Below are 115,343 nucleotides of genomic sequence, written 5' to 3' on the forward strand. Positions count from 1 at the left end.
TGGAAATCTTTTAACTTTTTCTATATCTTTTATTGTTATAAGTCCCTTTAAATTATTATCTTTATCTACTAAAGGAAGTTTTTCAATTTTATGACGTTTTAAGATTTCTTTAGCTTCTTCTACAGTTGTATGTTCTGGTGCCGTTATAAGGTTTTCCTTAGTCATAACGTTACCTATCTTTTGACTATAGTTTGTCTCAAAAGCTATATCTCTATTAGTAATAATTCCTACTAATTTCTCTCCCTCAACTATAGGCACACCTGATATTCTATATTTACTCATCAAATTTAAAGCATCTTCTATAGTATTATCCTCTGCTAAATGAAATGGGTCAGTAATAACTCCATTTTCTTGTCTCTTTACTCTGTCTACTTCACTAGCTTGCTTTTCTATACTCATATTCTTGTGGATTATTCCGATTCCACCTTCTCTTGCCATTGCAATAGCCATCTTAGCTTCTGTAACAGTATCCATTCCTGCACTAATTATAGGAATATTCACTTGTAATTTCTTTGTTAGGTTAGTCTTTAAGCTAACATCCTTTGGTAAAACCTCTGATTTATTTGGTATTAATAATACATCATCAAAGGTATAAGCTGTTTTTAAAATTATTGCCATTTTAATCAACTTCCTTTCTTTCAATTTATAAATATAATCTAAGTAATCATATATTTCCAAAAAATAAATTCGCATTAATTCCACCAGAAAAAACGTTAGAGTGAAATTAATGCATCATCTTTTTGTCCGAATATGCAATAACCACTCATAGTCGAAAGTTTAAGGCCCCCGGTAGATACTCCTTGCCATATTCAAGGTATATATAAGTGAATTTAATATTTACTATTTGATATTTAATTATGTTAGATTTAATTTTATTTTAGTTTGTCACCTTTGTCAATTTTTTTCTCTCATTTTTTGATAATTTTCTTGCAGAATTATGCTTAAATTATAAGATAATGTTTACATATATCTATTTTATATTTTTCTTATATATTTTTTTAAGAAATAACAAGGTTACCATGTCCTCATGGAAAAATTATATATTCATATACTATTAACTAGTTTTTAACATATAGCTATCCTTTTTAATAATCTATTAATGATATATTGATTGTAACTAGTACATTTATGCATAAAAACAATAGATAAATAAGAGGTGACCTTATAAAGAAATCTCATCAATTAAGTTTACAGAATAGTAAAGGGACTGTATCAAAATAATTTTTCAACTATTTTGATACAGTCCCTTTTAGTTTTAGTTTATTTTTAGTACATTCCGTCCATTCCCATTCCGCCCATTCCTGGTGCTGGTGCTGGATTCTTTTCTGGTAAATCTGCAACAATGCATTCTGTTGTTAAGAATGTTGCTGCTACTGATGCAGCATTTTGAAGTGCTGATCTAGTAACCTTAGTTGGATCAACTATGCCTCTTTGAATCATATTTACATATTCTCCACGTAATGCATCAAAGCCCATTCCAGCTTCACTACTCATTACTTTATCTACTATTACAGAACCTTCAAGTCCTGCATTTGAAGCTATTTGTCTAACTGGTTCTTCAAGTGATCTTCTTACGATATCAATACCTACCTTAACATCTATAACATCAGCAGTTAATTTTGCAACTTCTTTTATAGCATTAATGTAAGCTGTTCCACCACCTGCAACTATACCTTCTTCTACAGCTGCTTTTGTAGCTGCTAAAGCATCTTCTATTCTTAGTTTTCTTTCTTTAAGTTCTGTTTCTGTAGCAGCACCAACTTTAATTAGAGCAACTCCACCAGCAAGTTTTGCTAATCTTTCAAGTAACTTTTCTTTATCAAATTCAGAAGTAGTTTCTTCGATTTGTCTCTTAATTTGAGATACTCTATCTGTTATTTCAATTTTATTTCCTTTTCCATTAACTATTACAGTGTTTTCTTTAGAAACTTTAACACTTTCAGCAGTTCCAAGCATATCTAAAGTTACTTCTTTTAAATCTCTTCCAAGTTCTTCAGCTATAACTTCTCCACCTGTTAATACTGCTAAATCTTGAAGCATTTCTTTTCTTCTATCACCAAAACCTGGAGCTTTTACAGCTACACAAGTGAATGTTCCTCTTAATTTATTAACAACTAAAGTAGCTAATGCTTCTCCTTCTATCTCTTCAGCAATAATCAATAATTTTCTTCCTTGTTGAACTATTTGCTCAAGTACAGGAAGTAATTCTTGTATGTTAGAAACTTTTTTATCAGTTAAAAGAATATATGGATTATCAAGTACAGCTTCCATCTTTTCTGCATCTGTTACCATATATGAACTTAAATAACCTCTATCAAATTGCATTCCTTCAACAACTTCAAGTTCAGTTGTCATTGTTTTCGATTCTTCTACAGTTATAACACCTTCAGTACCTACTTTTTCCATAGCATCTGCTATTAGTGTTCCTATTTCTTCATCAGCAGCAGAAATAGAAGCAACCCTTGCTATATCTTCTTTTCCATCTACTTGTTTTGATCCTTTTTTGATTTCTTCAACAGCAACATCAACAGCCTTTTTAATACCTTGTCTTATAAGCATTGGATTTGCTCCAGCTGTTACGTTCTTTAATCCTTCTCTTATTATAGCTTGAGCAAGTAATGTAGCAGTTGTTGTTCCGTCTCCAGCTACATCATTTGTCTTTGTAGCAACTTCTTTAACAAGTTGAGCTCCCATATTTTCATATGGATCTTCAAGTTCTATTTCTCTTGCTATACTAACACCATCATTTGTTATAAGTGGTGCTCCAAACTTCTTATCTAAAACAACATTTCTTCCTTTTGGTCCTAATGTAATTTTAACTGCGTCAGCTAGCTTATCTACACCTCTTTGCATAGAACGTCTTGCTTCTTCACCAAATAATATGCTTTTAGCCATTTTATATACCTCCTAATTTCCCATGTATTATATAGTCTAATTCTAAATAGATAGTTATCTACACACTATCCTTACTCTACTATTGCTAATATATCATCTTGTTTTAAAATTGAATAATCTTCTCCATCAATTTTAACTTCTGTTCCAGCATATTTTGAGAATAATACTTTATCTCCTACTTTTACTTCCATTCTTATTTCTTTTCCATCCACTACTCCGCCTGGTCCTACTGCAACTACTTCTGCTTCTTGTGGCTTCTCTTTAGCACTTCCTGGTAAAACTATTCCGCTTTTTGTTGTTTCTTCTGCTTCTAATCTCTTAATTACAACCCTGTCTCCAAGTGGCTTTATTCTCATAAAAAAACCCTCCTTATGTAATTTTTATAATATTTAAATTGTTTTTATGGTTTATTAGCACTCATTGTTGCCGAGTGCTAATACAATTATAATAATAATTTATACTAAATTCAATAGCAAATTCCACTTTTAAACTCATTTCTTCATTTAATCCAAATAAATTAAAATAATTTTAATTAACATGATGATTCTTAATTTTTCTTTACTTTTCTATTCCTTACTATTCAATAATGTATATAAAGTTTATATAAAATAAATAACTAGAAAGTAATGTAATTATATTTTAAAATAAAGTCAATAATAATCAATAATTATATAATCCTTATATTGGAGTGATAATTTTGAAAAAATCCTTTAATATCCACACATTACTAAATATTTGTTTATCCTTATGTATTACTTTATTAATGATGATAATTATCGTAAATATAGCTTTAAATAATAAATTTATTTATTACTATAATATTGTTGAACTAAATCTACCAAAGTCTTCAAAACTTGATATATCAACAATTAAAGCTAACTATCATTATGTTATAGAATTTGTTCAAAATCCTAATATAAACTTTCATCTTCCTACCTTACCTTATTCAACGGAAGGCAAAATTCATTTTGAAGAAGTAAGAAATATATTTACTTTTTTGTATAGATTGAAATTCATTCTATTTTTAACCACAATTATAATATTTATTCTAAATTTAAAATCTTATGACTATAAATTTTTAAAATGGTCAGCTATTCTACTGCTAATTTTACCTTTAGTATGTACTCTTCCTTTTTTAATAAATTTCGACAAAAGTTTTACTATGTTTCATAAATTGTTTTTTAATAATGATTACTGGATTTTAGATATTAATACTGACCCTATTATTACCATTATGCCTCAAGAGTTTTTCTTTCATTGTGCAATATTTATTATTGTCTTACTAACTTTAACTAGCTCTTTATTATACTTAATCTATAAACTAAAAAACAAAAGACATTAGGCAGAACCTAATGTCTTTAATAATTAAAACTTTCTTTCTAATTTTATTCCTTCAAATTCAGCTAATTTCTCATTGGATATTACATGTTCACTTTTTGCTGCCTTAGAGAAATTTGCTAATGGTACTTTTGACTTCTTCTGGGAACATATTGTACCAGCTCCACCAATACATCCACCTTCACACATCATACCTTCAAAAAAGTTTCCAGGTAGCTTTCCATTTTTAGCTAGTAACATAAACTTTCTCAAATTAGAAAATCCACTAATCTTTACTGGATTAAATTCTACTTCAATGTTCTTGCTCTTAATATAATCTTCAACTGCTGCACTTAATCCTCCCCCTTGGGCAAAACCTCTTCCAAAGGCTGAAGCATCATTTACTTCTACATCTTCACATTGTTTTGGATCTATTTCATATGCATCTAATATTGCTGCTATTTCTTCAAAGGTTAAAACATAATCTATAGCATCATTTATACTCTTTCTAGAAATTTCGGTCTTTTTCGCAGTACATGGACCAACGAATACCACAATAGCATCTTTATCATTTTTCTTAATCAATCTACCAGTAGCTATCATTGGCGATACTGTGTGAGACATTCTATCAGCTTGATCTGGAAACTTGTTCTCTATATATGAAACAAATCCCGGACAGCAAGAACTAGTCATATAGCTATCCCCATTTTTCATTCTCTCTACAAACTCCATTGCCTCATGTTCAGTTACTGCATCTGCTCCGCAAGCTACTTCCATCATATTCTCAAAACCTACATTCTTTAATGCTGATTTAACTTGCCCAACAGTTACGTTTATTCCTAACTGTCCAGTTATTGCAGGAGCTACAATAGCATATACCTTTTTTCCCTCTTTAATTTTATTTATTACCGGAACTATATAACTTTTATCTGATATCGCTCCAAAAGGGCATGCTGACATACATGCTCCACAATTTGTACAATTTTCGCTATTTATAATAGCTCTTCTATCTTCCTTTTGTATCTCTAAAGCTCCTGTTGGACATGCGTTTCTACATGGTCTCATAACTTCTGAAATAGCATTATAAGGGCAAGATGCTTTACATAACCCACATTCTATACAAGCATCCTGGTCAATATATGCTCTACCATTTATTCTAGTTATAGCATTGCGATTACATGCTTCCATACATTTATGCTGTAAACATCCTCTACAAGCTTCTGTTATAGTATATTTATTTATTGGACATCTATCGCATGCTCCTTCAATTATAAACATTACTTGACTATTATTTTTAGCTTTTTCCCATTCACCTAACCTATCTCCATTGGGAAGGTATCCTGCTGCTATCTTTGCTCTTTCTTTAACAATAGCTCTTTCATGATAAACACAACATCTATACTTTGGTTTTTCTCCTTGTATTATAACATAAGGAACTGTTTCTAGTGTTCTTCGACTTATATTTCCTTCTTTTGCTAAGGATGCAACTTCTTTTAATATTTCACATTTTAGTTTTTGTAAATCTGACTCAAAAGTTACCACACTTTCCCCCCTCAATGTATAATACACATTAATTAAACTAATTATCTTAAGTATTGAATCAAGTAATATTATAGCAGATTATTATTAAAATTCTAGCATAATCTTTACGGAAAATCATAGAAAATTCATAACACTGCTAAGTACAGCAGTGTTATGAATTTTCTATATTTTTATATTATTCTCTCTTGCATAATAAAAGAAATATTGCTGTGCAAAACCTGAAAATTCTCCAAATCTTTCTCGTCCAAAATCTCTTATCTTTTTTAAAGATACATCTGGTGCTAGATAAAAGTGTTGCATTGCTCTTTTTACCCAAACATCTACCGGAAATGCGGAATACTTTTCCATAGAAAAAAGCATTATACAATCTGCTACCTTAGGTCCTACTCCACTTAAATTCTGCAATTCTTTATGGCACATGTCGTCATTTAAAGTCTTTATGTACTCAAGATCAATTTCATGATTTAAAACACCATCTATAGTACTTTTAATATACTTTGCTCTAAACCCTACTCCACACTTTTCAATTTCTTCTAAAGTACATTTTTTTAATGCACTAACATCCGGAAAAGTGTAGTATGTATTTCCTTTATATTCTATAGGATTGCCCCACTTCTCAGAAATAGTATTTATAGCTCTTTTAATCATAGGTATTCTATTATTAGCTGAAATTATAAATGATATAACAATTTCGAAGGGTTCTTGTTTTAATATTCTTATTCCACTACCAAACTCAACTGCTTTTTCTAGTAATGAGTCTTTACTTAATAGTTTTTTTATACTCCCGTAGTCTCTATATAGGTCAAAATAATCACACCAATTTTTTTCAAACTCTTCCTCTGTTGTATTATATATTATTATATCTTCTTCTTTTTTTTCCACTTCTATTACTCTTCCAAAAGCAACACCAATATAATTTCCATTTTGCTGTCTATTCCATCTAAAAGTTTGACCACAATCAAAAATATCTGCGAGATTGAAATTTTCTACATTCTTTACAACTATTCCTTCACTAAACGTTTCTATGTAACTAAAATCCACATTTACACCTCCTATGAATTTTATGAAGTAACATTCTTACTTCGTATTAGTATTATCTATAAAGGTTTTCCATATGTAAAGGAAAAATACTCAGCTAATATACTTTGAGTAAATTCACTGAGTATCTACTTATTATTTATCTTCTATTGATAAAAACTCATCAATTGCAACTGCTGCTTTTTTTCCTGCTTCCATTGCAAGTATTACTGTAGCAGCTCCTGTTACTGCATCTCCTCCAGCATAAACTCCACTCTTTGAAGTTTTTCCTGTTTCCTCTTCAGTAATTATACATTTCCATTTATTTATTTCTAAACCTTCTGTAGTTGATGATATAAGAGGATTAGGTGATGTTCCAAGTGACATTATTACCATATCTAAATCTATTATAAACTCAGATCCCTTAACAACTCTAGGACTTCTTCTTCCTGATTCATCAGGTTCACCAAGCTCCATTTTAATACACTTCATACCCTTAACCCATCCATTTTCATCCGATAGTATTTCAATAGGATTAGTTAACAAGTCAAATATTATTCCTTCTTCTTTAGCATGATGTACTTCCTCTACTCTAGCTGGCAGCTCTTCCTCTGATCTTCTATATACTATGTGTGTTTCAGCTCCAAGTCTTAGTGCAGTTCTTGCAGCATCCATTGCTACGTTTCCACCACCAACAACTGCCACTTTTTTTCCAACCTTAACTGGAGTTGCATAGTCTTCCTTATAAGCCTTCATTAAGTTAACTCTTGTTAAAAACTCATTAGCTGAAACAACACCATTAGCATTTTCACCCGGAATGCCCATAAATTTAGGAAGTCCAGCTCCTGAACCAATAAATACAGCTTCAAAGCCTTCTTCTTCCATAAGCTTATCTATATTAGCAGTTCTACCTACTATAACATTAGTTTCAATTTTTACTCCTAAGCTTTTAATATTTTCTATCTCAGCTTTAACTACTGTTTCCTTTGGAAGTCTAAACTCTGGAATACCGTAAACTAGAACTCCACCTGGTTCATGTAGAGCTTCAAATATGGTAACATCATATCCCTTTTTAGCTAAATCACCAGCACAGGTTAATCCTGATGGACCGCTACCTATAACTGCAACCTTTTTATTTTTCTTAGGCTCTGTTTCAGAAAGATTAATATTATTTTCTCTAGACCAATCTCCAACAAATCTTTCTAATTTACCGATTGCAACCGCTTCACCCTTTATACCAACTATACATTTTTCTTCACATTGAACTTCTTGCGGACATACTCTTCCACAAACTGCTGGCAATGAGCTATACTTTGCAATAGTTTTTGCAGCTTCTTCAAATTTCTTCTCTTTAACTTGTTGAATAAATGCTGGTATATTTATTGAAACAGGGCATCCCTTTACACAAAGAGGGTTTTTGCAGTTTAGACATCTATTGGCTTCTGCTACAGCTTCTTCCTCTGTATAACCTAAACATACTTCGTCAAAATTAGTAGCTCTTAATTTCGAATCCTGCTCTCTTACTGGTACTTTTTTCATTTTATCCATTATGCATTACCTCCACAACATCCACAGCCTCCACCATTTTTATGATGATGTGGTTCTTCAGTATATTCTAGTTTAATTGCTTCTCTTCCTTCTTCAGTCTTGTACATAGATTGTCTTCTGATGGCTTCATCAAAATCTATTAAATGTGCATCAAATTCTGGTCCATCTACACAAGCAAACTTTGTCTCATCTCCTACAGTTACTCTACATGCTCCGCACATTCCAGTACCATCTACCATAAGTGGATTCATACTCACTACAGTTCTTATTCCATATGGCTTAGTAGTAAGTGCTACAAATTTCATCATTATTATAGGGCCTATAGCAACAACTAAATCATATTTTTTTCCTTCATTTTCTACCAAGTCTTTAAACTTATCTGTAACTAACCCTTTAAATCCATAAGATCCATCATCAGTAGCTACATAAACATTATCTGCTACAGCTCTCATCTCTTCTTCTAATATAAGTAAATCTTTACTTCTAGTTCCCATTATTACATCTACATTTACACCCTTATTATGAAGCCATTTAACTTGTGGATATACAGGTGCTGCACCTACTCCACCAGAAATGAATAATATATTTTTCTTCTTTAATTCTTCAATATCCTCATGCACAAATTCTGAAGGTTGCCCAAGTGGACCAACAAAGTCTTGATAAAAATCTCCTTCATTATATTGTGCCATATCCTTAGTTGAATTACCTACTGCTTGATATACTATTGTAACTGTTCCTTTTTCTTCATCATAATCACAAATTGTAAGTGGAACTCTTTCTCCTTTTTGATTTGTTTTTATAATTACAAATTGTCCCGGTTGTGATGATTTAGCTACTCTTGGTGCTTCTATATCCATAAGATAAATATTCGGTACAAGTAATCTTTTTTTAGTAATTTTAAACATATTTACACCCCATTTTCTTTGCTAATCTTTAGCTATTAAAATAAATTTCATCTTTTAAATTATGTGTTTTAATATTTATTCATTATACTAAATTATAACGAATAAATATACACTTAATCATTAGCCTTATCTAATATTATAATTAATAAATACAATTCAGTAAAGAGTAGTCTTTATTCTTAATTACAAAAAAAGATAAATAACGCAAAAAATTAGCTGTTACAATAGTATTTACATACTATTGTAACAGCCTCTTATCCTATGGAAGTTATTTTTTGTGATTGTATTCTATAATCAAAGCTTATTTATAAGTTTTGATTTCAGCTATTAACTCAGGAATAACTTTGTTAAGGTCTCCAACTAATCCTAAATCAGCTATTTTCATGATTGAAGCATCAGCATCTTTGTTGATAGCAATTATGTAATCACTATCTTGCATTCCAGCTAAATGTTGGATTGCTCCAGATATACCGCAAGCAACGTATACTCTTGGTCTTACAGTTTTTCCTGTTTGACCAACTTGTAGTGCTGTTTCTACCCAACCACTATCTACAGCTGCTCTTGATCCTGATACTGTTCCACCTAATGCATCAGCTAATTCTTGTAGTAATGCAAAGTTTTCTTTGCTTCCTACTCCTCTTCCGCCTGATACTAATACTTCAGCTTCTCCGATATCAGCTACTTCTTTAGCTAATTTAACTACTTCTAATACTTTTACTCTTAAGTCTTCTGCATCTAAAGATACAGCTACTTTTTCGATTTTAGAAGCATCTACTTTTGATTCATCTCTAGCTATTTTATCGAACACACCTGGTCTTACTGTTGCCATTTGTGGTCTGTGCTCTGTGCACATGATTGTAGCCATTAAATTTCCACCGAAAGCAGGTCTTGTCATCATTAATTGATTTGTTCCTTCTTCGATATCAAGTCCAGTACAATCTGCTGTTAATCCTGTTGAAAGTCTTCCAGCTACTCTTGGTCCTAAATCTCTTCCAAGTACTGAAGCTCCTACCAACATGATTTCTGGCTTTCTTGCATTAACTAAGTCAGCAAGAACTCTTGTGTATGCATCAGTTGAAAAATGAGCTATCTTTTCATCTTCTGCATATATTACTTTATCTGCACCATAAGCTAATAATTCGTTAGCTATGTTGTCTACTTTATCTCCTAATAATACTGCAGTTAATTCTACTCCTAAATCATCTGCAATTTGTCTGCCTTTTCCTACTAATTCTAAAGCAACTTTTTGTAATTCTCCATCTCTTTGTTCCGCATATACCCAAACGCCTTTGTAATCTGCTATATTCATTTATTTATCCCTCCACTTCTACTTATATACTAAATATAGTGCTTTTCTTTTAATTTTGAAGCTGCAAATGTTGCTGCTTCTTTAGCTGACATGTTAACAACTTCGCCTTTGCCTTTGTTTTCTTTTGGCCAAGATCTCTTAACTTTTGTTGGTGATCCTTTTAATCCTAAAAGAGTCTTATCAACATCTATGTCGTCAGCACTCCATACTTTAATTTCTTTTTTGAATATTTGGAATACATTTTTTGCATCCATATATCTTGGGTGATTTAATTCTTTGATTGCTGTTAATAGACATGGCATTTTAACTTCTAATACTTCATATCCATCTTCTAATCCTTTAGTTACTTTTAATGAATCTCCAACAACTTCTACGTTTTGTACATAAGTTACTTGTGGAAGTCCTAAGTGTTCAGCAATTTCTGGTCCTACTTGTGCAGTATCTCCGTCAATCGCTTGTCTTCCTGCAAATATTACATCATAATCTAATTTCTTTATTGCTCCTGCTAATGCATGAGATGTTGCTAATGTGTCTGCTCCTGCAAATGCTCTATCTGTTACAAGTATTGCTTCGTCAGCTCCCATAGCCATTGCTTCTCTTAAAGCAGCTTCTGCTTGTGGAGGTCCCATTGTTATAACTGTTACGTGTCCGCCATTAGCATCTTTTAATTTTAAAGCTCCTTCTAAAGCATGTTTATCTTCTGGGTTTATTATTGATGGAACTCCTTCTCTTATAAGTGTTCCTGTAACTGGATCTATTTTAACTTGATTTGTATCTGGAACTTGTTTTAAACAAACAACTATCTTCATTGTTGAATTCCCTCCTTGAGTAATCTATAATTATCTCTTATTTAAATATTTCTCCTGAAATAACCATTCTTTGAACTTCGTTAGTTCCTTCGTAGATTTGAGTTATTTTAGCATCTCTCATCATTCTTTCTACTGGGTAATCTCTCATGAATCCATATCCACCAAATAATTGAACTGCTTCAGTTGTAACATACATAGCTGCATCTGAACAAGCCCATTTAGCTCTTGCTGCTGAAACTCCATATGGTTTACCATTGTTTTTGTCCATAGCTGCTTTATATAATAAATATCTAGCTTGTTCTATTCTTAAATCCATTTCAGCCATTCTCCAAGCTAATCCTTGGTTTTTGAATAATGCTTTTCCGAATTGTTTTCTTTCTTTCATGTATTTCTTTGCTTCTTCGAAAGCTCCTTGAGCGATTCCTAATGCTTGAGCAGCTACTCCAATTCTTCCTCCGTCAAGAGTTTTCATTGCAACAGCAAATCCTTTTCCTTCTACTCCACCTAAAAGGTTTTCAGCTGGAACTATGCAGTTATCAAGTACTATTTCACCTACTTGAGCTGATTTTATTCCCATTTTTTCTTCAATTTTTCCTATTGATATTCCTGGGAAAGATTTTTCTACTATGAAAGCAGACATGCCTTTAACACCTTTGCTCTTATCTGTCATAGCGAATATAACAAATGTTTCAGCAAGTGGGCTGTTTGTTATGAATATTTTTTGTCCATTTAATATATAGTTATCTCCATCTTTTACTGCTACAGTTTGTCCTGCTCCAGCATCTGTTCCTGCATTTGGCTCAGTAAGTCCGAAAGAACCTATTTTTCTACCATTTGCTAAGTCTGGGATATATTTTTTCTTTTGTGCTTCTGTACCATTTTGATAAATAGCTCCTGCACATAAAGATGTATTTACTGAGTAGCTAATACCCATACTTCCATCAACTTTAGAGATTTCTTCACAAGCGATGATATAAGATAGGTAATCTCCACCTGCACCTTCATATTCTGTTGCGAATGGTAGTCCAATTAATCCACATTCTCCCATTTTCTTATAAGCTTCCATAGGGAATATGCTTTTTTCATCGCATTCAGCAACTATAGGTTTAAGCTCGTTTTCTGCAAATTCTCTTGCTATTTGTTTTACTAATTCTTGCTCTTTTGATAAATTAAAATCCATACCAATACCTCCTGGTAAAATTTTTAGTATTTCATAATAACTTTGCTCTAGTAATAGTAAAAGTATCACTTATTGTTAATTTTATAACATAATAGTATTTATATCAATACATACTTTTTTGTAGTATAGTTTTCTTATATATACTAAGTATACTTTTATATACTAATCTTGTTATATTATACTTATTTTAATATTATTTAGTATTTACTTCTTAAATAATTCATAATCAGCTGCCTTATTTAGGTCAACTGTTCCTGTCTTGCTACAAAGTATTTTTTTAATAGATTAATCGTTATCATCATATCATATTCTTATTTTTCAAAAATACTCTTTGATATCTTTTGATTTTACATCATAAGATTTTTATAAAATCTTTGAGCAATTCCTGACTCATAGCCTAGCACTAAGTATACATACTTTTTTCTTTATTTACCTCATCATTTAAACCTTTACTTTTCATATAAAAGTTAGTATAATTAAAAGCCTGCCAATAAACTCCAAGGTAATTACAATACTTACTCTTTTATATTAAGTAACTATTAAAACTACATTGTCTATTATTTATAACTTTTAATTTGAGCCACTAATTCAGGAATAATTTTATTAAGATCTCCAACTAATCCCAAATCAGCAATCTTCATGATTGAAGCATCTGCATCTCTGTTGATAGCAATTATGTAATCACTATCTTGCATTCCAGCTAAATGTTGGATTGCTCCAGATATACCACAAGCAACGTATACTCTTGGCCTTACAGTTTTTCCTGTTTGACCTACTTGTAGTGCCGGTTCTACCCAGCCATTATCTACTGCCGCTCTTGATCCTGATACTGTTCCGCCTAGTACATCAGCTAATTCTTGTAGTAGTGCAAAATTTTCTTCGCTTCCTACTCCTCTTCCACCTGATACTAATACTTCAGCTTCTCCGATATCAGCCACTTCTTTAGCTAGTTTAACCACTTCTAATACTTTTATTCTCAAGTCTTCTGCATCTAATGATACAGCTACTTTTTCGATTTTAGAAGTATCTACTCTTGATTCATCTTTAGCTATTTTATCAAACACACCTGGTCTTACTGTTGCCATTTGTGGTCTGTGTTCTGTACACATGATTGTAGCCATTAAGTTTCCACCGAATGCAGGTCTTGTCATCATTAATTGATTTGTTCCTTCTTCGATATCAAGTCCAGTACAATCTGCTGTTAATCCTGTTGAAAGTCTTCCAGCTACTCTTGGTCCTAAATCTCTTCCAAGTACTGAAGCTCCTACTAACATGATTTCTGGCTTTCTTGCATTAACTAAGTCAGCAAGAACTCTTGTGTATGCATCAGTTGAAAAATGAGCTATTTTTGCATCTTCTGCATATATTACTTTATCTGCACCATAAGCTAATAATTCATTAGCTATGTTGTCTACTTTATCTCCTAACAATACTGCAGTTAATTCTATTCTTAGATCATCTGCTATTTGTCTGCCTTTTCCTACTAGTTCTAAAGCAACTTTTTGTAATTCTCCATCTCTTTGTTCTGCATATACCCAAATACCTTTATAATCTTGTATAGTCATTTATTTATCAACCCCCTTTCTCATTGTACACTAAAATGTAGTGACTTTTAGATCCGTGAAGCTATGCTGCTTAATAATTCTGACCATAATTTAAGTTTAGTCTTATTTTGTCCTTAATTGTTAATTGATTAACAATCAATTCGAAAAATAAATCAGTTTTATGTGAAATAAAACCTACATTACTTATTATATATGTTTTAAAAATATATTTCAATAGCAAAATAAGTTGTTTTCAAAAACCCAATTAAGGTTTCAAAAACAACTTATTCTTAGCTTAATTATTTATTTTTTTCCATGCAATAAATAAGTTAATGTTAATAAACTCTCACTAAGATGAACATTTTCAATAACAACATCCTTATTAGCGTGTAAATCAACTGGTGCAAAATTCCATATGCCTTTTACTCCGTTGTTTACTAGTTTATCGCATATATTTTGCGCGTTAGATTTAGTTACACATATTACTCCTAGATCAACCTTATTTTTTTTCAAAAATTCTTCCATTTCATCAATATCTCTTATTTTTACATCTTGAATCTTTAGCCCTATCAACTTAGGATTAACATCAAAAATCCCACTTAACTTAAAACCTAATCTATCAAACTTAGTATAATTAGCAACTGCTTGCCCAATGTTACCAGCACCTACTATTACTATATTATAAGTTCCACATAATCCTAATATAGAACTTATTTCACTGTACAAATCTTTAACATTATAACCGTACCCTTGTTGACCAAAGTCTCCAAAATTATTTAAATCTTGTCTTATTTGAGAAGCTGTAAACCCGATCTTTTCGCTTAGTTCTTGTGATGAAATTCTATCCACATCATTTTTCACAAGATCATATAAGTATCTATGGTATTTAGGCAATCTTCGTATAACAGCCATAGAAATATTTCTTTTATTGTCCAAATTCATTTCACCTCTAAATTATTTTATGCAAATATACTATTATCTCTCTGAAGTATGCGCTATTAATAATATTACTATAATTACTACATTAATACAATAAAACTTTATATATTTATTTAACACTTTTTTAATACTTATTTAATACCCATTTAATAGCTATTTAATACTTTTTATATTCCATGTTTCAATAATATATTTTATAAATATATTTTAATTAATTCATAATTCTTCAATTATTGACTAAAATTTTCCAAATAATTTCGTTAATTATATAACTAATCTGCCTTATTTCTAAGATATATAATTTAATACTACAAAAAACTTAAATTACATAGTAAAATATATCTAGGAAGGTGAACATAATGATTGTTTTAAGTTGTAAGGATGTACAAAAGAGTTATGGTATAGATACCATATTAAGAAATATAACCTTTAATATAAATGAAGGAGATCATGTAGGTTTAGTAGGTGCTAATGGTGCAGGCAAGTCTACTTTATTTAAAATTATAAATAAACAACTAGAGCCCGATAGTGGCGATATATTTATAGATAAAAATAAACCAATTGGATATCTTGCCCAACACTTATCTTTAGAGAACTTAAGTTGTATTTATGATGAGGTTACTTCTGTTTTTCAAGATTTACTAAACTTAGAAATTAAATTAATAGATTTAGAGATAGAAATGAACAAACCTTATGATATTTCTAACTCTGAGTATCACGACAAAGTAATAAGAGATTATACTACTTTTACAGAGCTATATACTAATCGTGGAGGATATACATATAAAGCAGAAATTAGTAAAGTATTAAAAGGATTAGGATTTGTTGAAGAGGATTATCAAAAGCCTATAAATATCCTTAGTGGAGGACAAAAAACTCGTGTAGCTTTATCTAAATTATTACTTTCAAAACCAGATATTCTTCTACTTGATGAACCAACTAATCATTTAGATCTAGATGCTATAGAATGGCTTGAAGAATATCTTAAAGATTATAAAGGGACTATTGTAGTAATATCTCATGATAGATTTTTTCTTGATGCAATAACAAATAAGACTTTTGAACTAAATAATGGGTCTATGGATATGTACAATGGTAACTATTCTTCTTATGTCAGATTAAAACAAAAGGTTCATGAAGAAAAGCTAAAGGCATATAATCTACAACAATCAGAAATAAAAAGACAAGAAGAAATAATTGAACGATATCGTTCTTTTAACAGAGAAAAAAGTGTCCGCGCTGCTGAAAGCAGACAAAAAGCTTTAGATAAAATAGAAAGAATCGATGCTCCTAATAAAGAGAAAAAAATTAACAATATAAAATTCGAAACTCAAATTAAAAGTGGTAATGATGTACTCCATACCGAAAATCTTTCTAAAAGCTTTGGAGATAAATTACTCTTTAAAGGTTTAGAGTTAGACATTAAAAGAGGTGACCGCACTGCTCTAATAGGTGAAAATGGTCGTGGTAAAACTACTTTATTTAAAATTCTTATGGAAAGAGAATCAAAAGATAGCGGAGTTTGTGTACTTGGTAAAAACGTCTTTATAGGATACTATGATCAGGAACAATCAAATCTTGATTATAACAAAACTGTTTTAGATGAAGTTTGGGACGACTTCCCTCAATTAACTACAACAGAACTAAGAAATGTATTAGCTGCATTTTTATTTACTGGTGATGATGTTTTTAAAAAAATATCTACATTAAGTGGTGGCGAAAAATGTAAGATTAATTTATTAAAGCTTATGTTGTCAAAATCAAACTTTTTACTTCTAGATGAACCTACAAATCACCTAGATATAATGTCTCGTGAAGCATTAGAAGATGCTCTCTTAAGTTATGATGGTACTGTTTTAGTTATCTCTCATGATAGATACTTTCTTAATAAGATAGTAGATAGAATTCTTGAGTTAAATGAAGATGGAGTAAAAACCTATTTAGGTAATTACACTTATTATATAGAGAAAAAGAAAAATCCTCTAAGATATCATGAATTAGAAGAAAATGAGGGTAAAACTAAAACTCAAATACAACTAGAGAGAAAAAAGAAAAAGGAAGAAGAAAATTTAGCAAAAGAAAGCAAAATGAAAATTAAAAAAATTGAAGAATCTATAGCTAATTTAGAAAAAAATATAAATAAACTTAATGAATTACTTTGTCTTGAAGAAGTTTATTCAAATCCTCAAAAAAGTGAAGAAATATCTAAATCCATAGCTTTAGATGAATCTAAATTAGAAGAACTCTATGAAGAATGGGAAAGTTTAATATAAAAAGCACCGTAAAATTACGGTGCTTTTTTATATGGAGCTTATATTTTAAATGGGGTTGGATTTGGCAATATATATTTATGAAATTGTTTACATAAATTATTATACTATATTCAAACAATAATTTCTACTACTTTTATGTATTTTATCTGAATTTTTTATATATTTTTTCCACAATAAGGACATCTAATTACATTTAATCTTTCTTTATCTCTTAAAACCTCTGTTAATTTATCCTGATTAATAGGTGTATGAAGTACCTCATCTACTCCATATTCTTTATAATCTTTTAATTCTATCAAATTACTAGATGATAAAATACATCTAGTGCTCGGATTCATTTTCTTTATCTCCTTTATAACTTCATTTCCTTTACTTTTCCTCATCACTAAATTTATGATTACTATATCAGGAGAAAATTCATTCACTCCATTAATAGCACTTTCTTCATCCTCTACTCTAACTGTGTAATTCATATCTTCTAATAAATCCTTTAAAATAATTTCTTCAAGCCTACAATCATTAACTACTAATACCTTTTCCACCCATCTTCCTCCTAAAATTATCTTTCACCTAGCTTTAAATTAGGTACAGCATTTAATTCCAAAGAAGCTTCCTTTCCTTTTAAAAATTCATAATAAGCTGCGCTACCTATCATTGCTGCATTATCTGTACATAATATCATTGAAGGAAACAAAACTTCGATTCCTTGTTTTTTGCCTTCATTAATCATAGTTTCTCTAAGAGTTGAATTTGCAGCAACTCCTCCTGCAATAGCTATTTTATTTACTTTTTTTAACTTACAAGCTTTTAATGCGTTATCTACAAGAACACCTACTACAGCATTTTGAAAAGAGGCTGATAAATCGGCTTTGTTTACTTCTTCATTTTTCATATTCATCTTATTTATATAATTAAGAACAGCAGACTTTATTCCACTAAAAGAAAAATCTAAACAATCCTTGTCATGAAAATTAGCTCTCGGAAATACTATTGCCTCATCATTTCCCTCTTTTGAAATCTTATCAATTTTAGGACCTCCTGGATATCCAAGACCTATAGCTCTAGCTACCTTATCGAAAGCTTCTCCCGCTGCATCATCTCTCGTTTGTCCTAAAACCTCAAATTCTCCATAATCTTTCATGTGTACTATAAATGTATGACCTCCAGACACAACAAGACATACAAAAGGAGGCTCTAAATCCTTATGTTCTATAAAATTAGCACTAATATGACCCTCTATGTGATTAACTCCAATTAAAGGTTTTTTTATAGCATAAGCTAGTCCTTTAGCGTATTGAACTCCTACAAGTAAGGCTCCTACAAGCCCTGGGCCATAAGTTACAGCAACTGCATCTATATCCTTTAATGTCATCTTTGCTTCTTCAAGTGCCTGTTCAACAACTATACTAATAACTTCAATATGTTTTCTCGATGCCACCTCTGGAACTACTCCACCAAATTTAGTATGAGTATCAATCTGAGATGATATCACATTTGAAAGCACGTCTCTTCCATTTACAACTACTGCTGCTGCCGTTTCATCACAACTAGTCTCTATAGCAAGAATATTTATATTTTTATCCATCTTCGTCCCTCTTTCAATTTCATAACCTACATCTAATATAGACAAATTTCAAAAATAATTATACTTCATCTTTCTTTAGTAAGCAAACTTTTATCTATGTATTTGTGCTATAATATTAAATGCCCTTAAAGAAGGAGTTGATACAATGAAGTCTTATGCAAAAATCATAGTAAATGGTTCACCTATATCAAAATCCAATTTTAAACTTTCCAATTTAAGTGGAAGAGCTATACTACCTTACAACTCTGGAAAATATCATGATAGATATGCAATATACGAGGAAATGATTGCTTACGAAACAAGATTACAAAATCCTAATATAGTATTAAGCGAATCCTTAATAGCTATATTAAAAGTTTATTATAAGAGTAAAAAAAGACATCCTGATACCACTAATATACCTAAGAGCATTTTTGATGGTATAGAAAAAAGCGGATTGATTATTAATGATGCACAAATAACCAAAATTCTAATAGAAGAATATTATGATTCTAAAAACCCACGATTTGAACTTGAACTCTTTGGTGAGAGTAATTATTACATAGATTATGAAGTAAAAATTAAACCAATACCTACTGAAGCTGTGGAGTACTCTCCTCCATCCAATAAAAAATCTTTAAATCCCACCTTTTCTAAAAGCGAATCTAAGAATTCTAATAATATTTCTTGTGATATATGTGGAAAGATATTGAAACATCAGGAAGATGCCATTTCCGCTAATAAGGGTAACACATTAATATGTAAGCCATGCTTTAAAAAGGCATTTTAATTTTTATATAAGTCTATGATTTACAATCATAGACTTATTGCTTATTTCTATTTCTTTTTACGTACTCTGTTGCATTTTCTCCAGCCCAATAGCCTTCTTGTGTTATTTTATCTACCATATTATGAACATAGAGTATATCTCCACAAGCAAATATTCCTTCTAATTCTGTCTCCATGTTCTGATTTACCTCTGGTCCTCTAGTATCTTTGCATATTTTTATATTAGCTCTTTTTAATAGCTCATTATCCGGTCCTAATTCAACTGATAACACCAATGTATCACAATTGATTGATTCCTCTGTCCCTGCTATAGGCACCTTATTTTCATCAACTTTAGCAATCATTACTCCTTCTACTCGTTCCCCACCCCTAACTGCAACTACTGTATGAGATGTTTTTAAAGGTATGTTGAAATCCTCCAAATGTTCTTTAACATTCTTATCACTGCCTTCTGCTTTAGCCATTATTTCTACAACTGCTTTAACATTTGCGCCCTCTAAAGTTAGCCTACCAGCTGTTACTAATGCTATATCTCCCGATCCTAATATTACTATTTCTTTACCTGGCATATATCCTTCTATATTTATAAATTTTTGTACTGTACCTGCAGTATATATGCCTGCACTCTTGCCTCCAGCAATATTAATAGCTCCTCTAGGCTTTTCCTTGCATCCTGTCGCTAAAATTATAGCTTTTGAATTTATTTCAAGTATACCATCCTCTTCATTTACTGCAGTTATAATTTTATCCTTTTTCATATCAAAGACAGTGGTATTTAATTTATACTCTATATTCATATAATTAACTTTTTCAATAAAACTTTCAGCATATTCTGGCCCAGTTAGCTCTTCTCCCATAGTTTCAATGCCAAATCCACTATGAATACATTGATTAAGTATACCTCCAAGCGAATCTTCTCGCTCTAAAATTAATAACTTATTAATTCCTAGTTCTTTTGCTTTTATAGCTGAAGCAAGTCCCGCTGGTCCTCCCCCTACTATAACTATATCGTATTCTAGCACTTGAATTTCCCCCATTCGCCTTGCTCTTCTAGAATATTTTATCATATTTATTAATTGTACAAAATAAAAAATTCGGCTACGCCGATTTTTTTCGCTAGGGGGACCTAGTCCCCCTTCGACGACGCTATGCGTCTGAGCACCCCCCTTACTACGGCAATGGGTTCCCCCTCTGCACACCCTAGTTTATAGGAAATTATAAATTTATCCACAAAAGGATAAACCTATAATTTCCTATAAACTAAAAAATCTAAGTTTAAGCCATTAAATTTTAATTAACTTAAGATTCTATATATTCAAGCTGAATATTTGTAGCCTCTATAGTTGCTCCCTCAAGTTTAAGATTCTTATTTATTACATCCTCTGGAAAAAATAATAATGACCATGGTCTTGAATCCTTAGAGGATAAAATTCCAAAATGTTCTTCATCTAATTCAAAGTTTGCCGTGGCTATAATATTTCCATTTTGAATTATTTTAAAATCACAACTTATGTTAGCTATTGAATATGAATAACCATTTCTGATAAATAAGTCAACTACTAAAGCTCCATCTTCTTCAAAAACTCCATCTATTATATTAAAAGCAATTTGATTTTCTTTTGTATTTCCTAATTTATTAATCAATTCTTGCAAGTACTGCTTTGTTTCGTCATTAATCTGAGATAAATCTGCCATAGGTCCAAAACTATATTTTTGATTAGTTTTTGATATATCGTCATTCTCACTAGATACATTTTTATTATTTATATCTTTATTAGAAGAGTCTGTATTATTTGCTACGCATCCTATAAATAATACCCAAATAATTATTAGGATAAATATTAATCTCTTCATTCTATATCCCCTCTAATTGCTAATTTCTTTTTACGAAAAACAGTGTAATTATATCATTGTATTTAAGTACTGTCTATGAAAGTACTATCATTAACAACTTATTTTTTATAAACTTATTAAATATCAGTATTTTATTCTTTATATGTTATTATTCTATTAATAAAAATATATCTTTTATTGATAAATATAAAATGAAGGCAAATATTTGCCTTCATTTTATATTTATCATATATTAATCTTTTCTTCTATGCTCCACTAAATCTATTGATCCTAGAACTACATGAGCTAATCCAAAACCTAGAACACCAGCTGCTATTATAGGAGCAATCTTTTTCTTTGTTAGCGTAGCTCCAGTTCCACTTACAATAGTACCAAGAATCGTTGGTATTAAGCCTTCTTGTATTCTCATAAGAAATTCCTCCTTATTTAATTTGAATCTAATATTATAATGCCTCTAACTTGATATTTTATGTTTATATAAATAACACATATAAAACATAATTAGGATACTTATATTAAGTTACATTCTTAATGATAAATAAGGTATATTAAACAATATTTTCATAGTAGCTTCCACAAGATTTACTACATTTTATCTAAAAATTGAAATAATTTAATTGATTTTTGGAATTATAATAGTGACTTATAGTAGTTTATTTCTTTTATTTGAATCGAGGTATATTAAGATGAATTTTATGTTTGTACGTTTGATTATGGCTATTATCTGGATAATTTCAAGTTATCTTTGGGGGGATTGGAAGAACTGGAAAAAGTATTATCCAACTCTATTATTTTTCGGTATGGGCAATCTTATTTACAGTACTGTATTCCACAATAAACCCTTATGGACATTTCAAAGTGATTTTCTAGTACCACCTATAAATGAGTTATTTATAATCTTTACAATATTCTTTTCTAGTATATTATTGTATTTATCTAAATTTCCTAAAACCTTATATAAACAGATTATATATATATCATTATGGGTTGGAATTTATATGTCAATAGAACTATTTGCCACATCAATAGGAATGCAGAAAAATTATAACGGATGAACTATATACTGGTCATTGCTTCATAATGTTATTCAATTCCCATTAGTAATACTTCATCACAAAAATCCTCTATTGGCGTGGATAATTGCCCTTGCCTTTCTTGCCTTTATAATGAATATTTTTAATGTACCTTTTATAATAACTAAGTAAATAATACCTGATTTCTTATTATATATGAAAAATAGATTAAATAAAAAAATGAGAGAATTTACGTTTATGTAAATTCTCTCATTCTTTTTATTTATGGCAGGGGCACCAGGACTCGAACCCGGAACCAATGGTTTTGGAGACCACTACTCTACCAATTGAGCCATACCCCTTCAATACGAATCTTATTATATCATGTTATATATTTATGTGCAATACTTTTTATTATTTTAAGTTATTTAATTTTTGCACGCCCTATATACAGCTTTATCTTATTTAGTATAATCATATTACCTATGATTATACATTAAATAAAACTTATTGTACTTTAAGGAGTCTTTATCTATTCATATAATAGCCAAATAATAATATATTACAATAACTTACTTTTTATGAGAGATTATTTTATTTGCTTTTATTTTCTTCTTTTTTAGTATAAAATAATTTATGAATTGTAAATGATTTAATCTAGGAGTGAATATATATGGAACTTATTGTTGATAGCATAGATAAAACCCTGAATATAGGTTTTCAAATTGGAACACTTGCAAATAGTGGTGATATAATATGTTTAATCGGAGACTTGGGTACTGGTAAGACTCATATTACAAAAGGTATAGCAAAAGGTCTTGGAATAGATGACCATATAACTAGTCCTACTTTCACCATCGTAAATGAATATGTTGGTAGTAATCATAAACTTTATCACTTTGATGTATACAGAGTAAGCGATCCTGATGAAATTGAAGCTATTGGATTTGATGAATACATCTTTGACGATGCCATAAGTATCATCGAATGGGCAAATTATATTGAAGATTTAATCCCTGAAAATCATATGAGAATAAATATAGAAAAAATCCCTGATAAAGGCGATAACTTTAGAAAAATAACTATAAATTATATAGGTAGTAGATACGATTATGTAAAGGAGATAAATATATGAGAGTTCTTAGTGTAGATTCTTCAACAGCCACTGCTTCTTGTGCTGTTATTGAAGATGGTAAATTACTTGGTGAGATAAGCTTTAATGATAAAAAGCAACACTCTGTTATCTTAATGCCTCAAATAGACTATTTATTAAAAGGTTTAAATTTAGATATAAGCGCTATAGATGGATTTGTGATTTCAAGTGGACCAGGCTCCTTTACTGGTCTTAGGATTGGTGCAGCCTCTATAAAAGGGTTAGCTCAGGGACTTAATAAGCCTTTAGTTGGTATATCTTCTCTTGATTGCCTTGCATATAACCTAGCTTACACTGATGGAATTATATGTCCTATTCTAGATGCTTTAAGAGATAACGTATATACAGCATTATATAAGTTTTCTGATGGTAATTTGGTAAGATTAACAGACTATATAGCAATTCATATAGATGAATTAATCATTCTAATACAAAGTCAAGAAGATAAAAAAGTTTGCTTTATCGGTGATGCCATACCTAAATTTAAAGATAAATTAGAAAAAAGCTTTATAGGTGCACACTTTGCACCTGCACATCTTAATTTTCCTAGAGCATCTTCTTTAGGTGAACTTGGTTTAGAAAAACTTAAGAATAATAGTAATGATGACCTACTTTCCTTCTCACCAATTTATCTTAGAAAGTCACAAGCCGAAAGAGAATATGAAGCTAAAGTAAGGATGAGTGTAAATGAATAATCTAGTAATAGAGTCAATGACGGAGATTCACCTTGAAGATGTTGTAGAAATAAATAATCTTTCTCTTACTACACCTTGGAGCTTTGAGTCATTAAAGGGTGAATTGGAAAACAAGTTTTGCAAATATATAGTGGTAAAAAAAGATGGCACACTTATAGGATATGCAGGCCTATGGCTGATTATAGATGAGGCTCATATTACAAATGTTGCTATCCATCCTGATTATAGAGGTATAGGGGCTAGTAATGTTCTAATGGACGGTATAATTAAAATTTGTACTGACTTTAATATTCACTCTATAACCTTAGAGGTTAGAGAAAGTAATATAGTTGCTCGAAACCTATATAGCAAATACAACTTCGTTGTAGAAGGTTTAAGAAAGAATTACTATGATAATAATGAAAATGCAATAATTATGTGGAGAAGAAATTAAAAAGGAAGTTCACTGTGAACTTCCTTTTTTTGTATTAGTTTTCGAAAGCATTTCTTTTGTTTTCACCAACTGCATCTTCTTTATGAAGTATTGGAGAAACTCTTTTATATACCGGTATTGTTATTGCTGATACTACAATACATTTTAATAAGTTAAACGGTAATATAGATAAAAGAACAAAACTCTTTAAATCTTTTATTGCTGGATTAATTGCTGTTCCCATTGATACAAAAGCATCTATAGGAGCTTTGTACACTTTTGCATATAGTGGTAATAGTACTGTATAGTTTAATACAGATGCAACTACAGACATTACAATTGTTCCTGCTATCAATCCAATAATTGCTGTTTTTCTTGATTTATTAAGCTTGTATATAGTTCCTGCTGTTCCTACTAGTAAAGATCCAACTATAAAGTTTGCAATTTCTCCAACGAAGCCCGTTTGAGTTCCTTTAAACATTAAAATTAATACATTCTTAAATAGTTCTATTATTATTCCAGCTACAGGTCCTAAAGCAAATGCTCCTAATAATGCTGGAAGGTCACTTAAGTCTATCTTTAAGAAAGATGGAAAAATAGGTAATGCCATGTCCATAAACATAAGTACAAAAGCCATTACAGCTAATAAAGAAATTTTAATCATTGAGTTTAAGTTACTTTGTTTCATTTTTATACCCCCTAATTTTTATCTTCAAGGATATGGATAGTTTCAAAAAAGCCCTGACAATCGTAAGATAGCCAGGGCATAAAATACTATACAAACTACCTATACCTTCTTCCATCCAGACTTTACTGTCGGTCTTGGAGTTTCACCAAGTCAACCGTATTACTACGGGTCGCGGACTATACCGCCGGTAGGGAATTTCACCCTGCCCTGAAGATATATAATTTAAATAATCTCAAAGCAAATTATACATATAAATCGCCAGAATTTCAATAGTAATTTATTATTTTTTCATTGATAAAGATATTCGTGATCTTTTATCATCAACTTCTATTACTCTAACATCTACAATATCTCCAACATTTACTATATCTAATGGATGCTTCACAAAACTATCAGATAACTGGCTTATATGAACTAGCCCATCCTGATGAACTCCGATATCAACAAAAGCTCCAAAGTCGGCCACGTTTCTTACAGTTCCACTTAATACCATACCAGGCTTTAATTGATTTATGTCAACTACTCCCTTTTTAAATATAGGCTTTGGTAATTCTTCTCTAGGATCACGTCCTGGCTTTTTAATTTCTTTTATTATATCTTGAAGAGTAGGAACTCCTATATCTAGTTTTGAAGCTAAACTTTCAAGTCCAAAGTTTTTTAATTTAATATCAATATCTGATAACTTATTATTTTTCAAATCATTTTCATTATAACCTAAAGTACTTAGTAATGCCTTTGCAGCTTTATAGGATTCTGGATGGACTGATGTATTATCAAGTACTTCCTTACTCTCTGGAACTCTTAAAAATCCCGCACATTGCTCATAAGCTTTAGGTCCAAGTCTCTTAACTTTTAACAATTGCTTTCTATCTTTAAACTTGCCATTTTCTTCTCTAAAATCTACTATGTTTTTAGCAATAGTCGAATTAATCCCAGATACGTAGGATAAAAGTGACGGTGTTGCAATATTAAGATCAACTCCCACACTATTTACGCCATCTTCTACTACTCCTTTTAATGACTCATCTAATCTTTTAGGAGTTACATCATGCTGGTATTGACCTACGCCTATGGATTTAGGATCAATTTTTACAAGTTCAGCCATTGGGTCTTGAAGTCTTCGTCCAATAGAAATGGCTCCCCTTATTGAAACATTTATATCTGGGTATTCTTTTGAGGCAAGCTCTGAGGCTGAATATACTGATGCCCCAGCTTCTGATACCACTACATAAAATAAATCTTTACCCTTTTCCTTTCTCACCTCATCAATTAGCTTTGCTAAAACTTCCTCTGATTCTCTACTTGCAGTTCCATTTCCAAGTGATATAACCTCTACATTATGTTTATACACTAGCTCCTTAAGTATCTTAACAGAACCTTCCACATCATTTTGTGGAGCTGTAGCATATACCGTAGCTGTGTCTAAAATCTTACCTGTATCATCTAACACAGCTATTTTACATCCTGTTCTAAATCCTGGGTCATATCCTAAAACTACCTTACCCTTTATTGGTGATTGCATTAGCAGAGCTTTAAGATTAGCTTTAAAAATATCTATTGCTCCCTCTTCACCCTTACCTGTAAGCTCTGATCTTATCTCTCTTTCTATTGATGGATATATCAGTCTTTTTAATGAATCTTCAACAGCTTCTTCAATACATTTGTCAGTAATTGAATTGCCTTTTAAAGTATTCTTATTTAAATAACTTATAATATTTTCTAAATTAACTGTGATTTTAACAGATAATACTTTTTCTTTTTCCCCTCTATTAATAGCAAGTATTCTGTGGGACGGAATTCTGCGAACTGCTTCTGAATAATTATAATACATTTCATAAGGAGTAGGTTCTTTACTGCTTCCACTACATTCAAGCATTCCTTCTCTTCTTACAAATTCTCTTATCCATTTTCTATATTGAGCCTCATCTGATATAATCTCTGCAATTATATCTTTTGCCCCATTTAAAGCCTCGCTTATAGTTCTTACTTCTTTTTCTTCGCTTATAAATTCATTTACATATTCTTCTAAGCTTCCTTTAAATTCTCCACCTAATATCATATCTGCTAATAATTGAAGTCCTTTTTCTACTGCTATAGTTGCTCTAGTTCTCTTTTTGGGTTTAAAAGGTCTATATATATCCTCTACTTCAGTTAAGGTTTCACACTTTTCAATTTGAAGTTTTAAATCTTCTGTAAGTTTTTCTTGCTCTCCAATTATTCTAATTACATCTTCTTTTCTTTCTTTTAGATTTCTAAGATAAGTTAATCTTTCAGCCATATTTCTCAGGATTATATCATCTAATTCTCCTGTTTTTTCTTTTCTATATCTAGCTATGAACGGAACTGTATTCCCATCATCTAAAAGTTCTATCATACTATTTACTTGGTTTATATTGACTTGAAATTCTTTAGCTAATCTTTCATTAATTTTTACCATATTTGCCTCCACTCCAGTTTAACTCTGAAATATATTACCTATAGTATAATTGCAATCCTAATTTTACCTTAACCTAATTAAAATGTCCAATAATTCATCATATAACACTTTTTAACTTCATAACTATATAATATATCAATATTTAAGGAGTCTTATATGAAAAAATTTATTAAACAATCTATTTTGTCTTTACTACTGATGATATTCATCTTAAGTTTTCAAATTTATTCTACTATCCACCCATTTACTTCTAGTAATATTATTAGCACAATAAACTTTTTATCCTCAGATCATTTTAAAGGTAGACTAACTGGAACCCTTGAAAATAAAGAGATAGAAGAATATATCAAACTTCAATTTATAGAGAATAACTTAAAACCTTTTATGGGTGAATATACTCAATCATTTAAAATAGATTATCCTAAAAGAGTAAAAGGGGATCCTTCCTTAAGCATAACCAATAGTGACGGGGATGTAATTAAAGAATTTACTTATGGTGTTGATTATAAAGAAGATATGCTTAATTTTAAAAACAATGTATTTACTTTTAATAAAGAAAATCCATATATCGTATCAAAGAATAATATAATGCAAGTAAAACAAAACTCTGATTACTTTTTATTTTACATACCTGAAAAAAACGACTTAGGATTTAGAAGTTCTTTTATGAATACTGCTCAGTGGAGTATGTGTATTATGGTAACAGATAAAACCTTGGCTGATATAAAAAAATATTTAGATGAGGGCTATAACATAAATTGCTTTATTCCATTTTCAACAAGCAAAACCACAGCAAGAAATATTATGGGATACATCGAGGGCAAAAATAAATCCCTAGACCCAATTATAATATCTGCCCATTTTGATCATTTAGGTACAGATTTAAAAAACACAGTTTATAAAGGCGCATTAGATAATGCTTCCGGAACTTCATTTATGCTTGAATTATCTAGATATATCTCATCACTCGGCAAACCTGAAAGAAGTATACTTTTTGTTGCTTTTAATGCTGAAGAATTTGGATGTTTAGGTTCCGCTGAATTTGTAAAAAAATATAAGAACTCTATAATCGATAGCAAGGTTTATAACTTTGATATGATCGGTAGCGATAAAGGGGTACCTCTTTGCATTGTAGGTGGCAAAAATGATACTTCCAAAACTACTTTTGTAAATTCAGTGTCAGAAATCTGTACTGCTGAAGGAATACATTTTAACTATCTCTTTAAGGATGATAGTGACCATAAAGCCTTTAGAGAAAATGATATTAATGCTATAACATTTTGCGACAATGACACAACAAAAATCCACACTCCGTTAGATACTCCTGATCTCATCAGCGTTACAGCTATTAATAGATGTTTTAATGTAGTATCCAAAGAAATAATTAAAAATGCTTTTAACAATAACCTTTTGATTCTATACTATAAGGAAGCTCTTTTCGGGTCAATTGCATTAATATTCGCTTTTTTAATTATTCAATTTAAAAGAAAAAATAACTAACTAATTAGTAATACAAAAATAGAGTTCATAGTAACAGAAAAGCATATTACTAGGAACTCTATTTTTATTTTTATATTTATAAACTAACTCTTATCTTGTTTAGATTAACTCTATACTCACTTCTTTAAATCCCATACCTTTCAAAATACTTTCTATTAATACTTTTGCATTTTCATTTGCTCTCTCTAAAAATCCGTCCTTAATTAATCGTTCTGCTAACTCTGATTTATTCTTATTTAACTCATCAAAAATTTTTTGGCTATCCACCTCATTAAAAATACTATATCTCTCATCAAGTATAGTTACGTTATCTGTATCTATTACATTATCTATAATCTCAGCCTTATTTAATCGTATGTATGCACTCTTTTTCCTTTCATCAATAATTACACTTACATTCTTTAAATCAACACCAGCCTTAATATAACCACTATACCTTATAATTAAAGCTCTTGTTGTAAAGGGAAGCAAAAAATCATTTATCTTTTTTGTATCCTTAATAAAAAATACATCCATATAAGAGTTCTTATATGTTGCAAGCTCTGATATTTTCACTAACTCATTAGCTATTTGAGTACTACTTACTGATTTTTCACTTTTAATTTTAAAACTTAAAATCATTGTTAGTATTATTATTAAAAATAGCATTAACACTATTAGTTTTATTTTTTTATTTTGTATAAACATCTAAAGCTCTCCCTCTGAAAACTAATCTTTAATGATAAATATTATGTTCTATTGATTAATAACTCTTAATTTCTATTGTATATATGTATTATAGTTTTACAGAGGATAACACTTATTTTTATTATACTATTATAATTATTTTTTATAGAGTTATAATTTTTTTCATAATTGTACCATAAGTTACCCATATCTTTGTATTTTTGATATATAATATATAATATATAATATATCAAATAATAAGTAAGTAAAATTAATTCCGTGTTATATACGCTAGATATTTAAAGGAGATTATTATAATGGATTCACCAAAATATGCCACATTACAAAAGGTTAGAAATGAACAGCGCACTTTTGCTATAACTCCACGAATTCCTGGAGGCTTTATTACTCCTGAACTCTTAACAACCATTGCAGAAGTAGCTAAAAAATATAACGCAACTCTTAAAATGACTTCTGGTCAACGAATAATAATACTTGGTTTAAAGGGTGAAGATGTTTCAAAGGCTTGGGATGATTTAGGTATGGAACCAGCTGTACTCTCTCCTTACTCTGTTAAAAATACTGAAATGTGCCCTGCTGCTTTTTGCAAAAGAGCAAAACAAAACTCTCTAAAATTAGGTATGCTTATTGAAAAAGAATTTTACGGAACAGAGGCTCCTAATAGGACTAAAATAGCAGTAGCCGGTTGTAAAAACTCCTGTGGAAGCGCAAATGCAAAAGATATCGCTGTAATTGCTGATAAACCTGGATATATTATAAAAGTTGGTGGAAGTGCTGGCTTCCATCCAAGACTTCCTGATACTATAGCAGAGGAATTAACTGAAGATGAGGCTTTTGTTATAGTAAAAATAATAATGAAATATTACAGAGAAACTGCTGAATTTGGAGAAAAGCTAGGTTTTTTTGTAGATAGAATTGGATTAGACAAATTTAAAGAAGATGTTCTTGACCTATTTAAAGATTCTAGTAATCAGTAACTAGTTACAAGTATAAAAAAGAAAATTGCCAGTGGCAATTTTCTTTTTTAAATTATAATTTTGTTTCATTTCTTATTTTTAAAGAAATGATTTCGCTTCATCTATTGTTCCCTTTTCTGTATATCTATAAACACGTTTTGCATTGTCTCCAACATATAACACTGGATCTACTTCTAGATAATTTAAGTTTTTTTCCTCATCTAAAATTTCTGAAGAAATTATTCTTCCTTTAACTTTTGCTAATATATTAGTAATACCACGATAGTAATCTCTCTCTATAATATCACTTAAAGTACATTCTATAGCTATAGGACACTCTTCAATTATAGGTGCATTTACTATATCTGACTTTACAGGAGTTAAATTTACCATATCAAACTTCTTATAATCATGCCCTGATTTAAATCCACAAATTTCTATTTCCTTCATAAAGTTTCTATCAGGTATATTAATAACAAAATCTTTAACATTTTTTATCTGATTTATTGCATACCCCTTACTTCCAAAACCTAAGCAAACCATATCCATCAATGAAAAAGATGATGATATAGTAGTCACATTTGGAACTCCATTCTCATCATAAAAACTAACAAAGAATATAGGAAATCCATAATACATCTTTCTATAATCAACTCTAATTTTACTCATTTTTATCCTCCCTTTAACTCATTTTTACTAATTTCTTAAGTTAAATTGTAATCTTTTTAACCTTAAACTTCCGTGATAATTATTACACTCCAGCTTAATTGATATATTTCTATCTTGTTACTGTATATGAATTATAATATCCTTAAAGATTAAAATATATTATTTTTTATTCAATAGTAGTAATTTATAAGTAGAATCTATACTAATATAAAAAAGAGCATGTGATACCAATCACAAACCCCTATAATATTTAGCTAAACTTTCTGTATTCACTATCATTCTTCTATTCTTATATTTAATTAATCCCTTCTCTTCCAAAATATTCATACACCTAGATATTGTCTCCCTTGGAGAGCCTAACATATCCGCTAAATAGGTTATTGTTATTTTTAAATTAATTAATGTACCACCTTCAGACTCTACCCCATAATCTCGTGAAAGCTTCCACAATTTAGCTGCTACTTTTTTATCCATTTTTATAGGTACTGTGTTTTTTAATTGACGATAGAGTCTTCTTATTTTTCTAGTCATCATATTTATTACTTTTTTAGTTAGTTCAAAATCTCTTTCCATTATATATAAAAGCTCATCTCTCTTAAAACATATAAACTGAGCTTTTTCAAAAACGTCACAGCTTATGGACGCTGGCTTTTCATCAAAAATCACTTCATTTAACATTTGACCTTCATCTAATATATATATAACCTTTTTTTGTCCCTCTTCATTTATTTTATACATATTCACCTTACCAGTAAGAACGAAATAAATAGTATCCACATTATCTCTTTCCGAAAATAGTCTTTCTCCCTTTTTTAGTTCTAATTTATATGATACCCCTGTAAGCAATTGTAACGTTTCCTGTTTTAAACCATTAAAAATCGGAATACTTAAAAGCTCTTCTAATTTTATCTTATCCATAATAAAATCCTCTCAATTAATACATTAATGCTATAGTGTAAATTGTAGTTTGCATTATAATGAAAAAGTCTACAATTTCTTAAACATATAATAGTATTATTGTAACCTAAATCTAATTCAATGCATAGTATGTTAAGGAGGACAAGCTAAATCCTTGCTGTTCTACAACTTTTTAATCTTAATGGAGGTTAATTGAATATGAATGAAGATGTAGTAATTTTAATTTGTAGAGTTAATGATAGAAATAGATGCTGGGGAAATTGGGGAAACTCTAGTTGGAATTGTGATAATCATGACGACCGTCATGACCATGATAATATAGTAGTTGATAGTAGTAGTGATCCAAGAATCAGAAGAGGCTCTAATTGTGCAGAGGCTATAAGAAGACTTTTAAATGCTGGTTATAGATTAATTAATACAGATGCTATCGAAGATTGTGGCATAAAAATCGTATATACCTTTATAAGATATCGTCCTCGTCCTCGTAGAGAAGAAGCTGTAAGCCCTGAAACCTTTGCCAGTTGCTAATTCTTAGTTTTTTTGGACAACCATCATATTTAATATAGTATTTTAAAATACAATAAAAGAGACATACATTATCAATTAGATTTAAATGTGTACGTCTCTTTTTTATTTAATTATTTTTGTTCCACTTTAAATACTCTTTTATAAATAAATCAATTTCTCCATCCATTACAGCATCTACATTTCCCATTTCTGTGTTCGTCCTATGATCCTTTACCATAGTATAGGGCTGAAATACATAGGATCTTATCTGACTACCCCATCCAATTTCCTTCAAATCTCCACTCAAATCTTCTATTTTTTCTTTATGTGCTCTTTCTTTCAGTTCTGCAAGCTTTGACTTTAACATACTCATAGCAGTATCTTTATTTTGAAATTGACTTCTTTGACTTTGACTTTGAACCACAATTCCTGTTGGAATATGCGTTATTCTAACTGCCGAATCTGTTTTATTTACATGTTGTCCTCCAGCACCACCTGATCTATAAGTATCTACCCTTAAATCCTCAGATCGTATATTTATGTCTTGACTCTCTGTAAGTTCTGGAAGAACTTCTAAAGATGCAAAAGAAGTTTGTCTCTTGCCATTAGCATTAAAAGGTGAAATTCTAACCAGCCTATGTATTCCCTTTTCAGACTTCAAATAACCATAAGCAAATTCTCCCGTTATCTTCAAACTTACACTTTTAACTCCAGCTTCATCTCCAGGAATAAAATCTAAAGTTTCTACCCTATAACCTTTATCTTCAGCCCATCTAGTGTACATCCTTAAAAGCATTTGCGTCCAGTCCTGTGCATCTGTTCCTCCTGCTCCTGAATGAAGGCTAATTATAGCATTGTTTTTATCATATTCTCCTGATAACAAAACTTCGATTTTAAAATTATTTATTATTTCTTCAATATCTTTTAATTCACCCTTAATCTCCTCTAGAGAAGATTCGTCTTCCATCTCTATACTCATTTCTATTAATATTTCTACATCTTCTACTTTTTCTTTTAACTTGTTAAAACCATCTATCTTATCTTTTAGAATTTTTGCTTCTTGAGTTACTTCTTGAGCTTTATTTATATTATCCCAAAAACCTTTTTCTTGCATAGCGTTTTCAAGTTCTGATAATCTCTTTTCTAGTATAGCGATGTCAAAGAGAAGCCCTCACTTCATCTAAACCTATTTTCAACTCAGCTGTTTTACTCATAGCTTCTTCTAACTGAATTATCATATTTATCACCCTTTCATACAATTATTATACTATCAATAAGTGAGACTATTCTTATTAATTAAAAAAACCAGCATAGCTGGATTTTTTAATTAAAGTCTTCAAAAGTCTATTTACCCTATTTTCCACAGCAGTTCTTATATTTTTTATCACTTCCACATGGGCAAAGGTCATTTCTTCCTACCTTATCTTCTTTTCTTCTTATAGGTTCATGAGCTGCATCTTCTCCACCCATATTTGTTGATGTTTCTTTAACTACTCTTTCTCTTTCTGGAGCATTATGTGAAATTTGAACATGGAATAAATACTTAACTGTATCTATCTTTATACTATTAATCATTTCGTCAAACATTTCGCTACCTTCAAATTGGTATGCTTGAGCTGGGTCTTGTTGTTTATATGCTCTTAGTCCCATACCTTGCTTTAAGTGATCCATATTATCAATATGATCCATCCACTTTGAGTCAACAACTTTCAGAAGAATAACTCTTTCTATCTCCCTCATTTGCTCAGATCCAACTGCTTCTTCTTTATCTGAATATATATCTATTACTAATTTTATAAGCTTTTCTTGTATCTCATCATCAGACATTTTTTTTAATTCTTCTAAAGTAACAACTCCTTTTTGAAGATATATATCTTCTAAATAAGCTATTAATTTTTCAAGATTATCATCTAATTCTTCATCTACGCCCGACATGTGAGCACGTACAGCTTCAACTACAACTTCCTTTATCATTTCTTGAACATCATTTTGCAGTGATTCTCCTTCAAGTACCTGAGATCTTTGCTTATAAACAACTTCTCTTTGCTGATTCATAACATCATCGTACTTTAATACTGATTTTCTTACATCAAAATTATTTCCTTCAACTTTCTTTTGAGCATTTTCTATTGCACCACTTACGAGTTTGCTCTCTATTGCATCCTCATCACTTAGTCCTAACTTTTCAACAATACCTTGAAGTCTTTCTGATGCAAATATTCTCATTAAATCATCTTCTAATGAAACATAAAATCTTGAAAACCCAGGGTCTCCTTGACGTCCTGAACGTCCTCTTAATTGATTGTCTATACGTCTCGATTCATGTCTTTCTGTACCAATAACCTTAAGACCTCCAACTTCAGCTACGCCTTCTCCAAGTTTAATATCAGTACCACGACCAGCCATATTTGTAGCTATAGTAACAGTACCCTTTTCACCGGCACGAGATATTATCTCTGCTTCCTGCTCATGATACTTTGCATTAAGTACTCTATGTGGTACTCCTTTTCTCTTTAACATATCTGAAAGAAGCTCAGACTTTTCAATACTCACTGTACCAACAAGTGTTGGCTGACCTGTTTTGTAAGTCTCTTCTATTTCGTTTACTATAGCTCTATATTTACCTTTTTCTGATTTATATATTACGTCTGGAGAATCAATTCTAGCTATCGGTCTATGAGTAGGCACAACAATAACATCTAATCCATAGATTTCTCTAAATTCACTTTCTTCTGTTTGAGCTGTTCCCGTCATTCCTGAAAGTTTGCTATACATTCTAAAGTAATTTTGGAATGTTATAGTTGCAAGAGTCTTTGATTCTTTTTGAATTTTAACTCCTTCTTTAGCTTCTATAGCTTGATGAAGACCTTCGCTATATCTTCTACCTTCCATAAGTCTGCCAGTAAATTCATCAACTATTATAACCTCATCATCTTTAATCATGTAGTCTTTGTCACGTTTCATAGTGTAATTAGCCTTTAGAGCCTGAACTACATGATGCTGAACTTGCATGTTTTCTGCATCAGCATAGTTTTCTATATGGAAGAACTTTTCAGCTCTTTCTATACCCATTTCTGTCAAAATAACTGAATTAGTTTTTTCATCTACTGTATAGTCCTCTTGCTTTAAAGACTTTGCAAAATAATCTGCTACTTTATAAAAATCTGTGGATTTTTCTCCTTCACCTGAAATTATAAGTGGTGTTCTAGCTTCATCTATTAATATAGAGTCAACCTCATCCACTATACAATAGTTAAGTTTTCTTTGAACTCTTTCTTCTTTATACACAACCATGTTATCTCTTAAATAGTCAAATCCATATTCATTGTTAGTTCCATAGGTAATATCTGCATTATAAGACTCTCTTCTTTCGTCATTGTTAAGATCATGAACAATAACTCCTGTAGTTAATCCTAAAAATTCATATAATTCCCCCATTTGCTCTTTATCTCTTTTTGCAAGATAGTCATTTACAGTAACTATATGAACTCCTTTTCCACTTAAAGCATTCAAATACGCAGGAAGTGTCGCAACTAATGTTTTACCTTCACCGGTTTTCATTTCAGCAATTCTACCTTGGTGAAGAACTATACCTCCCATGAGTTGCTCTCTAAAGTGCTTCATTCCAAGAACTCTCCACGAAGCCTCTCTTCCAACAGCAAAAGCCTCCGGAAGTATATCTTCAAGAGTTTTTCCAGTCTTAAGCATTTCTTTAAATTCTATAGTTTTGTTTTTTAATTCATCATCAGTTAAGCTTTTAAATTTTTCATCGTAAGATTCAATTTTTTCAATTAAAGAAATAATCTTTTTTAATTCTCTCTGACTATATGTACCAAATATTTTATCAAATAATCCCATTTATCTTCATCCTCACTAACTAGTTTTTAATATGTTTTGTTAAATCCTTGAAATACTATACTTATAGATTATAACATCTAATTATATAGGGTTCAATAAAATAAGCCTTTAAATAATTTCTAATTTCCAGAAAACAGCAAAAAAAAACGATTACCCTATAGGTAATCGTCCCATTCTTTTTTAAAATTCTGGTTCTATTAAACCATATTGACCATCATTTCTTTTGTATACCACATTAATATCACTAGTTTCTGCATTAGTGTATACAAAGAACTTATGCTCTAAAAGTTCCATTTGAAGAATAGCTTCTTCATCACTCATTGGTTTTACTGGAACCTTTTTATTCTTTACTATTTTAAATTCCCCATTATCATCAAATTTATAGTCTGGAATATGTTGAAACTTCAATGCATCTCCATACTTTCTTTTTTCTAATTTAGTTTTTTGCTTTCTTATTTGCCTTTCTAGTTTATCTACTACTATATCTATAGAAGAGTACATGTCATCAGTACCTTCTTCTGCTCTTAATATAACTCCATTAAAAGGTATTGTTACTTCTACTATCTGTCTATTCTTTTGAACACTTAGTGTTGCATTGGCATCTATATTAGGACTGAAATATTTTTCTAGTTTAAATAATTTTTTTTCTACCGCTTCTCTTAATCCCTCTGTTACAGATAAACTTTTTCCATTTACTTTTATGTTCATAAAGCCAGCCCCTTTCAAGTATATCTATTATTAATAATAGATATTTGTTTATTAGTTATGTTTATTTTGCTTTATTTTTTGTATCTTTATTATATTCTATTACTTATTTTTGTTTATCACAACTATGAAAGATTTAATTTACAGAATATTATATCAATTTACCCCTCTTATAACTCTTTTCTCTCATTATCTTTCTGTATTAATATGGTATCTTAGTAGAGCTATTTTCAAGTACTTATGATATAATAGAAGTTAGGGGTATTTATTAACATGCATTACAATTTACTCCTTGCTGCAGTAAGTATATACACTTCCTTGCATCCACTCTTTAGCATATCTTCAGTACAAAAAAATCCAGTAGCCCCAGTAGTTATAACATCATCTATTAATAATATTGTTTTACCGCTTATACACTTAGATTGTTTGACTTTATAGGAATTTTTTAAGTTATTCCATCTATCTTCCCCACTCAAACCTATTTGATCCTTAGTATCTCTTACCTTTTCTAATATTCCATCCACCTTAATATTTATCTTATTTCCTATTATTTTAGCTAAAAATTCACTTTGATTATATCCTCGTCTTCTTAAAACTTTTCGAGTTGAAGGAACATAAGTAATTAAATCAATATTTTTCTTACTAATATCAATAGACTGAATCATATATTCACTTAATACCTCTCCTGCTTTAAAATCACTTTTGTATTTTAATCTACTTATCAATTCTTTAACTATCCCTGAATAGTATACTCCACTATAGCAAAATACATTACTATCATTTACTACTATATTATAAGAACTATTGCATTTCTTTATTTTAGTCATACAAGAATGGCATAATACAGAATTTTTATTCTTAACATAATCCTTACATATTAGACACTCTTCATCCAAACTGTATATAATCTCTAGTAAACATCCTATATAATATTTTATAGTCTTAATAAATTCATTTCCCATGCTTCCTTATTGAAATATCTTGTTATATTTTTAGACTTATCTATATCTTCCGTTTCATAATTACCTAAGAATATAACCTCACCTCTGAGAGTTCTTTCATTTCTTCCTACCTTTCCACAAAGATATACTAATTTTTTATAATCAAAATATTTATCATCTGCAAAAAATACCATTACATTTATATTATTTAAATCAAAATATATATCATTAAAGTGGTTTGTAATAACTATTCCACTTTTTATATTCATAAATTTATACAAAATATTTTTATTATTATTATCTTTTATAAAATAAATAGTGTTTTCACTAAATTTACTACAATATTTTGATAAATATTTATATACATTAACTACTTTTTCTTCATCTGGTACATAAACAATAACCCTATTATTAGAGTTTATTGACCATTCTAAGTATTCATATATTACATATGGAATATCTTTGTTTATATCTATCCTTGTTGATATAAACTTAGGTTCTATTATAGGATAATTATTTTCCCTAACTGGTAATAATATTTCTCTACTATTATCAAAAATTTTTTCTATAGAATATGATATTATCTTCCCATTAGATTTACTTTTCATCATAGAAGCCTGAGCAATTTCTTCTTTTCTATAAAGCGAAAAATTCTTTATATCATTGTAAATTACTAAATCGAATTGCTCATTAAATTTATTTAGCATTTCATGCCTAGCTATAATTAATAGAGCATTTCCACAAGTACTATTTTCTTTAAAGTACATATATTTTCTAAAGCTACTTCTCTTCTTTATTTCATTAATTATATCCGCTTCCCCAACATCTTCATTCGTTATATATAAAACTCTTTTACCTACACTAGTAAACCTTAATATGATTTCAATAAATGTATGTGATACGTTATATGGTGGAGAGACTATATTTAGAAACTTCTCTTTTCCTAGGCTCCAGTCTACTATTTGTTTAAGTATTTTTCCTTTTCTATCAGCGAACTTAATACTGTCTATATTCATATTCACAACTCATCCCCTTGTGATAAACTTTCAACCGGCTTCATAATGTCACCTTCCAGTATATTCAATATTCTCCATTTAAGTGCGGAATATCTTTCATAACTTCTATTATTATCAACCATAAATTTAATGGCTTTGGAAGCTCCAACTAACACTACCATCTTCTTTGCCCTAGTTATACCAGTATAAAATAAATTTTTATTCATAAGAAGAGGTGGTCCTATAAACATAGGCATTATTACTACTGGAAACTCACTCCCCTGACTTTTATGCACCGTCATTGCATACGCAAGCTCAAGTTCATCTAAATACATATTATCATATACTATTTTTCTTTCTTCATCAAATACTACACTTACCTTATCATCTTCTACTTCATATATATATCCTATATCTCCATTAAAAACACCTAAACCTTCACTTTCTCCTTCTCCACTAACACGAGTCCATTTTAAGTTGTAGTTATTCTTTGTCTGCATAACCTTATCTCCAACACGAAATACCGTGTTTTTGAATTCTCTTTCACTCTTTTCCTTATCCTTAGGATTTAATATTTGTTGAAGTCTTTTATTTAAACTTTCTACGCCTAGAACGCCTTTTCTCATTGGAGATAATATTTGCATATCTTTAACTCTATTCCACTCTTTATTAAACTTCGGCAATCTTTCATAAATTAATTCTACTAAAGTATCTAGTATTTTATCCGATTCCTCTTCTCCAATAAAATAAAAATCTTTATTTTTCTTATTTAAAATAGGCATTTCCCCACTATTAATCTTATGTGCATTTACTACAATCATGCTTTCTTCTGCCTGCCTAAATATATCCCTCAGTCTTACGACCTTTACGCACTTACTTTCTATTAAATCTCTTAGCACATTTCCTGGACCTACAGAGGGTAGCTGATCGGAATCACCAACTATTATAAGCCTTGTAGACATAGGTATTGCTTTCAGTAAGTTATTCATTAATAATATATCTATCATTGAAGCTTCATCTATAATAATAACGTCACATTGTAGTGGCGATTCTTCCCCCTTAAAAAACTCCATATCATCGTCATCACTAAATCCAAGTTCTAAAAGTCTATGAATTGTTTTTGCTTCTTTTCCTGTAGCTTCACTCATTCTTTTTGCAGCTCTACCAGTAGGCGCTGCCATAAAAACCGTCATAGCTGCATTCTCAAATATTTCAGTTATACACTTAATTATAGTAGTTTTCCCTGTTCCAGGTCCACCGGTTATTATTTCAATTCCATTTTCAAATGCTCCTTTAATTGCTTCAAATTGAATAGGAGCAAATTTAATATTATTGTTACTCTCAAATATTTCAATTTCTTTCTCTATATCTATTTTAATTTTTTCATAATTGCTAGTAGTTAAAGTTAATATCTTACTCGTTACAGACAATTCACAATAATAATAAGGCATAGTAAAGACACATTCCTCATTATCAATAAGTTCTATTTTTAATTTTCCACTCAATACAGTATCTTGCAAATTATTTTCAATATCTTCTTTAGATACACCTAATATTTCTTGAGATTCTTTTAAAACTTTGTCTAAAGGCATATATGTGTTTCCCATAGAACAAAACTGATTAACTATATATTTTATGCCTGACTGTATTCTAAAAGGAGAATTATTTTCTACCCCTAAACTTCGTGCTATTTTATCTGCTGTTTTAAATCCAATCCCTGCTATATCATCAGTTAGTTTATAAGGATTTTCTTTAACTTCATTTATAGAACTTGATCCATACCTTTTATGAATCTTTATGCACTGTTTAACTGTAACTCCATAAGTCTGTAGAAAGACCATTATACTTCTTATCTCTCTTTGCTTAGCATAAGACTTAGATATAGTTTCTACTTTTTTATCCCCAATTCCCTCTATCTCTTTTAGTCGTTCAATATTCTCATCAAGTATATCTAAAGTACTTTCTCCAAATTGTTCTACAATTTTTTTCGCAGTAACAGGACCTATACCTGATATTATTCCTGAAGATAGATACTTCTCTATTCCTTCCAAAGAGTTAGGAATTATTTCTTCACAAGAAGTAACTTTAAATTGTTCACCAAATTGAGGATGGTTAAACCATTCCCCTTGTAACTTTAAATTTTGACCTTCTGATATGTAAGGTATACATCCAGTGATAACAATTTTCTTTTTTTTATCTTTTATATGTGCTACCACATATCCGTTGTCTTCATTTTTAAATACAATTGCTTCTACAGTTCCATCTATCTCATGCATAAGATCGCTCCCATAATATCATTAGCACTATGTAAATTTTAGTTTGTTAAATTAATTATAAGACATATAACCATAACTTCTCAACTAATTATATTATATAATAGTTTTGCCATTTGCTTACACGATAAGTCACAATATATACATATTTAACTTTATAACTAAATTAAAGGCTAATGTCTTAAAATCAACATTAGCCTTTATGTTTAATTATATATGTTTTTTTATCTCTTCTACTTTATCTAAATTTTCCCATGGAACATTTAAATCTACTCTACCGAAATGACCATAAGCTGCCGTTTGTCTATATAAAGGCTTTCTCAAACCTAAGTCTCTTATAATTGCACCTGGTCTTAAATCAAATACATTATTTACTATTTCTACTATCTTATTATCCTCTATTTTACCTGTTCCAAAGGTATTAACTAATAGAGATACAGGATGAGCAACTCCTATTGCATAAGCTAAACCTATCTCTAGTTTTTCTGCAATTCCTGCTGCTACTAAATTTTTAGCAACCCATCTTGCTGCATATGCTGCTGATCTATCAACCTTTGTTGGATCCTTTCCTGAGAAAGCTCCACCACCATGTCTGCCGTATCCACCATAAGTGTCAACTATAATCTTTCTTCCCGTAAGACCCGTGTCTCCATTCGGTCCACCAATAACAAATCTTCCCGTAGGATTAATGTAATAGTTAGTTTTTTCATCTAACCACTCATTAGATATTACTACCTTTATTACATGTTCCATAAGATCACTATGTATTTGCTCTTGAGTAATTTCTGGATCATGTTGTGTAGAAATTACCACAGCATCTATTCTAGTAGGTTTGTCGTCTTCATATTCTACCGTAACCTGTGTCTTTCCATCTGGTCTTAAATACGATAATGTTCCATTCTTTCTAACTTCTGATAATCTTCTAGCAAGTTTATGAGCCATACTTATTGGAAGAGGCATATATTCTTCTGTTTCATTTGATGCAAATCCGAACATTAAACCTTGATCTCCTGCTCCTACTGCCTCAACTTCATCTTTTTCTCCACGTCTTGACTCTAATGCTTCATCTACTCCCATAGCTATATCTGCTGATTGTTCATCAATAGATGTTAATACAGAGCAAGTTTCAGCATCAAATCCATATTTAGCTCTTGTATAACCGATATCGCTTATAACTCCTCTAACTAACTTTGGAATATCAACATAGCAGTTTGTTGATATCTCTCCCATAACCATAACCATACCAGTAGTAACTGCCGTCTCACAAGCTACTCTTCCATATGGATCTTTTTCTAAAATAGCATCTAGAATAGCATCTGAAACTTGGTCACATATTTTATCTGGATGTCCTTCTGTTACTGATTCTGACGTAAATAATCTTTTCATTTTAAGATCCCCTTTCTAACAAAAAAAATAAACCTCTTAATTTATTAAGGAGGTCGATTTGCGTGAATAATGTAATTTCTTATCTTGCAGATTGCTCTGCAGGAATTAGCACCTTAGTATTAATCATACCGGTTGCTGGGTTTCACAGGGCCGCTCCCTCCACCTCTCTTGATAAGTTTTTCTTATCTTATATTCAATTTTAAAACAAAATAATATTATCATATGTAACATGTAAGTGTCAAGAATCTACATTGATTTATTATTAATTTTGTCGATTTGTCATTTAAATATTGATTATGTTCTCGATTTTTTTTATGAAAGTAAAAAAGATATCAAAATTTGATATCTTTTTCTTGGTGGAGGAGGACGGATTCGAACCATCGAAACGAAACGTAACAGATTTACAGTCTGCCCCCTTTGGCCACTCGGGAACTCCTCCATAATTATTAACTTATTAAAATTACATGGTGGGCACAACAGGGATCGAACCTGTGACCCCCTGCTTGTAAGGCAGGTGCTCTCCCAGCTGAGCTATGCGCCCATATATTATATGATGGTGGAGGAGGACGGATTCGAACCATCGAAACGAAACGTAACAGATTTACAGTCTGCCCCCTTTGGCCACTCGGGAACTCCTCCACAATTGGTGCTGGCATCAGGAATTGAACCCGAAACCTACTGATTACAAGTCAGTTGCTCTACCAATTGAGCTATGCCAGCATATATTATTTTTAGCACTTAGTTGTTTCATTTATTGACATCAACCGCGCCAACGAATATTAGTATACCTAGAATTATCTTTTATTTCAAATCTATTTTTTTTAATTACAGAAAACTACAAGCTTTAAGATTCAATTTACTGCTATTTTCTCTATATTACTATACATTATAAATTAAGTTCAATTTTATTTCATATAACATTTAACTTTCTCATATACATTATCAAGGAGGTGTCGTTCTTGAATAAAGTGAGAGCTAACTTTAAAGATAATCTATCATACTACGATATCGCATATTTTATAAAGGATTATATAACTAAAGATTCTGTAGTAGTTTGCATCGGTACTGATAGATGTATAGGTGATTGTCTTGGTCCTCTAGTCGGAACCTTACTTAAGAGTAAAAATTATCCGCTAACTGTATATGGAACAGTTGAAGATCCTATACACGCTTTAAATATAGATAAGCAATTGCAACAAATAAAAAAAGCACATCCAGGTTCTACAATAATAGGTATAGATGCTTGCCTGGGGGATACTAATAACATTGGTGAGATACAAGCGCGAGATTATCCTATCCATCCCGGAAAAGGTGTAGGAAAAGTTCTTCCTGACGTTGGAGATGCTTCCATAATTGGTATTGTAGATTCTAGTGACAATAATGAATTATTCACTAATAGAAATATACGACTTAGTCTAATAATGAATATGGCAGAAGTTATTACTGATGCTTTACTTCATTCTTACTACTTATATAGTATAGATAGTAAGACTAATAATAGTATTATTTAACAAAACAAAAATAAGCTCTGTAATTGTTTTAGCCAATTATAGAGCTTATTTTTGCATAATAATATACGCATTTAAATATAATTAATCTAATAAACTTATATCTTTGCCTTTATATGATGCATCAATCTTATCAAGATAATTTAGAACTTCTCCTGTTCCCATTGCAACTGTTGAAACTGAGTCCTGCGCAACATATACTGGAACCTTAGTTACTTCTCCTATTAACTTGTCTAATCCATTCAACAAAGCACCTCCACCAGTCATCACAATACCTTTATCAGCTATATCTGCTGCTAATTCAGGGGGAGTTTTCTCTAGTACAGATCGAGTACATTCTGCTATATCATTCACTGCTTCGCTTAATGCTTCCCTCATTTCTTCTGAGGATACACTTATATTTTTAGGTAGTCCTGTTATTAAATCTCTACCTCTTATTTCCATACTAATATCTTCTTCTCTTTTATATGCTGTTCCTATATTCACCTTTAATGCTTCTGATGTTCTTTCACCTATCATTAATTTATGTTTTTTTCTTATGTATCTCATTATAGCTTCGTCAAAACTGTCCCCTGCAACTTTAATGGAGCTTCTTACAACTGCTCCTCCTAGAGAAATAACTGCAATATCAGTAGTTCCTCCTCCAATATCTATAACCATATTTCCACTAGCCTTAGTTGTATCCAGTCCAGCTCCAATAGCTGCTGCTAAAGGTTCTTCTATTAAAAATACTTTTTTAGCCCCCGCATTAACAGCGGCATCTTTAACAGCTCTTTTTTCTACTTCTGTAGCTTCACAAGGAACACATATAACAACTCTCGGAGCGCCAACCCTCTTTTTTCCGCAAGCTTTTCTAATAAAATGCTTTAGCATTTTTTCTGTTATATCATAATCCGATATTACTCCATCCCTCAATGGACGAATAGCCACTATATTACCTGGAGTTCTTCCTATCATTTGTCTAGCTTCTTCACCTACAGCTAAAACTCTATTAGTATTCTTATCAATAGCTACAACCGAAGGCTCTTTTAATACTATGCCTTTTCCTTTTATATATACTAAAACTGTAGCTGTACCCAAATCTATACCCATATCTGTGCTCATTCTAAAAAACATTTCTATTTCAACTCCTGCTCTTTTGTAAATTAAACTATATTATATAACTATTATATATGTTTACTACTACTTATTCCATAGTATTACAAAAAAATCACTTTTTTTATTAAATAGAAATGTATTATCCTTCTATAACTTTATATTTCATCTTAGTTGCTTTTCCGCCCCTAATATGTCTTTCTGATTTATTTATATCTAGAATATCCTTAGCTTCCTTAGCCACTTGCGGATTAATTTTAGGTAACCTCTCTGTCATATCTTTGTGTATAGTACTTTTACTAACTCCAAAAACTTTTGCCGTTTTTCTTATTGTAGCTTTAGATTCTATTATATATCTAGCAACTTCAAGTACCCGCTCTTCAATGTAATCTTTCAAAGTGCTACCTCCTTAACCTTATATATTTATAAATATGCAATTATGTTATTTTAAATTACTATATACTTGTTATTTGGCCATTTTCCGATAATATCGGAAAATGGCTATTAATAACTGTTAGTACTTCACATATTTTTCTGGATTTTCACTTGCAAACTGTGGTTCATCTTTTGAATTTTTAAGTACTTGGAAGTGAAGAAAGTCCTGTCCTTCCTCTTTTGAAATACCTCTCAATGAGCTATTTCCCACTTTTCCAATTTGTTGTCCTTGAGTAACTTTATCACCTTTTTTAACTTTAATATCTTTGTCTAAGTTTCCATAGAAAGTTGTCTTTCCACTCTCTGGATGATAAATAGTTACAGAATTACCAAATGAACCATTTTGTTCTACTAGTTTAACTTCTCCATTAGCAGTAGCTTTTACCACACTGCCAGCTTTAGCTTTAACATTTATACCAAAATTAGGTCTATATGTTTGTGAAGTTTCCCACCATACAGGTGTTTGAGAGTATTTCATTGCTATAGTTCCCTCAACTGGCTTTATAAATGTTGGTTCTGTAGTCTTTGATACAGCAATTTCTTGTTTTGTTGGAATTTCTATTCCTGTATTTTTATTTTTAGTATTATCTTGAACTTGTATTGCATTGTTAATTTCCTTATCTTTTTGTGAAATTGTAACACTCTTTGGTTCATCTAAATTAACCTTTGCATTCTGAGAAGTCTGTGCTCTCTCTTCTACTTTTTTACTAGTTCTAGTAGCCATTGCTGCAACTGTAGCGATAATACATAAACATAAAAATAAGACTACATAAAAGCCCTCCCTTCTTAAGAAGTTTGAAGTTTTTTTGTTATTATTTTTGTTTTCCATAAAAACACCTCCTTTTTCTAGTTTGTCCTTTATGAGGTAAATAATACATAAATACATATAAAACATTTCCTTATTTTCCATTAATTTTAGACACATAATTCCATATAAATGCAAAAACACCCTTGCTTGGGTGCCTTCTCATTACTCTTCTTTAACCATATGTGTATAGTATTTATTATTAGTATTAACTTTTAATTAGTCTACTTATCTCTATACCTTTATAATAATGCTTTAAAATCTCCTTGTAATTATTACCTTTCTTTGCCATAGCATCTGCTCCCCATTGACTCATTCCTACTCCATGACCATATCCCTTACATGTTATAATAACCTCTTTTTTATTGTATTGAATATCAAAATTGGATGAACTTAAATCTAATATACTTCTAAACTTTGAACCTGTTATTTCCTCATTTCCAACTCTAATTTTTGTTACACTTCCACCTTTACTTCTATTTAACATAACTATTTCTTTATTTAAATTTTCAGCTTGTAACTTAAACTTTGTATTAGATTTATTTAATGCATTAGCCAATTGCTCATGACTATAATTAAACTCAGTAATATACTTTGGAGACCTCTCTTCCCCCTTACTCTCTACACTTTTTAAATATGGTTGTCCTTTACTAAAAACCTCTTCTGCATCTTCAGTTTTCCCACTACTAGTTGAAAAATAATATGGAGCCATCACTAATTCATTATTATACGCAAGTACTTCCCCTCTCGTTTCTTCAACAGCTTCAAGTAGCTTGTCCCAATATTTATCTCTATTTTTTTTAGGCCAAAGCTCTAATCTATCTTCCTTATACATAAATGCTTGAAACTCAACAGTATCATTTACATCTCCTCCGAAAGCCTTTGGACTTTTCTTAGCACCGAATTCCTCCATATGAGCTAGTCCATATGTTCTTGCTGCTACAGCTTGAGCTTTCAATGCTTCTAATTCAAATTCTGCAGGCATTTCTGCCGCAACAACTCCTAGAACATATTCCTCAATGTCCATACTATCAATCTTTTTATCTTTAGAAATATATACATCAATACTTAATTCTTCATCACTATATATATCACTAAGCTTTTTAACGTCAGATTTTGTTTTTGAATCATCTTCAAAACTAATTTTTTTACCACTTTCTATTCCTGTAATTAATATAGAAAGAAGAATAACAAATAGCATAAAGGCTATTGCACCTATTATAATTTTCTTCATATAACTTTTCTCCTTTATATATATAAATTTAGTAAACAGAGTTCTTATTATATTTCTATTAGTACTTCTAATAAAATATAACTTCTTTAATTACTAATATTTAATTACTAATATTTAATTATTGTTTAAACAAATCTTATAATAATTTTAAATATTACAGACTAAATAAATAAAATGAAGCTGCGTCACCACAACTTCATTTTTATTTATCAGTTATTAACATTTATTCTTCTACTCTGTTAATATCTGCTCCTAAACCCACAAACTTTTCTTCAATATTTACATATCCTCTGTCTATATGATAAATATCTCCTATTTTTGTACAACCATCAGCTACTAAAGCAGCTATTATTAAAGCTGCACCCGCTCTTAAATCTGTTGCTTTAACATCACAGCCAGTTAAATGATTTATCCCTTCTATAACTGCAGATCTTCCATCTATTTTTATGTTTGCACCCATTCTTTTTAATTCATTTGCGTGCATAAATCTATTTTCAAATATAGTTTCTGTTATAATACTAGTTCCTTCAGCCACACATAATAAACTCATCATTTGAGCCTGCATATCTGTAGGAAAACCTGGATACGGCATAGTCTTAATATCTACAGGGTTTAGATTATAATTTCCATCTACAATTATACTATTGTCGATTTTCTCCATCCTTACCCCTACTTCTCGTAGCTTAGCAATTACTGGTTTTAAATGTTCCTCATTAATATTATTAATTTTTATTTTACTTTGTGTTATAGCCGCTGCAGTCATAAATGTTCCAGCTTCAATCCTATCAGGTATAGGTGTATATCTAATTCCTTTTAAATTCTTAACACCATTGATAATTATTGTATTGGTACCTGCTCCTATAATTTGAGCACCCATAGCATTTAAAAAATTAGCTAAATCTTGAATTTCTGGTTCTCCAGCAGCATTCTCTATTATAGTTTCTCCTTCTGCCAAGACAGCTGCCATCATTATATTCTCAGTAGCTCCTACTGATGGGAAATCTAAATAGATTTTATTTCCAATTAATTTATTTGCATAAGCTTCTACATAGCCATGTCCAAAGCTAAGCTTCGCACCTAAGGCTGTAAGTCCTTTTAAATGCAAATCAATAGGTCTACTTCCTATATTACATCCTCCTGGATATGATAATTTAAATTTATTAAATCTCGCTAACATAGGGCCCATAATCAAAAATGATGCTCTCATTTTTCTAACTAATTCATTGTCTGGTTCTGCATCTCTTAAATTTGATGTGTCTATTGTTATATTTTCTTCATTCTTATTTATATTTACACTAGCATTCATAGTCTCTAAAACTTCACTAATTACAAGAACATCTTTAAGCATTGGAGCATTATCTATTGTACATTTTCCACCACTCAATATGCTAGCGGCAATTATAGGGAGAACTGCATTTTTTGCTGCACTAATATTAACTTCTCCGCTTAATTTTTTTCCACCTTTTACTAATATCTTTTTCATGCTATCCTCTCCATTCTATTGATCCTTAGCTAATAACTCGCAATTATTTCAGGAGTTCCTATAATAATATAATTTCCTGATGAGTAATTGCAAAGTGCAAAATTTAAATCCATCAATTCCCCATTATTCCTCTTTGGACTATATCTACGAGTATATGCAGTAGTGCTAAATCCATTATTTATCTCTATAGAATTTATATTTGAAGCACCTATACTTTCTAATAGCCCTGTTACTTTATTATTAACTCCCACTAAATTTTCATAGAATATCTGTGCTTTTAAGTACTTATAGTATATCTTATTATCATCTGATAAGTAGCCAACAATACTTTCTACATATTGTTCTAAACTTTCTAAATTATTTTCATGACCTTTCTGTATAATTTCTATAGTTACTAAACTACTATTTTCTTTAGTAATTATTGCTATATTACCTTTAACACTTATACTTTTAAAATCTATATAATAATTATGTTTGTCACTGTATAATTCTGCTTTAATATCTTTATTACTTTCTATTTTATTCATTAAGCTGTCTACTAAATCTTGTCCATCTATATTAGATTTAAAATGGGTTTTTACTCCATATTCTACTACTTGACCCTTAGTTTCTTGAAGAATTCCTTCAAATAAATCTATATTTTTATATGCATAAGATGTTCTGTAGTTTAAAAAAGTAGCTATAATCATACAAAAAAGAATTATATTTTTTTTAGTATTATTCATATCTCCCCCGCCTTCCTTTTTAAATTATGGACAAGAAGAATATGATATATACTTCAAATATACTATTAATATATAAATCTTGTTACAAAAGTGTGCTTAAATAAATAAACACAAATAACAATTTGTTATTTGTGTTTATTTATTTAACTTCTATTCAGTTTTAAAGAACTTTAGAATATTATTAACAATTCTAATTGAAGCCTTTCCATCACCATAAGGATTACTAGCTTTACTCATCTTCTGATATTCTTCCTTATTATTTAATAAAATACTTGCTTCTTTTACTATTATATCGTTATTGGTTCCTACAAGTTTTACAGTACCAGCTTCTATAGCTTCTATTCTCTCTGTAATATCTCTTAAAACTAATACAGGCTTGCCTAGATGCGGTGCTTCTTCCTGAATCCCTCCGGAATCCGTTAAAATTAAATAGCTTTTTTTCATTAAATTATGAGTATCTTTAATATCTAGAGGAGCTACTAAATGTATTCCATCTATTCCTTCTAGATAACTGTAAACAATATTTTTAACTACGGGATTTAAATGTACAAGATATACAATCTGTATATCCTTATTTGTTTTCTTAAGTTCTAACAATGCCCTACAAATATTATCTATTCCCTGATCCCAATTCTCTCTCCTATGCGCTGTAACCATTATAACTTTTTTATTAAAATCTATATTATTTAAGTTCTTATTATTAAACAAATAATTATCTCTAATAGTATACTTCATAGCATCAATAACAGTATTTCCTGTTATTAATATACTCTCTTCATTTACTCCTTCTTTTAATAAATTGTCTCTATTTTTATTTGTAGGTGCAAAATGTAAATCTGCTAAATTTGCCGTTAATCTTCTATTCATCTCTTCTGGAAAAGGTGAATACTTATCATAACTTCTAAGACCAGCTTCTACATGACCAATTTTAACTTTACTATAAAATGCTGAAAGAGATGCAGCAAAAGTTGTTGTTGTGTCACCATGTACTAATACCATATCTGGTTTTTCTATTTTAAATATTTCCTCTAAACTAGTTAGTACATTAGTTGTTATAAGGCTTAGGGTTTGTTTTTCTTTCATTATATTCAAATCATAATCTGGGATTATATCAAAAATTTCTAAAACTTGATCTAACATTTCCCTATGTTGCGCTGTTACACACACCTTAGACTCTATATCTAATATTTTTTCTAGTTCCTTTACAAGGGGCGCCATCTTTATGGCTTCTGGTCTTGTTCCAAATACACTTAAAATTTTTATCCTTTTCATAATATCACCCTTAATTGATTACTATATATGATAAATGTCCTTCTTACCACTCTTATCTCTAAAGTGTTTGCTAAGAATCTTCTTTATGCTTAAAAAATCCGCTTTTCCACGCTACTACTCCAATTGTTAATATAACTGTAGTTAATAAGAAATATGATCTATTTGTACTTACTTGCATAGCTATTATAGAAATTCCACCTAATACTGCACTAATTAAATACATTATAAGAACAACTTGTTTTTGATTTAGTCCCATATCTAATAATCTATGATGTAAATGTCCTCTATCAGCTTGCATTATAGGCTTTCCATTTACTTTTCTTCTTATCATAGCAAATAAAGTGTCATATATTGGCAGTCCAAATGCAAGAATAGGAACAGCAATAGCAAAGGTAGTAGCTGATTTTATAGTTCCCTCTAGTGATATTGCCGCTAGCAAAAATCCTAATAACTGCGCTCCGGTATCCCCCATGAAGATAGATGCTGGATTAAAGTTATAGGGTAAAAAACCAAAAATAGAACCACTTAAGATAGCTGTAAGTAGTGCTGCCTCATGTCTCCCATTTAATAAAGCTATTATAAATATAGTTACCGAACAAATCCCCGCAACTCCTGCTGCAAGGCCATCTACTCCATCTATAAGATTTAATGCATTTGTAATCCCCACTACCCAAAATATTGTAAGTGGTACTAGTAAAATTCCTAAATTTAAATAAGCTCCTCCCATCGGTACAGGATTTGTTATTCTTACTATTTCTACTCCGAATATAACTAAAACACTTGCTGCAGCTATCTGAAATAAAAGCTTTATCAGAGGTCTCAAATCTTTCAAATCATCAATTAAACCACCAATTACAATTATAGTAGCTCCTATAACTATTCCTGTTTGTGACCTAGTAAGTGCACCTTCCTTCAAGATTGTTGTTATAATAAAGGATAGATATATTGCTACTCCTCCAAGAAGCGGAATAGGCTTTTTATGTATTTTTCTTGTGTCCTTTGGTATATCTAATGCTTTGATATAAAAAGCAAATCTTTTAATTATAGGTGTGGATATAAATGATATTAAAACCGAAATTATTACTAAAATTCTCACATTTTCCATATCTTAATTCTAACCTTTCTATTGTTAATATGAACCATCTCCATGTAGAGAATCATCATTATCTATCCATTGTTGTACATCTATAATTCTAAATTCCTTTTTTGTGTCTCTTATGATTATTTTTGTTATTCCTGAATTTATTATAAATCTCTTACAAAGAGAACAAGGTGCTGCATTTTTTACTAATTCATCTGTACTCATTTCTTTTCCTACAAGATACAATGTTCCATCTAGCATATCTTGTCTTCTTGAAGATATAATTGCATTTTGTTCAGCATGAACGGACCTACAAAGCTCATACCTAGTTCCCCGTTCTACTTTTAACTCTTCTCTTCTACAATAGCCTAAATCCGAACAATTCTTTCTCCCCCTTGGAGCTCCTGAATATCCTGAAGACATAATCTCATCATGTTTAACTATTATTGCCCCAAAGTTTCTTCTTAGACAAGTACCTCTTTCTAATATAGTTTCACATATATCTAAATAATAATTGTGTTTATCTATTCTTTCCATAAGTTTATCCCTCTTAGATTCTATAGTATTAATTTTAAAATTATACACTACTAATATTCTATACTATAAATAAGATAATTTAAAGCATTGACTGTGAAGTTTAGGGGAATAAGTCAATAAAAAACGAAATTAAAGGGTTAGCCCATAGAATTTTTCTATAGGCTAACCCTTTAATTAATTATTTTATTATTCATTTAGTTCCGTATAATCTGTCCCCTGCATCACCTAGACCAGGTACTATATATCCCTTTTCATTTAACTTTTCATCTATATCAGCAACATATACATCTACATCTTCATGTTCCTCTATAACAGCCTTAATACCTTCTGGTGAAGCTATAAGACACATTAATCTTATATTTTGAGCTCCTCTTTTCTTAAGAGCATGTATTGCATCTATTGCTGAACCACCTGTAGCTAACATTGGGTCTGTAACTATAATTTCTCTTTCTTGTATATCTTGAGGTAATTTACAGAAATATTCTACAGGTTTTAATGTCTCTTCATCTCTATAAAGTCCAATGTGTCCAACCTTTGCCGCTGGTATAAGTTTTAACATACCATCTACCATACCAAGTCCAGCTCTTAATATAGGCACTATAGCAACTTTTTTTCCTGCAAGTACTTTACATTTTGCTTTACATATAGGTGTTTCTATCTCAACTTCTTGTAATGGTAGATCACGAGTAACCTCGTACGCCATAAGCATCGCCACTTCTTCTACAAGCTCTCTAAAATCTTTTGACCCTGTTTCTTTATTTCTTATAAAAGACAACTTATGTAATATTAACGGATGTGCGATTTGTGTTACTTTACTCATTTTAAATTCCTCCTACCATTTATTTTATTTAAAATATTTTTTCTCTATTTCACTTATTTTATTGATTCTTCCTTCATGTCTTCCACCTTCAAAAGTTCCACATAAAAAAGCATCTACTATATCAAGAGCAAGACCTGTTCCTATTACTCTCTCACCTAAAGCTAAAATATTTGCGTTATTATGTTCTCGAGTTGAGTGAGCACTAAATGTATCGTGACACAAAGCTGCTCTTGCCCCTGGAACCTTATTTGCTGCTATACTTATACCTATTCCTGTTCCGCAAATAACTATACCAAAGTCAAAGTTTTTCGCAACTACTTCTTCTGCAACTTGAACTGCGAAATCTGGATAATCGCAAGATGCTTCTGTATGAGTACCAAAATCCTTTGTATCAATACCTTTTTCCTTTAAATGGTCAATTACAGTATTTTTCAGTCTTAATCCACCATGGTCGCATCCTACTGCTACTCTCATATAAACTCCTCCTATCACTAACATTTTTACAAAAAAAGAAGATATTAGTATTAATTACCACTATCTCCTTTTATTTTATTTAACAAAAGTTCTATGCTAGTTTTTAGCATATTAAAAGTAGTTTCATAAACCCTTATGTCACTTCCATATGGGTCAACTACATCTCCTTTAAGACCTACGAACTGGTTTAAAGTATATATTTTATTTTTATATTGTGGAAAGTTCTCTTGTAATACATCCCTCATATAAGATGTCATAGTTAAAATAAGGTTATGCTCTGTAATTAAATCACTAGTAAGTTGAATAGCTCGTCTTTCGCTAATATCTACATTAAGATTACATTTTACAAGAGTAGCAGTATTTTTTGAAGTTTTACTATTTGGAGTAACAGAAATACCCGCAGAATATGCTTTAACTCCATCTATATCTGATAATTCATTAAATACAGTCTCAGCCATACAACTTCTACATGTGTTTCCAGTACATACAAATAAAATTTTCACACCGCTCCCTCACTTTCTCTAATCTTTAATATGTAGTATGTTAAATCCTGCAGCTTTTTTTAGCCTATTCATTACAGCAATTCCTAAATCTTTTTCTTCAAAAGCTTCTGAAATTATGATATCAACATCTTCCTCATCAAAATCCCTTAAAGTTTTAAATAAATTTTTTCCTATTATACTTATATTCTTCCTGCTTCCTAAGGATTTAACTATAGCTTTATCATATTTATCTTTAGTTTCATCAGTCGCCATAACTCCCACTTTTTCGCCAACATCTATATAATTTTGCACTATTTCATTAATTTTTGCAATAGTTTTTTCTAAATCCCCTACTATAATTTTCATAGGAGCCTTAGGTGCATAATGTCTATATTTCATTCCTGGCGCTTTAGGCTTAAAATCCTTTTCCATCTTTTTCATTATAGCTTGATCTATATATATTTCATCATCTATCTCTTTCAACATCTCAAGGGTAATTCCACCTGGTCTTAGTACACACGGAGGTTTTATTGTACAGTCTATGATAGTAGACTCGAGTCCTACATCACACTTTTCTCCTCCAATTATAAAATCAACTTTTCCATTTAAATCATCGATACAGCCTTGTATTTCGGTAGGACTTGGTTTTCCAGATAAATTAGCTGATGGTGCTGCAATAGGTACTCCTGCCTCTTTTATTAGTTCTCTAGCTACAGTATTAGCAGGCATTCTAATTCCTATACTATCAAGTCCTGCACTTGTTACACCTGGCACAATTGATGATTTTTTCATTATTAAAGTAATAGGACCAGGCCAAAAGCGTTTCATTATCTCTTTAGCAATATCAGGAACCTCTAAAACTAAATTACTAATATTAAAATCAGCTACATGTACGATAAGTGGATTATCCTGTGGTCTTCCTTTCGCAATAAATATACCCTTCACAGCTTCCTCATCTAAAGCATTAGCTCCTAGTCCATATACAGTTTCTGTAGGAAAAACTACGAGTCCACCTTCTTTTATACATTTACCTGCAGCCTTTATAATTTCTTTATCTAGTTTATTTTTATCAAGATATTTCACTTTAGTATTCATAGCTTCACTTCTTTACAATTATTTATTATTGCACTAATATTCCTCTTCCTTTTAACTCGAGGAGTAATCTGTCATCACAAAATTATAAATTTAAGATATCTGCTTAATTTGTATTTTATTATAATATAATGGTAATTACAAGACCTAATATTATATGAAAATTTACAACTAATATCTACTAAACTTTTCTACCTTGAACTACTTTTAATAAAGCTTTACTCTTTAATTCCTATATTCTTTTATCGCTCTTATAGCTTCTTCAGTGAAATGTGCTTTTGTACAATACTTATATAAGAAATCTAATAATTCATACTTATTATATCCACCCTTATCTATTTCTATATAAAAGTACTCTTTATTAACATTCTCACTTTTGATTTTATTATAGTAATCATTAGCCCATGAGTGTTTTGTTAAAAGCTCAGAGTCTATCTTCTTTATTCTCTTATTTCTAAGTCTTGAACTCAATATTATTACTATCTTCAAATCATTTCCTTCATTAAGAATATGAATAAATTCAACTCTATCAGATACTAAAATAAACCGTTCTCCAAAAATTCCATTTTGTATTTTAAACTGATTAACGTATTGGAACTTTAAAGTTTCTCTATCCGTACTTATAATCATAACTATAAGTATCAACATTTCTATTATTCCAAGATAAACAAATAGAAAAACGGAAAATATTTTTGTAAAGTATAAAATTATTGGAAGGAATAAAAAAATAAAGCCCATAGATAGCATGAATCTTTTAAAGATTTTTTTCTGCTTCTTAATGGCTTTATTTATATTCATTATTTCACCTCTATAATTATTAATTATTTCCCATAAGTTTCATCTTTTCAGTTTGCTCTGCTGTTATTAGACCATCTATAATCTCTTCCATCTCTCCATCTAAGAAGGAGTCTAATTTATACAAAGTAATTCCTATTCTATGTTCTGAAACTCTACCTTGAGGATAATTATAAGTTCTTATTCTCTCACTTCTATCTCCTGTACCAACTTGACTTCTTCTATCTGCTGAAATAGATGCTGACCTTTCAGCTTCAGCTTTTTCATAAAGTCTAGCTTTTAACACCTTTAGAGCCTTCTCCCTATTTTTAAGCTGTGATTTTTCATCCTGACAAGAAACAACCATTCCAGTTGGTAAATGTGTTAATCTTACAGCAGAGTCCGTAGTATTAACGCATTGTCCACCGTTACCTGAAGACCTAAATACATCTACTCTTAAATCATTTGGATCTATATCAATTTCAACATCATCAACTTCTGGTAATACGGCTACAGTTGCTGTAGATGTATGAATTCTTCCACTAGACTCTGTATCCGGAACTCTTTGAACTCTGTGTACTCCACTTTCAAACTTCATTCTGCTATAGGCAGAAGCCCCTCTAATCATGAATACTACTTCCTTGAAACCGCCTATATCTGTTTCACTAGCACTCATAAATTCAACCTTCCAACCATGACGTTCAGCATATCTTGTATACATTCTAAATAAGTTTGCAGCAAACAGCGCCGCTTCATCTCCGCCTGCACCTGCTCTTATTTCTATAAATACGTTTTTGTCATCATTAGGATCTTTTGGAAGCATTAATATTCTTAATTCCTTCTCTGTACTTTCCTTTGACTCTTCAAGACCTCTTATTTCATCTTGAATCATCTCTTTCATCTCTCTATCGCTCTCACTCCAGAGCATTTCTTTATTAGCTTCTAAATCTTCTAATAGCTTCTTATATTCTCTATATTTATTAACCATTATTTCAATTTCAGAATGTTCTTTACAAAGCTTTCTCCATTCATTTTGGTTAGCCATTACTGATGGATCACTTATTTTTATAGAAAGTTCCTCATATTTATTTTCAACAAACTGTAGCTTATCTAACATTATCTCATCACTCCGCAATCTCTATTTTCACATTTAATTATTATAACACAATTCTATCTCCATTGACAATTAACAGTTTTAACTAGTAATATACAATCTATATATTTGAGTTATTAACTCTTTTTATTAAATCTCTAATCTTCGTAATTATTAAATACTTTTCTTAGCATTTATATCCTAAAACTACTCTATCAAGTCCTGCTAAATCTTTAATTGACCTAATATCTCTAAACTGATTTTCATTTAGTATATTTTCTACTGCTACTCTTTGATCATGCCCTATCTCAAAAGCTAATAATCCTCCTCCATTTAAAACCTGAAGGCTTTGCTCCGTTATTTCCCTATAGAAATCTAAACCATCTTCCCCTCCACATAGGGCAATGTATGGCTCATAATTTTTAACGTCATCCATTAACGTAGGGATTACATCCCTCTTTATATATGGAGGATTTGAAACTACTACATCAAAAACTTTTCCCTCATTAATGGCTCTACTTAGTAAATCACTCTTAAATACCTGAGCTCTAGCTTCAAGTTGAAACTTTTCTACATTATCGTTAGTTACTTCATAAGCAATATCTGAAATATCATAGCAATAGGTTTGTATATTTTCTACAAATTTAGCTATAGATAGACCTATAGCTCCACTTCCGCAACATACATCACATATTTTATTATAATTATTTTTTTTAATTTCATCTATTACATTTTCAACCAACACCTCAGTATCTCCCCTTGGTATAAGTACTCCTTCTCTTATATCAAAAGGCAATCCCATAAATTCGCATTCTCCTAATATATACTTCACAGGCATTTTATCTTTTCTTAAACTTATTAATTTAAAAAATTCCTCTTGTTCCTCTTTAGTTACTCTAAAGTCTCTATTTAAAATTATGAACAACTTTTCTTTTTTTAAAACTTTCTGAAGTAAAAGTTGAGCATCAAGTATATATGTATCTATATCCGAGGACTTTAAGATATCATATGCTTTAGTCAGTAATTCACCTATATTCAAAGTAATACCCCCAAATAATAATTACTAGTCTCCAATCTCTGCTTCAATAGTGCCTTCTTCTTTTTCTAACTCACGCTTCTTTTTATAGCTTTCTACTGTTTCTATTCCCTCTGCAACTTTTAAAGAGCATATGGCAACTTCTAATTGTTTTAAATCTGGCTCCTGTGTAGTAATCTTTTGAAGCATTAATCCCGGATAAGCTACTAATCTTGAGAAACTATTTTCATTATTTCCAAGCCATTTAATTAGTTCATAAGTAACTCCCGAAACTATAGGTAATAAAATTATTCTATATAACATTCTTTGATATATAGAATTCCATCCTGTAAAAGAAAATAAAATAATACTAACAATCATAACTAAAAACATAAAGTTAGTACCACATCTCGGATGAAGTCTTCCTTGATTTTTAGCATTCTCTGGTGTTAATTCTATCCCTTTCTCATAACAGAATATGGTTTTGTGCTCAGCTCCGTGATATTGAAAAACTCTTTTAATATCATCCATCTTACTTATAATGTATATATATATTATAAATATACACACTCTTATTATTCCTTCAAATATATTTAAAACTATTATATTGTCTACACCAAGCCTTTTAAATCCATTAGCTGAGAAGGTAGGAATAAGAAAAAATAATACTAATGAAATTATCATAGAAAATACTAGTGAAAGTATCATTATAGCGTCATCTGCTTTATCTTTAAAAACACTTTCTACCCATTTATCTATCTTCGAAGGCTCACTATCATCATCTTCTTCATCTTCTACAAAAAAAGTTGCAGAATAATTTAGTGTTTTAATACCTACGATTAACGAATCTATAAGTGTAATAAACCCTCTTATTATAGGAAGAGAAAATACCCTATACTTTTTCGTGAGAGGTATACCACTTTTAAAATCTATTTCTATCTCTCCATTATTTTTTCTAACAGCAGTAGCAGTCCCCTTACTCCCTCTCATCATTACTCCCTCAATAACAGCTTGACCACCAACTGTAACTTTTTTAGACATATTACCACCTCTTTCTTAAGTTAATTACTTAATCTAATAGCATTTTTCAATTTCCTAATATTACTTATATTTAAAATAGAACTTAAGTCACAAAGACTATCACTCTACATATTTTTTATCCACAGCTTTATTAGTTTATTTTAACTGTTCATGAGTTTAAATTTCAAGTATAATCTTTCACCATTAGGATTTATTTATTAATCCAATTACCCGTTGATATTTTAATTACCCTATGATATAATCTTAAGAGTTGACAATTCGGTTTGAATTATTCTATTAAGAATAATTTAGTTAAGCGAGGTGAAAATAGATGAAACAAGGTTTACACCCAGAATATCACAATGATGCAGTAGTTAAATGTGCATGTGGAAATACTTTTTCTACAGGTTCTATCAAATCAGAACTTAAGATTGACGTATGTTCTAACTGTCACCCATTCTACACTGGACAACAAAAGATATTAGATACAGGTGGAAGAATTGAAAAATTCATGAAGAAATACAATTTAAAAGACAAATAGTCAATAAAAATGGGAAAGATCTTATCTTTCCCATTTTTCTTTATTAAACATTCCTAAGAACTCTGTATTATTTTTAGTTCTAGTAAGCAACCCTATAAGCTTTTCAGTTACATTGCCAACATTATTTTCTTTGTACATAACTTTTCTTATAGTAAAGGATGCCTCTAACTCTTCTGGTGTTAACAATAAATCTTCTCTTCTAGTACCAGATTTAAATATATCTATAGCTGGGAATATTCTTCTTTCCTCAAGTTTTCTATCCAAGTGAACTTCCATATTACCCGTGCCTTTAAATTCTTCAAATATCATATCATCCATTCTACTACCAGTATCAACAAGTGCTGTGGCAAGTATTGTTAAACTTCCGCCTTCTTCAATATTTCTAGCAGCTCCGAAAAACTTTTTAGGCATTATCAAAGCTCCTGGATCAAGTCCTCCTGAGAGAGTTCTTCCTGTTGGATTAATAGTTAAATTATATGCTCTTGCAAGTCTAGTTAAACTATCCAAAAGAACGATAACGTCTTGTCCTTGCTCAACCATTCTCTTTGCTCTTTCAAGTACCATATAAGCAACCTTTGTGTGATGATCTGGTTCTTCATCAAAAGTTGAATAAATAACTTCTCCTTTTATAGACCTTTGCATATCCGTTACTTCTTCTGGTCTTTCATCTATTAAAAGTACTATTAACTTTGATTCTGGATGATTAGTAGATATACTATGTGCTAACTTTTTAAGAAGGGTCGTTTTACCTGCCTTCGGAGGAGCTACAATTATTCCTCTTTGACCTTTACCTATCGGAGATATTATATCCATCAATCTTGAAGATAAGTCTAATTGACCTGTTTCTAAAGCTATTCTATCATTAGGATAAATAGGTGTTAATTTTTCAAACCTTTGTCTTCTTGCAGCTTTTTCTGGATTTTCTCCATTAACCTTCTCTACATATAATAAAGCTTGAAACTTTTCTCCTTCTTTTGCTGTCCTTACTCTACCTTGAACTTCATCACCTGTCTTTAAGTTAAATCTTCTTATTTGTGATGGTGATACATATATATCTTTTGGTCCTGTTAAATAGTTCTCTCCTCTTAAAAATCCGTAATTGTTATTTTCAATGATTTCTAATACTCCTTTTGCAATATCAGAATCATTTATCATTTCTTTTAAGTTTTTTTCTTTATCTATATTATCCCCGTCTTCACTAACTTCTAGTTCTACATTCTCTTTCTGTTCTACTTCTACAACTTGCACTTGCTCTTTATTATGTACTACTTCACTTTCTTCTAAAACTTGTGAGCTTTTAGGAGATATCTTTTCTCTTAATATAACTCCATCTTTGTTTATAGATACTGGGGAATTCTTATTTATCTCATCAATAAGCTCTGATTTTTTTAATCTAGAACTACCCTTTATCCCTAATTCTTTAGCCATTTCTTTCAGCTCAGCTACGGTCATATCTTGTAAATCTTTATTGGCCAAAATAGCACCTCCATATTTAATTAACTATTAATGTGTATTCGCGGGGAATGTTTTCACAGAAATGTTAGAAATGTAATTCTTTTTAGATTATAACCTATTTTATAGTTTTTATCTAGCTAATTTAAAGTTCGAAACAAAATAGCCTCTTTCTTTAATAATGTTATCCTAAGGCTACTTAAAATATTCATGTAATTAAATCATGGCATATATCTCTTTTTTTGTTTCTCTGTATTTGTTTACCTGTTCTTCTACTTTATCTATTTTTCCTATAAAGAATATTGGCAATCCAGTCTTTTCACATCCACCAATCACCATAGTTCTCTTTATGAAATCATTAATACTATAACTATAATAATGATAATCATTACATACAGGACACTTCACCTTTATTCCAACCTCTTTACTACCTGTCTTTGTACAATTAATGTTAGGAAAATATTCATTTATATTTACAATGTTAAATAAAGATATTCTTTCTACATCATACTGCTCAAGTGAATTTTTAAAAGCCAAGCTCACCATACCATTTATTAACATCGCAATATACCACCCTTCTATCCTTAATAAAAATTCTTTAATAAATAAATTCTATATTCAAATAATAATTCCTTCTACCAAATTATTATTTTTAAAGCATTTATTTCATGTGAGAGAATATATATTTTACAACAACTTAAAAAAACTAATACAAAATTTTGCATTAGTTTTATAGTTATTTATATTAGTTTTTATTTCATCAGACTAATTCTTATTTTCTAGACAAGCTCTTATAAATTCTCTAAACAAAGGATGTGGTCTATTTGGTCTTGATTTAAGTTCTGGATGGAATTGAGTTGCTACAAACCAAGGGTGATCTTCCACTTCTACTATTTCCACCAATCTATCATCAGGACTTACTCCTGTTACTTTTAATCCTGCATCTATAAGTTCTTTTCTATATTGATTATTAAACTCATATCTATGTCTATGTCTTTCATATATAACAGGTTCTCCATAGGCTTTAAATGCATTTGAGCCTTCGCTAAGCTTACATGGATATATTCCCAGTCTCATAGTTCCGCCTTTTTCATCTATATCTCTTTGATCAGGCATTAAATCAATTACAGGATGAGTAGTATTTTCATCTATTTCTGAAGTATGTGCATCAGTATAAGATAATACACTTCTAGCAAACTCTATAACCGAACATTGCATTCCAAGGCATATTCCAAGAAATGGAACTTTTTTCATTCTTGCATATTTTATAGCTTCGACTTTTCCTTCTACTCCTCTATCTCCAAATCCACCTGGGACTAATATTCCATCTACATTCTTCAGATAATCTTCTATATTCTCAGAAGTAACCTCTTCTGCATTAATCCATTTAATTTCTATCTTTGAATTGTTAGAAAACCCACCATGACTTAAAGATTCTACAACTGAAAGGTATGCATCATGAAGTTCTACATATTTACCCACAAGACCTATCGTTACATTTTCCTTTAAGTTCTTGATTCTATAGACCATTTCTAGCCATTCAGAATTATCTATTTCATTGCAATTTAAGTCTAATTTTTTACAAACTAGTGTGTCTAAGCCTTCATTGTGAAGCATCATAGGAACTTCATAAAGATTTTCTGCATCCAAGTTTTGAATAACTGCATTAGCATCTACATTACAAAATAATCCTATCTTCTCTTTAACTTCATTAGAAAGAGCTTTTTCCGTACGACATACTAATATATCTGGTTGAATTCCTATACTTCTTAATTCTTTAACAGAGTGTTGAGTAGGCTTAGTTTTAATTTCTCCAGCCTTTCCTAAGTAAGGTATCAATGTTACATGAATAAAACATACATTTTCACGTCCCACTTCATATTTTATTTGTCTTATGGCTTCTAAAAAAGGCTGAGATTCAATATCCCCAACGGTTCCACCAATTTCAGTTATAACTACATCAACATTTTTCTCTTTAGATACTTTATAAACTCTTTCCTTAAGTTCGTTTGTTATATGAGGAATTACTTGAACTGTTCCTCCTAGATAATCTCCTCTTCTTTCTTTTGTTAAAACCGACCAGTATACTCTACCTGTTGTTACATTATTGTTCTGACTTAAATTTTCATCTATAAATCTTTCATAATGTCCTAAATCTAAATCTGTTTCCGCTCCATCATCTGTAACAAAAACCTCTCCATGTTGATAAGGGCTCATCGTACCCGGATCTATGTTTAAATATGGATCAAACTTTTGTATTGAAACCTTTAGTCCTCTATTTTTTAATAATCTTCCAAGTGATGCAGCCGTTATTCCTTTTCCTAAAGAAGATACAACTCCTCCTGTTACAAATACATATTTAGTACTCAAAAAAATCCCCCCATAATTTTTGTAGAAATATATTGACAATCTATATTTTATTAATTATAATAGAAATTACCCTACAAAATAGGGTGAGTGTTTCCAAAAACATATTCACTATAATATCACATTTATTTTTATTAAGCTAGTCTTTTTTTGTCGTATTTTAATAATTCTTTTTATTTTATTCTTTTATCTTATCCTCAACCTCAAAACATACCTCTCTAAAGCCAGTATTTATAAGGAATTTTTCTTGTCCCCTTCTTATATTGTAGTTTACAACTCTTTTATCCTTTATATAAAAATCTCTATTGATTTTATTCATATCGTCGCATTTATATTTATTTAGAAGTAAAAATAAAAGATACTTACATTCTTTATCTTCCAAAATCTTGTACAATTCTCTTTCTTGTATCCCTTTCATTGCACAAATAATCTGAATTACCTTATCATATTTGTCTGATACATACATAATATCACCTCTTATAGAATTATTATCCACTTTTCCTATATTTAAACTCTCATAATAAAAAATAAAAGAAGAACAAACACTAAGTTTTATTCTTCTTTGTATCTAATTCTTATTCAGCTTTTATATTAATTTCTAATATAGTTTTTAAAGGCTTTTGTCCTGCTAGACTCATATTGTATTCTACAAAGGCTCTTCCACCATTATCATTAATATCAATATCTAATTTTCTAGTATCTACTCCTAATTCTAAAGTTCCATAAGGTGTATCGTACATAGATATACTTTTATAATTATTTTTAAACTCCACTCTAGCATTAGTAGTACCAAGTCTTATTAAGGTAAGTTTATCTTCATTAACTTTAATAGTTGTAGTAGTTCCTAACATTCCAGATAATTCTGTTTCATCATAAATCGCATAATATGAATTACCCTTATTAAAAAACTTTCCTTTAGTAACTACCTCAATAGCTTCATCCCCTTGACCCGACTGCTTACTCGCCACAGATATAACTGCTTTTTTATTCATATATTTTTTTATCTCCCTAACTTATGCTTTTATCTATTATTTCTCTCTATAGCAAGTTCTATAAGATCTGTAATTAATTGATTGTATGCCTTATTATCCGCTTGCCACATTTTCGGATACATACTTATTTTTGTAAATCCTGGTATAGTATTTATTTCATTTAGATAAACTTCTTTAGTATCTTTATCAACTAAAAAGTCTACCCTTGATAATCCTGAACAATCTAGAATTTTATAAATCTCAATAGCTTTTTGTTTTATATCTTCTAACTCTATTTCATTTAAATTGGCAGGTATTAAAAGCTTCGATTCAACATTTGAATACTTTGCTTCATAATCATAGAATTCATTAGCTGGAATTATCTCTCCTGGTGTTGCAGCAGTAGGCTCATCATTTCCAAGTACAGCGACCTCAATCTCCCTTGCATTTATAGCTCTTTCAACTAGAACCTTTCTATCAAATTCTAATGCAATTTCAAGTCCTTTTTCTAATTCTTCTCTATTGTGAGCTTTACTTATTCCAACTGAAGAACCACTATTTGCCGGTTTAATAAATACAGCATATCCTAATTTTTCTTCAATATCTTTTATAAACTTTTCTTTTTCTTTTGAATAACCATGGGCATTTACAACTACATAATCCGCTTGTTTAATTCCAAAGTTTTCTAATAAGTACTTTGTATAAACCTTATCCATACATACAGCCGAAGACATAACTCCAGGACCCACACATGGAGCTCCCAGAAGCTTACATAATCCTTGAATTGTTCCATCTTCTCCATATAGTCCATGAAGAACTGGAAAAACTACATCCACTTCCCTATTAAATAAAATCTCTTGACCATTTGGTGATTTATAAAACTCATCTTTTTCCCATTCACCATTTTCTATTTTATCTATACTCCCTGTATATTCAAACCACTTTCCATCCTTTGTGATCCCTATTGGGTATGCATCAAATTTACTTAAATCAATATTTCTTAATACCGAAGATGCCGAAACTCTTGATACTTCATGTTCAGTTGATTGACCACCAAATAAAATAGCTACTTTCTTCTTCATATTTACTTATCCCCACTCCTTTAAGATAACTTTTACAATAATTATTTTTATTTTATATTTCCAATATATGAGTATTCTATATATTTTAATGCAAATATCAACGCACTTAAAATTATATACTAATCCTTTAAGTATGGGAACCACATTTTTTTATAGAAACTGAGTTTAATAATAAAGGAAATAATCAAGAAAGACTTGATTATTTCCTTTAAATAAAAATGTTATATCGTAAATCTTTTATATAGTTAATTGCCCATTTGGTGTATTTATTATTTGAAGTATCTTTTGTTCATATCCAGTTTCCGCATTTATATAAACAACAAAATCATCATCATTATATCTACCAACAAACTCATAACAAAGAGCCTCATTATCTGTTTCTGTAGGTACTATAACTAAACTAGTAGAACTTATTTTCAAATTCTTTCCAACTTTAGATCTAGCTTCAGTTTCAGCAATTGTAGGCTTAGATATCTCTCTTTGTTCTCTATGTGCTACTAAATACTTCTCTGCCTCAATTCCTACAATTGTTCCATCATCTAATGCTATCTTTAATTTTACTTGATCTGTATATATAGATATATCATCTTGTTGATATACATAACTAACAGTTACTACATTATCATATTTAACACTATAAGTAGCTTTCATATTCTTATAACCTAACTTATCTAAATATTCAACTCCAATTTGCGAAGCTTTTTTTGTATCAAACCTCTCATTGTTACTTACATTTTTATTATCTAGTAAATAAATAATTTTTCCTCCGTTTTTACTTATGCTGCAAACTATCTCTTCCCCTTCTTCTCTTCCATTAAGAGTAATATTAAAGTCATATCCTGGCACTCTAGTTTTTACCTCTTCTTTTTTTGTTATATTTTTTATTTTATCTGCTCCAAGCAAATTCTTAATCTTAGTTTTTGCAGCCTCTTCTGAAATAGTTTTTTCTGATAATATCCTTGGCTTTACATCTAACACATTATCTGAAAAAGGCCCATCATAGATAAGTGCTGGATATTGAACAACCTGTTTCTCAATTGTATTAAATAGTCCAGTAACTAATTTCTCAGAATTCTCATCCAAGGCCTTACTAGCTTTTTTTCTAATTTCTCCCCATTTAACATTACCCTCATTTATATCTTGTTGAACTTCAGTTAGTTGTATAAGTAAAAAATCAGATTGGTTTTTTAACTCTTCAATATTCTTATATTCTTGTTCTGATAAATCTTTTCCTTGTGTAGAGTTTTTAACTAGCGTATAAGCATAATCTCCGACTTTTGATAGAAATCTACTGGTTCCCTCTATGTCTTTTTGAGGTATTGGTAGAGAGTGTATTTTATCATTCGCCACACTTGAATGTCTAAATATGTTCTCAAATATTACTATCCCCTGTTCTCTAGATCCCACAACCGCAGATTTAGCAAGTTCAGTTTTTATATTTCTAACTGAATCAATTAATTGGTACATATTTTTTGAGTATTCACCTTGTAAATAATTTCTATAATCCCTACTCTCTAACGTGGTAAGTATTGCATAAGTAGTGGAGAAAACTATAATTAGAGTCACTATTGCAGTATAAATAAATCTTTTCTTTGCCATTTTCATTGACTTTTTCCTCCCATTTATCAATCCAATAATTCTTTACCATTAGTATTTGTTTTAATAATTTTTGTTATTCATTTTGGATATACTAACTTTAATAATAATAGAAACTTTAGATTCAAATTTAAGATGAAAGAATGTGTTTTGATTGAGGACATTAATTTTTTCCATATCTGCAGGAGATGGGCATAAAAAAACCTCTTTAGCAATTAAAAATCATATATTGCTTAATAACAGAACTTCTGAAGTACTTATAGTAGATGCTTTAAAATATATAAGTCCACTGTTAGATAAATTAATTATAGGTAGTTATTTAAAAAGTATTAAAATAAATCCTAAAATCTACAAGAAAATTTATGAGATAATTGATAATAGTACTTCCAAGGTATCATTTCTAAAAAAAGACTCTATAATAGATAAATTATTTGCTTTAAAATTAAAAAAATTAATATATGACTTCGAACCTGATGTAATACTAGCCACACATCCTATACCTACTAAAATCTTATCTACTTTAAAATTGATTTGTGGGCTTAATATACCTGTAGTATCAATAATTACCGATTATGCTTGTCATTCTTTTTGGATTCATAAAGGCATTGATGCTTATATAACTCCTACCAACTGTATTGTTGATGATATAGTAAAGAGAGGTATAAATAGCAATATAGTATATAACTTGGGTATTCCTGTAAACCCTGACTTTCTTCATAAGTACGATCGAGCTTCGACTCTTGAAACTTTAAGCTTATTCCCCAATAAATTTACAGTTTTAATTATGGGAGGAAGCCTAGGATTAGGTAAAATTACTGATATATATATAGAACTAAATAAAATTCTTAACGATATACAAATAATAATTATTACAGGTAAAAATCAAAAACTATACTCTAATTTAATTAAATTAGCTCCTTCTTTTTCAAAGGAAACTCGAATATTACAATATACTAAAGAAATAAATAAATATATGCAAGCATGTGACCTTCTACTAACAAAACCTGGTGGAATTACAATAACAGAAGCTATGATTTCCTCCATTCCACTTGTCTTATTTTCTCCAATACCAGGACAAGAGGAAAAAAATGTAGATTTCCTCACAAAAAACTCCTTAGCAATACATTTAGAAGATATAAAAAATTGTAGTGATACTTTAGTTGACTTGATAAATTATCCTACTACTTTAAACAAAATAAAACAAAACTATTATAAGTACATAAACCCTAATTCCGGTAAGGATATATACAACCTTTTATGCAACTTATCTAATTGAATTACTCTAAAATACAAAAATTCAAGACAATCTATCTGTCTTGAATTTTTGTATATATACTTTTAATTGTATCAGAAATCTTAAATCTATATTCAATCTTATTTTGATTTGTTTTGTTAGCATCTACAATATCATATTCATTTTCAGTTAAAACCTTCTTCATATTTTCCTCTGTTTCCTGATAGGATGCTTCCCCTTTTGTTATATCTGTAAAGCATAAAGGTGGAAACATAACACACCACCAATTTTGACCACTACCATTACCTATAATAATTCTATATGCTTCATAAGTACCTTGGGGCAAAGTAACATTTCCATAAGTCTTAACAGGAAAATTTTCATTTGACAGCATTGTGTCTACTGAATATGTATATCCATTATCTTTTATTACCTTCTTAGCTATTTCTTTTATAATTTCATTATTTTCTTTTATAATTTCTCTTGATTCATTGATATGTTTTGATTCTTTAAGTTTAGGTGCCATATAATCTAAAACTTCATCTCTTACCTTTAATTTTAATGCCTGATCCTCTACAGTATCACTATTAGCTATTACATGAAATCTTATCAACTTATCTGCAATAGTTTCTTGACTAGCATTAGCTCTCTTATATGAAACTCCCAATACAATTCCTAATAAAAGCGTTATTACAAATATAATTACAATTATCTTTTTCATATTACTTGTCCCCCAACTTAATTAATTTCTTATATAAAATATTGTTTCCATTTTTTTACTTTATTATACATGCTTTAACTTAATAGAAATAAAAAAAGAAAATCGCTAAGCAATTTTCTTTTTTCATAATTAATTTAAATTCTTATTTAGTTACTCCTATTCTTCTAACCTTAGTACTTACAGTTAAATCTATATTGGCATTTTTATATACTTCATCCCAATCATTCTCAATCTTTTTATACACACTCGGTTTAAACTTCTCTACATATTCCTTAAATCCAATAACGTCTACACCATATTCTTCTTGTATTATTCGTGCAAGTTTTTCATTTCGTCTTTCTATAACATCATTAAAACTATCTTGAATTTTTTCTAATTTTGCCTCAGAGAATATAGTATCAGACATGTAATATCCCTTTAATTGTCCCTCTAAGTTTATATCTATTTTAAACTTTAACTTTTTAGGATCTTTAGCATCTACCAAACTTATTTTTCTATCTATTCCCCTTATCTCAAACTCTAAAGGATGACCATCTATTAATATAGTCTCTTTTCCTCCCTCTATTGTTCCTCTTAATATTTCCAAAGATGCTGTTTCTATAGGTGTTAACTCTCCAACCACCTTATAATCCTTTATTAAACTTACTCCTGAAAGAACTACTTTATCCTTTTCTTCCTCATCAAATTCTATAGTAGGCACAACTACACTACCATATTGATATAGCTGAATTAATAGTTCATTTAATTTCATAGGAAGTATACTTGAATTTTTCGTACTATTTTCCATAATACCTGCTATAAAAGACCCAATATTTTTCTCTAATTGTGGTTCAAACTTAGTATAATCTTGAGCCTTACCCTTAGTTATTAAAGTTAGCATTGTTCTATTTATATCTGGCTGCCTATTGAAAAAATCTAAAAATTCCTTTACAACCTCTGGATAATTCAGTACTTCATTACTCATTATCAGAAGTCTTGTTTGCCCTATATCAATACTTCTACTGGACTTAGCCGCCAATTCTGTAATAGCATCTTGCATAGAAAAAGCCTCAACAGTTATATATTCTTCGTTTGAGCTTCCTCCTTTATCTGGTCCTAATTCACTTATATTAGGAATTCCAAAAGTTACAGTTATTTTTTTATATTCATCTTCTTTAAATATTTCATTAGGTTTTATATCTTTTAATTCCTCTTGCTTATCAATATTTTCGCCAACATCTATTACAATGGTTGATACAAAAGCTCTTCTATTGATTTCAATCTTATCCCAACATCCGCTTAGAAGACAACACACTAAAATTAATGGTACTATCCTTTTAACTTTCATCTCTAATTCTCCTCGTTTTACCAAGCCCACCAATTATTAATGCTATAGGTATTAGTCCGATTATTATAATATCTATATATGGCATAAATCTATCTCTTAAAGCGTAGACTTCTGCTATATTTTCGGCATATAGGGCTATTATATATATAAATGGTGCTGTTACAGCCACTGAAAGTTTCATATCTTCTAAGCGAAATACATCTTTTACTATTTCTGAGCTAAAGCAAAACAAGTTTACAAATTTAGCAAAATAAAATAATATCCAAAAGATCATTACGAATCCTTCCCACCGTTCTAAAAACGTACCCTGGATATTTACGGTGGATATCATTGTAATCGTTGGCCAAAGTAAACTTGCATTATATCTACTTGGAAATACAAATAACGTTGCTAATACCATAATTGAATAAAAAACCACAAGAAAAACTATACTTTTAACAGCAACCCTAAAGGCTCCTCTTTTTTCTTTAAGTAGTGGCAATACCATATATATTACTCCAAGGCCAACAAAACTATATAAACTTGGTCTTACAGCCTTTATATACTCTATAGGTGCATGATTAAGTATTGGAAATATATTAGTAAAGTCAGCATCGAATAATACAAAAGGAATCACTAATATCATAGGTATAAACATAATCCAAAACACCACACCATTGAACTTTATAACACTTTCGATTTCTCCTCTTACAAGAATACTTCCAACTAAAATCATTAATAGTATTATAAATTCAGCAGGTGTTTTATCTAACAGATACATCTTAACAACTTCTGTAAAAATTCTCATTTCTACAGAAATAATAAATACAGCAGCCACAACAACATACATGGCTATTATTTTTCCCAGAATTATTCCAAAAACATCCTCTAACATTAGCGTAAATCTTCTATATCCATTAACTTTTATTGATTTACATAAGATATACAAAAGAGGGACTAATAAAGCTCCTGTTAAAATAATTACAAACCATCCATCTGTTCCAACTTTCTCACTTAACAATCTAGGATAAAAAAATAGAGATGTTCCTGTTACTGTAAGTACTATAGTTACAAATAAATCATATTTACTTATAACGTTCTTTTTATCTACCAAGGCTAAATCACCACTCTTTCAAACTATTTCTGTCTAATTTTATCCCTAGTTCCCATATAAGTAGGTCTTCTTTTAAAAAATTTAATAGGTAATCTTACAAATAGATCTTTAAAATCATTAGCATCTCCATTAACCATTGGTGCTAGATAAGGTATACCAAAACTCTTTAGTCTAATTAGATGAGTAAGTACTAGAATTAGGCTAAGCATAATACCAAAAAGCCCTACCACTGCTGAAGCTAATATCACTATGAACCTTACCATTCTCACTCCTATGGCAACCTCATAATTAGGTGCAATAAACTCAGTTATTGCAGTAGTTCCTATTATAATTATCATTATAGGGCTCACAATCCCTGCACTTACTGCTGCCTGACCGATAATTAAACCACCTACTATACCTATTGTTGCTCCCATAGGCCTTGGAAGTCTTACTATTGCTTCTATAAGTAAGGATAAGCTAATCTCCATAATTATCACTTCAATAAAAGCCGGAAAAGGGACCCCTTCTCTCGATGCAGCAATTGAATATGCAAGCCTTACAGGTATAATCGATGTATGAAAAGATGTTATAGCTATATAAAAAGCTGGCATAATAATAGAAGCTATTAATGCAATTATTCTCACAAGTCTTATAAATGATCCATTTATCCAACGTTGATAATAATCATCTGGTGATTGAAATAAATTTGGTAGTGTTGTTGGTACAATAATAGCAAAAGGAGAATTATCTACTAGCACTGCAATTCTTCCTTCATAAAGAGCTGCTGCCACAACATCTGGTCTTTCTGTACTTTGAATTTGTGGAAATGGTGACATTTCGTTATCCTCTATCAACTGACATATATATCCACTATCTAATATAGCATCTATTTTTATGTCATTTATTCTCTCGGTTAATTCATCAAGTACATCTTTATTTACAATATCATCTATATAGGTTATTACAACATCGGTTTTTGAGCGTACCCCAATGCTCTTTGCTACCATCCTCAATCTAGTGTCTCTTATTCTTCGTCTTATTAGTGCAGTGTTGAATCTCACTGTTTCAGTAAAACCTTCTCTAGCTCCCCTAACTACAGTCTCTCCTGAAGGTTCTCCTACTCCCCTAGCCGGCCAAGAACGAGTTGCTATAATAAAAGCTACTCCTAGGCCATCAATTAACATCAGAGTCTCTCCAGATAGCATTGCATTTATACCTTCTGATAATTTCTCTACTTCCCTCATATCTGAAACAGTTAATATTTTATCTTTAATATCATGTACATCCCTTATAGGCTCATCTTCATGCATTAAGCTTTCAAGTACATAATCATTTATCAAAAATTTATCTGACATTCCATCTATGTAAATAATAGCTGCATTCATTTTTTGAATACGAAATTGTCTGAACACTACATCGGAGTTATCTTTTAGCAAGTCTTTTATATACTTCACATCTTTTTCTACATCCCATGATATATCATCCTTGATTTCTTCCTTCAAGTGCTTCACATCCTTCCTTTAGTCTTCTTAAATAATGCGAGAATTTATTATCTTTCAAGCATAAATCTTAATGCAAATAGTAAAATTCCTATTATAATAATTCCTTTACCTACATGTCTTGTTTTCATTCCCACTCTATTATTACCTTGTTGAAGCTTTTTACTATCCACTAAGTCTAATATTAATCCTTGAGCTACTAATAGAATTAAAAAATAAATACTAAATAAATTTACTATTCTCATATCACATCACTCCTATTTTACTCATCATATTTTCTGTATAAGGGATATAAAATATACACATTACATAAAACTTAAATATATGTCTTATACAAAAAAACAAAATACACAGAATATTATTTATGCTAATATGAAAATTCAGCAATAATAAATACTGTGTATTATCTTAAATCGGATATGCTTAAAACCTCTATACCACTGTTATATTTAAATTGTCCTAGTTATATAAACCTCAGTAAACTTTTCCTTAAAATAGTCGTAGCATCTTTGTGCTTTTAATATATCATCAAAAAATCCAAATATAGTTGGTCCACTACCACTCATCATAGAACCAAGCGATCCATGTCTAAGCATCTTTTCTTTTATCTCTTTAAGAATTGTATGTTTTTTTAAAGTAACATTTTCTAATACATTTTTCATATTCTCACTTACATATCTAATATCATCTTCTTCCATAGCTCTAATTATATTTATTGTATCAGGATGTTTATATATTTTATCTATATCTAAACTTTTATAAACCTCTTTAGTCGATACTCCAAAATTAGGTTTTACTAGAACTAAAATATGCCCCTTAAAAGGTTTAAGTTTAGTAATTTTCTCACCTATACCTTCACAGAATGCAGTACCTCCTTTTATACAATAAGGTACATCTGCACCTATTTTTAAACCTAATTTACTTAATTCATCATAATCTGCATTAATATCATAAATCTTATTCATAGCAACTAACACAGCAGCTGCATCTGTACTACCCCCAGCGAGTCCTGCTGATACCGGAATATTCTTAGTTATGTTAACACTTACTCCCTCACGTATGTTATAAGTATCTATAAATAACTCAGCCGCCTTATAGGCTAAATTTCGTTCATCTAAAGGAATGTATGATTTATTACACTGTATATCAATACCGCGTCTGCACCTTTCCAACATTAAAAGATCATATAATTCGATATTTTGCATTATCATTTCTAATAAATGATATCCATCATCTCGTTCACCTACTACATCTAGTGATATATTTATCTTTGCGTATGCTTTTATTAACATAACTTTTCCCCCATGGTAAAGAATTTAATTTAGCTAATATTATAACATAATTAAATATAATATAATCACTATATTATATTTAATTATTTCATATAGCAAATAAAAAGGCGATTTTCATCGCCTTTTTACTATATAACTGCTCTACCAGGTATAATTAACTTTGCTCCTACCAATATATTTTCATTTTCTAATTCGTTAACTTTCATTAAGTTTTCTACAGTTGCACAATATCTCTTAGCAATTTTCCATAATGTATCCCCATCTTGAGCTACATAAATAGTTATACTTGACTTCTTATTTACAACTTCATCTTCTGATGCTAGTATATCTAATACAAATTCTTTGTGAGTTTTGTACTCAATTTTTGCATATACTTTAGCAACACATTTTACTGCAATTGTATTAGCTTCAATAAATGCTTCTAGATTTTCTAAATACACCTTAACTGTAGAATCCATATCAATTTTAGTTCCAGGAATATCTATATTGCAGCTAAAAGGTATTTCTTCATTAACCATTGCAATGTATTTTTCTTCGTCCTCTGTTTTATACACAACATTTACATCTAATAATCCTTCAACTACAATTTTATCTTCAACTATTTTTTTATCTGTTACTATTAATTTTCCTGATGGCATTATCACGTCTACTAGCTTTGGCATATCCTTAGGTAATTCTATATTTTCTTTTATAATTGTTTCTACTGTATTATGACCAAGAATTACATTAAGATCATAATTTTTCTTATCCATTTTCAATACCTTTGATGGAGAATATGCATCCTCTATCATATCAAACTCTTCTTTATGCATAATCTTTGTCTCATGCTTAACTATAGCCTCAACATCAATTATACGATTTTCTCCTAAATCATCTTCCTTTATATCATACATAATATTATCAACTTCAAATTCACTTTTAGCATTCATATATTGTCGTACTCCATCACGCTCTACTTCATCGCTTACAAATACATCTTCCTCTAAAGTATAAAGTTCTCTAACTCCTAAGCCCTTATATAATATTTGTACTTTAGCAAAAGTTTCTACTTGTAACTTATCTTCCATTAATTTAACATCATTTTTATGAATCATAACTTCACACTTCAATATTTTACCTATTTCCGGTTTGTCCATAGGTATTTGAATATGAGCCTTACTTATCATTTCTCCATCCACAGTACCTATAATTTTATCTACTGAAGATGGATTCTTAAGAAGTTGAACATCTTCTATTGAATCTACATCTTTAACTATAGAAAGTTCATTCTTCTTATATGTTTGCACATTTAATTGAATAATGCCTTCTATAGATATTTTCCTTTCATTAATTATATTGCAATTAATATGTTCAATATTACATTCAACATTACAAGAGACGTCATCCCTTGCACTATTCATATCTAAGTAGTTAGAAAAATCCTTAGTATTGATTACATTATAAACTTCATTTCCATTTTCTCCATTTGCTAAATAAAGTACATTATAAGTAATTTGACCTTCTACATATACTTTATTCTGCATAATCTCTTTATTAGTTATCTTCGGTTTAGCTTCTAACATTAAAATTTTTACTACATCTGGTTGAACATCAGGTATAACATATTCTTCCTTCACCACATTATCAATAACCTGTTCATCTAATAATTGTTCATACTCTATGTTTTCTCTAATTAACTCCATAGCCATCCATCCTTCCTCCCATAAAATACCTACTAACTAATATATATAGACTTGCCTCAAAAAATATGATACTAATATAAATTTTTTTTATTTTAAAAGAAAAAAAGATACTGAATTTCAGTACCTCTGAAATTCAGTATCTTTTTTTAACCAGCAAAGTCTATTTGAACTGTTTTTGTCAAAACATCTGAGTAGCTATATGTGACTGTCCTTTGGATGTCGTCTTCTAATCTAACAACAAAAATACTAGTATATGTTTTTTCAAGCACTCCATTACTTACTATGATTTTTCTTCTGCCGTTGTTAGCTCGTAGCGTCACTTTTTCTCCTATATGATCATCAATTTCATTTTTAATGGACGCTAATACATTTTTTCTATCCACAGCTAGCACCCTCTTTCTACTACAAATATTATACTACTTTTGCGTCTTATTGTCAAATAACTAATCATTTTATCATTATGAATTGCATTTGTCAATGTGAATTTTATGTAAACAAATGAAGCTTCAAGAAGAACACCAATCTTGAAGCCGTGAATCTTGCTCTTAAGTATCCCTAAAGATATTATCTGCAAATTTCATTTTAATATACTCATTTTTAAATAAATTATTTGTTACGAAACTGTAAAATTGTACATAATCAACTTTATAATTTTTTATATAACTTTTATCTAATAAGATCTTAAATACTTTAAGAATACTTAGATTTCGGAAATCCTTCTCTATATTTACCTCTAGTTTCAAGTCCACCTATACCCTCTACTCCTGTTATGGTGTTTTGTATTACATCATGAATAGATACTATTTTACCTACATTTGCATACGCTATCTTCTCACATATAAAAACAGGATCTAGGCAGTGAATTAATATTCTATTAGGTGAACTTGCAAAATTAGCACCTGCATCAAGTATGGCTTCATAACAAGACTGACATGCTCCAGCAAAAATAACCAAATCATCATAATTAGGTTCATAATTTCTAAGTTCTGTTACCGTCTCAACATAATACTTAGAATTCTTATAATTATTTATGTTAATATAGTCTTTTGTACCTTTTATTATAGAATCATGTCCCGTTAATACAACTATGTCTGGCTTTACATTCTTTACAAGATCAAGAACTCTGTTGGGCTGTTCTGCCTCAGGTATTACCTCTCCTATAGCCTCTACGCCTAACTGTTTATAGGTCTTTAAGCATACATCTAGATATTCTGCATCTCCATCTATATGCAGAACTCTACCTGGCCTTCCAAATAGCATAGATGGCTTACTTTCTTTTACTTCTTTACTGCTTTTGTTTTTTCTTATTCCATCATCAATTCTATACTTTTTTTCATCTGATCTAGTTATTAATATTTTCTTTATACAATTATTCACCTTCTTATTAAAGGTAATTTCTTTTTCACTTATATATTTTTCTGGTGCATACTCTAAATCTTCTTCTAATGAGTCTGCTACTATTCTTAAATTTATACCTTTAAGAATATAAATAGTCCCGTCTTCTTCTTCCTTTATATCTATTATTTTAAAAGTGATATCTTTGTCGTAAGATTTTCTAACTACAACGTCCCCTATATTCAAAATATCAACTCCAATATACTATGCTCTTATGTTATACTATGTTATATATACTATTATGTTTACAGTTTTCTTTTTAGTACTATACTTCTTAACAAATAACTAATTGTAGAAAATAGTCTCTTTCCAAAATGCTAAGTATTTTATATAGCTAATAGTACATAAAAAGACAGGAGTTCTCGCCTCCTGTCCTTTTGAATAGTACCTTATTGATTATTTGTTATCATCATATGGATTCTCTTTATATAAAGATACCATAGAGTCTTTATCTTCTTCCGGCTCTGTACTCATCTTTAAGTTATTATAGAAGATTGCACTGGCTGTATTAATATATGGATTCAGCCATAAATATCCTATAAATATAGTTAATATAGCTAGTATATCCCATCCAATAAAGCTTAATCGTAGAGTAAGTAGTCTTACTTTATTTCCTTCCATCATTTCCTTACTAGTACCAATACACTCCATAACAGTATAGTGAGGATTATCAATAAAAATATAATAAGACATAGCATACCTCAAGATAATAATATAAGTAATTATAATACATATTATTATTAATAAAGCTAGAATAATTTCTGTTCCCAAGGCCATATTCGGAAAATTTCCTTCATTTAAGCTTAACTGAGTAAATGTACTTACTGAAATAATTGAGATTACTATTATGGCTGGAATCCATACTAAAAGACTCCATAAAACAGAAAATATTCCTATAATTAGATTGATTAAAAAGTTTTTACCAAAGTATTTAAATCCTAAAAATAAGTTTTTAATTTGAGGATTTTCATTTCTTATTAACTTCAAAAAGAAATGAGAGAGTCCATAGGTTATACTTCCACCTATTAAGAGATTAATTAATCTACCAATATTTACTAATGTAGTTGATGTAGTAGTTTGTGAAGTTTGCCATACTCTAAGATTACCTGAAAACAAGCCCTGTGATACAGCATTAATTCCTTGTGCTATTTGCCCACTGGTTGAAAAAGCATTAGTAATAACTATTACAATAATGCTTACAATTATCGCTATTCCCCATTTACCTTTTAACATCTCTCTTGCTTCTTTTTTTAATTCTCTTATGCTTTTTATATTAGACTTATACTCCATAATAAATTTCACCTAATATATAAACCTTTAGGTTTCCTCCTATCTTCAAAATTAATTATAATAAACCTATTAATATAATAACATATTAAATACTTAATAATATAGTTCCTCAATAATGAATTGTCATTACAATAAAGCCATATAAGTGTAAAATAACTTATATGGCTTTTCATAAAAAATATTTATTCTTATCATAGATCTTCCTGTTGATTATATTCTTTCTTAAAATCTTCAATAAATTTCATGTAATTCTCTTGCTCATTAATTAATGTTTGAATCTTTTTATTAAATGTATTTGTTCCCCAATTGACTTCATTATAATAATATCTATTTCCAAGTCTCCAGAAACGTTGAGGAAATAATAAAAATGCAAATAATACTCTATATTCATCTTCTGTCAGTGGGCTAACCTCATTATACGAATCAATAATTAACTTAGCACAATTAATATCCCATTCTCTTCTTTTAAGTACTTTTGTTATAAAATTAGATATATCATATACTCTAACTTCACGTTTACAATAGTCAAAGTCTATGATATTAATATTTTCATCTTTGTCTATAACTATATTATGATAAGTATAATCATGGTGGCAAAAACTCTTTTCTTCTTCTGTAATTCTGCATAATTCTAAGTAAGTAGAAGTAGTTAATACATTTTTAGCTCTCTTTCCTAGCTCCTTGTAAAACTCCATACTTTTTACATAATTTAAATCAAAATCACCTTTTCTACCTTTTTTTCTAGCCATGTCTCTCATCTTATCTAATGCCTTTACTCTCTTTTCCATAAGATGAGGCCATCTTCCTAAATCTGTCTTTAACTTACTATTCTCTGGCGGATCATATCCTTTAGAAGCTATGTGCATATTAGCTAATGCTTTAGCTGCTTTTGCTATCTCATCATCATTCTGAAAATCACACTCTCTTCCCTCTATCCAATCAGATAGAGTATAAATATCTTCATTTACAAGAGCGTAAGGTTCTCCGTCTAGATTTAAGCTATACTTATCTACATTTGGAAATCCATTATTTATTAAATGTTCTTTAGCACCATATACAAAACAAAGTTTCTGAACGCCATAACTTATTCTTTTAAGGCATCTCATACCTTTGTTAGTTTTCAAAAAGTATACACCTTTATTTGGCTTTATACTCTCAATTCTAATATCAAATTGTCTTTCTATTTCAAACTCCCTCATCATTTTTTATCGCCTCCCCTATAAATTTATATGTACTTCTCTCATTATTTAGAAGATTTTTTTATTATAATGATTTATTAACATTTATTAGTGCACAACAATATAATGAACTATAATATTATTACTTTTTTGAAGGGATGCGTTATGAAAATAGGAATCGATTCACGTGCAGCAAAGTGGTATAGAGGCACTGGCATAGGAACATACTCTTATCAACTTATTAATTCCTTAAATAAAATTGACTCTTATAATGACTATTTGCTATTTATGCCTAATAATAGTTGCTATGATATTAATTTTAATTCTAACTTTGAAATCAAAAATATCACTCAAGATATTCAAGGAAATTTCTGGGATGAAGTAAATATTCCTAATATACTTAAAAGTGAAGATATCGATATATATCACGTTCCTCAAAACGGTATCGGTCTGCCTAAGGAGAAAACCTGTCCATTTATCATAACTCTTCATGATATTATACCTTATAAGATGCCTGAAACAGTAGGTGAGCGATATCTTGAAATCTTTCTAAGGGAAATGCCAAAAATTATTCCCTTATGTGACGGCATAATAACTGTATCTGATTACTCCAAGCAAGATATAATAAAAGCCTTTAATTTTCCTAAAGAAAAAATATTCGTAACTCATTTAGCACATGAAGATATATATATTCCGCTAAAAAAGGATTACTGTAAAGATTTCATAGCTAAACATTATTCTATCAATGATGATTTCATTCTTTATATAGGAGGTTTTAGTCCTAGAAAAAATATTGTAGGACTTATACAAGCATTTAGTAAGATAAATCAGAAAAATCTTAAGCTAGTCATAGCAGGGAATAAAGGTAAATCTTACGAACTTTATAAAAGCACTGCTGAAAATTATAATGTAAGCAGTAATGTACTCTTTCCAGGTTTTATTCCACTAGAACATATGCCTATTTTTTATAATGCTTCTAAACTTTTTGTATATCCATCATTATATGAAGGTTTTGGCTTACCTCCTATTGAAGCTATGGCTTGTGGAACTCCTATAATCGCTTCAAATTTAACTTCTGTCCCTGAAGTAGTAAAAGATGCTGGTATTCTTATAAATCCATATGATATTGATGAGTTAGCCGAGGCTATGAAAAGAGTTTTACAGGACTCTTTCTTAAGAAAAGATCTTGCTCGCAAAGCATTGCTTAAAAGTAGCGAATTTAGTTGGCTTAAGACTGCCGACGATACCTTAAATGCTTTTAGGAGTATCGCCAAAAAATAGTTAAATCCTGCAACATTGCAGGATTTAACTATTTTTTGGTAAACATTTAATTTTGTTTTGGCTTTTCCCATTCTGGATTTAAACTTCTTATTCGCTCAACTATACTAGGTATAGTTTTAATTAAGTAATCTATTTCTTCTTCTACAGTCCCTTTTCCCATTGAGAATCTTAAAGAGGACTTAATTATATCCTCAGGTAATCCCATACTTACAAGTACATGTGACGGCTCTAAGGAACCTGATGCACAGGCACTTCCACTCGAAGCATAAATGCCCATATTATCTAAAGCTACAAGCATAGCTTCTCCTCCAACATATTTAAAGCTAATATTTACATTACCCGGAAGTCTTTCTTTTCCTGTTGGTCCATTTAGCCTTGTATATGGAATATTTAGAAGTCCATTAATTAATTTATCTTGGAGTAGAGTTAACTTATTATTTTCTGATTCTAAATTGTTAGAGGCTACTTCTATAGCTTTTCCAAGTCCTACTATTCCAGATACATTTTCTGTTCCACTTCTCTTTGCCCTCTCTTGAGCACCACCATGAATTAAATTATGTATTCTCGTTCCCTTTTTTATATAAAGAGAACCTATTCCCTTAGGTCCATAAAATTTATGAGCAGACATAGAAAGTAAATCTATATTCATTTCCTTTACATCTACAGGGATATGTCCTATGGCTTGAACTGCATCTGTGTGAAAGAGTATTCCTCTTTCTCTACATATGGCTCCTATTTCTTTAATCTTTTGAATACTTCCAACTTCATTATTAGCAAACATTACAGATGCTAATATAGTATCACTGTTTATGGCTTTTATTAAATCCTTTGTACTTACAATTCCCATATTATCTACTGGAAGATATGTAACTTTAAAGCCTTGCTCTTCTAAATATTTGCAGGTATTCAAAATGGAATGATGTTCAATTTCAGTAGTTATTATATGATTACCCTTATCTTTATTTCTAAATGCTACTCCCTTAAGTGCCCAATTATTAGCTTCTGATCCCCCTGAAGTAAAGAATACTTCATCTCTACTTGCATTTATAGCTTTTGCAGTTTTTACTTTTGCTTCATATATTGCCTTCTTAACTTCTCTTGACATAGAATGAGCTGAAGAAGGATTCCCAAAATACTTAGTTAAGTACGGAATCATTTCATTTAAAACCTCTTCTTCTAAGTACGTTGTAGATGCATAGTCTATATATATTTTTCTATCCATTTTATACATAAAGGCTGCACAAAGATGCAGCCTTTATTTCTCCCCTTTCGCTTTAAAAATTACTTTACTTACAACTTAATAAGCTCCGTGCCGTTTACTGCTTCTTCCACTAATCTCTCTATCTCTAAAGCTTCTTCCGACTTCCTTATATCTACAAGTCTAGGTTTTGTCTTTGGATGTTTTGGAACAAATATAGTACAGCAATCTTCATATGGAAGTATAGAAGTTTCAAAAGTTCCTATATTTCTTGCTATATCCATTATATCTTCCTTATCCATTCCAATAAGAGGTCTAAAAACTGGTCTATCTGAAACATCATCACTTACAACAAGCCCTTCCATAGTCTGACTTGCCACCTGTCCCATGCTCTCTCCAGTTGCAACAGAATGAAATTCCTTATCTTCTGCTATTTTGCAAGCTACTCTCATCATAAATCTTCTCATTATTATTGTTAATTCGTCTTCTCTACACTTATTTATGATAGACATTTGAATATCAGTAAATGGAACTACATAAAGATTCATAGAACCAGTATACTCTTTAAGAATAGCTGCTAAATCTTTAACCTTCTCTTTTGCTCTCTCACTTGTGTAAGGATGACTGTGGAAATATACACTACTAACTTCTACTCCACGTCTTGCCATCATATATCCTGCTACTGGTGAATCAATTCCTCCTGATAGCATTAACATTGTTTTTCCATTAGTTTTATAAGGCATTCCACCTACAGCCTTTATCATTTTTGAATATATATATGCCTTTTCTCTTATTTCAATATTTACAACACATTCCGGTGTTCTAACATCTACTGTTAAATCCTCAGTGTTTCTAAGTAAATGGGCACCTACATCCTTACTAACATCCATTGAATTTATAGGAAATCTCTTGTTAGCTCTCTTAGTTTCTACCTTGAAAGTTTTTGCATTACTTTCTTTAAGCTCAATAAGCGCTTGCTCCTTTATAACATCAAAATCTGCTTCAACTTCCGTAACAAGTGCAAGGCCAGCTACTCCAAAAACCTTTTTAACCTTTTCTATAACTTCGTTAAGATTCTCTGAATGTATAAACCATCTATTTTGATCATTTACAAGCTCATAGCTAGTGCCTCTTAGTGCCAGCTTTATATTGTCCTTTAATTTCTTTTCAAACTTACCTTTATTTAGGCCTTTTAAAAATATTTCTGATGCGTATTTTATAAGAATTAATTGTCTCATTTTTTCATTCTCCTTAAGAATTTTAGGGATTTATCTAATGTTTCTATTACATAATCTACTTCGTTTTTAGAATTATATGCGCTAAAACTAAATCTTATAGTGCTATTTATATCTGCCTCTTTTAATCCAAATCCTTCTAAAACATAATTCTTTCCCTGAAGCTTCGAAGAGCAGGCTGATCCTTTAGATACATAAATTCCATTGTCTTCAAGGGCATAAAGTAAAACTTCTCCCTTAACTCCACTAAAAGATACACTTAATATGTATGGCAAAAAATTTGATCCTTCACTGTTTATTCTTATATCTTCTAATTCCTTTAGTCTCTCAATAAAGTATGATTTTAACTCTAATACTTTATTCAAATTTTCGTCTATACTCTTATATATCTTATTTGCTGCCACAGATAGTCCTACAATACCAGGTAGGTTTTCTGTACCACTTCTCAGCTTTCTCTCTTGACCTCCTCCATGAATTAGAGGTTCAGGGTTAAGTCCTTTTTTTATATAAGCAACACCAATACCTTTAGGTCCATGAATTTTATGACCACTAATAGATAATAAATCTATCTTATCTTCTTTTATATCAATTTTCAACTTACCATAGCTTTGTACAGCATCAACATGAAATTTAGCTCTGTTGCTCTTTTCCTTTATTATACTTCCTATTTTATGTATATCTTGTATTACACCCACTTCATTATTTACATGCATTATACTTACAAGTACAGTATCTTTATTTATGCTATTCTTTAATTGTTCAAGATTTATTTTACCCTCATTATCTATTTCTAAATAAGTTACACTAATACCTTGCTTTTCTAACTCTTTAAATGTATTCATAACGCTTGGATGTTCTATCCTAGAAGTTATTACATTAGTTCCAGGCTTTGAAAAACCCCTTATTAAAAAGTTATTGCTTTCACTTCCACCAGATGTAAAAATTATTTCATCTCTAGTACAATTTAATGTTTTTGCAATTACTTCACGTGCTTCATTTAGTTTTTTTTCAGCTCTTAATCCATAGATGTGCGAAGAGGAGGGATTACCATAATAATTTTTCATAGTATCCACCATAGCTTCTATAACTTCATCATAGGGTTTTGTGGTAGCACTATTATCCATATACACTTCCATTTTGTTCTCCATATAACCATCCTTATCTATTATCTGCTATTCAAATCCTTACTATTATACAGTAAAATTCAAATTACTAAAAGAAAAACTTAAATTTTACAATAATTTTAGAGTTATAAATAAAAAACTATAAAAAATTCAACAAAAGACTTATCTAGACACTCTAAAATTTTAGATAAGTCTAGCATAAGTCTCTAATAATATTCTATCTATAACAGCGATTTAGTATTCGAATACTGGGTTTGATAAATATCTTTGTCCTGTATCTGGTAACACAACTACAATATTCTTTCCTCTGTTTTCTTCTCTTTGAGCAAGTATCTTAGCAGCTTGAACTGCTGCACCAGCAGATATACCAACTAAAAGACCTTCTGTCTTTGCAAGTTCTCTAGTAACTGCAAAAGATTCATCATTTGATACTTGTATTACTTCATCAATTACTTCAGTGTTTAAAACTCCTGGAACAAATCCAGCACCTATACCTTGTATTTTATGTGGGCCTGGTTTTCCTCCTGATAATACTGATGAATCTGTTGGTTCTACTGCTACAATTTTAACATTAGGATTTCTTTTCTTTAAAACTTCTCCTACCCCTGTAAGTGTTCCACCAGTTCCAACTCCAGCAACAAATATGTCTATATTTCCGTCTGTGTCTCTCCAAATTTCTTCTGCTGTAGTATTTCTGTGTATTTCAGCATTAGCAGGGTTATTAAATTGTTGTGGTATAAAAGAATTTGGAATTTCTTTAGCAAGCTCTTCTGCCTTTGATATAGCACCTTTCATCCCCTCTGGTGCTGGTGTTAATACAAGTTCTGCTCCATAAACCTTTAGCATTTTTCTTCTTTCTATACTCATAGACTCTGGCATTGTTAGTATTAATCTATATCCTTTTGCTGCTGCTACAAAGGCAAGACCTATACCTGTATTACCACTTGTAGGTTCGATTATTACTGTATCTTTATTTATAAGTCCTTTTTCTTCAGCATCTTGTATCATAGCGAAACCGATTCTGTCTTTTACGCTACCTGATGGATTAAAATATTCTATTTTTGCAATAATATTAGCTTCTAAGTTATTTACTTTTTCATAGTTTGATAATTGCATTAAAGGTGTATTTCCTATTAAATCTGTTAAATTTTTTGCTATTTTCATCATAATTCCCCCTATTAAAGTTTATACTATAATCTGAATTTATCTAATATTTAACTGTTATAAATCTCATTTAAATATAATTACTATATTTATAAATCTTTATTATATATAGAACATATACTCTTCATTATCTATTTTACTATATTCCATAACTAAGTCTTCTAGAGTTATAGAATCTACGATTTTATCTATACTTCCATTAATTTTATTCCAAAGATTATCTTTTATACACTTATCTATTTTACAATTAATCTCTTCTTCAGTTGATACTATGTGAATGTCTCCTTCTAGAGCTCTTAAAATACTTCCAACAGATATATTTTTAGCTTGTCTTCCGAGCATATAACCTCCTTGGGGACCTTTTATACTCTTCACTAAATCACTCTTCTTTAAAGATGAAAAGATCTGCTCTAGATATCTTTCTGAAATGCTTTGTCTCTCAGAAATACTTCTTAAAGTTACTGTATTTTCATCTGTTGAATATAAAGCAAGATCAACCATTGCTTTTAATCCATATCTTCCTTTTGTAGAAATCTTCATATCCTATCTCCTTAATACCCATTATCCCTAGTGGTTTAATATGATTATATTATACACTAGTATTCTTGTCAATAAAAAGTACCTTCTAATTTAAAATAAGTTTTAGGTTAATATTTTAAATATTAACCTAAAACTTACTAATTATACAATACCATAGTATACTAATTTAGTATATCATCTTTAAATTTTTCTAGAAATTCTCTTCTATCATCTTTGAAATCATTTTTCTTAATCAGTCTATCTAAGAACATTTCATAGTTCCAATCTTTTTTCCTTGTATAATAATCCTTACATATAATATAGAAATCTTGTGGGAACATCAATAGTCCATATAAAACCTGAAGTTCTTTATCTAATAATTCATTTTCCACACAATAATCTTGTATTATAAGTTTTGCTTTTTCTATATCATATGCTGAGCCTTTTCCTACTTTATTTATAAAATTACATAGATCATGAACTCTTAAATCAATAACTGAGTAATCAAAGTCTACAAAATATGCCTCATCCTCTTTAATCAATATATTATGATGAGCTAAATCATTATGACATAGTACTATTTTATCCTCTTGACTACAAAGTTTATAAAAACTTGACTTTTCTAAAAATCTTATACTTTCTTCCATTTGACTCTTATAGTAACTAACATTTTCTAAAAATATTGTATCAAATTCATTTTTTTCTTCTGTTATCTTGGAGATACTTATGAATAAATCCATCTCTTCTAACCTTCTCTTAAAATTATCTATAGTTTTTCCACAAGTGTATCTTATTTTATTATCATATCTAAATCCCTCGCAAGCTTTATGAAGTTCTCCTAAGCCTTTAGATGCGATATGGACGTCAATTGGATTAAAATATTCACTTTCTCTTCCATTAATTAAATCCATAACACAATAAATATTCTTCCCCCAAAGTACATAAGGCTTCCCCTCTTTAGTAGTTACAAAATTAAATACTCTATAGAAAGAATTATTTTTAGCATACTCTAAGCCTGAATAAATAAATTCTAATTCATCTATTCCGTAATTAAGCTTCTTTAATATTTTATTACCCTTGTCTGTGATAAGTATATATACTTTTCTTACAGCAATAATATCTATAACCTTAAAATCATATGATTTAAATAGCTCCATATTTAAATCATATTCTACTAAAGCCTTTCTATCTTTAAACCTTGAATTTTCTAACATCCCCCCACCTCCCCTAATAATATCTTAAAGCTATCATTACTAATTACTTTATTTAATTTATTTACATACCTATCCTCATCAGCTTTCCCATACCTTTTATTGTATTTACTACAGCATTTCATAAAGTCTTGTGGATAAGCTATTAAAGCTTCTATAAATTTCTGACTTCTATGATCCAATCCTTCTATTTCACAAAATTTTTCTATTAAGTTACTATAATTCAATTTAACTCCGTCTTTTAATAATTTGTTAAATAAATAAACAGCATCTACTTCTACTAAATCATAAAAACAATTATTTAGATTAGTTGCTTCTATATACTCCCTCCTTATAAGCTCACTGTGGTGAGTATTTCCGAGGCACACCTCAATCCTTTTCATACTTCTTTTTATTAAATCTAAATATCCATAACTATTTATTATATTTATACTTTCCTCTGCTCTATTTATATACTCTTCTCCATGTTCTAGTAATAACTTCTCAAAGCTATTATGAGTATCTTTGTTTCTTATAGAGTCATATTGTCTTTTGAATCTTTTATTATAAACCTTATACTGCTCAACAATTCTTCCTCGCTTATCTTCTAGTCTATGACCCACATAATTATCATATCCCATTACTCTTTTATGAAAATCACCTAATATATAAAGCTGCTCAATTACATTCTCATCTTTAACCTCTTCCAGTATGTCCTCTTTGCTATGCTTAAGGAGTATTACATTTTTTGTCTTTACATACTCCAGGAAGGCATTACTAGATAAGCCCTTCATTAACTTCACCTCTATCTATTTTTTATTATTAATCATCATAACCAATTACATTTTCTAAGTTCCTCCGCAAACTCTTGTCTTTGTTCCCTGTCTCCAATATATTTTTCTAATTTCTTTATGAAAAAACCTTCTCCCCATGGTTTGTTTTCCCAATAATATTGAATTCCTCTTTGCCAATAATCTTGTGGAAACTCTATAAAAGCAGCAATTATAGGTAAGTCTTCTTTGTCTATACTCTTTATAGAACTATATACCTGAAGAATTTCTTTTGCTTTATTCACGTCCCACTTTCCATATTTCATTACCCTAATTATAAGACTCGCTAAATCATGAAGATGAGTATCTAGAATACAATAATCAAAATCTATTATGTTTACACAATTCTCTTTATCTATTAGTACATTATGGTAAGCATAATCATGATGACAAAAACCTCTAAATAATATTTCTTTCTTCATTTTACTGATGTACTCACTGTTCATTAAATTATTTAATGACCTACTCGCTCTATCTAGTTCATCTTCCATGATTCTAAGATACATTTCATCAAATTCCGAAGTTTTCTCCTTTTTACTAATTCTATTCTTAAAATCTAAAATCTCATCTTTTCTTGTTTTATATGTTGTTATCCACTTTAACCATCCTATTCTTGGCTTCATATCATTAGTAACCGTAAACCCCTGACTTTTCTCATGAAGCTCAGCTAATTTTAAGGTGGCCATAGTTACATCTATTGGATTATCATAGTTTGAAAGTCTTGCATCAACCCAAGTGTTTAAATAAGCATAACTATCTCCAAGCTTTATATATTCAACTCCATTTCTTGTCTTTATTATTTCAGGTATCTTATAGAAACCTCTAGATTGAAGATGCTTTATAGCATTTAGAATAAAAAAGAAGTGTTTAAATTCATATTTTATGACCTTCAAACAGTAACTCTTACTTGGAGTAATTACTTTACAAATATTTTTCATACTTTCAACTTCACTTATATCCAGCTCATAATTATTATTTAGGATTTCTTTTACGATATTTGTATCCAAGAAATCTTCCCCCAAAATCTTTTTCTCCTTTTCAGTATATGAATATTTTTTTTAGTATGTGAATAATGTAAATAGAGATTAATTTATCACACTTTTTCCCTTAATTAATATTAATGAATATATAGGGATTATTTTAAGGAGAGGATTAAATGAGAATAGCAATTGATGCTAGAGGTATCAATTGGTATAAGGGTACTGGAATTGGTACTTATACAGACAATGTGGTTAAAAACCTACTAGAATTGTATAAAGATAATTACTATAGACTTTACTGGTCAGAAGAAGTTAATGATTGCTATAAGAGAGATAATGTAGATATAATTTTTACCTCTAAAAAGCATCCAAAGTTTTTTGAACAAAATTATTTTTATAGTGATTTAGAGAGAGAATCAATGGATATATATCACGTTCCTCAAAACGGAATCGGATTAAATACTGATATACATTGTAAAAAGGTCATAACAGTTCATGATTTAATTCCTTATATTATGCCTGAAACTGTTGGCAATGGATACTTATTAAAGTTTTTAAGAGAAGTTCCTAATATTATTCAAAATGTAGATGGCATAATAACCGTATCCGAATATTCAAAAAGGGACATACTCAGATTCTTTCCTATAGATCCAAATAAAATATTCGTAACTCCTTTGGCTGCTGATAGCATATATAGACCTTTAGATAAAGACTATTGTAAAAATCTTCTTAAGTCTAAGTATAGTTTAGAAAAACCATTTATACTTTATATTGGTGGGTTTAGTGCTAGAAAAAATGTTAAAGCTTTGATAAACTCTTTTATAAAAATAATCTCAAATACTAATGAAGATTATAACTTAGTTATTGCGGGTGCAAAAAAAGACTTAGGTGAATACCTAAGTAGTGAATATTCTTATTTAGCTTCTAAAATAATCTTCACTGGATTTATACCTCAAGAAGAATTGCCTGTTTTCTACAATGCCTGTGAGGTTTTTGTATACCCTTCCTTGTACGAAGGATTTGGATTACCCCCTCTAGAGGCTATGAGCTGTGGAACCCCTGTAATTACTTCTAATGTTACTTCTATTCCTGAAGTAGTTGAGGATAGCGGATTACTTATTAATCCATACAGTGAAGATGAATTAACACAGTCCTTAGAAAAACTACTAAATGATGAAAGTCTTAGGAAAAATTTAAGTGAAAGAGGATTAAAACAAGCCTCTAAATTTTCTTGGAAAATAACTGCCCAGAAGACTTTCGAAGCCTATGAACAAATTTGTCTAAATTCAATATAAAAAAAGTTTACAGTAACTCTGCTGTAAACTTTTTTTATATGTTATTAACTATAATTAATCCTTAATTTCTAGCTGTACTACTCTTTTAGGTAGCTTTATATTAATTACTACCATACCGAATAAGATTAATAAACATCCCATTAATGATTTTCCACTTAATGTATCTCCTATAAAAGTTGAGAAAATAGCACTAAATACAGGTTCCATCAAAAATATTATAGCTGCATGAGTAGGCTTTGTATATGGCTGCATCTTATTCTGAACATAGTAAGCGTATATAGAGCAAAATATAGCAGTAAATATAACTGAAGAAACAGAAAACTTATTAACTGGAAACTTTAATCCTTCGAAAATTACTGCGGGAATAAATGACAAAATTCCTACAACAAACATCTGTAGAAAGCTTATTAAAACTATGTCCACATCTCTTGCATACTTATCAACGAATATAATTTGAACTGCAAAAGCCACAGCCGAAATTAGAGTAAGTAAATCTCCAAAATTCATACTAACATTTGTATCTAAGGACATTACACTAAGTCCTATTACTGAAAAAATTACTCCAGCAACACTTTTTGCGTCCGGCATCTGCTTATAAACTAGAGCCATAAAAAAAGGTACAAAAATCACATTCATTCCAGTAAGAAAACCAGACTTACTTGGAGTTGTGTATACGAGTCCTACGATTTGAAGAATGCACCCTACAAAAAGAGGAAATCCAATAAACAATCCTGCTTTTAATGTTTTTTTATCAATAGTTTTCAGCCTCTTAAAAACTACAAAAAGTAGGATTAATGAAGCAGCAAGGTACCTATAAGCCAAAAATGTATATGGTCCTGTCTCCTTTAATGCTACACTCATAATAGGGAAACTTGTCCCCCATACCAGCGTTACTGATAATAACGCCAAATCTGCTTTTAATTCTTGTCTCAAATTATTTCCCCTCTTCCTTATAAAAATGTTAAGAGGCTGCCTCTTAACATTTACACTTGACCATATTATTATACACTAAAATAAGTGCCTGCCTCTACTATTTAGAGGCAAGCACTTGTTCTTAACATTGTATTTTACTAATTCTCTTGAGTTTCCTCTACAACTTCAATTGCTTCCAAAACTGTATCTTCTCCACTTGTTGCTGTAGTTTTATAAAGCTTAAATTCATCTTCAGTATTTGCGTAGTATATATTATCTCCAATAATACTATAGAATACAGCTCCATGAGAAATTACAGCTGTCTTAGTTGTTCCTGCAAGGTTTATTTTATATAGGTGCCCTTCTGTTTCTAAATCAGTATAGTAAAGCCATCCATTTTGTACATTTAAGAACATACCAGACTGACCCATCATTGCTACTTTTCCTGTACCATTAGTTTTTATCTTATAGATTTTAGCGTCTTCTGCATTTGAATAGTAAATCCATCCGTTGTCCACACTTATAAACCCTGCAACTTCATCACTAACTTTAGCTCTTCCGCTTCCATCAGTCTTTACTTTGTATATTTTACTATCTAAATTATTTATATAATATATATATCCATTATCTATATTAGGATTTAAAGTTTCATCACTATTTAACTTAGTTCTACTTGTTCCATCAGTTTTAACCTTATAAAGATTAATTGTTTCATCTGAACTATTTGTATAGTATATCCAGTCTTTATCTACTATAATTTGCTCTGCAACATCATCACTTAATTTTGTTCTTTCTGTTCCATCTATTTTTATCTTATATAGCTTTCCTTCATCAGAAAGATTACAGTAGTATAGAAAGTCTCCTACAATATTAAGATACATTCCATTATCATCACTTACTTTAGTTCTGTTACTTCCATCTTTTTTTACTTTATAAAGTTTTCCATCATCATTATCACTTAAATAATAAATCCATTCATCCTTTTCTACAACAATACCTAAATTCATTATATTACCTGCTGAATTTCCTCTACCTTCAACTACAGTTAACTCTAACTCAGCTTTACCTTCATATCCCTTAACAGTTCCTTCAAAGCTAAATACACCAGTTTTGCTTGTATTAACTGTTCCATTCCAAATAACTTGTTTATTAGCTGTTGTTCCATCTTCAAAGGTAGCTTTAATACTTTGCGGCAGGGTATAACTGTCACCTTTAAATACATTTGCAGTTAAATTCTCTATACTAGTAATTTTCTTCATCTCAGAGTTTACATTAATAACTTTTAACTTCCATGCATCATATTGAGCAGAAGACTTAGGATTTTTACCCCATATATCAACTACATAAACTCCTGGCTTAATACTGCTTAAATCATAGTCAATTTTATCTCTATAATCAGTTAAGCCTGTTAACCATACATTATTTGTTACATCATATAAATGAAGCTTATATTGAACATTTGAAACATTATTAACCCCACTGATTAATAAATTATCATTGTTTGCATATTCTAACTTGTCTATTATCATATCATCCTTTAAATGAACTCCTGTGCTTTTAACCACATTAAAGGTAAAAGGATGAGCATAATCATAACTTCCGTATTGATTGCTGAATTTTCCTTCAACACCAACTCTTTTTACTCTTATTGCAAATCTATAATAATCCGCTTTCATATTTAACTTACTAATATCAAAAGTAATTACTTCTTTTGCATCTACTGGTTTTGTCCAGCCTTCTACTGTATCTTCATTTTCTATAAGCTTCCAATTATTACCCATTGTAGTTTTACATGTATAGAATAACTGATACTGTACTTGTCCACTATATTCCTTAGAAGTTATGAAAAATTTATTATTATCTCCTTCTACAAAAGGAGAATGATCTAAAGATACCATTCCTATTTGGGGATACTCTTCTTCTACTATATTTATAGTTTTTAATTTCCATGCATCATATTTAGAATTAGATTTATCGTCCTTTGCCCATATGTCAACAATATATGGACCTGGTGCAAGATTTCTTAAAGAATAACTAATGTTACTGCTATAATCAGTTAAATTCTCTAACCATTTATTATTCTTAACATCATAAAGATGAAGCTTATACTTTGTAGTATCAGCAGCTCCAGTAACTCCAGTTATATTTAATTTATCACTTTGAGTATATACAGTTTTATCTATTTGCATATCTCCATTTAAGCTTGAAGGAACACTTTTAACTACTGAAGATGTGAAAGGATAAGCGCTATCATATTCTCCATAAGCATTGCTGTATTTTCCCTTAACCCCTACTCTTTTAACACGAATTGCAAATCTATAATACTCTTCTTTAAGATTTAAGCTCGTTATATCAAATTCAATAGGTTCTTTTGCATCAAATGCTCCTGTCCAACCATTAGTTGTTTGAGCATTATTTATCAATTCCCACTTATCTCCCATAATTCCTTTAGAAGTGTAGAAAAGTTGATATTGAACCTTTCCCGTATAATTCTTAGTTGAGATAAAGAAAGAATTCCTATCTCCTTTTACAAAAGGATGATGATCTAAAGAAGCAATTGCTACTTGAGGTATAGCTTCTGCAGCACTAGCTTTTGTAGTTAAAAGGCTTGTACCAGAAAACATAGTTATAAATATATTAAAAACTAAAAATACAATTCCACTTTTAAGCCATGGGCTTTTCTTCATATGTTTTTCCTCTCCTTATAATATCTAATGTATACTCTTATACACTGACAATTTAAATTTGTAAACAAAGTGTTAATTAAGCTAAGGATATTCTAACACATACTATTTGTATAATCTAACTGCAATTAATTCCTATTTTTCCTCAAATTACCACGGAAATTCAGTACTATTTATTCAAGCTTTGTATAAAACAAAATGCACTGATTCAAGAACTGTTACTTCATGTATCAATGCATCAAATTTACTTCTATAGAATTATTATATCAGGTTATATCTATAATAAATGTTTCTTTTTAAACTCTAAGTACCCATTTTTCCTTAGTTTGCAAGCTGGGCATTCTCCGCAGCCATTGCCTCTTATTCCATTATAACAAGTTAAAGTTTCTTCTTTAACAATATCAAAGGCACCTAAATCATAAGCCATTTTCCAGGTTTCTGCTTTATCTATCCACATTAGTGGAGTAAAAATTTCAAACTGATAATCCATAGATAAATTTAATGTAACATTCAAAGACTTTATGAATACATCTCTACAGTCTGGGTATCCACTAAAATCACTTTGAGACACCCCTGTTATTATTTTATTTATTCCTCTTTGCTTTGCAAAAACTGCAACAAAGGTTAGAAATAATAAGTTTCTTCCATCAACAAAAGAGTTAGGGAGTCCCTCTTTCGGTGCACTTTTATCTACATCTATATCTTGCCTTGTTAATGAATTTGGCGCCAATTGATTTAATAAGTTTAAATCCAGCATATGATGCTCTATGCCATGCTTTTTACATATATCCTTTGCACACTCTAACTCTAACTTATGCTTTTGATTATAATCAAAAGATACTGCTATAACTTCTTTAAATTTTTTCTTAGCCCAAAATAAACAGGTTGTGCTATCTTGACCACCACTAAATACCACTACAGCTTTTTCTTTATTCATTTATTACTACACCCCTAAATTTTTATTTTAGCTATTTTGTATAAAGCATCATTAATTTATTATTTAACATTGCATCAGTATTAAACTTTCCTCTTAAAGTAGTAGATATTGTTTTAGTTCCTGGTTTTTGTATTCCTCTAGCAGTCATGCATCCATGCTCTCCTTGTATAATAACTGCTACGTCCTCTGAATCAGTTATCTTTTGCATGATTTCTGCAATATCAATTCCAATTTTTTCTTGAAGTTGTAGCCTCCTACCAACCATATCCGCTATTCTAGCTATTTTACTCAGTCCAATAACTTTTCCATTTGGTACATATGCCACTGCCACCTTCATATTATACATTAATGCTAAATGATGTTCACAATAGCTAAATATCTCTATATCCTTCATAAAAATCATATCATTTGAGTTCTCTTCTATAGTTAAATCATCCTCAAAGGTAGTATTAAACATATTTGCAATTTCATCATTAGTAAAACACATTCCTTGAAATACTTCCTCATACATTTTAGCAACACGTCTTGGTGTATCCTTTAATCCTTCTCTATCTGGATTATCACCTAATGCTACTAAAATTCCCTTTATATGTTCTTCAATTGCTTTTATATCGATTGCCACAATTATACACCTCTTTTACTTGGTTCCCATATAACTTTATGAAGTTGAACCTGTAGATTAACCCCGTTCATTTTATGCTTTTTCATAAACTCTACAATATCATCTAACTGAATTTCTCCAAATACAGGACTAATATAAATACTAGTTTTATCTATAAGATTATATTTATCTACTATATATTTAACTTTATCTAAGTCTTTAGTGCTACCTGATACAAACTTAACTGTATCTTTCATAGTTAAATAACTAAAATTTTCTACTAACATTTTCTCTTCCATATTACTTGATGGAAGCTTATAATCCATAGTGAAACTTGGTGGATTTTCTATTGTAGCAAACTTATTAAGAAATACACTTCCATTAGTCTCTATTTCAACATGAAGTTCTCTATCTTTAGAAAGAAGTTCTAACAATTCTATTATTCCTTCTTGAAGAAGAGGCTCTCCTCCAGTTAATGTTATATTTTTAACACCTGTAGATTTAATATATTCATATATTTCCTCTGTAGACATTGACTTATAAGCTATATTTTCTTCATTAGCCCACATAGTATCGCAATAGCTACATTTTAAATTACAGCCTGCAAATCTTATGAATACAGCTAATTGTCCACAACGCTGTCCTTCTCCATTAATACTAACAAACTTTTCAACTACCTTAAAATTCATCTTAACTCGCACCACTTTCTTCATACACAGCACTATTAGTAGGTGTTTCGTAAACTGTAGCTCTCTTTACGCTATATCCTTTATTCTTCATCTCTTTAAAGAAATGTGCTGCAAAATTTTCTGCTGTTGGTCTAAAGTTTACTTCTATTACTCTAAATCCATCTTCTAATATACAACCTAGAGTCTCTTTTCTCATAGTTCCACTTTCAATTATTAAGGCATGATCGTAATAGTCTGCCATAGCCTTAACATCTGTTTTTAAATCTCCAAAGTCAATTACCATACCATCAAGTTGGCCACTACTTACTAAAGTTTCTGATTGTACTTCAATTTCAACCTTCCATCTATGTCCATGAATATTTGCACATTTACCTTCATATCTAGCAAGAAAATGAGCACTATCAAAACTGTGTTCTGCTTTTAAAATGTACATATCTCTTCCCCCTAAATCTATCTGAGAATCTTGCTTCCATAATAACAACAACCAATGGCTCCATTAAATTGAGGCTCTTCTACAGATACTATTTCTTCATAATCTTTTTTTAGGTATTCTCTTATTGCAATATTATTTGCAACACCACCTGTTAAAACTAGCTTTTTACCTCTAAATTTATTTAGAAGATTCTGTAGCCTCTTATATAACGAGTAGTTCACTCCTGAGCATAGTCTTTCAATACTTATGCCTTCAGCTATCTTTCCAATAAGTTCTGATTCAGAAAATACCGCACAAGTTGAATTTAACTCCACAGGATTTTCTGAGTGCTTACTCATTTCATCAAGAGATATTTCAAGTACGTTTGCCATATTCTCTAAATATCTTCCACAAGAAGCCGCACATTTTTCATTTAGCTCCAAATCTGTAGTAACACCCTTTTCCACTTTAACAACCTTAACATCTTGACCACCTACATCAAGAAGTATAAAATCCTTTAAATGAGTTTGATAAATTGCTCCATAAATATGGGCTTTTATCTCATTTATTGGAGTGAAAAGTTTTAAATCAGTATTATTTTTTCCATATCCTGTAGACACTGCTCTATCAACTTCACCTATAGAAAGCTTTTCTAAATCAACAACTACCTTTCCATCGAAAGTACAGTAGTCTCTATAAAAGCTCATTGTGCTTATTTTTTTCTTCTCTACTATATTATTATCTTCCATTAAAACAATCTTAACTTCTCTACTTCCAAGATCTATTCCTAAAATTCGCATCTTTCAGCCTCCTTTAAATCAAGAAGCATATCTAGAAAGGCTTCTAATCTTAGCTTAGTTCTTGCATCTAATGTATTTAACTTGTCTCCTTCAATATTTAAAATCGGAATATCTAATTGACTTTTAAGCACTATATCTTCAACTGCTCTATGACAAAAGGCCTGCGTATAGTGAATTATGCCATCTAGCTTTCTCTCTTTGATTTGCTTCTTTAATTCCGTAATTCTAAATTTTGTATCATATGGATAAGTATAATCATAATATTGTTCAAATATATTTAAAGCTTTATCTCCCCTTGGAAAAGCAAACTCTCTTTGAACCTCGTTGTATACAAAATGAGCATGGAACTTTTCAACAAACTCATATATATCTCCAGTCATTGGAGGAACACCTATATATCCTAATCTTAATTTCTTATTTATTGGCTCTCTCTTCTCTATATTATGGATTGTTTTTTTAAGATCATCTTCAAATACATCAACATCACCATTAAAATCACTCAAACTTACCTGATATAGATGATTCTCAAAACCAGTAGCTTTATTCTCTGCATATGTAAGTTCATCTATTTCTTTGCCTAGTTTTCTAACTTCATTTAATCTTTTTCGAACTCTCTCAACTTCTGCCTCACTTACATTAAACATATCCATAAATTTTTTAATTTCACTTTCTACTTCTTCTAGCTTACGACCATGTGGAAAAGAAAATGGATAAACCTTTATACCTTTTAATTCAAGAACCTCAACAAGAGCCTTAGTGTTCGAACAATCTCCACCTATAACTCCTACTATTTCTTCAATATTTTCTTCTAAACAAACTCCATAGAGTCCTTTTATCCAAGCACATAAGCTTTTGGGAAATCCGTCTCTCTCAGCTATATCTATATATTTTAAGTAACTTTCTGAAGTTATAAAAATATTATTTAAATCTACTGGTGTATATCCTGCAGCAATTAAAACTTCAATGGGTACTGTTGTTGTTAACCCTATCTTTTTCATTGTATTTCTCCTTACTCTCATAACTAAATAACCACAATTTAATAATTTTTTGCAAAACAAAAAGGGCGTACGCCCTCCATAAACAAAAAAACTACCTAAACCCGTAGTTAGTCCTAGTTTTGTTTATAGACAGGATGGTTACGAACTGTCTTTATTCTTTTTTCATCTATCATTATATTCTATAAAATGCTGAAAATCAATGATTTTGGAAGAGTAATTTATCTTCAGTTTCATTCCTTATAATTGAAATTTATGTTATATTTACTATATAATTAAAGTATAAATTAGCAAATACTTGTAGATTTTTGGGAATCTAACCATTATAAAGGGAGAAGCAAAATGCCTAAACAAATAATAATAGTGTTAATTCTTACATTTATAATTTATGTAATTTCAACTCTATCCTATTCAGTAAGAATTGTTGGGGTAAGGACAGGACGAATAGCAATATCTTTTGCAGTATTTAATATATTTGCCTTAATCTCTAGAACTGCAAATAGTATTCAAGCCCCATTAATGGCTAAAACAATTGAAAGTACCATAAAAACAGGAAACCCTGAGAATTTATTGTACATATTTAGATGGATAATATTTTCTACAACCTTAGCAACAATTACAGGTGCCCTTCTAATGCCAACATTTATTAAGGTATTTGGAAAAGCTGTTGAATCATTTAGCATTTATCGTTCTATACCTAGATTATTACTACATGGTTTCTCTAAATCAGGAATAGAGCAGTTTAAAAATAGCGTCACAAAACCTAAAAAAGAGAATCTTCAGCAATTAAGAAGTTTTAACCTGATACCTAAGAAGATTATTTTACTTAATACAGTAGCTTTTGCAGTATCAACTGTGGGTATTTTGGCATCACTATATGCAGGATGTTTAAATCCAGAATTAAGAACTACTTGTAGCACCTTATCAGCTGTAGTAAATGGTTTCTCAACAATACTTATGTTTATTTTCATAGACCCATTCATCTCTATGCTAACAGATGACGTGATAAAAGGAGACTGTAGTGAATTACATTTCAATAGATGTATAATTTTCATCGTAGGAGGGCTAATATCTGGTACTATTTTAGCTCAATTTTTATTAGTTCCAGCAGCTGAGCTGATATCTTCTGTAGCTAAGTTAATTTAGAAATAAAATGGATAAAACAGAAAGAAACTATAGCAAATAAGGAAGCATCCCAATATACAGATGGAACCTTTGAATTTGTTGCATATAATTTATCTTTATCCGAATCAACAAAAAAAGATGTTATGAATTAATTAACAAGTATATGACAGAATGACATAAAATGTGGAGTAAGCAAATAAAGAGGGAGTGTAGCACTTGGATAAAAGAGCTGTTAAGAATAATAAATTAATAATATTGCTTCATGAAATATATGGAGTAAATAATCATATAAAATTCATAAAAACCACTATTGAGAAATTTGGATATGATGTTATATGCCCAAATATGATTAATAGACAGCCTTATAGCTATTCTGAAGAAGTTGAAGCGTACAATCATTATATAGATGATGTAGGATTTGAAAGTTGTTTTAATAAGGTAAAAAAATTAATTGATAACAATAACTCTGTATATGAAGAAATTTATGTTATTGGATTCAGTGTAGGTGCTACAGTAGCATGGATATGTAGTGAGCTAAATATAAATGGAGTTATTTGTATTTATGGTACAAGAATAAGAGACTTTCTAAAAGTTAATCCAAAATGTCCAGTTCTTACAATCTTTGCAAGTATGGAAAAGTCATTTGAAGTGGATAAAATTGTGAATGAACTTGAAACAAAGAATAATATTCAAGTTATAGTTATACAAGGAAGACATGGTTTTGCAGATCCATTTTCTAATTCATATGATAGTGTATTATTTAAACAAACTATAAATACTATTATAAATTTTTTAAATAGTAATATTAATAAGGAGCTTCAAAGTTTATAACAAAAGTCAAGGTTAACTAAAGTAAGCAATTTACTAATAGTAAATCGTGAAATTAGGAGGTATTCAAATGAAGTTTTGGAAAATCACTTTATCAACTATATTAGCTATACCGATATTCATCTCAATCTTGAATATCAAGAGCAATTCTAATATTTATGATAGTATTAATACCATAACCCCTACTGTTTTCTATAGGGGGATTTCTATAATTTCAGCATTGATTGTGTTACTCTGTACTGTAATAATAATTTGTACATTCAATATCATAAAAGCAATAAATAATAAAAATAATAAAATCTAGATTGCCATTGGCAGTGAACCATAAGGATTCAAAATATTATGAGGTTGCTTGTAAGGAGGTCATTATATTATGACTATTACTAATCTAATAATTCCACTGTTTTTTATTGCAATTATTTTAAAACAGTTACGATATATGAAAGAACTAATAATACCAATAAGAAAAAGCTATGTAGAAATTATCACTGTATTGTTTGGTGTAATTATTTTGATGTGTATTATGTATTTTTATGCAAATATTTGGATTCATTATGTAATAGGAGTATTAGGTATTTTTATGTTTGCAAGCATATGGATTAAACAAGGAATTAGTTCAAAAGGTTTTATATCAATGTATAGATATAAAGAGATTATATTATGGAATGAAATTGAAAAAGTTATTGTAATCAGTTCAAAGAATGTAAAGATTAATGTATCAGGTGGTTTTATGCAACAAGCATTTGACTTTAAAATGAGTGATTACAATAAAATTATTACTATCCTTAAAGAAAACTTACCTAGCCAAGCACAGTTGCAAACAATCTTCAATAAATAAGTATATAATCAATTTTCTTTAGTAACCAGTTACTGGTTATTTCAAGAATTTCACATCATAAGATTCTTACATTACAATATTTTAAAGAGCAATAAAATTTTTGATTTTAAAAGGAGGCAAACCCAGTGGGAGAATTAAGTAAACTTATTAATATAGGTAATAATTTAGAAGCGCAGCTTAATGAAATTGGAATAGAAACATTTGAGCAATTAAAAGAAATTGGAAGTACACAGGCTTGGCTAGATATTAAATCTATAGACAATTCAGCTTGCATTAATAGGTTATATGCTATAGAAGGAGCAATAAAAGGAATTAGATGGCATAATCTTTCAAATGAAGTAAAAAATGAATTGAAAGAATTTTATAATACAGTAAAATAATTATAGAAGGTGAATTATATAAATGTTAATATTTATTTTATTAATCTTATTTGGATTACCACTATTTCTTACTGTTGCTAACATTACTAAATTAATTTTTATATTCACAAATAAATCTATGAGCCAAAATTTTGTTAATATTACTGATTTTCTTACAATGTCATGCGGCATAATTTTCTCAATAATACTATTAATTATAATTAACTTTAAAGATTACACCGAGCCTATACTAATATCTATAGATATGGTAAGTGTTCATTCTCCTGTAGCCTCTTGGCATTCCCCTACTATTTTCTCTTTATTTATAATCGGAATTATTGGATATACTGTTTTAAGATTAAAGAAAACAACACTTCCACCGCTACAAACTGTACTCATGTTTTCTTTTATGTTTATTGGAATATTTATAAGTTCATTATGGATTATTCAGCTCTCAAATAATTTTACTGACTTATTGATTGTTTGTTTAATTTTATTTCCACTCCAATAGTTAACTCTCAGCACTAGCTAATTGAAAGTTATATCATTTTAAAATGATATAAGCCTCTGTGGACCTATCACAGAGGCTTTATAAAAAACTCTTCCTAAACACTTGTTTTTTTTAAAGTTATCTTCACTTAAATCAAATCTAATTGCTGAAGCTATTTGAAATTTTTTATATTTAGATTGTTAATTCTATTTTATCTTTTATTCTTTCCTGTACCTTATCTGCATGCCCTTTCATTATCACTGAAATCACTATAAATCCTATCATAATCCCTATAAGAACTATTGTATTTTGAGAAAGATTAGAATAATTTACTCCTGAGATTATTTCTCTAAGACCTCCTATTGCATACGTAAATGGCATTATAGGATTTAATACTTTAAAAAATCTAGGCACAAGCTCCAGCGGGAAAGTTCCTTCTGAGGATGTTAATTGTAATATAAAAAGTACCATTGCCAATAATCTACCTACCTGACCTAATAAATATATCAAACTTTGCATTATAGATATAAAAACTAAAGACAATAGTATGTTAAATAAGAAATATAATGGTACATTAGCTGGCTCTAATCCTAATATTAATACGACCACACTAACAAATACAGCTTGAAGTATTCCTATAAATCCATAGGATAAAAACTTTCCTAGAACCACAAATCCAGGACTTGCATCTATGTCTTCATCTACCTTATCTGTTATGATAAAAAACATTAAGAGTGTACCAACCCATAAAGATATAGCAATAAAGTATGGAGCAAACCCAGTTCCATAGTTAGGTACATGGTTTGTTGGTTCTTCTATAATCTCCATAGGCTCTGATACAAATTCTCCTGTTTCCTTACTGCTAACTTTTAAGTTATTACTAATTTTAATAGAACCTTCTTTTAACTTATTGCTTAACTCCTTTGAGCCATCATATAATTTATCCACTCCAACTGCAAGCTCTGGCATATTACCATTTAATTCATTTAATCCAACAGTTAGTTGTACTGAACCATCCTGTAATTGACCTACCCCAATTTCTAAAGCATTAGAAGCTTCATATAATTTATTAACTCCACCATTTAATTCTGGCATAGCCCCAATTAATTGCTGAGCCATAGCTATATTATTATCATTTAATGCATTCTGAGCTACTTCCAAGATTTTTTCATTATTCTTTAAATCCTGTTTGATTTTTAATAATTGCTGCAATAACTGTGGTGAGTTTTTTATACTCATTAATTGCTCTTCTGTTAATTTGCTCTCTATATCTGTAATTATGGGTTTAGCCATTTCTAAGTCCATTTGTAATGCTTCTATTTTAACAATTGATTTTTTTACATCTGATGTATTTAAAAGCTGTAAAATCATCTTAACACTTGCTAAATTTTGTGCATTAGAGTGTAAATCCTCTTTCATTTCTAAAAGCTGTGGAAGTAATTTATTTAAATACTCTACATTTTCTACACTTAATGCGGTCTTAATTCCCCCTATAAGCTGTGAGTTATCTTTTATATCCTTTTGAACAATTTCTAAGCTTGAAATATTTTTTGACACTTCATCCATAGTAGAAACTACATTTTTCATATTGTGTGAAGTATCTGAGGTTAACCTATCGTATCCTTCAACTATTGATGTAAGTTCAAGTTTTTCTGCATCAGATAAACTACTATTAGTACTTATAGCCTTCTGAACTTTTGCTTTATGCTTATTAAGTTCTTCAGCAGTGGATATAAATTTTTGTGATGCTATCTGCTGATCTTTTAAAAATTTGCTCATACTATTAAGATCAACTGTTGTTAATGCTTCTGCTTCATTAAGAATTTTTGTAAGCTTATCTGCATTACTTAATAATCCTATAAGTGGCTTAATTTTATCTACATCTACTTTTGATAATGCTTCTGTATCATTTATTAATTTACCTATATTTTCAACATTCTTTGTTTCTGTAATGTCTTTAAGTGCTGGCATATTCAACAATAGATTTGCCTTTTCTATATCAATAGTTCCAAAATCTTTTATGGTTTTATCTACAATTAACATATTTTCTTTTGTAATTAATGATGGTATTATCTGCAGAGCTGATGTATCAGCTCTGCTTAGAACTTCAGCATCCTCCATTATTGTCTTAACACCATCAATATTTTCCTTTTGTAATACTCCTTTTAATTCTGGATGTTTTAAAAACTCTAAAGATGCGCTATCTACTGTTGTTTTAAGTTGCCCTATTCCAGTACTCATTTTAGGAAGTTTACCTTGTAATTGACTAAGACCCTCTGTAAGTCTATTTGACCCATCATAAAGCTTAAGCGTACCATCTTGCATTTTAGGAATACTATTTCTTATAGTTCCTATACCCTCGTATATTTTTGAACCCCCATCAGCAGCGCTTACCATTCCGTCTTTAATGTCATAAAGATTATCAAATGCTATTTCAGTGAAGTTACTTGTAATATTTTTCGTTATATCTTTTTTCAACTCTAAAGCAACTCTATGATTAATTTGAGATGCCAAAAAATTCTTTTTCTCATTAGCTATATAATGTATTGAAGGTTTTTCAAGTTTTCCCTCCTTAGCATTAGCTATTTTCTGAGAAAAGTCTTCTGGAATTATAAACACAGCGTAATACTTTTCACCTTCTAAACCTTCTTTTGCTTCCTTAGCATTTGAAACAAAATCCCATCCTACCTTTTTATTATCCTTTAGCCCTTCCAAAATGTCATTTCCATAAGTCACTTCTTTATTATCAATTATGCTTCCTTTATCTAAATTCACCACAGCAACAGGCATTTCATCAAGCTTACTGTAAGGATCCCAAAAAGCAGAAAGATACAGCAAGCTGTATAAAAGTGGTACGATTATAATTGCTATAATTGATACTCTTATAAATCTGTTTCTAAATATATTAAAAATATCTCTTCCTGCTATCTTTAAGAATTTCATTAAACCACCTCTTTATTTAATTTGTTATACAGATATTTATACTGACTAGTCAGTATAAATATAACTCTTTTATTTTTATATGTCAATACTTCTCAGTAAACAATTATACTATGGTAAAATTAAAATAACTTAAAATCACCTTTTTAGTGACTTTAAGTTATTTTGTTAATATTATATAAATTTTAATTTGTCATTCCTTTTAATAAATAATCGGTTAAATTTTCTATTATCTCATCCAAATTTATTGTGTCTTCATTAATTAGTTCATATACAATAGTTGAACATAATGCTCCAAAAAAAGTATACGCCTTAAGAGAAGTACTTCCATTTTTAATAATTCCTTTTTCCATTGCTTCACTTAAATATTTTTCTATTAGCATAATATAATTTTGAACTATGTCACGAAGCTCCAATTGCCTTAATTCAGTCCCCCAGAGTTGACTTATTATGACTTTAAAAAAATCCCTATTTTTATACACTAAATCTATTTGTACCTTGCATAGAATTTTTAACTTTGATACAATATCTTCCTCATTATCAACATTCTTTTGGACATTCTCTTTTATTTTATTCATACCTTCTTTTACTATGTACTTAAAAATTTCTTCTTTACTTTTAAAATGATAGTATAATGTGCCTTTTGCCACTCCTGCCATTAATGCAATATCATCCATAGTAGCTCCATTATATCCACTAGAAGAAAAAACCTTTATAGCTGCTTCAAAAATAGCATTTTTAGTTTTACTCATGTAGTTATCACTCCAAATTTTTTATACTGTATAGTATAATTTATTTGTTTTTATTATACTGGTCCATTACGCAAAATACAAATTTTTGTTTAGTATCATACGCCTTATTTTTTCATATTAAAAAGCAACCACTTAATGTAGTTGCTTTTTAACGTGACAAAATCGACTTTTACACTTATATATTATTTACTATATTTCCACTAGGATCTATTGTAACTTCACTATATGGAACAATAGTATTTGCCTCTAACATAGCTCCTTTAACTGAGTTTACAATTCCTGTACAGCAAGGTACTGACATTCTTATAACCTTTATGCTTCTAATATTATTATTTCTTAATATCTCTGCTAATTTTTCTTTATAGAATTGATTATCATCAAGTTTCGGACAACCTATCATTGTAATTCTATCTTTTATAAAATCTTTGTGAAAGTTAGCATATGCGTATGCTGTACAATCTGCTGCAATTAGAAGGTCTGCCCCTTCTAAATACTGTGCTTTCGTATTTATAAGTTTTATTTGAACTGGCCATTGTCTTAGCTCTGAAGTATTCTCTGATGAATCTCCACTTACTTGTATTTTAGCCACTTGAGTTTCTTTCGGTTTTTGTATAGGTTCTCTCTTAATCATCTTTGCCATAGTTCCCGGACAACCACATGGCATATCTCCTACTTTTTCTTGTTTCTTTCTCTCTTCCATTCTTCTCATTACCTCCTCTTCATTATATTCTGCTGCTTCTCTTTCTATAATCTTTATGGCATCTGTAGGACATCCTGGTAAGCAGTCCCCTAACCCATCACAGTATTCATCACTTATTAATCTTGCTTTTCCATCTACCATCTCAATAGCACCTTCATGACAAGCATTCACACAAATTCCACATCCATTACACTTTTTCTCATCTATAGTAATTATTTTTCTTTTCATATCATAATACCCCCTAATAAATATTATTCCCTGTTGATTTATTAACTTTATTATACTAGTATTATTATAATAGATATGTAACCTATGTTACCAACCATATATTATATCTTAAGGAGGTCACTATGAAAAATATTGGTGAGAGGTTAGCTTTTTGTACTTTATTTAAAGACTTTACTACAGAAGAAACTTCAAAAATCTTATCTGCCACAAATTATAAAATAGCTAAGTACAAAAAGGGAGAAGTTATTGCCCTTGAAGATGATCCCATATCTAGTATAGGTATAATTCTAGAGGGTGGCATAGAAGTTCAAAAGACCTATCCTTCCGGAAAAGTTGTAACCATAAATAGATTAGGAAATGGTCAGATATTTGGAGAAGTCATAATTTTTTCTAATAAAAAGACCTATCCCTCAACTATAGTTTCTTCCTTAGACTCTGAAATATTATTTATATTTCAGGAAGACATTATAAGGCTTTGCAGCTCTAATGTAACCTTTTTGAACAATTTTATGAGAGTATTATCTAATCGAATATTAAATTTAAGTAAGATACTTAAAGATCTATCTTATCAAACCATAAGACAAAAAATTGCAAGCTTTTTATTAGATGAATATAAAAAACAAAAAAGTTCAGTTGTAAAAATAAACTTTTCAAGACAGGAGATGGCAGAGCAATTTGCAACTACTCGTCCCTCCCTTTCTAGAGAGTTAATTAATATGAAAAATGATGAATTAATTGACTTTGATAAAAAAACAATCACTATATTAGATCTAGAAGCACTTGAGGAAACTCTCTTCTAAAAAAGAACTTGCCACGCAAGTTCTTTTTTTATTATTTCCTCTAAATTAAAAGGAATAATTTTCTCATTTAAAGAAATCCTAATACTTAGGACATATTGAATTAGATAGGAGGGTTTTATATTGAAAGAATTAAAAGACGGTGTATATTGGGTTGGGGGAACCGACTGGATAGTTAGACATTTTCATGGATACGAATTATCAACTCACAGAGGTAGTACATATAATTCTTACCTTATAAAAGATGAGAAAACTGTACTTATAGATACAGTTTGGGCACCACTTACAGATATGTTTTTAGAGCACTTAAAAGAAGTTGTTGATCCTAGTACTATTGATTATATTGTAGTGAATCATGCTGAACCTGACCATTCTGGTGCTTTATCAACTATATTAGAATATTGTCCTAATGCTACTATTGTTGTGTCAAAGGCTGGCCTTGAAAGTACTAAAAAACACTATCATAAGGATTGGAACTTTAAAGTGGTAGGTACTGGGGACAAATTAAATATAGGTGAAAATGATCTTGTATTTGTAGAGGCAAAAATGCTTCACTGGCCCGATAGCATGTTTACATATTTAACTGGAAAAAATATATTATTTTCAAATGATGCCTTTGGTCAACACTTTGCCTCTTCAGATATATTTAATGATACAGTTGATGAAGTTGAAATAGCTCAAGAAGCTTTAAAATATTACGCAAATATACTAACTCCTTTTAGCAGATTTGTTACGAAAAAAATAGAAGAATTAAAAGGATTCAATCTACCTATTGATATGATAGCGCCTGCTCATGGGGTTATATGGAGAAAAAATCCCATGGATATTGTTGGAAAATATTATGAATGGGCTAAAGGAAACTCCGAGAAAAGTGTAGTCATCCTCTATAACTCCATGTGGGGTGCAACTCATAAGATGGCAGATTATATAGCTCATGGAATAGCTGAAGCTGGAGTCAGCTATAAAATTTATAATGCTGCCACAGCAGATAAAAATGACGTCATTGCAGAAATTTTCAAAGCTAAAGGTATACTTTTAGGCTCCTCTACTGTAAATAATGGTATTCTAACTTCTCTTTCCCCTTTTATAGAAGAATTAACTGGACTTAAGTTTATAAACAAAGTAGGTGCTGCTTTTGGTAGCTATGGTTGGAGTGGAGAGTCACCTCAACTCCTTACTGAACACTTAGAAAAAGCTAAAATAAAAGTGCTACAAGAAGGATTAAAAATAAAATATAACCCAACAGAAGAAGAATTAGAGGACTGCTTTAATTTTGGAAATAGTTTTGGGAAAAAACTTCTAGCAGAGTTTTAAAAATAAAAGGATATAAAAATCTATTTAAAGATTTTTATATCCTTTATATTTTGCCTTAAAGTAAATATTATTTTCCTAAGAATAATTCTATATCATCTTCAACTGTTCCAATTCCAGCGATTCCAAAGTTTTCAACTAAAACTTTAGCTACATTTGGTGATAAGAATGCTGGTAGTGTTGGTCCTAAGTGAATGTCTTTAACTCCAAGATATAATAATGCAAGTAATACTATTACAGCCTTTTGCTCATACCAAGCAATATTAAATGAAATTGGTAAATCATTAATATCTGAAAGCTCAAATACTTCTTTTAATTTAAGAGCTATAACTGCTAATGAGTATGAGTCATTACATTGTCCAGCATCTAATACTCTTGGTATTCCACCGATATCTCCAAGGTTAAGTTTATTATATTTGTATTTAGCACATCCTGCTGTAAGAATTACTGTATCCTTTGGTAGTGCTGCTGCAAAGTCTGTGTAGTAATTTCTACTCTTAGCTCTTCCGTCACATCCAGCCATTACGAAGAATCTTCTGATTGCTCCACTCTTAACTGCATCTACTACTTTATCAGCTAAAGCCATCACTTGGTTGTGTGCAAAGCCTCCTACAATTTCTCCTTTTTCAATTTCTGTTGGAGAAGCACATTTTTTAGCGTGTTCAATAATTGCAGAGAAATCTTTTGGCTCTCCATCTTTTCTTTCTTCAATATGAGTTAATCCTGGGAAGCCAGTTGCTCCTGTTGTGTATACTCTATCTTTATATGAATCTTTAGGTGGCACTAAACAGTTTGTAGTCATTAATATTGGTCCATTAAAGCTTTGAAATTCTTCATTTTGTTTCCACCATGCATTTCCGTAGTTTCCTACAAAGTGTTCATATTTCTTGAATGCTGGATAGTAATTTGCTGGAAGCATTTCACTATGAGTATATACATCTACCCCAGTTCCCTCTGTTTGCTTTAATAACTCTTCCATGTCTTTTAAGTCATGACCACTTATTAAAATAGCTGGGTTATTTCTAACACCTATATTTACTTTTGTTATTTCTGGATTTCCGTAGCTTTCAGTATTTGCTTTATCAAGTAACGCCATAACATCTACACCGAATTTACCTGCTTCTAAAACTATAGCAATCATCTCTTCTACACTTAATTCTTTTGTTGTTGATGCTAAAGCCTTTTTAAGGAATGTGTAAGTTTCCTCTTCTTCATATCCTAAGTTAAATGCATGTTCAGCATATGCTGCCATACCTTTTATTCCATATATTAATAACTCTCTTAGAGATCTTACATCTTCATTTTCTGTTGCAAGTACTCCTACAGTTTTAGCTTTTTCTTCAAGCTCTTCTAAAGTGTTTCCATTCCATAAAGCTGAATCATGAGTTATATCTTCTACATTTATTTTAGCATTTATTAATGAAGCTTTAACTTCATCTCTTAGTGTCAGGCCTCTTCTAATTCTTGAATCAAAACCTTCTTTATCAAAATTAGCATTTGTTATAGTTGCAAATAATGAATCTACTATAAACTTATCTGCCTTCTTATTTTTAATTCCAGCTTCCTCAGCTTTTAAACCATATAATGAAATTCCCTTAAGCGTGTGAATTAATAAATCTTGTAGATTAGCTACATCTGCTGGCTTTCCACATACTCCTTTTATTGTACAGCCTTTACATCCTACAGTTTCTTGACATTGATAACAGAACATACTCATTAAAAATTCCCCCTTTATATTTATTTAAAATTGAATTATTCTCTCAACTTGTTTCTATGTACTCATTATAGGTGTAATATGAAGTAAGTTCTGTACCTTTTGTTACAAAACTAAAAATATTTTAACAAAGAAAACCAAATTTAACATATGTATATATAAGCTATTCACATAACTTTTACAAACTTATCCTTCGTTTTCCTATAAAATATCATATTATTTATATATTAGTCATGATATAATCTAATTCGTACAACTTTAACGGGAAGGTGATAAAATGAAATACTTTAATGAGAAAACTTCTAATGTTTTAAATGATCTTAACGTTGATTCTTCTAAAGGTTTATCAACATCAGAAGCAAAGACAAGATTAGACAAGTATGGCCCTAATGAATTTACTGCACAAGAAAAGGGTTCTATTTGGGATGATATAAAAGATGCTTTAACAGAACCTATGATGGTAATTCTTTTAGTTGCTGCACTTATAAGTGCTCTAATAGGTGAATTTCACGATGCTATAGGAATTATATGCGCTGTTTCTATAGGTATTGCAATAGGAATTATAACAGAAGGAAAATCACAAAAAGCAGCAGAAGCTCTTTCAAAGATGACAGAGAATATAGAAGTTAAGGTGCTTCGTAACGGAAGTATAATGCAAATCAGTAAAAATGAACTAGTTCCAGGAGATATAGTTCATGTAGAAATGGGAGATATGATTCCCGCAGACGGAAGACTTATTGAGACCATGGACTTAAAGCTAAGAGAAGACATGTTAACCGGAGAATCCGAAGATGTAAGCAAGAATGCTGATCTTATTATTGATATGGAAACCATTGAAGCTAAAGGCAAAACTGTAACTCAAGAGCCTATTCCTGCAAAACAATTAAATATGGTCTTTGGGGGTACCCTTGTAGCATATGGTAGAGGAAAATTTGTAGTTACTTCTACTGGAGACTCTTCTGAAATGGGTAGAATAGCTAAGAATCTTGAAGATGGAGACTTTGAGACACCACTTCAAATAAAGCTTGGAGATTTAGGTACTAGAATATCTAAGCTATCTAGTGCTATAGCGGCTATTTTATTCATAATTATGTTATCTAAAATGATTATATCTAATACCTTAAACGTAGATACTTCTGGAATATTTCCATTTTTAGACTCTATCGGACCAGTTAAAACAGCCTTTGTAGTTTGCGTAGCTTTAATAGTTGCTGCAGTTCCAGAAGGCCTTCCAACAATGATAAACATGACTCTTGCTATTACTATGCAAAAGATGGCTAAAATAAATGCCCTTGTTACTAAAAAGGAAGCTTGTGAAACAATAGGTTCTGTAAGTGTAATCTGTTCAGATAAGACCGGAACTCTAACTCAGAATAGAATGACTGTAGAAAAGGTATATTTACACGGTAAGTTTGTTGAGAAAGAAGATTTAAGCCAAAGCAGTAAATCTTTTATAGATAACTGCTTAATAAACTCTACTGCTGATATTGAAAAAACAGAAAATGAGGTTAAATATTTAGGTAGTGCTACAGAGTGTGCTCTCCTTCTATATAATGACTCTTACGATTATATAAAGGAAAGAGAATCTACAAAAGTACTTCACCAAATACCTTTTACTTCTAAACGTAAAAGAATGAGTACAATAATTCATGAAGATAATTCTCATACTGTTTTAACTAAAGGTGCTCCTGAGGTTATTTTAGATTTATGTCATTATGAACAGTTAGATGATAAAGTTGTAAAACTTACTAATATAAGAAAACAAGAAATATTAAAAGAAATTGAAGGACTTCAAAAAAGATCAATGCGTGTACTTGGCTTCTCTTATAGAAATATAAATGAAGAAGTTGCAATGTCTTCTGAAGAAGGAGTTATTGAAAATGATTTAATATTTAATGGCTTCGTTGGAATAAAAGATCCATTAAGACCAGATGTTGAAGAAGCCGTTAGAGTTGCTAGGCAAGCTGGAGTATTAACTAAAATGCTTACTGGTGACAATATAAATACAGCCATAGCGATTGGTGAAGATCTTGGACTTTTAAAAGATGGTCTAAGAGCTGTAGAAGCTTCTTATATAGATACACTAACTGATGAAGAACTTAGAGAAGAAATAAAAACTATAGCTATAGTTGCTCGTTCAAAACCTGATACAAAAATGAGAATAGTTCAAGCTCTTCAAGTAAATGGTGATGTTGTTGCTGTTACTGGTGACGGAATAAACGATGCCCCTGCTTTAACTAAAGCTGATGTAGGTATTGCAATGGGTATTGCCGGTACTGAGGTTTCTAAAAATGCAGCAGATATCATTCTTACTGATGACAGCTTTGGAACTATAGTTAAAGGTATTAAATGGGGACGTGGAATATATGAAAACTTTCAACGATTTATTCAGTTCCAAATTACTGTTAATATAGTTGCATTTTTAACTGCTATCTTATCAGTAATATTTGATTTTCCAATGCCATTTACTACTATTCAATTATTATGGGTAAACATCATAATGGACGGTCCACCAGCACTTTCTCTTGGCCTCGAGCCTGTCCGTGATGCTGTTTTAAACCGAAAACCAATTAATAGAAATTCAAGTATAATAACTAAAAGCATGATGACAACCATGATTTTGAATGCAATATATATAACAGGTATTATAGTTATACAAATGATCTTTAATCCTCTTGGTGCAGAAGTTCCACCTGCTGGGCATGTTGGACCAAGTGAAATGGAGACTGTACTCTTTGGTTTATTTGCTTTTAGCGCTTTATTTAATGCATTTAACTGTAGAGAATTTGGATCAAACAGTATACTTCCTTATTTTAAAAACAATACAATTGCACTAAAAGTAATAAGTATAACAGCTATTACTCAAATATTTATAACAACAATATTTTCAGACTTCTTTAATGCAGTTTCACTAAGCCCTATTATGTGGATAAAAATAGTATCAGCCTCTGCTTTGGTAATTGTTGTAAATGAAGCTTTAAAGCTTATAGTTAGAATGTTTAAAAAAGATGAGAATTTAAATACACATAGCGGCATGGCTGCATAACAAAAATAGAGTGGAAAGCATAAGTGCTTTCCACTCTATTATAATTCAATAGTTTCTTTTATAAACACATTTGGTTTTTTCATTAAATCAATCTCATAATAATCTTCATTAGCTTCATCTTCAATTATATTAACTATCGGTCTAGCTGGACATGATCTATGAATATCCACTACTATTCCTTTTCTACCATCTTCAAGTAATACTCCTGTTCCTATAGGGTAAATAGATATATTTTCAATAAACCTATTATATACATTGGCATCTAGCTTGTACACCGTTTGAGCTTCTAATATCTCTAAGGCTGTATATATTGGGATTCCTTTTTTACCTTCTTTATCAGATGTCATAGAATCAAACATATCACATATAGTTACAATCATAGAATATAGAGATATTTCTTCTCCACTTAAACCTCTTGGATATCCACTTCCGTCTAATAGCTCA

General features: G+C 30.2%; 108 protein-coding genes, 5 tRNA genes, 1 pseudogene and 3 riboswitches (2 of these 117 running past the window's edge). Of the genes and pseudogenes, 24 read left to right on the forward strand and 90 right to left on the reverse strand.

The window, feature by feature from the left end; translation table 11 throughout:
* The 3 genes from guaB to groES all read right to left on the reverse strand — a co-directional run.
* A protein-coding gene (guaB, locus tag ACX0KU_RS01695) for an IMP dehydrogenase (RefSeq protein ID WP_472991201.1) crosses the window boundary here: on the reverse strand, positions 1–618 show its start. 837 nt of this gene lie to the left of the window's left edge; the window shows 618 of its 1,455 coding nt (coding positions 1–618); it begins with the start codon at positions 616–618; its stop codon lies off the left edge, out of view.
* Between the two features lie 128 nt (positions 619–746).
* Positions 747–844, reverse strand: a riboswitch (purine riboswitch).
* Positions 845–1,266: 422 nt separating this feature from the next.
* A complete protein-coding gene (gene groL / locus ACX0KU_RS01700; RefSeq protein ID WP_472991202.1) occupies positions 1,267–2,895 on the reverse strand; it encodes a chaperonin GroEL in 1,629 nt (542 codons plus the stop codon).
* Between the two features lie 71 nt (positions 2,896–2,966).
* The gene (gene groES, locus ACX0KU_RS01705; RefSeq protein ID WP_472991203.1) at positions 2,967–3,251 is read right to left on the reverse strand and encodes a co-chaperone GroES; all 285 of its coding nucleotides are present in this window, start codon (positions 3,249–3,251) and stop codon (positions 2,967–2,969) included.
* A gap of 341 nt (positions 3,252–3,592) precedes the next feature.
* Between groES and ACX0KU_RS01710 the strand changes: the two genes are divergently transcribed.
* Positions 3,593–4,237 (forward strand): TIGR01906 family membrane protein, encoded by a 645-nt coding sequence (locus ACX0KU_RS01710; RefSeq protein ID WP_472991204.1) that lies wholly within the window; start codon positions 3,593–3,595, stop codon positions 4,235–4,237.
* Positions 4,238–4,260: 23 nt separating this feature from the next.
* Here ACX0KU_RS01710 and ACX0KU_RS01715 read toward each other — a convergent pair whose 3' ends face one another.
* The 9 genes from ACX0KU_RS01715 to ACX0KU_RS01755 form a co-directional block, all read right to left on the reverse strand.
* A complete protein-coding gene (locus ACX0KU_RS01715) occupies positions 4,261–5,754 on the reverse strand; it encodes a 4Fe-4S dicluster domain-containing protein (RefSeq protein WP_472991205.1) in 1,494 nt (497 codons plus the stop codon).
* A gap of 162 nt (positions 5,755–5,916) precedes the next feature.
* Positions 5,917–6,795 (reverse strand): DNA-3-methyladenine glycosylase family protein, encoded by an 879-nt coding sequence (locus ACX0KU_RS01720; RefSeq protein WP_472991206.1) that lies wholly within the window; start codon positions 6,793–6,795, stop codon positions 5,917–5,919.
* 132 nt (positions 6,796–6,927) lie between these two features.
* Complete coding sequence (gene gltA / locus ACX0KU_RS01725) at positions 6,928–8,319, reverse strand: NADPH-dependent glutamate synthase (RefSeq protein WP_472991207.1); 1,392 nt, start codon at positions 8,317–8,319, stop codon at positions 6,928–6,930.
* Entirely contained in the window at positions 8,319–9,224 is a 906-nt protein-coding gene (locus ACX0KU_RS01730) for a sulfide/dihydroorotate dehydrogenase-like FAD/NAD-binding protein (RefSeq protein ID WP_472991208.1), read from the reverse strand. Before ACX0KU_RS01730 ends, gltA begins: the two co-directional genes overlap by 1 nt.
* A 301-nt stretch (positions 9,225–9,525) precedes the next feature.
* The gene (locus ACX0KU_RS01735; RefSeq protein ID WP_472991209.1) at positions 9,526–10,533 is read right to left on the reverse strand and encodes an electron transfer flavoprotein subunit alpha/FixB family protein; all 1,008 of its coding nucleotides are present in this window, start codon (positions 10,531–10,533) and stop codon (positions 9,526–9,528) included.
* A gap of 29 nt (positions 10,534–10,562) precedes the next feature.
* Positions 10,563–11,342: an electron transfer flavoprotein subunit beta gene (locus ACX0KU_RS01740; RefSeq protein ID WP_472991210.1), complete on the reverse strand. Its 780-nt coding sequence runs from the start codon at positions 11,340–11,342 to the stop codon at positions 10,563–10,565.
* A 37-nt stretch (positions 11,343–11,379) separates the two neighbouring features.
* A complete protein-coding gene (locus ACX0KU_RS01745; RefSeq protein WP_472991211.1) occupies positions 11,380–12,522 on the reverse strand; it encodes an acyl-CoA dehydrogenase family protein in 1,143 nt (380 codons plus the stop codon).
* A gap of 557 nt (positions 12,523–13,079) precedes the next feature.
* Positions 13,080–14,087, reverse strand: coding sequence for an electron transfer flavoprotein subunit alpha/FixB family protein (locus ACX0KU_RS01750; protein WP_472991212.1), 1,008 nt, complete (start codon positions 14,085–14,087; stop codon positions 13,080–13,082).
* A gap of 282 nt (positions 14,088–14,369) precedes the next feature.
* Entirely contained in the window at positions 14,370–15,002 is a 633-nt protein-coding gene (locus tag ACX0KU_RS01755; protein ID WP_472991213.1) for a redox-sensing transcriptional repressor Rex, read from the reverse strand.
* Positions 15,003–15,364: 362 nt separating this feature from the next.
* Between ACX0KU_RS01755 and ACX0KU_RS01760 the strand changes: the two genes are divergently transcribed.
* Positions 15,365–17,278, forward strand: a complete 1,914-nt coding sequence (locus ACX0KU_RS01760) for an ABC-F family ATP-binding cassette domain-containing protein (protein WP_472991214.1) — start codon at positions 15,365–15,367, stop codon at positions 17,276–17,278.
* Between the two features lie 155 nt (positions 17,279–17,433).
* Here the strand turns inward: ACX0KU_RS01760 and ACX0KU_RS01765 are convergent, their stop codons facing one another.
* Together ACX0KU_RS01765 and tsaD are read right to left on the reverse strand one after the other, a co-directional pair.
* Complete coding sequence (locus ACX0KU_RS01765; RefSeq protein ID WP_472991215.1) at positions 17,434–17,820, reverse strand: response regulator; 387 nt, start codon at positions 17,818–17,820, stop codon at positions 17,434–17,436.
* Between the two features lie 17 nt (positions 17,821–17,837).
* Positions 17,838–18,863, reverse strand: coding sequence for a tRNA (adenosine(37)-N6)-threonylcarbamoyltransferase complex transferase subunit TsaD (tsaD, locus tag ACX0KU_RS01770; RefSeq protein WP_472991216.1), 1,026 nt, complete (start codon positions 18,861–18,863; stop codon positions 17,838–17,840).
* A gap of 145 nt (positions 18,864–19,008) precedes the next feature.
* Here tsaD and ACX0KU_RS01775 point away from each other — a divergent pair, with 145 nt between their 5' ends.
* Positions 19,009–19,632 carry a RusA family crossover junction endodeoxyribonuclease gene (locus ACX0KU_RS01775; RefSeq protein WP_472991217.1) on the forward strand — a complete coding sequence of 208 codons (624 nt, stop codon included), beginning with the start codon at positions 19,009–19,011 and terminating at the stop codon, positions 19,630–19,632.
* Between the two features lie 55 nt (positions 19,633–19,687).
* Here ACX0KU_RS01775 and ACX0KU_RS01780 read toward each other — a convergent pair.
* The 3 genes and pseudogenes from ACX0KU_RS01780 to ACX0KU_RS01790 form a co-directional block, all read right to left on the reverse strand.
* A pseudogene (locus ACX0KU_RS01780) lies at positions 19,688–20,653 on the reverse strand (NAD(P)/FAD-dependent oxidoreductase); the annotation flags it as partial.
* Positions 20,654–20,930: 277 nt separating this feature from the next.
* The gene (locus ACX0KU_RS01785; protein WP_472991218.1) at positions 20,931–21,485 is read right to left on the reverse strand and encodes an SLAP domain-containing protein; all 555 of its coding nucleotides are present in this window, start codon (positions 21,483–21,485) and stop codon (positions 20,931–20,933) included.
* A gap of 232 nt (positions 21,486–21,717) precedes the next feature.
* Positions 21,718–21,894 carry an asparagine synthase gene (locus ACX0KU_RS01790; protein WP_472991219.1) on the reverse strand — a complete coding sequence of 59 codons (177 nt, stop codon included), beginning with the start codon at positions 21,892–21,894 and terminating at the stop codon, positions 21,718–21,720.
* A 304-nt stretch (positions 21,895–22,198) separates the two neighbouring features.
* Here ACX0KU_RS01790 and ACX0KU_RS01795 point away from each other — a divergent pair, with 304 nt between their 5' ends.
* Positions 22,199–22,540, forward strand: a complete 342-nt coding sequence (locus ACX0KU_RS01795; RefSeq protein ID WP_472991220.1) for a CBO0543 family protein — start codon at positions 22,199–22,201, stop codon at positions 22,538–22,540.
* A 244-nt stretch (positions 22,541–22,784) separates the two neighbouring features.
* Here ACX0KU_RS01795 and ACX0KU_RS01800 read toward each other — a convergent pair.
* Positions 22,785–22,860: transfer RNA gene (locus ACX0KU_RS01800), tRNA-Trp, on the reverse strand.
* A gap of 311 nt (positions 22,861–23,171) precedes the next feature.
* Between ACX0KU_RS01800 and tsaE the strand changes: the two genes are divergently transcribed.
* From tsaE to rimI, 3 genes are read left to right on the forward strand one after another with little or no spacing between them, the layout of a single operon-like run.
* Positions 23,172–23,633, forward strand: coding sequence for a tRNA (adenosine(37)-N6)-threonylcarbamoyltransferase complex ATPase subunit type 1 TsaE (gene tsaE, locus ACX0KU_RS01805; RefSeq protein WP_472991221.1), 462 nt, complete (start codon positions 23,172–23,174; stop codon positions 23,631–23,633).
* The gene (gene tsaB / locus ACX0KU_RS01810) at positions 23,630–24,346 is read left to right on the forward strand and encodes a tRNA (adenosine(37)-N6)-threonylcarbamoyltransferase complex dimerization subunit type 1 TsaB (protein WP_472991222.1); all 717 of its coding nucleotides are present in this window, start codon (positions 23,630–23,632) and stop codon (positions 24,344–24,346) included. Before tsaE ends, tsaB begins: the two co-directional genes overlap by 4 nt.
* Positions 24,339–24,779 (forward strand): ribosomal protein S18-alanine N-acetyltransferase, encoded by a 441-nt coding sequence (gene rimI, locus ACX0KU_RS01815; RefSeq protein WP_472991223.1) that lies wholly within the window; start codon positions 24,339–24,341, stop codon positions 24,777–24,779. The genes tsaB and rimI overlap by 8 nt, the downstream gene beginning before the upstream one ends.
* Positions 24,780–24,813: 34 nt before the next feature.
* Here rimI and ACX0KU_RS01820 read toward each other — a convergent pair whose 3' ends face one another.
* A complete protein-coding gene (locus tag ACX0KU_RS01820; protein ID WP_472991224.1) occupies positions 24,814–25,446 on the reverse strand; it encodes an ECF transporter S component in 633 nt (210 codons plus the stop codon).
* A gap of 99 nt (positions 25,447–25,545) precedes the next feature.
* Positions 25,546–25,665: riboswitch (FMN riboswitch) on the reverse strand.
* 61 nt (positions 25,666–25,726) lie between these two features.
* Positions 25,727–27,883 carry a Tex family protein gene (locus tag ACX0KU_RS01825; RefSeq protein WP_472991225.1) on the reverse strand — a complete coding sequence of 719 codons (2,157 nt, stop codon included), beginning with the start codon at positions 27,881–27,883 and terminating at the stop codon, positions 25,727–25,729.
* A gap of 156 nt (positions 27,884–28,039) precedes the next feature.
* On the opposite strand from ACX0KU_RS01825, the gene ACX0KU_RS01830 reads away from it, so the two are divergent.
* The gene (locus ACX0KU_RS01830; protein WP_472991226.1) at positions 28,040–29,383 is read left to right on the forward strand and encodes a M28 family metallopeptidase; all 1,344 of its coding nucleotides are present in this window, start codon (positions 28,040–28,042) and stop codon (positions 29,381–29,383) included.
* A gap of 99 nt (positions 29,384–29,482) precedes the next feature.
* On the opposite strand, the gene ACX0KU_RS01835 is transcribed toward ACX0KU_RS01830, so the two are convergent.
* The gene (locus tag ACX0KU_RS01835) at positions 29,483–30,070 is read right to left on the reverse strand and encodes a DUF4230 domain-containing protein (RefSeq protein WP_472991227.1); all 588 of its coding nucleotides are present in this window, start codon (positions 30,068–30,070) and stop codon (positions 29,483–29,485) included.
* Positions 30,071–30,366: 296 nt separating this feature from the next.
* On the opposite strand from ACX0KU_RS01835, the gene ACX0KU_RS01840 reads away from it, so the two are divergent.
* Positions 30,367–31,047, forward strand: coding sequence for a nitrite/sulfite reductase domain-containing protein (locus ACX0KU_RS01840; RefSeq protein ID WP_472991228.1), 681 nt, complete (start codon positions 30,367–30,369; stop codon positions 31,045–31,047).
* 78 nt (positions 31,048–31,125) lie between these two features.
* Here ACX0KU_RS01840 and ACX0KU_RS01845 read toward each other — a convergent pair whose 3' ends face one another.
* Positions 31,126–31,695: a flavin reductase family protein gene (locus tag ACX0KU_RS01845; protein WP_472991229.1), complete on the reverse strand. Its 570-nt coding sequence runs from the start codon at positions 31,693–31,695 to the stop codon at positions 31,126–31,128.
* Between the two features lie 231 nt (positions 31,696–31,926).
* On the reverse strand, positions 31,927–32,613 hold the full coding sequence (locus ACX0KU_RS01850; RefSeq protein ID WP_472991230.1) for a Crp/Fnr family transcriptional regulator: 687 nt from the start codon (positions 32,611–32,613) through the stop codon (positions 31,927–31,929).
* 198 nt (positions 32,614–32,811) lie between these two features.
* Here ACX0KU_RS01850 and ACX0KU_RS01855 point away from each other — a divergent pair, with 198 nt between their 5' ends.
* Positions 32,812–33,141: a hypothetical protein gene (locus ACX0KU_RS01855; RefSeq protein ID WP_472991232.1), complete on the forward strand. Its 330-nt coding sequence runs from the start codon at positions 32,812–32,814 to the stop codon at positions 33,139–33,141.
* 106 nt (positions 33,142–33,247) lie between these two features.
* Here the strand turns inward: ACX0KU_RS01855 and prfB are convergent.
* The 11 genes from prfB to ACX0KU_RS01910 all read right to left on the reverse strand — a co-directional run bounded on the left by prfB (position 33,248) and on the right by ACX0KU_RS01910 (position 43,998).
* A protein-coding gene (gene prfB, locus ACX0KU_RS01860) for a peptide chain release factor 2 (protein WP_472991233.1) occupies positions 33,248–34,358 on the reverse strand; the annotation gives its coding sequence in 2 pieces (ribosomal slippage) (positions 33,248–34,279 and positions 34,281–34,358; 1,110 coding nt in all).
* Positions 34,359–34,473: 115 nt separating this feature from the next.
* Entirely contained in the window at positions 34,474–36,978 is a 2,505-nt protein-coding gene (gene secA, locus ACX0KU_RS01865; RefSeq protein WP_472991234.1) for a preprotein translocase subunit SecA, read from the reverse strand.
* 180 nt (positions 36,979–37,158) lie between these two features.
* Positions 37,159–37,686: a ribosome hibernation-promoting factor, HPF/YfiA family gene (hpf, locus tag ACX0KU_RS01870; protein WP_472991235.1), complete on the reverse strand. Its 528-nt coding sequence runs from the start codon at positions 37,684–37,686 to the stop codon at positions 37,159–37,161.
* A gap of 275 nt (positions 37,687–37,961) precedes the next feature.
* Positions 37,962–38,645, reverse strand: coding sequence for a ComF family protein (locus ACX0KU_RS01875; protein WP_472991236.1), 684 nt, complete (start codon positions 38,643–38,645; stop codon positions 37,962–37,964).
* A complete protein-coding gene (locus tag ACX0KU_RS01880) occupies positions 38,618–39,640 on the reverse strand; it encodes a hypothetical protein (protein WP_472992385.1) in 1,023 nt (340 codons plus the stop codon). The genes ACX0KU_RS01875 and ACX0KU_RS01880 overlap by 28 nt, the downstream gene beginning before the upstream one ends.
* 2 nt (positions 39,641–39,642) lie before the next feature.
* Positions 39,643–41,895, reverse strand: a complete 2,253-nt coding sequence (recD2, locus tag ACX0KU_RS01885; RefSeq protein ID WP_472991237.1) for an SF1B family DNA helicase RecD2 — start codon at positions 41,893–41,895, stop codon at positions 39,643–39,645.
* Positions 41,896–42,102: 207 nt separating this feature from the next.
* Complete coding sequence (gene metK, locus ACX0KU_RS01890; protein WP_472991238.1) at positions 42,103–43,278, reverse strand: methionine adenosyltransferase; 1,176 nt, start codon at positions 43,276–43,278, stop codon at positions 42,103–42,105.
* 76 nt (positions 43,279–43,354) lie between these two features.
* Positions 43,355–43,456: riboswitch (SAM riboswitch) on the reverse strand.
* A gap of 176 nt (positions 43,457–43,632) precedes the next feature.
* A tRNA-Tyr gene (locus ACX0KU_RS01895) sits at positions 43,633–43,717 on the reverse strand.
* A 26-nt stretch (positions 43,718–43,743) separates the two neighbouring features.
* Positions 43,744–43,819, reverse strand: a tRNA-Val gene (locus ACX0KU_RS01900).
* 13 nt (positions 43,820–43,832) lie between these two features.
* Positions 43,833–43,917, reverse strand: a tRNA-Tyr gene (locus ACX0KU_RS01905).
* A gap of 5 nt (positions 43,918–43,922) precedes the next feature.
* Positions 43,923–43,998 (reverse strand) — tRNA-Thr (locus ACX0KU_RS01910).
* Between the two features lie 239 nt (positions 43,999–44,237).
* Between ACX0KU_RS01910 and yyaC the strand changes: the two genes are divergently transcribed.
* On the forward strand, positions 44,238–44,789 hold the full coding sequence (gene yyaC / locus ACX0KU_RS01915) for a spore protease YyaC (RefSeq protein WP_472991239.1): 552 nt from the start codon (positions 44,238–44,240) through the stop codon (positions 44,787–44,789).
* Between the two features lie 81 nt (positions 44,790–44,870).
* Here the strand turns inward: yyaC and mreB are convergent, their stop codons facing one another.
* The 17 genes from mreB to ACX0KU_RS02000 form a co-directional block, all read right to left on the reverse strand.
* On the reverse strand, positions 44,871–45,902 hold the full coding sequence (mreB, locus tag ACX0KU_RS01920) for a rod shape-determining protein MreB (RefSeq protein ID WP_472991240.1): 1,032 nt from the start codon (positions 45,900–45,902) through the stop codon (positions 44,871–44,873).
* 121 nt (positions 45,903–46,023) lie between these two features.
* Positions 46,024–46,278 (reverse strand): sporulation transcriptional regulator SpoIIID, encoded by a 255-nt coding sequence (spoIIID, locus tag ACX0KU_RS01925; RefSeq protein WP_472991241.1) that lies wholly within the window; start codon positions 46,276–46,278, stop codon positions 46,024–46,026.
* Between the two features lie 117 nt (positions 46,279–46,395).
* Positions 46,396–47,145, reverse strand: a complete 750-nt coding sequence (locus ACX0KU_RS01930) for a peptidoglycan DD-metalloendopeptidase family protein (protein ID WP_472991242.1) — start codon at positions 47,143–47,145, stop codon at positions 46,396–46,398.
* Positions 47,146–47,329: 184 nt separating this feature from the next.
* Complete coding sequence (spoIID, locus tag ACX0KU_RS01935) at positions 47,330–48,355, reverse strand: stage II sporulation protein D (RefSeq protein ID WP_472991243.1); 1,026 nt, start codon at positions 48,353–48,355, stop codon at positions 47,330–47,332.
* 223 nt (positions 48,356–48,578) lie between these two features.
* Positions 48,579–49,838: a UDP-N-acetylglucosamine 1-carboxyvinyltransferase gene (gene murA, locus ACX0KU_RS01940; protein WP_472991244.1), complete on the reverse strand. Its 1,260-nt coding sequence runs from the start codon at positions 49,836–49,838 to the stop codon at positions 48,579–48,581.
* Between the two features lie 29 nt (positions 49,839–49,867).
* Entirely contained in the window at positions 49,868–50,563 is a 696-nt protein-coding gene (locus ACX0KU_RS01945) for a YwmB family TATA-box binding protein (RefSeq protein WP_472991245.1), read from the reverse strand.
* A 150-nt stretch (positions 50,564–50,713) separates the two neighbouring features.
* Positions 50,714–51,835, reverse strand: coding sequence for a non-hydrolyzing UDP-N-acetylglucosamine 2-epimerase (gene wecB / locus ACX0KU_RS01950; protein WP_472991246.1), 1,122 nt, complete (start codon positions 51,833–51,835; stop codon positions 50,714–50,716).
* Between the two features lie 70 nt (positions 51,836–51,905).
* Positions 51,906–52,940 (reverse strand): MraY family glycosyltransferase, encoded by a 1,035-nt coding sequence (locus ACX0KU_RS01955; protein ID WP_472991247.1) that lies wholly within the window; start codon positions 52,938–52,940, stop codon positions 51,906–51,908.
* Positions 52,941–52,964: 24 nt separating this feature from the next.
* Positions 52,965–53,453, reverse strand: a complete 489-nt coding sequence (locus tag ACX0KU_RS01960) for a deoxycytidylate deaminase (protein ID WP_472991248.1) — start codon at positions 53,451–53,453, stop codon at positions 52,965–52,967.
* Positions 53,454–53,643: 190 nt separating this feature from the next.
* Entirely contained in the window at positions 53,644–54,273 is a 630-nt protein-coding gene (upp, locus tag ACX0KU_RS01965; protein WP_472991249.1) for a uracil phosphoribosyltransferase, read from the reverse strand.
* A gap of 24 nt (positions 54,274–54,297) precedes the next feature.
* Positions 54,298–54,747, reverse strand: a complete 450-nt coding sequence (gene rpiB, locus ACX0KU_RS01970; RefSeq protein WP_472991250.1) for a ribose 5-phosphate isomerase B — start codon at positions 54,745–54,747, stop codon at positions 54,298–54,300.
* A gap of 50 nt (positions 54,748–54,797) precedes the next feature.
* Positions 54,798–55,250 (reverse strand): low molecular weight protein arginine phosphatase, encoded by a 453-nt coding sequence (locus ACX0KU_RS01975; RefSeq protein WP_472991251.1) that lies wholly within the window; start codon positions 55,248–55,250, stop codon positions 54,798–54,800.
* An 18-nt stretch (positions 55,251–55,268) separates the two neighbouring features.
* The gene (locus tag ACX0KU_RS01980) at positions 55,269–56,324 is read right to left on the reverse strand and encodes an L-threonylcarbamoyladenylate synthase (protein WP_472991252.1); all 1,056 of its coding nucleotides are present in this window, start codon (positions 56,322–56,324) and stop codon (positions 55,269–55,271) included.
* A 222-nt stretch (positions 56,325–56,546) separates the two neighbouring features.
* Positions 56,547–57,119 (reverse strand): hypothetical protein, encoded by a 573-nt coding sequence (locus ACX0KU_RS01985; RefSeq protein WP_472991253.1) that lies wholly within the window; start codon positions 57,117–57,119, stop codon positions 56,547–56,549.
* 19 nt (positions 57,120–57,138) lie between these two features.
* Positions 57,139–58,215 carry a peptide chain release factor 1 gene (prfA, locus tag ACX0KU_RS01990; RefSeq protein WP_472992386.1) on the reverse strand — a complete coding sequence of 359 codons (1,077 nt, stop codon included), beginning with the start codon at positions 58,213–58,215 and terminating at the stop codon, positions 57,139–57,141.
* Positions 58,216–58,375: 160 nt separating this feature from the next.
* Positions 58,376–59,227: a peptide chain release factor N(5)-glutamine methyltransferase gene (gene prmC / locus ACX0KU_RS01995; RefSeq protein ID WP_472991254.1), complete on the reverse strand. Its 852-nt coding sequence runs from the start codon at positions 59,225–59,227 to the stop codon at positions 58,376–58,378.
* A 24-nt stretch (positions 59,228–59,251) separates the two neighbouring features.
* Positions 59,252–60,244 (reverse strand): DUF1385 domain-containing protein, encoded by a 993-nt coding sequence (locus ACX0KU_RS02000; RefSeq protein WP_472991255.1) that lies wholly within the window; start codon positions 60,242–60,244, stop codon positions 59,252–59,254.
* A gap of 310 nt (positions 60,245–60,554) precedes the next feature.
* On the opposite strand from ACX0KU_RS02000, the gene rpmE reads away from it, so the two are divergent.
* Complete coding sequence (gene rpmE / locus ACX0KU_RS02005) at positions 60,555–60,764, forward strand: 50S ribosomal protein L31 (protein ID WP_472991256.1); 210 nt, start codon at positions 60,555–60,557, stop codon at positions 60,762–60,764.
* Positions 60,765–60,785: 21 nt separating this feature from the next.
* On the opposite strand, the gene rho is transcribed toward rpmE, so the two are convergent.
* From rho to ypeB, 7 genes are all read right to left on the reverse strand, one after another.
* Entirely contained in the window at positions 60,786–62,216 is a 1,431-nt protein-coding gene (gene rho / locus ACX0KU_RS02010; protein ID WP_472992387.1) for a transcription termination factor Rho, read from the reverse strand.
* Positions 62,217–62,432: 216 nt separating this feature from the next.
* Entirely contained in the window at positions 62,433–62,777 is a 345-nt protein-coding gene (locus ACX0KU_RS02015; RefSeq protein ID WP_472991257.1) for a hypothetical protein, read from the reverse strand.
* 204 nt (positions 62,778–62,981) lie between these two features.
* Positions 62,982–64,586, reverse strand: coding sequence for a CTP synthase (locus ACX0KU_RS02020; protein ID WP_472991258.1), 1,605 nt, complete (start codon positions 64,584–64,586; stop codon positions 62,982–62,984).
* Positions 64,587–64,761: 175 nt separating this feature from the next.
* Positions 64,762–65,049, reverse strand: coding sequence for a ribose-5-phosphate isomerase (locus ACX0KU_RS02025; RefSeq protein WP_472991259.1), 288 nt, complete (start codon positions 65,047–65,049; stop codon positions 64,762–64,764).
* Positions 65,050–65,158: 109 nt separating this feature from the next.
* Positions 65,159–65,575, reverse strand: coding sequence for a YwiB family protein (locus ACX0KU_RS02030; RefSeq protein ID WP_472991260.1), 417 nt, complete (start codon positions 65,573–65,575; stop codon positions 65,159–65,161).
* Positions 65,576–65,604: 29 nt separating this feature from the next.
* A complete protein-coding gene (locus tag ACX0KU_RS02035) occupies positions 65,605–66,636 on the reverse strand; it encodes a D-alanine--D-alanine ligase family protein (RefSeq protein ID WP_472991261.1) in 1,032 nt (343 codons plus the stop codon).
* Positions 66,637–66,873: 237 nt separating this feature from the next.
* Positions 66,874–68,241 (reverse strand): germination protein YpeB, encoded by a 1,368-nt coding sequence (gene ypeB, locus ACX0KU_RS02040; RefSeq protein WP_472991262.1) that lies wholly within the window; start codon positions 68,239–68,241, stop codon positions 66,874–66,876.
* 145 nt (positions 68,242–68,386) lie between these two features.
* Between ypeB and ACX0KU_RS02045 the strand changes: the two genes are divergently transcribed.
* A complete protein-coding gene (locus tag ACX0KU_RS02045; protein ID WP_472991263.1) occupies positions 68,387–69,508 on the forward strand; it encodes an MGDG synthase family glycosyltransferase in 1,122 nt (373 codons plus the stop codon).
* A gap of 31 nt (positions 69,509–69,539) precedes the next feature.
* Here the strand turns inward: ACX0KU_RS02045 and spoIIR are convergent, their stop codons facing one another.
* From spoIIR to ACX0KU_RS02100, 11 genes are all read right to left on the reverse strand, one after another.
* Positions 69,540–70,187 (reverse strand): stage II sporulation protein R, encoded by a 648-nt coding sequence (gene spoIIR / locus ACX0KU_RS02050; protein WP_472991264.1) that lies wholly within the window; start codon positions 70,185–70,187, stop codon positions 69,540–69,542.
* Between the two features lie 142 nt (positions 70,188–70,329).
* Positions 70,330–71,514, reverse strand: a complete 1,185-nt coding sequence (locus ACX0KU_RS02055) for a Ger(x)C family spore germination protein (protein ID WP_472991265.1) — start codon at positions 71,512–71,514, stop codon at positions 70,330–70,332.
* On the reverse strand, positions 71,504–72,607 hold the full coding sequence (locus ACX0KU_RS02060; RefSeq protein ID WP_472991266.1) for a GerAB/ArcD/ProY family transporter: 1,104 nt from the start codon (positions 72,605–72,607) through the stop codon (positions 71,504–71,506). Before ACX0KU_RS02060 ends, ACX0KU_RS02055 begins: the two co-directional genes overlap by 11 nt.
* Before the next feature lie 23 nt (positions 72,608–72,630).
* A complete protein-coding gene (locus ACX0KU_RS02065) occupies positions 72,631–74,091 on the reverse strand; it encodes a spore germination protein (protein WP_472991267.1) in 1,461 nt (486 codons plus the stop codon).
* Between the two features lie 47 nt (positions 74,092–74,138).
* Positions 74,139–74,333, reverse strand: coding sequence for a CLC_0170 family protein (locus ACX0KU_RS02070; RefSeq protein ID WP_472991268.1), 195 nt, complete (start codon positions 74,331–74,333; stop codon positions 74,139–74,141).
* Between the two features lie 204 nt (positions 74,334–74,537).
* Positions 74,538–75,380 carry a 4-(cytidine 5'-diphospho)-2-C-methyl-D-erythritol kinase gene (ispE, locus tag ACX0KU_RS02075; protein WP_472991269.1) on the reverse strand — a complete coding sequence of 281 codons (843 nt, stop codon included), beginning with the start codon at positions 75,378–75,380 and terminating at the stop codon, positions 74,538–74,540.
* 128 nt (positions 75,381–75,508) lie between these two features.
* Positions 75,509–77,068 carry a DUF3794 and LysM peptidoglycan-binding domain-containing protein gene (locus ACX0KU_RS02080; RefSeq protein ID WP_472991270.1) on the reverse strand — a complete coding sequence of 520 codons (1,560 nt, stop codon included), beginning with the start codon at positions 77,066–77,068 and terminating at the stop codon, positions 75,509–75,511.
* Between the two features lie 140 nt (positions 77,069–77,208).
* Positions 77,209–77,445 (reverse strand): Veg family protein, encoded by a 237-nt coding sequence (locus tag ACX0KU_RS02085; RefSeq protein WP_472992388.1) that lies wholly within the window; start codon positions 77,443–77,445, stop codon positions 77,209–77,211.
* 307 nt (positions 77,446–77,752) lie between these two features.
* Positions 77,753–78,643 (reverse strand): sporulation peptidase YabG, encoded by an 891-nt coding sequence (yabG, locus tag ACX0KU_RS02090; protein WP_472991271.1) that lies wholly within the window; start codon positions 78,641–78,643, stop codon positions 77,753–77,755.
* 210 nt (positions 78,644–78,853) lie between these two features.
* On the reverse strand, positions 78,854–79,747 hold the full coding sequence (locus ACX0KU_RS02095; protein ID WP_472991272.1) for a DUF975 family protein: 894 nt from the start codon (positions 79,745–79,747) through the stop codon (positions 78,854–78,856).
* Positions 79,748–79,938: 191 nt separating this feature from the next.
* A complete protein-coding gene (locus ACX0KU_RS02100; protein WP_472991273.1) occupies positions 79,939–80,949 on the reverse strand; it encodes a CotS family spore coat protein in 1,011 nt (336 codons plus the stop codon).
* A 141-nt stretch (positions 80,950–81,090) separates the two neighbouring features.
* Between ACX0KU_RS02100 and ACX0KU_RS02105 the strand changes: the two genes are divergently transcribed.
* Positions 81,091–82,206, forward strand: coding sequence for a glycosyltransferase family 4 protein (locus tag ACX0KU_RS02105; protein WP_472991274.1), 1,116 nt, complete (start codon positions 81,091–81,093; stop codon positions 82,204–82,206).
* Positions 82,207–82,252: 46 nt separating this feature from the next.
* On the opposite strand, the gene nifS is transcribed toward ACX0KU_RS02105, so the two are convergent.
* The 8 genes from nifS to ACX0KU_RS02145 all read right to left on the reverse strand — a co-directional run bounded on the left by nifS (position 82,253) and on the right by ACX0KU_RS02145 (position 90,473).
* Positions 82,253–83,428: a cysteine desulfurase NifS gene (nifS, locus tag ACX0KU_RS02110; RefSeq protein ID WP_472992389.1), complete on the reverse strand. Its 1,176-nt coding sequence runs from the start codon at positions 83,426–83,428 to the stop codon at positions 82,253–82,255.
* Between the two features lie 68 nt (positions 83,429–83,496).
* A complete protein-coding gene (gene thiI / locus ACX0KU_RS02115) occupies positions 83,497–84,642 on the reverse strand; it encodes a tRNA uracil 4-sulfurtransferase ThiI (protein ID WP_472991275.1) in 1,146 nt (381 codons plus the stop codon).
* Entirely contained in the window at positions 84,639–85,775 is a 1,137-nt protein-coding gene (locus ACX0KU_RS02120) for a cysteine desulfurase family protein (protein ID WP_472992390.1), read from the reverse strand. Before ACX0KU_RS02120 ends, thiI begins: the two co-directional genes overlap by 4 nt.
* A 222-nt stretch (positions 85,776–85,997) precedes the next feature.
* Positions 85,998–86,930, reverse strand: coding sequence for a cysteine synthase A (gene cysK / locus ACX0KU_RS02125; protein ID WP_472991276.1), 933 nt, complete (start codon positions 86,928–86,930; stop codon positions 85,998–86,000).
* Between the two features lie 99 nt (positions 86,931–87,029).
* A complete protein-coding gene (locus ACX0KU_RS02130; protein WP_472991277.1) occupies positions 87,030–87,467 on the reverse strand; it encodes an RrF2 family transcriptional regulator in 438 nt (145 codons plus the stop codon).
* A gap of 161 nt (positions 87,468–87,628) precedes the next feature.
* Positions 87,629–88,660 (reverse strand): CotS family spore coat protein, encoded by a 1,032-nt coding sequence (locus ACX0KU_RS02135; protein WP_472991278.1) that lies wholly within the window; start codon positions 88,658–88,660, stop codon positions 87,629–87,631.
* Positions 88,654–89,430, reverse strand: a complete 777-nt coding sequence (locus ACX0KU_RS02140) for a spore coat protein (protein WP_472991279.1) — start codon at positions 89,428–89,430, stop codon at positions 88,654–88,656. The genes ACX0KU_RS02135 and ACX0KU_RS02140 overlap by 7 nt, the downstream gene beginning before the upstream one ends.
* 35 nt (positions 89,431–89,465) lie before the next feature.
* Positions 89,466–90,473 carry a CotS family spore coat protein gene (locus ACX0KU_RS02145; RefSeq protein ID WP_472991280.1) on the reverse strand — a complete coding sequence of 336 codons (1,008 nt, stop codon included), beginning with the start codon at positions 90,471–90,473 and terminating at the stop codon, positions 89,466–89,468.
* A gap of 149 nt (positions 90,474–90,622) precedes the next feature.
* Here ACX0KU_RS02145 and ACX0KU_RS02150 point away from each other — a divergent pair, with 149 nt between their 5' ends.
* Positions 90,623–91,741, forward strand: coding sequence for a glycosyltransferase family 4 protein (locus tag ACX0KU_RS02150; RefSeq protein ID WP_472991281.1), 1,119 nt, complete (start codon positions 90,623–90,625; stop codon positions 91,739–91,741).
* A gap of 54 nt (positions 91,742–91,795) precedes the next feature.
* Here the strand turns inward: ACX0KU_RS02150 and ACX0KU_RS02155 are convergent, their stop codons facing one another.
* The 8 genes from ACX0KU_RS02155 to ACX0KU_RS02190 form a co-directional block, all read right to left on the reverse strand.
* A complete protein-coding gene (locus ACX0KU_RS02155) occupies positions 91,796–92,674 on the reverse strand; it encodes a DMT family transporter (protein WP_472991282.1) in 879 nt (292 codons plus the stop codon).
* Positions 92,675–92,811: 137 nt separating this feature from the next.
* On the reverse strand, positions 92,812–95,340 hold the full coding sequence (locus tag ACX0KU_RS02160; RefSeq protein ID WP_472991283.1) for a DUF5050 domain-containing protein: 2,529 nt from the start codon (positions 95,338–95,340) through the stop codon (positions 92,812–92,814).
* Positions 95,341–95,614: 274 nt separating this feature from the next.
* Positions 95,615–96,274 carry a 7-cyano-7-deazaguanine synthase QueC gene (gene queC / locus ACX0KU_RS02165; RefSeq protein ID WP_472991284.1) on the reverse strand — a complete coding sequence of 220 codons (660 nt, stop codon included), beginning with the start codon at positions 96,272–96,274 and terminating at the stop codon, positions 95,615–95,617.
* A gap of 31 nt (positions 96,275–96,305) precedes the next feature.
* Positions 96,306–96,896 (reverse strand): GTP cyclohydrolase I FolE, encoded by a 591-nt coding sequence (gene folE, locus ACX0KU_RS02170; RefSeq protein WP_472991285.1) that lies wholly within the window; start codon positions 96,894–96,896, stop codon positions 96,306–96,308.
* 2 nt (positions 96,897–96,898) lie between these two features.
* Entirely contained in the window at positions 96,899–97,564 is a 666-nt protein-coding gene (gene queE / locus ACX0KU_RS02175; RefSeq protein WP_472991286.1) for a putative 7-carboxy-7-deazaguanine synthase QueE, read from the reverse strand.
* A gap of 1 nt (position 97,565) precedes the next feature.
* Entirely contained in the window at positions 97,566–97,997 is a 432-nt protein-coding gene (gene queD, locus ACX0KU_RS02180) for a 6-carboxytetrahydropterin synthase QueD (protein WP_472991287.1), read from the reverse strand.
* A gap of 17 nt (positions 97,998–98,014) precedes the next feature.
* Positions 98,015–98,776, reverse strand: a complete 762-nt coding sequence (locus ACX0KU_RS02185; protein WP_472991288.1) for an acyl-CoA dehydratase activase — start codon at positions 98,774–98,776, stop codon at positions 98,015–98,017.
* A complete protein-coding gene (locus tag ACX0KU_RS02190) occupies positions 98,764–99,774 on the reverse strand; it encodes a 2-hydroxyacyl-CoA dehydratase family protein (RefSeq protein WP_472991289.1) in 1,011 nt (336 codons plus the stop codon). The genes ACX0KU_RS02185 and ACX0KU_RS02190 overlap by 13 nt, the downstream gene beginning before the upstream one ends.
* A gap of 339 nt (positions 99,775–100,113) precedes the next feature.
* On the opposite strand from ACX0KU_RS02190, the gene ACX0KU_RS02195 reads away from it, so the two are divergent.
* The 6 genes from ACX0KU_RS02195 to ACX0KU_RS02220 all read left to right on the forward strand — a co-directional run bounded on the left by ACX0KU_RS02195 (position 100,114) and on the right by ACX0KU_RS02220 (position 103,432).
* Entirely contained in the window at positions 100,114–100,917 is an 804-nt protein-coding gene (locus ACX0KU_RS02195) for a lipid II flippase Amj family protein (protein WP_472991290.1), read from the forward strand.
* A gap of 195 nt (positions 100,918–101,112) precedes the next feature.
* A complete protein-coding gene (locus tag ACX0KU_RS02200; protein WP_472991291.1) occupies positions 101,113–101,727 on the forward strand; it encodes a dienelactone hydrolase family protein in 615 nt (204 codons plus the stop codon).
* A 67-nt stretch (positions 101,728–101,794) separates the two neighbouring features.
* Positions 101,795–102,028, forward strand: a complete 234-nt coding sequence (locus ACX0KU_RS02205; RefSeq protein ID WP_472991292.1) for a hypothetical protein — start codon at positions 101,795–101,797, stop codon at positions 102,026–102,028.
* Between the two features lie 69 nt (positions 102,029–102,097).
* On the forward strand, positions 102,098–102,562 hold the full coding sequence (locus ACX0KU_RS02210; protein WP_472991293.1) for a hypothetical protein: 465 nt from the start codon (positions 102,098–102,100) through the stop codon (positions 102,560–102,562).
* A gap of 125 nt (positions 102,563–102,687) precedes the next feature.
* Positions 102,688–102,942 carry a TfoX/Sxy family protein gene (locus tag ACX0KU_RS02215; RefSeq protein WP_472991294.1) on the forward strand — a complete coding sequence of 85 codons (255 nt, stop codon included), beginning with the start codon at positions 102,688–102,690 and terminating at the stop codon, positions 102,940–102,942.
* A 22-nt stretch (positions 102,943–102,964) separates the two neighbouring features.
* Complete coding sequence (locus ACX0KU_RS02220; protein WP_472991295.1) at positions 102,965–103,432, forward strand: DUF6688 domain-containing protein; 468 nt, start codon at positions 102,965–102,967, stop codon at positions 103,430–103,432.
* Positions 103,433–103,603: 171 nt separating this feature from the next.
* Here the strand turns inward: ACX0KU_RS02220 and ACX0KU_RS02225 are convergent, their stop codons facing one another.
* The 3 genes from ACX0KU_RS02225 to ACX0KU_RS02235 form a co-directional block, all read right to left on the reverse strand.
* Positions 103,604–106,354, reverse strand: coding sequence for a YhgE/Pip family protein (locus tag ACX0KU_RS02225; protein ID WP_472991296.1), 2,751 nt, complete (start codon positions 106,352–106,354; stop codon positions 103,604–103,606).
* Between the two features lie 182 nt (positions 106,355–106,536).
* A complete protein-coding gene (locus ACX0KU_RS02230; protein ID WP_472991297.1) occupies positions 106,537–107,103 on the reverse strand; it encodes a TetR/AcrR family transcriptional regulator in 567 nt (188 codons plus the stop codon).
* A gap of 175 nt (positions 107,104–107,278) precedes the next feature.
* A complete protein-coding gene (locus tag ACX0KU_RS02235) occupies positions 107,279–108,031 on the reverse strand; it encodes an ATP-binding protein (RefSeq protein WP_472991298.1) in 753 nt (250 codons plus the stop codon).
* Between the two features lie 122 nt (positions 108,032–108,153).
* Here ACX0KU_RS02235 and ACX0KU_RS02240 point away from each other — a divergent pair, with 122 nt between their 5' ends.
* A complete protein-coding gene (locus tag ACX0KU_RS02240) occupies positions 108,154–108,831 on the forward strand; it encodes a Crp/Fnr family transcriptional regulator (protein WP_472991299.1) in 678 nt (225 codons plus the stop codon).
* A gap of 120 nt (positions 108,832–108,951) precedes the next feature.
* Positions 108,952–110,142: an oxygen-binding di-iron domain-containing protein gene (locus tag ACX0KU_RS02245; RefSeq protein WP_472991300.1), complete on the forward strand. Its 1,191-nt coding sequence runs from the start codon at positions 108,952–108,954 to the stop codon at positions 110,140–110,142.
* 67 nt (positions 110,143–110,209) lie between these two features.
* Here ACX0KU_RS02245 and hcp read toward each other — a convergent pair whose 3' ends face one another.
* The gene (gene hcp, locus ACX0KU_RS02250) at positions 110,210–111,856 is read right to left on the reverse strand and encodes a hydroxylamine reductase (protein ID WP_472991301.1); all 1,647 of its coding nucleotides are present in this window, start codon (positions 111,854–111,856) and stop codon (positions 110,210–110,212) included.
* A 274-nt stretch (positions 111,857–112,130) separates the two neighbouring features.
* Here hcp and ACX0KU_RS02255 point away from each other — a divergent pair, with 274 nt between their 5' ends.
* Positions 112,131–114,899 carry a calcium-translocating P-type ATPase, PMCA-type gene (locus tag ACX0KU_RS02255; RefSeq protein ID WP_472991302.1) on the forward strand — a complete coding sequence of 923 codons (2,769 nt, stop codon included), beginning with the start codon at positions 112,131–112,133 and terminating at the stop codon, positions 114,897–114,899.
* 38 nt (positions 114,900–114,937) lie between these two features.
* On the opposite strand, the gene ACX0KU_RS02260 is transcribed toward ACX0KU_RS02255, so the two are convergent.
* Positions 114,938–115,343 carry the final stretch of an HD-GYP domain-containing protein gene (locus ACX0KU_RS02260; protein WP_472991303.1) on the reverse strand. It continues 680 nt past the right edge of the window, so only the last 406 of its 1,086 coding nucleotides appear in the window; its start codon lies beyond the right edge, outside the window — the gene reads right to left on this strand; the stop codon is at positions 114,938–114,940.

The organism is Clostridium sp. X, from assembly GCF_055755365.1.

Excerpts from the sequence above, each read along its gene's own strand:
- ACX0KU_RS02100 (WP_472991273.1), bottom strand. The coding sequence starts at position 80,949 with ATGATGAGGGAGTTTGAAATAGAAAGACAATTTGATATTAGAATTGAG.
- ACX0KU_RS02205 (WP_472991292.1), top strand. The coding sequence starts at position 101,795 with ATGAAGTTTTGGAAAATCACTTTATCAACTATATTAGCTATACCGATA.
- queC (WP_472991284.1), bottom strand. The coding sequence starts at position 96,274 with ATGAATAAAGAAAAAGCTGTAGTGGTATTTAGTGGTGGTCAAGATAGC.
- ACX0KU_RS01735 (WP_472991209.1), bottom strand. The coding sequence starts at position 10,533 with ATGAATATAGCAGATTACAAAGGCGTTTGGGTATATGCGGAACAAAGA.
- ACX0KU_RS01840 (WP_472991228.1), top strand. The coding sequence starts at position 30,367 with ATGGATTCACCAAAATATGCCACATTACAAAAGGTTAGAAATGAACAG.
- ACX0KU_RS01960 (WP_472991248.1), bottom strand. The coding sequence starts at position 53,453 with ATGGAAAGAATAGATAAACACAATTATTATTTAGATATATGTGAAACT.
- ACX0KU_RS01750 (WP_472991212.1), bottom strand. The coding sequence starts at position 14,087 with ATGACTATACAAGATTATAAAGGTATTTGGGTATATGCAGAACAAAGA.
- ACX0KU_RS02225 (WP_472991296.1), bottom strand. The coding sequence starts at position 106,354 with ATGAAATTCTTAAAGATAGCAGGAAGAGATATTTTTAATATATTTAGA.
- ACX0KU_RS02255 (WP_472991302.1), top strand. The coding sequence starts at position 112,131 with ATGAAATACTTTAATGAGAAAACTTCTAATGTTTTAAATGATCTTAAC.
- rpiB (WP_472991250.1), bottom strand. The coding sequence starts at position 54,747 with ATGAGAGTAGCAGTAGGATGCGACCATGGTGGATTAAGACTGAAAAAT.
- tsaD (WP_472991216.1), bottom strand. The coding sequence starts at position 18,863 with ATGGATAAAAATATAAATATTCTTGCTATAGAGACTAGTTGTGATGAA.
- groL (WP_472991202.1), bottom strand. The coding sequence starts at position 2,895 with ATGGCTAAAAGCATATTATTTGGTGAAGAAGCAAGACGTTCTATGCAA.
- wecB (WP_472991246.1), bottom strand. The coding sequence starts at position 51,835 with ATGAAAAGGATAAAAATTTTAAGTGTATTTGGAACAAGACCAGAAGCC.
- ACX0KU_RS02025 (WP_472991259.1), bottom strand. The coding sequence starts at position 65,049 with ATGTATGTATCAGACAAATATGATAAGGTAATTCAGATTATTTGTGCA.
- ACX0KU_RS02160 (WP_472991283.1), bottom strand. The coding sequence starts at position 95,340 with ATGAAGAAAAGCCCATGGCTTAAAAGTGGAATTGTATTTTTAGTTTTT.
- ACX0KU_RS02195 (WP_472991290.1), top strand. The coding sequence starts at position 100,114 with ATGCCTAAACAAATAATAATAGTGTTAATTCTTACATTTATAATTTAT.
- nifS (WP_472992389.1), bottom strand. The coding sequence starts at position 83,428 with ATGGATAGAAAAATATATATAGACTATGCATCTACAACGTACTTAGAA.
- ACX0KU_RS02035 (WP_472991261.1), bottom strand. The coding sequence starts at position 66,636 with ATGAAGAAGAAAGTAGCTATTTTATTTGGTGGTCAATCAACTGAACAT.
- upp (WP_472991249.1), bottom strand. The coding sequence starts at position 54,273 with ATGAGTAAAGTAACACAAATCGCACATCCGTTAATATTACATAAGTTG.
- ACX0KU_RS01855 (WP_472991232.1), top strand. The coding sequence starts at position 32,812 with ATGAATGAAGATGTAGTAATTTTAATTTGTAGAGTTAATGATAGAAAT.
- ACX0KU_RS01850 (WP_472991230.1), bottom strand. The coding sequence starts at position 32,613 with ATGGATAAGATAAAATTAGAAGAGCTTTTAAGTATTCCGATTTTTAAT.
- ACX0KU_RS02070 (WP_472991268.1), bottom strand. The coding sequence starts at position 74,333 with ATGAGAATAGTAAATTTATTTAGTATTTATTTTTTAATTCTATTAGTA.
- ACX0KU_RS02000 (WP_472991255.1), bottom strand. The coding sequence starts at position 60,244 with ATGTCTAAAAAAGTTACAGTTGGTGGTCAAGCTGTTATTGAGGGAGTA.
- mreB (WP_472991240.1), bottom strand. The coding sequence starts at position 45,902 with ATGTTTTTTAGAATGAGCACAGATATGGGTATAGATTTGGGTACAGCT.
- ACX0KU_RS02105 (WP_472991274.1), top strand. The coding sequence starts at position 81,091 with ATGAAAATAGGAATCGATTCACGTGCAGCAAAGTGGTATAGAGGCACT.
- queD (WP_472991287.1), bottom strand. The coding sequence starts at position 97,997 with ATGTACATTTTAAAAGCAGAACACAGTTTTGATAGTGCTCATTTTCTT.
- ACX0KU_RS02120 (WP_472992390.1), bottom strand. The coding sequence starts at position 85,775 with ATGGAAGTGTATATGGATAATAGTGCTACCACAAAACCCTATGATGAA.
- ACX0KU_RS01820 (WP_472991224.1), bottom strand. The coding sequence starts at position 25,446 with ATGAAACAAAGTAACTTAAACTCAATGATTAAAATTTCTTTATTAGCT.
- ypeB (WP_472991262.1), bottom strand. The coding sequence starts at position 68,241 with ATGAAAATGGCAAAGAAAAGATTTATTTATACTGCAATAGTGACTCTA.
- ACX0KU_RS02150 (WP_472991281.1), top strand. The coding sequence starts at position 90,623 with ATGAGAATAGCAATTGATGCTAGAGGTATCAATTGGTATAAGGGTACT.
- ispE (WP_472991269.1), bottom strand. The coding sequence starts at position 75,380 with ATGTTAATAAAAGCATACGCAAAGATAAATATATCACTAGATGTAGTA.
- rho (WP_472992387.1), bottom strand. The coding sequence starts at position 62,216 with ATGACCGTAGCTGAGCTGAAAGAAATGGCTAAAGAATTAGGGATAAAG.
- ACX0KU_RS02235 (WP_472991298.1), bottom strand. The coding sequence starts at position 108,031 with ATGAAAAGAAAAATAATTACTATAGATGAGAAAAAGTGTAATGGATGT.
- metK (WP_472991238.1), bottom strand. The coding sequence starts at position 43,278 with ATGAAAAGATTATTTACGTCAGAATCAGTAACAGAAGGACATCCAGAT.
- ACX0KU_RS01875 (WP_472991236.1), bottom strand. The coding sequence starts at position 38,645 with ATGGGAAATGAATTTATTAAGACTATAAAATATTATATAGGATGTTTA.
- ACX0KU_RS02015 (WP_472991257.1), bottom strand. The coding sequence starts at position 62,777 with ATGTTAATAAATGGTATGGTGAGCTTGGCTTTTAAAAATTCACTTGAG.
- groES (WP_472991203.1), bottom strand. The coding sequence starts at position 3,251 with ATGAGAATAAAGCCACTTGGAGACAGGGTTGTAATTAAGAGATTAGAA.
- ACX0KU_RS02240 (WP_472991299.1), top strand. The coding sequence starts at position 108,154 with ATGAAAAATATTGGTGAGAGGTTAGCTTTTTGTACTTTATTTAAAGAC.
- ACX0KU_RS01825 (WP_472991225.1), bottom strand. The coding sequence starts at position 27,883 with ATGGTAAAAATTAATGAAAGATTAGCTAAAGAATTTCAAGTCAATATA.
- ACX0KU_RS02185 (WP_472991288.1), bottom strand. The coding sequence starts at position 98,776 with ATGCGAATTTTAGGAATAGATCTTGGAAGTAGAGAAGTTAAGATTGTT.
- ACX0KU_RS02140 (WP_472991279.1), bottom strand. The coding sequence starts at position 89,430 with ATGAAGGGCTTATCTAGTAATGCCTTCCTGGAGTATGTAAAGACAAAA.
- spoIID (WP_472991243.1), bottom strand. The coding sequence starts at position 48,355 with ATGAAGAAAATTATAATAGGTGCAATAGCCTTTATGCTATTTGTTATT.
- ACX0KU_RS02080 (WP_472991270.1), bottom strand. The coding sequence starts at position 77,068 with ATGGCTATGGAGTTAATTAGAGAAAACATAGAGTATGAACAATTATTA.
- tsaE (WP_472991221.1), top strand. The coding sequence starts at position 23,172 with ATGGAACTTATTGTTGATAGCATAGATAAAACCCTGAATATAGGTTTT.
- ACX0KU_RS01830 (WP_472991226.1), top strand. The coding sequence starts at position 28,040 with ATGAAAAAATTTATTAAACAATCTATTTTGTCTTTACTACTGATGATA.
- ACX0KU_RS02030 (WP_472991260.1), bottom strand. The coding sequence starts at position 65,575 with ATGAATAAAAAAGCAGTTATATCTGTGGCGAGTAAGCAGTCGGGTCAA.
- spoIIR (WP_472991264.1), bottom strand. The coding sequence starts at position 70,187 with ATGAAAAAGATAATTGTAATTATATTTGTAATAACGCTTTTATTAGGA.
- ACX0KU_RS02220 (WP_472991295.1), top strand. The coding sequence starts at position 102,965 with ATGTTAATATTTATTTTATTAATCTTATTTGGATTACCACTATTTCTT.
- queE (WP_472991286.1), bottom strand. The coding sequence starts at position 97,564 with ATGAATTTTAAGGTAGTTGAAAAGTTTGTTAGTATTAATGGAGAAGGA.
- ACX0KU_RS02055 (WP_472991265.1), bottom strand. The coding sequence starts at position 71,514 with ATGAAAGTTAAAAGGATAGTACCATTAATTTTAGTGTGTTGTCTTCTA.
- recD2 (WP_472991237.1), bottom strand. The coding sequence starts at position 41,895 with ATGCATGAGATAGATGGAACTGTAGAAGCAATTGTATTTAAAAATGAA.
- ACX0KU_RS01760 (WP_472991214.1), top strand. The coding sequence starts at position 15,365 with ATGATTGTTTTAAGTTGTAAGGATGTACAAAAGAGTTATGGTATAGAT.
- tsaB (WP_472991222.1), top strand. The coding sequence starts at position 23,630 with ATGAGAGTTCTTAGTGTAGATTCTTCAACAGCCACTGCTTCTTGTGCT.
- ACX0KU_RS01955 (WP_472991247.1), bottom strand. The coding sequence starts at position 52,940 with ATGGAAAATGTGAGAATTTTAGTAATAATTTCGGTTTTAATATCATTT.
- ACX0KU_RS02095 (WP_472991272.1), bottom strand. The coding sequence starts at position 79,747 with ATGGAGTATAAGTCTAATATAAAAAGCATAAGAGAATTAAAAAAAGAA.
- ACX0KU_RS01845 (WP_472991229.1), bottom strand. The coding sequence starts at position 31,695 with ATGAGTAAAATTAGAGTTGATTATAGAAAGATGTATTATGGATTTCCT.
- ACX0KU_RS01930 (WP_472991242.1), bottom strand. The coding sequence starts at position 47,145 with ATGGAAAACAAAAATAATAACAAAAAAACTTCAAACTTCTTAAGAAGG.
- hcp (WP_472991301.1), bottom strand. The coding sequence starts at position 111,856 with ATGAGTATGTTCTGTTATCAATGTCAAGAAACTGTAGGATGTAAAGGC.
- ACX0KU_RS02190 (WP_472991289.1), bottom strand. The coding sequence starts at position 99,774 with ATGAAAAAGATAGGGTTAACAACAACAGTACCCATTGAAGTTTTAATT.
- ACX0KU_RS01775 (WP_472991217.1), top strand. The coding sequence starts at position 19,009 with ATGAAGTCTTATGCAAAAATCATAGTAAATGGTTCACCTATATCAAAA.
- rpmE (WP_472991256.1), top strand. The coding sequence starts at position 60,555 with ATGAAACAAGGTTTACACCCAGAATATCACAATGATGCAGTAGTTAAA.
- cysK (WP_472991276.1), bottom strand. The coding sequence starts at position 86,930 with ATGATGAAAATAGCAAAAAATTTAACAGATTTAATAGGAAATACACCT.
- thiI (WP_472991275.1), bottom strand. The coding sequence starts at position 84,642 with ATGAGACAATTAATTCTTATAAAATACGCATCAGAAATATTTTTAAAA.
- hpf (WP_472991235.1), bottom strand. The coding sequence starts at position 37,686 with ATGAACATAAAAGTAAATGGAAAAAGTTTATCTGTAACAGAGGGATTA.
- ACX0KU_RS01945 (WP_472991245.1), bottom strand. The coding sequence starts at position 50,563 with ATGAATAATACTAAAAAAAATATAATTCTTTTTTGTATGATTATAGCT.
- ACX0KU_RS01790 (WP_472991219.1), bottom strand. The coding sequence starts at position 21,894 with ATGAGAATACAAGAAGGCTTAATACCAACGATTCTTGGTACTATTGTA.
- ACX0KU_RS02230 (WP_472991297.1), bottom strand. The coding sequence starts at position 107,103 with ATGAGTAAAACTAAAAATGCTATTTTTGAAGCAGCTATAAAGGTTTTT.
- ACX0KU_RS01730 (WP_472991208.1), bottom strand. The coding sequence starts at position 9,224 with ATGTTTAAAATTACTAAAAAAAGATTACTTGTACCGAATATTTATCTT.
- murA (WP_472991244.1), bottom strand. The coding sequence starts at position 49,838 with ATGAAAAAGATATTAGTAAAAGGTGGAAAAAAATTAAGCGGAGAAGTT.
- ACX0KU_RS02135 (WP_472991278.1), bottom strand. The coding sequence starts at position 88,660 with ATGTTAGAAAATTCAAGGTTTAAAGATAGAAAGGCTTTAGTAGAATAT.
- ACX0KU_RS01745 (WP_472991211.1), bottom strand. The coding sequence starts at position 12,522 with ATGGATTTTAATTTATCAAAAGAGCAAGAATTAGTAAAACAAATAGCA.
- gltA (WP_472991207.1), bottom strand. The coding sequence starts at position 8,319 with ATGGATAAAATGAAAAAAGTACCAGTAAGAGAGCAGGATTCGAAATTA.
- rimI (WP_472991223.1), top strand. The coding sequence starts at position 24,339 with ATGAATAATCTAGTAATAGAGTCAATGACGGAGATTCACCTTGAAGAT.
- ACX0KU_RS01795 (WP_472991220.1), top strand. The coding sequence starts at position 22,199 with ATGGCTATTATCTGGATAATTTCAAGTTATCTTTGGGGGGATTGGAAG.
- ACX0KU_RS01985 (WP_472991253.1), bottom strand. The coding sequence starts at position 57,119 with ATGAATATAAATAAAGCCATTAAGAAGCAGAAAAAAATCTTTAAAAGA.
- ACX0KU_RS01740 (WP_472991210.1), bottom strand. The coding sequence starts at position 11,342 with ATGAAGATAGTTGTTTGTTTAAAACAAGTTCCAGATACAAATCAAGTT.
- ACX0KU_RS01980 (WP_472991252.1), bottom strand. The coding sequence starts at position 56,324 with ATGAATACTAAAGTGAAATATCTTGATAAAAATAAACTAGATAAAGAA.
- secA (WP_472991234.1), bottom strand. The coding sequence starts at position 36,978 with ATGGGATTATTTGATAAAATATTTGGTACATATAGTCAGAGAGAATTA.
- ACX0KU_RS01835 (WP_472991227.1), bottom strand. The coding sequence starts at position 30,070 with ATGTTTATACAAAATAAAAAAATAAAACTAATAGTGTTAATGCTATTT.
- ACX0KU_RS02130 (WP_472991277.1), bottom strand. The coding sequence starts at position 87,467 with ATGAAGATTTCTACAAAAGGAAGATATGGATTAAAAGCAATGGTTGAT.
- ACX0KU_RS01785 (WP_472991218.1), bottom strand. The coding sequence starts at position 21,485 with ATGAAGAGATTAATATTTATCCTAATAATTATTTGGGTATTATTTATA.
- ACX0KU_RS02210 (WP_472991293.1), top strand. The coding sequence starts at position 102,098 with ATGACTATTACTAATCTAATAATTCCACTGTTTTTTATTGCAATTATT.
- ACX0KU_RS01880 (WP_472992385.1), bottom strand. The coding sequence starts at position 39,640 with ATGAATATAGACAGTATTAAGTTCGCTGATAGAAAAGGAAAAATACTT.